Raw genomic sequence first — 108,358 nt, forward strand, 5'->3', positions numbered from 1 at the left:
TACTACCTGCGGCCCGGCGGCGCGTACTTCGGGGCCAAGAAGGGGCTGCGTCCGCTGTCGGTGGTCTTCGATTCCTATGCCACCGGCGACCACGACACCGCCAGCGTCAAAGTGGTCAATCAGTCACCGCAGGAGCGGACGGGCCTTCGGGTGCGGGTCCGCACCTACGATCTGACCGGCCGGCTGCGCGATGACCGAGGTTCCGAGTTGCCGGCCGTGCCGTCGAACGGTGTGGTGCCGGGGTTGACGCTGCCCCGGTTGGCCCTCGACTCACCGGTGGTGTTCGTCCGCTGCGAACTGCTCGACGAGTCCGGCGCTGTCGTCGCCGACAATACGTATTGGCAGTCGCAGAAACTCGATGATGTCGGGCCGCCGGTCAATGACCAGGCATTCGACCTGGTGCAGAGTAGCTGGGCCGACATGACCCCGCTCAACGCCATGGCGCAGGCGCCGTTGGAGGTGACCGCGCATCGGACGGACTCGGCCGACGGCGGCGCGAGCGTCCGGATCCGATTGCACAATCCGGGACGTCGGATCGCGTTCTTCGAGCGGGCCGAGATCACCACGACCCGCGATGGTGAGGAGATCCTGCCGATCGAGTATTCCGACAACTACGTCACGGTGTACCCCGGGGAGACGGCGGAGATCACCGGCGCGGTGACCGGATCGGAGCACGGACCCAACTGGGTCCGGGTCGGCGGTTACAACAGCCCACCGACGGTGGTACCGATCGACCAGCGGGCACGACGATAGGATCGACAGATGACCACAACCGATGAGCGCCATGAGGTCGGCCAGCTGGCCGAGAGCGTCGGATGGCTGCACCGTGACCTCGAGCGGGTGGACGTCTACCAACGTGGGGCGAACCGGATCAGGGTCGTGTGGCAGGGCCCGAGCGTGATCAGCGGGGCAACGCTGTACGTGGACGACATGATGACCACCTACACCCGGGAACTGGCGACACTGAACAACTGGCTCAAGCGCTGATTTGCCCGGCCGGCCCGCTCGGCCGGCCGGAATAATCTGTGGCCCCGTCGGTGGCGGTGTGGCACTGTCGGATTCTGTGACCGACACCGTCGCTTCTTCGGCAACAACCCCCATGCTGCACAGCGTCACCGACGCCGACTGGTCGGGAATGGCGCTGCTGGGCAATACCGCGTTCGGGGAGGTCAACCACCCCGATTCGATGTCGGCGTGGCGGCAGATGGTGTCCGCCGACGGCGGCGTGGTGATGCGTGACGGCGACAACGGAGACATCGTCGGCCAGTCGATCTATCTCGATCACACACTCACCGTTTCCGGTGGCGCGGTGCTGCCCGCTGCGGGTCTGAGCTACGTGGCCGTCGCACCCACTCATCGGCGCCGCGGGATCTTGCGATCGATGTACACCGAGTTGCACCGACGGATCGCCGAGGCGGGATATCCGATCGCCGCGCTCACCGCGAGCGAAGGCGGGATCTACGGCCGATTCGGCTACGGTCCGGCCACCACCGTGCAGCTGTTGACCATTGACCGCAGGTTCGCCGAGTTCCACGCCTCCGTGCCCGACCCCGGCGGTGTCCGCCTGGTCACACCTGCCGAGCACCGCGATACCTTCGCCGCGATCTACGACCGCTGGCGACAGCAGACGCCGGGCGGGCTGGTGTGCCCGACGCCCTTGTGGGACGACCTGCTCGCCGACCGGGAGAACACTCGCGAGGGCGGATCAGAACTGTTCGCGTTCCTGCATCCGGACGGCTATGCGATGTACCGCGTACACGGTGACGAATCCCGGTCGATTCGGGTCCGATCGGTCACCGCCGTGACCACCGACGCCTACATCGCCCTGTGGCGGGCCCTGTTGGGCATGGACCTGATGGACAAGGTGAGCATCTGGACGCCACCCGGCGACGTGGTGCCCTACCTGCTGACCAATCCACGGCTGGCCCGGGTGACCTCGAGCAGCGATGACCTGTGGATCAGGATCATGAACATTCCGGTCGCTCTCGAAGCCCGGCGGTATCAGGCCGACCTCGACGCGGTACTTGAGGTCTCCGACGGTTTCCGCGGTGATGGCGGACGATTTGCCCTGCAGATTCGCGACGGCCACGCGCGGTGTGCGCCCACCGACGCGCCGGCCGATATCGAGCTCAGCCTCGACGTGCTCGGGAGCCTGTACCTCGGCGGCCACCGCCCCGAGGCCTTCGCTACAGCAAACCGATTGCGCAGCAAGGATTCAGCCGTGGTGCACCGTCTCGGGGCGGCCTTCGCCAGTGCGGTTCCGGCGGCCCTCGGGTACAGCTTCTGAGCCGGGGCGAGGGGCCGCTGCGTAGTGTTCATCTGGTGAGCGCACGCGCAGGCATCGTCGTTACCGGAACCGAAGTACTCACCGGCAGGGTTCAGGACCGCAACGGTCCGTGGCTGGCCGACCAGCTGCTCGAGCTCGGTGTCGAACTCGCACACATCACCATCTGCGGCGACCGCCCCCGCGACATCGCGGCCCAACTACGGTTCCTGGCCGACGAGGGCGTGGACCTGATCGTGACGAGCGGCGGGCTCGGGCCGACGGCCGACGACCTCACCGTGGCGACGGTCGCCGAGTTCTGCGGGCGTGAACTAGTCCTCGACGAGGCGATGGAGGAGCGGATCGCCGCGATCCTGCGGAAGATGATCGGCGACCGGCCCGGCGTGGATTTCGACGCGGTACGTGCGGCCAACCGCAAGCAGGCGATGGTGCCGGTTGGTGCCGAGGTCCTCGCGCCCGTCGGTACCGCCCCCGGTGTCGTTGTCGGCAGCGGCGGCCCTACCGTTGTGGTGCTGCCCGGACCGCCACGCGAGTTGCAACCGATGTGGCAGACCGCGGTCGCGACCGCGGCTGTGCAACAGGCTATTTCAGGCCGAACGAAGTACCAGCAGGAAATGGTGCGGATGTTCGGCCTCGCCGAATCCGGTCTGGCCGAGACGTTGCGCGAGGCCGAGGGTGCCATCGCCGGTTTCGACGCACTGGAGATCACCACGTGCCTGCGCCGTGGCGAACTCGAGATCGTCACCCGATATGAGCCCGACGCCGCCCGTGCCTACCAGGATCTCCTGACGCTGCTGCGCGACCGGCATGGTGCCGCGCTGTACTCCGAGGACGGCACGACCGTGGACGAGCAGGTGGCCGGGTTGCTCGCCGGACACCGGATCGCCACGGCGGAGTCCTGCACCGCCGGGCTCCTGGCCGCCCGGTTGGCCGATATCCCCGGCTGCTCCGACTACTTTGCCGGAGGGGTTGTCAGCTACTCGAACGAGGCCAAGGCCGAACTGCTGAACGTGGATCCGGTTCTGATCGCCGAATGCGGTGCGGTGTCCGAACCGGTGGTCGAATCCATGGTCAATGGGGCGCTGTACCACTTCGGTGCCGATACCGCGGTCGCGATCAGCGGGATCGCCGGGCCGGACGGCGGCACCCCGGAAAAGCCGGTCGGCACCGTATGTTTCGCGGTCCGGGCCGGATCGGTGGCCATCACCCGGACGCTCCGGCTCCCGGGTGACCGATCCGATATCCGGGAGCGGGCCACCACCGTCGCGATGCACCTGCTGCGCCGGGCCCTCATCGGGATCGGCGACTGACCCGCTACTCGAACGTCAACGGGTCACCGGTATCGAGCGCCGCGCCTCGTCGATGCATGCGGACCAGTCGGTCCCGTGGAGGTCCGTGACCGAGCGTGCCCCGAAGGCGCTGGAGATCACGACATCGGGTTGCAGGCTCGCCAACAGGTTCAGGCTGTCGGCCATGGCTTCGGCATCACCGTAACCCGGGACCACAAACGTCGACCACCGTCCGTCGGCAGCGACGAACATGGTGTCCCCGGTGAACAGATAGCGGCCCTCGGCGCCTCGCACGAGGTAGCAGGTGCTGCCCGGTGTGTGCCCTGGGGTGGGGATCACCTCGACGCCACGATCATCGACGTGCCGGGAAGACAGCGGTACGTCGATAGGGTGGTGCTGCCCGATCGTCTCGCGCTCGGCTGCGGGCGCGTGTAACCGGGATTCGAACCGCTCGGCGATGCGGGCCAGCATCGGTCCGGCCTCGTCCTGATGTGACAAGTAGTGATCGTCGACTCCGCCGAGTGAATCCAACGTGGCGAAGTCGGCATCACCGGCGGGGCAGTAGAACAGTGCGTTGGGCCCGTCCGGCGTCCACAGGTAGGCGTGCGTGGTCAAGCCGGGAAACGGTGTGTCGGTGCGCGTTTCCCAGAGGTCGGACCGAATCCGGGTCATCGGGGGTGTCATGACGACAGCCTCGACCCTCAACAATGGTTGAGGTCAACCCTCGATGGACTCAATCAGTTTTCGCCTCGTCCCACACCGAGATCATCGTGCCCATGATCTCCTCGGCACAGCCCAGTCCACCGAGGTGGCTCTCGTAGGGCAGCTCGGTCATCACCGCATCGGGAAGCCGTGAGACCACATGCTGGCCGTGCGCAAACGGAACGATGTGGTCATGGTCGCCGTGCCACCAGCGCACCGGAACCTTGACCTCGTCGAGCCGGAAGCCCCAGTCACGCTCGAACACCACGATGTCGTAGAACGGGGCGGCCAGCTGCTTGCGGCTGCCGTTGAGCAGATCGTCGAGGAACATCGCCTTGAACTCGGGCCGGCCGAGCATGCGCCGATCGCCCTCGGGGGAGATCCGCGCATAGATCTCCAGGGCCGGGGAGGCGACCGGGCGGATCAACCGGATCAGTCCGGACGCGGCCAATCGGATCGGCGCACCGGCGACCTCCAGGATCGGTGCGACCGCCGCACCGAGCTGCATCAGCGGACTGCTGATCCCGTCGGGGCCGACCATCGGAGCCACGCCGCCGAGCACCCCGGCCGCCACCACCCGGTCGGGCATGGCGGCCGCGGTGGCCAGCGTGTAGGGACCGCCGCCGGACAACCCGATGACGGACATCTTGTCGATGCCCAGGGTGTCGGCGATGGTGCGCAGATCGTCACCGAAATCCAGCACCCGGTCGTACTGGTGCGGGGTGGACGAACCGATGCCCGGCCGGTCCACCCCGATCAACCGGATGTGATTCCGCTCGGCGTAGATCCGGGCCTCGGTCGGGATCTGCCTGCGGGCGCCCGGGGTGCCGTGCAGCCAGAAGACCGCACGGCCCTGCGGGTCACCGAATTCGGCGAAGCCGAGTTGACGGCCGTCGCCGACGGCGACGTTGCCCTCCAGCTTGGGGCGATCGATCGGGATGACCATCTTCGTGTGCCTCGCCTCGCCGGAGTTCGGTTACTCTGCGCCGGACGCGACAGAGGCTTCAAAGATGGACTGGATGGACTTGTCCAACGTGGCGTTGAACTCGTCGTCGCTCTGCTGGGCCGACAGACCCTCGGTGAGCGCCCGACTGAAGCTGGCGATCACGCCGGTGTTTTCGGCGAGCATCTTGTTGGCGTCATCGCGCGAGTAGCCGCCGGACAGCGCCACGACCCGCATCACCTTCGGATGATCGACCAGCGACTGGTAGTGGTTGGCGACCGTCGGCAGCGTCAGCTTGAGCATGACCTTCTGGTCGGCGGGCAACGCGTCGAGGTTCTTGGTGATCTCGTCGCGGAGCAGGTCCTCGGCCGCGGCCTTGTCGGAGATCGAGATGGTGACCTCGGGCTCGATGATCGGGATCAGGCCGTGCGAGAGTACCTGCTTGGCCACGTCGAACTGCTGGGCCACCACGGCGGCGATGCCGTCGGCGTTCGCCGCGCCGATCACCGAGCGCTCCTTGGTGCCGAAGATGCCGTTCTTCGCGGCACGGGCCAGCAGCTCGTCCAGGCCGGGCATCGGCTTCATCACCTGCACACCGTCGGCGACCTCGGCCAGACCCTTGTCGATCTTGAGCAGCGGCACCACGCCCTTGTCCTCCCAGAGGTAGGTCGCGGTGGGCTTGCCGTCGATGGAGCGGTCCATGGTCTGTTCGAACAGGATTGCGGCCAGCACCCGGTCACCGTTGAACACCGGGGAGGTGATGATGCGTGAGCGCATCTGGTGGATCAGGTCGAACATGTCCTCTTCGGAGGAGTAGGCGCTCTCTTCGACACCGTAGAGACGGAGGGCCTTGGGGGTCGACCCACCACTCTGGTCGAGCGCGGCGATGAAGCCCTTACCCGTGGTCATCTTGTCGGCCTGCTGCTGGTTCACCATGAGGTTGTCTACTCCTTTGAAGACGGCATCGGCGATGTTGTTGTTCGGTAGGGGCGCCGGTTCGGTCACCGCCGGTGGCGCACCGTTCGCCTCAGAGGATATGCGGCTACATCATGGCGGCAACTGCCACCCGTCGGGCCGGCCCGGATCGCCTTACCCCAGCAGATTGCCGAGAGTGTCCGACGGTTGGCTGCGGCGGGTCAACTCCAGTGCGATGAGCACATCGGCCGCGGTGACGATCAGACCCGCGAAGTACATCCATTTGAGAGTCGGATCGGGCTGCGAGGCAAAGTAAACAGCCAGGAAGATCGGTCCGACGATACCGACCACGAACACCATGGCCTGGATGTAGAGATAGCGCCAGAATGTGGACATCGATCTCCCGCCGCCTGGCCGATGAACGGCCAGCCTAGCGCGGTCATCTCGGTGCCAGCACGACCGGCGCGGAAAGAATCTCGCGGTACTCGACCATCGGTTCCCGTTTGAGGACCGCACTTCCCGCGGTGACGAGCAACTCGGTCGGTGAGACCGCGTAGTTCACCTGGTAGTTGCGGGCGACGAACCTGCGGCCGGGCGTGACGTCGGCTGATGCCGCGAGGGCGGCATGGTCGGAGAGCCGCACACCGTGATATTCCAGCCGGCCGGTGCGGTCCAGGCAGATCACGACCAGTGAGCCTTCGGTGCGGCCGATCGCCCTGGCGGTCTGGGTATCGCGGCAGCGTGCCTGGGTGTCGACGAAGCCGGATCCGTCGGATGCGAACGCGGCGACCATCGGAGCGGCACCGCGCTCGGTGAAGACCGGTAATTGCGGGTGGTTCGGTTTCACCTCATACGTTCTGGCACCGACGGCGTAGACCGAGTCCCTGGCGGAAAGCTTGGAAGCCAACGTAGTGATGATGACGAATGCGGTGAGCATGGAGCTGACCACCGCTGCAGCCGCCATCCCGATCCCGACGGGCAGCCACTGCCGTTGCGGCGCCTTCCGGTGCCGTCCATGACGAACCGGCTGATACGAGGGATGCGGTGTGGAAACTGGGCGGGTGACCAAGCTTGCTCCCGGAGGATGGCGGTGTGATGGGCGTGGCACAGGCGACGGGCGCTGACGCGAGCTCATATTGTGCACGACGAGACCCGCCGCTGTGGCGACACCCGGGAATTCGCCGAAATCCGGTCGCTTTGTGGGCCGTTCGCGCTGCGGTGGCACTGCCGCACCGAAAGTTGCTCGGCAACAGTGCGATTCGAACTCGTATTCTCGCGAAGCGTTAGCCCGCCGCAGGCAGAAGCGATTTGGATCGCCAACTTGGGCTGCAGCCGGCAAAACTATTTCAGTCACCTGCCCGGCGAAGGCACTTCAGCCGTCAGGCCGGCACCACGACGGTGAGTTCGTTGTCATCGCGCTCCAACTTCATTCCGGCTCGGCGGGCCACCGCCGCGACAGCGGCGGCGCTGTCGGGTTCGCTTCGGGAACTGACCAGGGCGCGGGCCAGGTGGCCCTTGTGTGCCTTGTTGAAGTGGCTCACCACGGTGCGTTGCCCGTCGGCGCGTTCGGCCAGCACCTGTACCCGCACCGCACCGGGGATCCGGCCGAGACCCGCGTAGGAGCCGGATCGCAGATCGACGATCAGCTCGTGAGCGGAAAGGTCGGCCAGCACCGGTTCCAACCGTGGGCGCCAGCGGGTGGCCAGCCCAGGTTGTCCGGGCAGTTTGGAAGAGGCCGACAACCGGTACGCGGGCACTGGATCATCGGCGCGGAGCAGACCGAACAGTGCGGATCCGACGGCCAGACGGCTGCGGGCCCGCACGGCCGCCGCGCCGCGCAGCGATCCGACGTCGAGGGCGTCATAGAGCACCCCGGTATATCGCTCGATGGCCGGCATCGTGGGTGCCTGTCGTAGTGCAGCGTTGCGTTCGATCTCGGCATCCTGGCCGGCGGAAATGGCCAGCGCCTTCCGGCAGGCCGGCGGGTCGGCGGCAAGTGTGACCAGCTCGTCGATCAGTGACTGGCGGAGCGGGGTGAGTTCGGGCGAGCTCAGAATGTCCAAACGCACCGGCGGGCCGTCCCCGCCGGTGCGTTTGGTCTCCGATGGTGGCAGGAGCACGATCACATCCAGACGCTATCCGAATGTTCGCGGCTCGCGGACCACCGACCGGTGTGATGTCAGACGGCGATCGGCGCCGGTACGTCGGGCGCAGGGGGCGCCGGCGGGGGCGGGACATCCAGCACGATGGGTGCCGGGGCGTCCATCGGGGCCACCGGGGGGATCGCCTCGGCCGGCGGCGGCGGTGCGAACGGGTCGATGGGCGCCGGGGCGGCCATGAGATCGATCGGCGGGGGCGGCGGGGGAGCGAAGGGGTCGATGGGTGCCGGGGCCGCCATCGGATCGATAGGCGGGGGCGGCGGAGGCGCGAACGGGTCGATGGGGGCGTCCTGCGGCGCTTCCACTGCCATGGGCAGGTACATGTGGCGGTTGAACTGGCGCTGGTATGCGCCGCCGCCGCCAACTTTGACGCCGTTGCCGCCCTCGCCCGAGGACACCGCCGTGCCGTCCGGCAGGGTCACGGCGGTGTGGCCGCTGTTCCAGCCGATCACCAGGGCGCCGGGCTGTGTCCCGTACTTGAAGCCGCGGGCCAGGAGCGCACGCTCCTGGTTTCCGGTGTTGAACCGGTCCCCGTAGACCGGGCGGCCGGTCGCCATATTGCTGACCCAGGAAGCCAGACCTGAGCAGTCGGTACCGGCCGGCGAGTCTCCACCCGAGATGTACGGCGTGCCCGAAACCTGCTGGACAAGCGCCATAAGCGTCGCGATAGCAAACATGCGGCGGGACGCTAGCAGAGCTGATTTTGAGCGGGCAAAATTTGTGACTCCGTTCACAACCGATGCCGCGTATGGACTGCTTCACGCATTTTGGGATTGGGTGTGGTTGTCTGCACGTGCAATTCGGTTGCCAACGGCGGGTGCATCACCGGCTATCGGTAGACGTATCGAACTATCGTCAATAGTGCTGCGGCACTGGGGTTTGTACTGCGTTTGGGTACGCTGCACATGGCTTCGACGGCCGATCTCAAACCTGAATTTCATTGATGTGAAGGAGTTTTCGGAGCACGACGTATCACGCGCCCGAACCTGAGACGTCGTCGGTGTCGATATCGGCACACCTGACGTGCACTCCATATATCTGGAGCGGGTGTTCTGAGGTGCTGGCAACGTCGACCCCTTCCGATGGTGGCTGGGAGCCGCCGGTCCCGCACGGTGATCGACGGTTCTGAGGCCTGCGCCAGGGCCCGGCGAAGCGTTGACATGCAGCCAATTGGCTGCATAATCGATGGGGTAGCCGGGCGGGTTGCGTATGACGGGATGGTGAGGGTGGACGAGGTCTTCAGAGCACTGGCGGATCCGAGTCGGCGACTGCTGCTCGACAGCCTCAACGACACGAACGGTCAGAGCCTGCGAGAGCTCTGTAGCGGCCTGTCGATGGCCCGGCAGTCGGTCAGCAAGCATCTGGCGGTGCTGGAGGCGGCCAACCTCGTCACGACCCTGCGTCAGGGCAGGGAGAAATTGCACTACCTCAATGCCGAACCGATCAACGCCATCGCCGACCGCTGGATCGACCGATACGACTCCACGCGGGTGGAGGCCTTCGCTGACCTGAAGACGGTATTGGAAAGCCCCGGCAAGCCCGGAGAGTTCGTGTACACCACCTACATCCTCACCACGCCGGAGAGGCTGTGGCAGGCGATCACCAACCCGGCGTACTCCCGCGGCTATCTGGGACATGCCATCGAATCCGAGTGGCAGAAGGGTTCGACCTACACCTGGGTCGAAGGCGGGTTACGGATCGATGACCCCGAGCAGGTGATCGTCGAGTCCGACGCGTATCAGCGGTTGGCCTTCATGTACCACGCGTTTACGCCCGAACTGCGACAGATTGCCCCGGACGTGAACGAGGAGGACATCGTCAAGGCGGCGGCCGAACCCCGGTCGCGCGTGTCGTTCGACATCGAACCGGTCGGGGATCAGGTGAAGCTCACGCTGAGCCACGACGGTTTCGACCCGGCCGGCGCCGTGCGAGAGATGATCTCGCACGGTTGGCCGATCAAACTGTCCAGCCTGAAGTCCGGACTGGAGCAGGCAGCCTAGGCCAGCGAGTCCTGCGGCTCGCGCTGGACGGGAGTGGGCCACGGCGCCGGCAGGGGACGCTGGCGCACCCGCTGCGGCCACCAGAACCACTTGCCCATCAGCGCGGCGATCGACGGGGTCATGAAGGACCGGATGACCAGGGTGTCGAAGAGCAGACCCAGGCCGATGGTGGTGCCGACCTGGCCGATCACGGCCAGTTCGCTGATCGCCATCGACATCATGGTGAAGGCGAACACCAGGCCCGCCGAGGTGACCACCGAGCCGGTACCGCCCATGGCGCGGATGATGCCGGTGTTCAGGCCGGCATGTATCTCTTCTTTGAACCTGGCGACCAGTAGCAGGTTGTAGTCCGCACCCACGGCCAACAACACAATGACCGCCATCGCGATCACCATCCAGTGCAGCTCGAGCCCGATCAGGTGCTGCCAGATGAGCACCGACAGGCCGAATGATGCGCCGAGCGACAGGACCACGGTGCCGACAATGACAGCGGCGGCGACCACGCTTCGGGTGAGGATCAACATGATGATGAAAATCAGGCACAGGGCCGCGATTCCGGCGATCATCAGGTCGTAGTTGGCGCCTTCCTGCATGTCCTTGAAGGTGGCCGCGGTGCCGCCGAGGTAGATCTTCGAGCCCTCCAGCGGGGTGCCCTTGATGGCCTCTTTGGCCGCCTGTTGGATCCCCTCGATGTGGGAGATCCCTTCGGGGCTCATCGGATCGCCCTCATGGCTGATGATGAAACGCACTGCGTGCCCGTCGGGGGACAGGAACATCTTCATGCCGCGCTTGAAGTCCGGATTATCGAAGGTTTCCGGCGGCAGATAGAACGAGTCGTCGTTCTTGGAAGCGTCGAACGCCTGGCCCATGGCCGTCTGGTTCTCCATCATCGCTTCCATCTGATCCTGCAGACCGCCCATCGTGGCCTGCATCGTCAGCATCATGTTCTTCATGTTCTTCATCGTCGTGATCATCGGGGGCATGATCGTGAGCATCTGTGGCATGAGCTCATCGAGACGGTCCATGTCCGGCATCAGTTTCTGGATGTCGTCGGTCATGGTGTCGATGCCGTCAAGGGTGTCGAAGACCGAACGCATCGACCAGCAGAGCGGGATGTTGAAGCACTTGGGTTCCCAGTACAGGTAGTTGCGGATCGGTCGCAAGAAGTCGTCGAAATCGGCGATGTGATCGCGCATTTCGGCCACATCGACGACCATGGTGTGCATCTTGCCGACCATGCTGTGGGTGGTGTCCGACATTTCCTTGGTCAGCCGGAGCATTTTCTCCATGGTGTCGACCGTTTTTTGCATCTCGTCGGCCTGAACCAACATGTCCTTCATGCGGTCCTGCATGTATTTCATGTTCATCATCTGGGTCGTGCCCTGCATGCTGATCTGGAACGGGATCGAGGTGTGCTCGATCGGCGTTCCCTGTGGGCGCGTGATGGCCTGGACCCGAGAAATGCCGGGTACCTGGAAGATTCGCTTGGCGATCCGGTCCACGACCAGGAAGTCCGCCGAGTTGCGCAGATCGTGATCGCTTTCGATCAGCAACAATTCGGGGTTCATCCGGGCCTGCGAGAAGTGGCGGTCAGACGCGGCGTAGCCGGTGTTGGCGGGCAGATCCGCCGGGAGGTACTGACGGTCGTTGTAGTTGGTCTTGTACCCGGGCAGGGTCAGCAGCCCGATCAGTGACAGTGCGATGGTGGCGATCAGGATCGGCCCGGGCCAGCGGACGACCGCGGCACCGATCTTGCGCCAGCCGCGGGTGCGCATGGCCCGCCTGGGTTCCAGCGTCCTACCGAACCTGCTGGCCACCGAGATGATCGCCGGTCCCAGCGTCAGGGCGGCGACAACGCCGGTGACCATGCCGATGGCCAACGGGATGCCCAGCGACCGGAAGTACGGAAGATTGGTGAAGTGCAGACACAGCGTGGCGCCGGCGATGGTCAGGCCTGAGCCCAGCACCACATGCGCGGTGCCGTGGAACATCGTGTAGTACGACTGCTCCCGGTCCTCGCCGACACTTCGGGCCTCTTGATATCGGCCTATCAGGAAGATCGCGTAGTCGGTGGACGCCGCGATGGCCAGCGTGACCAACAGGTTGGTGGCGAACGTCGAGAGACCGATGACGTTGTAGTAGCCCAGAGCGGCGACGACGCCGCGCGCCGCTGAGAGCGACAGCACCACCATGACCAGCGTGAGGAGCACCGTCACGATGGAGCGGTAGACCAGCAGCAGCATGATGATGATGACCGTGAAGGTCAGCGCCTCGATGATCCTCACACTGCGGTCACCGGCGATGTGCTGGTCGGCGGCCAACGCAGCCGGCCCGGTCACGTAGGCCTTGACGCCCGGCGGCGGCGTGACACTCTCGACGATCTTCTGGACGGCCTCGACAGATTCGTTGGCCAGCGCCTCGCCCTGGTTACCGGCGGTGTAGACCTGCACGTAAGAGGCCTTGCCGTCGGAGCTCTGGGCGCCCGAGGCGGTCAGCGGGTCGCCCCAGAAATCCTGGACGTGCTCAACGTGGGCTTTGTCGGCCTCGAGCTTGGCGACGACCTCGTCGTAGTAATCGTGCGCTTTGATGTCGAGCGGCTCGTCGCCCTCGAGCACGACCATGACCGAGCTGTTGGACTTGAACTCCTGGAACACCTCGCCGACACGCTTCATGGCGATCATCGACGGAGCCTGGTCGGGGCTCATCGATACCGACCGCATCTTGCCCACCTCTTCGAGCTGGGGCACAACGGTGTTCAGGATGCCGATGAGGGCGACCCAGCCGATGATGATCGGGATGGCCAGCCGCCGGATCCACTTGGCGATCCCACCCTGCTGGGCCTGCCGCGGCGACCCGGCGACCGGGAAGGCGTCAGTGGGGGCGTCGTGGGTGCTCATGCAGATTTCACCAAGCAGAAGGTCTGGGCGTTCACGCCGTTGGAGGTTCTCTCGTCCTTGAGCTCGTCATCGACGGTGATGCGGCAGCTGATGGTGTCGCCGTTGCCCTGCGCGACGATGTTGGGGAAGACCGACGGCGCGGTGGACTCCAGACGGAGCGTCCACGGCAGGGTGACCCCGTCGATGCGCTGGGGCTGGGCGTCGAGATCGAGGTAGTTCACGTCGGCCGTCGCCCCGGGCACGCCGTAGATCTCGTAGACCACGACCTTGGGGTCGAAGGGCTTGGTGTCATCGACCTTGGCGCTGGAGATCCCGGCGCCGCCGCCGGCGCCGAAGAACGTGCGAACCCGCATCACTGTGAATCCACCGACGAACACCACCGCGACGATGATCAACGGAATCCAGAACCTCTTGGCCAGGCCCGAAAGTGAAAACTGCTTCCGGCGAGAGTTTTTCGTCGCGTTGGTCATCGTGAAATGGCACCGGTCCGTCGGTTGTGGGCAGTGTGGGTATTGAGGCGGTGAGGTGAAGCGGCCACGCCGTCGGCATTGCAGTCGATGGGGGAGCGCCCGTGCACCATGTTCACCTTGATATGCCTCGCTGTCTAGCCGAATGGCTAACTAAAAACTTAGCGAGATATTAGCTTATTTAAATGAGTGACAAAACGGTGACACAGGTGTGATGCCGCGGCCGCGGTGACGCCGTGCTGTCGGTGCACTCCCGACTTCGGCAACAGCCTCGTAGTGCGAGGTCAAACGGCTTTTTCGGCCCTGTCAACTGCGCTCCGGGGTTGAATCTGTGCTACCGGATGTGATGGAGCTAACGGAATCGGGCTGGGCCTCGCCGCCGTGTCGGCAGCGATACCCAGCCCGTGTGGAGTTTCGGTCAGTGCCAGTTCCAGACCGACATGTCGTTGGGCGGGTAGTTCTGGCAGACGTCGGTGGTGTTGGCGGCGACGCCCTTGTTGTTGAAGAACAGTTTGGCCCAGTTCGGCCAGCGCCAGGCCATGTTCTCGAAGAAGGCGTTGGTGGCCGTGTTCTCGGAGTATTGGCGGCGGCCGGCGTAGTCCATGGAGAAGAACCAGTGGATGCGGTCCTGGGCGCCCAGCTGGTCGGCGACGGGCTTGTTGTTGTAGTCGATCATGTAGCGCTCGTAGTAGACGGGTTCGACGTCGCGGGCGGCGGCCATGATCTGTTCGGCGGTACACGGGGTGCGCAGGATGCGGTTGGGGATGGGGTAGTCGTCGGTGGCATCGGCGGAGGCGGTGCCGACCCCAGCTAGGCCAGTGGCGATTCCGGCCCCGACCAGGCTGCCGGCGACCGCGCAGGCGGCGACGCCGGTGCGGATCAGGTTCTTGACGCTCATGCGGTTGGACATGGTGCTCCCAAAGTCGGTTAGTGCGCGGCCTGCTCGTAGACGGAGCGCTGATCGGGGCAGTAGTAGTTGATGGCGGTGCCGGTGAACTGCCAGGCCTGGGCGTCGGTGCTGTCCTTGGCCAGTTGCTTCTTCACGAAGCCGACCGAGTCCTGGGCGGTGTGGTCGACGCCGTTGTGGAGCCGCTTGCACATGATCTTGGCGATCCAGGCGTTGTAGTCCCGCTGCCCGTAGATGCCAAAGGTGTGCAGCTCATTGGCGAAATCAGTATCCATCTCGGCTTGTGCGGGAGCGGCGAAGGCGATTGCCGCCGCGGCACCGATCACTGCCAGCCCTGCAAGCTTCATGCGGTGAATCTTAGCCCATCTAAGCCTGTTTCTGGTGTGCGGTTCGCTCAGCCGATCGCCGACAGCAGCGGGACATATTGCTCGGCATGCGTCAGCGAACCGTGATGGCCGATCAATGCGGACTCCAGGGGTTCGGCCTGGCGCCTCAGCAATGCAGCTGAGCCGCGCGCTGCGGCGACGACATCACCGATTCGGGGCCGGACGTCGTCACATACCCGAGGCCCGAACCAGCCCGCCGCGATGGCCTCGTTCCGAGACATCACCCATGCGGAGTCTGCCAGGGTGGCGCGCCATGCGCTGAGAACGTCGTCGGCCGCACCGGCGGCGGTGTAGATGTGCCGGGCGCGGGCTTCGCCACCGACGGCGGCTACCCCGTCGCGGAGTGGGCCGCATTCATCGATGTCTACTGCCGCCACGGGATCGACAGCGACCATGCCGTGGTCGGCCACCACGGTCAGCAGACACTCCGATGGCAGGGCCTCCAACACCGACTCCACCAGGCGGTCGACCTGCCGCAACTCCATCCGCCAGGCGGGCGACCCGGGCCCGTGCAGGTGGCCCATCAGGTCGAGGTCGGCGTGGTATCCGTAGCAGAAGCCGTGGCCTGCGACGGCCGCGATGATCTCGGCAGCGAGATCGCCGAGGGCATGCACGCCGACGTAACGTCCGCCGCGCAGCAGCGCCCGGGTCAGTCCGGAACCGGCGTACGCGGCGCCCGATACGACCGAGACCTCGAAACCGGCCTGTCCGGCCCGCTCGAAGGTGGTGGGCGCCGGTTGGATCTGTTCGGGCACCACGCGATCTCGAAGATCGGGTCCCCACGGATGGGGGCGCCACCGTAGCGCGTTGATCACATCGAATTCCGGGCCGGCTTCGGGGACCCGGAACGAGTAGCCGACAAATCCGTGTTCACCCGAGCGATGTCCGGTACCGATCGCCGCCAAACCCGCTGCCGTGGTGGACGGGAACCCGACGTGCAGTGTCGGATTGGCTGTCGTATCCGACAAGGCGGTGAGGACCGGGGCATCGGCGGCATGGGCGGCCAATAGGTCGGCGCCGAGTCCGTCGATCAGCAGAACGCATGCTCCGCGGATCGGGCCGGGCCAGGAAATCCGGGCATCGAACCCAGGTGCGCCCATCGCGGCGAGCACCGACGGGACCACATCGGCCAGGTGGGGTGCATCGGGATCGGGACGCGCTGGCTCCACACCGCGAGCGTGCCACAGATCACGTGGGCGGGTTTTGTCGCCGCAGACCTCCACCCAATGGCGCCCGAGCATTCCGCGCTACCCGGTACCCTGGATTTTCATGAAGCCGATGAAAGCCGTGATCCTCGCGGCCGCCCTGGTGGTGTCTGCAGGCGGGGCGTTCAGTGGCATCGCCAGCGCCGACCCGGACGCGCCGGCTCCTGGCCCTGCGCCCGGTCCGCCCCCGGGTCCAGTCGCGACGGCCCCAGCAGCCCCCGCGGCTCCGGACGCCCCCGCGGCTCCCGCTGCCGTGAAGACGATGGACCACGACGGCCTCTTCATGGTCGGTACCGACATCCAGCCGGGCAACTACGCCTCGGCTGGGCCGGTCGAGGGCGGCACCTGCTACTGGAAACGCATGGCCGATCTGCACGGCGGCGACATCATCGACAACGCGTTCACCAAGAAGCCACAGGTCATCACGATCGAGGCGACCGACAAGGCGTTCAAGACGAGTGGTTGCCAGCCATGGCAGCCGACCGACGCCGTCCCCGAAACTCCGGCCAGCGGCCCGATCCCGGCGCTGGTCGGCGGGGCCAAGCTGCGCTCGTGGATGGACACGCTGAACAACAACGCCCGCAACTACGACGGTTCCTCGGTGCCGATGCCGTAACGTCGGCAAATGCTTTGCTGCACAAGCTCACCCGCCCCGGTGTTCGCGTGCCCAAGCGTGTGACACGGGAAGCGCACACCGCGTGGGGAGCGCGACCGGCACCGGCCCGCTGCTAGTCTGCGAGGGCTGCCGGTTGCGCGAATCGCGGGCTGATCCGCCCGGCCAGTCGCGGCGGGAACGTGACGAATCAGCTCGGTGGATACGGAAAAGGGTGTTGTGCGCGGCGCAGAGATCAAGGCCCTGACGGGACTGCGCGTCGTTGCCGCGGTGTGGGTGGTTCTCTTCCACTTCCGGCCCTTGCTCTACCAGGTGGCACCTGATGTCACCGAAGCGCTCGCTCCCGTGCTCGATCGTGGCGCACAAGGCGTCGACCTGTTCTTCATCCTCAGCGGATTCGTTCTCACCTGGAACTACATCGACCGGATGGGGCCGACCTGGTCCACCCGGGCCACATTGCACTTCTTGTGGCTGCGGTTGTCGCGGGTGTGGCCGGTGTACCTCGTCACGCTGCACCTGGCGGCACTGTGGCTGATCTTCACCCTCAACGTCGGGCATATCCCACCTGAGGACACCAGTGGCTACAACGCCATCAGCTACGTGCGGCAACTGTTCCTGGTTCAGCTGTGGTTCCAGCCCTACTTCGACGGCACGAGCTGGGACGGGCCGGCATGGTCGATCAGCGCCGAGTGGTTGGCCTACCTGCTGTTCGGAGCGCTGATCCTGGTCATCTTCCGGATCGCCCGTGCCACCCGGGCGCGCGGACTGATCCTGCTGGCCATCGTCGCTGCAGTACCACCGGTCGTGCTGTTGATGGCCACGGGCCACTTCTACACCCCGTGGAGTTGGCTGCCCCGGATCGTCATGCAGTTCACCGCCGGTGCGCTCGCATGCGCCGCGGTGCTCAAGCTGCATCTGACGGATCGGACCCGGAAGCGTGCGGGCTATCTCTCGATCGTGTTGGGCGCGGCCATCGTCGGCGGACTGTACTTCTTCGACAAACACCCGTTGAACACCGTCGGCGATGCCGGCGGGATGGTCGACATCCTTTTCGTCCCGCAGGTCGTCGCCTTGGCGGTAGGCATCGGCAGCCTGCCGGCATTGCTGTCCACCCGACTTCTGGTCTACGGCGGACAGATCTCGTTCGGCCTGTACATGGTGCACGAGTTGGTCCATACCGCCTGGATCTGGACCACCAGGCAATTCGAGCTGACCCTGACACCCACGCTCTCGGGTAAGGCGACACTGCTCGGGCTGTTCGCGATCTCGGTGATCGGCGCGATCGCGCTGTACCACCTCGTGGAGGAGCCGGCCAGGCGATGGATGCGCCGGATGGTCGACATCCGCCCGGTCGAGGGGTCGAACCAGAAACTGCACCGGATAGACACTGAGTCGGCAGACCGGTCCGACGAGGTTACAGCCCGCGCAGGCTGACCGCTGTAACCATCCAAACCCCGTGCGCGACAGGTTGTTATGCCCTTGTTATCGCTGTGTCACCGACCGCCTATCTACGGTCGTGATTCACACCTTAGGCTGTCCCGGTATCGCGGTCCGGGACGAATTGAGTCTCGCCGGCAGTGGAGGTTGCAGTGAGTCGTCTGACCATTTTCATCGTCTCACTCGGCCTATTGGTCGGGCTGTTCGCGCAGGCTCCTCAGCAGCGCTTTGTCACTTCGGGCCTGGACCCCCAGATCAACCACATCGCGGTGATCGGGGACTCCTACACCACCGGCATGCTCGCTGAGGGAGGCATGGGCCCGAGAAACTGGGCGCCGCTGGCCTGGCAGAAGCTGGCACAACGCGGTGTGCAGGTGGACGCCGATGTGGTTGCCGAGGGTGGCGCCGGCTACGAGGCGCGCGGTAACCGCGGCAACGTCTTCGCCGACCTGACGCCCAGGGCAGTGCAGCCTGACGACGCATTGATCGTCTTCTTCGGGTCGCGTAACGACAAGGACGCCGACCTGGGTCTGGTCACCCGGTTGAGCCACGATGCCCTCATGATGGCACGGCAGGCTGCGCCCAACGCCCGGATGCTGGTGATCGGGCCGCCGTGGGTGAACGCCGATGTTCCGCCGAATCTGTTCGGTGTTCGTGACATCCTGCGGGATCAGGCCCGGCAGGTAGGGGCGACGTTCGTCGATCCGATCGCCGAGCGCTGGTTCTTCGACAACCCGGAGTTGATCGGGGCCGACGGCATCCACCCGACCGACGCCGGCCACGCCTACATGGCCGACAAGATCGCCCCGTTGATCGGCAACGAACTTCCGCGCTGGATCTGAGCGGGGGAACAGCCTGCCCCGCCGAGGTGGGCCCCCGTCAATCAGCCCGAGGCGGTGCGGCGTTCGGCGAGCTCCCGCAGGGGTTCGGGCAGGGCATCGGCCCGCAGGATCTCGGGAAGCAGATTCGGCTCCAGGGTGAGCGCCCGGAACACGAATCCGATGGTGATGCCGTGGTCGGGCCGATCGGTCACCACGATCTCATCTCCCGCCGACACCGCACCGGGTGCCACCAGACGTAGGTAGGCGCCCGGAATCGCTGCTCTGGTAAAGGTTTTGACCCATCCGTTGAGCTGCAACCAGTTGGCGAACGTCCGGCAGGGGATACGTGGCCGGGACACTTCGAGCTCGAGCCCGTCGGAACCGACCCGCCACCTCTCGCCGAGGGCGGCGTTGGTGACGTCGATGCCCGCCGTCGTCAAGTTCTCGCCGAACACGCCGTTGGCGATCTCACGGTCCAACTCGGTCTGCCAGTTGTCGAGGTCCTCACGGGCGTAGGCGTACACCGCTTGATCGTCGCCGCCGTGGAATTGCTGGTCGCCGATCGTGTCGCCGACGAGGCCGCTACCGAGCCCGCCATGCATCGGACCCGGTGCGCGTACCGCGACAGCCCCGTCGACGGGCCGTTTGTCGATGCCGGTGACGGCGCGGCCCTCGGCGGTGTTCGGTCGTGGATGCGCCACGTTGACCGTCAGAACGTGCGCCATGACGCACAGCGTAGTGGGCTTAGAAGAGCGGCGTCGCAACGCCATCCGCGGCCGGCGGCCGCACCGGCATGCACAGCCCGGTCGCGGTGTCGAGCTGCCGACCCGGTATGCAGAAAGGTGCACAACCGTAGATGACGCCGGTTTCCCCGGGAGCGCACGCCGAGCTCAGCGCCGGCGTCACGATCGTGGCCACCGCCATCGAGCCGGCCGACAGCACCGCGGCCGACACCACTGTGAATACCCCGCGCCATACCGCGCTCGTCATTGGTTGTCTCCTCATGAGCTACACCTCTCCGGACGTACGGGCGCAGTCTAAGCCGCGGGTTGTCTGCCCACGGCCGGTTCCGTCCGCTAGCGTCACGTGGTTGTGCAGACCCTGATCGACTTTGACCGTGCGCCGGTTTTCGCCATCCCGACCATCGAGCCGGTCGCCGGGCTCTCGATGCGCGAGGGCATGCTCATCGAGGGGCCGCAGGGCTGGGGGGAATTCAGCCCGCTGCCGCATGAGCCCGCGCTGGGCCGCTGGCTCACGGCGGCTATCGAGCCAGGGACCGTCGGCTGGCCCGATCCGGTGCGTGGACGAGTACCCATCGCGGCCACCATTCCCGCTGCCGTCGACGCCGCGCGGGCGCGCGATATCGCCGCCGCATCGGGTTGTCGGACCGCGGCGGTCGAGGTCGGTGTCGGGGGATTGGCCCAGGACATCGAGCGGGTCCGGGCCGTGCGCGACGGGCTCGGCGCGGATGGCGCCCTCAGATGTGACGCCAAGGGGCGGTGGGATCCGGACACCGCGGTCACCGCCATCGCTGCTCTCGATCGCGCGGCCGGCGGACTGGAGTTCATCGCGCAGCCGTGCCCCACGATCGGTGAGCTGGCGCAGGTGAGGCGCCGGGTCGAGGTGCCCATCGCGGCCGGCGAGTCGATCCGCGAATCCGACGATCCGATGGGTCTGCGGCTCGGCGAGGCAGCCGACATCGCCGTACTCGCGACGGGGCCGTTGGGCGGGGTCCGGCGCGCGTTGCGCGTCGCCGAGGCCTGCGGGTTGCCCTGCGTGGTCACCTCGACGCTGGAGACGACCATCGGACTTGCGGCGGGGCTCGCGCTGGCGGGCGCGCTACCCCAGTTGGCGTTCGCGTGCGAGCTGGGGACCAGGGGATTTCTCGCCGGCGACGTCGTCGCGGATTCGCGTTCCCTGGTCGCGGTGGATGGCTACCTCCCCGTCGCGCCGATGCCCCCGGAGCCGCAGCGCGACCGACTCGAGCAATACGCCGTGATCGACCCGGCCCGGCTGGCGTGGTGGCGCGAGCGCCTCCAGAGTGCCATTTCTGCCTCCTGAACTGCACTGATGTCGTTTCAGGGGAGATCATGCAGGACCGGGAGCAGCAACCTTCGCCGAACAGATTCAAGTAGCGCACTACGCATGTGTGCGACGTGGCGGCAACTCGAGAATCGACTGCGTCAGCTACCGCTGGCGGGAAGATCCAACGGAGGATGCCATGTCGTTGTTCGCGAAGCTGTCGGAACTCCGGGCCGTAAAGACCCAGGACTCCGGTGGGACCGACGCGCTCAGTATCAGCCGAGCTGACGGGTTTCAGTTCAAGGCTGTCTCGATGTGCCAGGGGGATGTGGTGGATCTGGACCGACTGCTGCCGTTCGACGGCCAGTTGGAGATCGTATTGAGGGAGGTGGACCTGCGTACCGACGATATGGAGGATGTCGGCTCGATCTTCATCCGCTCGGACGAGCTGGGGCGGGGAGAGCTCACCCGGCAGTTCTGTGGCGCAGGCGCACTGTACGACCTCACGTACAAGGTCATCTGAGCGTCAGTCCTGCACCGCCTTGGCAATCGCCACACATCTGGTGAGCCAGTCTGCGTCGGGTTCGGGCGTTTCGGTCAGCTCCCACATCGCGTTGTGCACCATCCGTACGATCACCCAGGCTCGGGCCCGTTCGCCATCCAGGCCGGCCGCGTCGACCAATGCTGAAAACCGGCGCCTGACACCCTCGCGAACATAGCCGGCCAGCTCATCCCATCGGTTCCACAACATCGGCGCGAGCTCGTAATGCGGGTCGCCGTTCATCGGCTTGGGATCGATCAGCAGCCATGGCTCGCGGTCAGCGGCGAGGACGTTCTCGTAGTGCAGGTCGCCGTGGATCAGGGTGCCGGTGGCGTCGGGATCGGTGGCGAGATCCCTGCCGAGGGTGATCGCCTGCTCCACCAGCCGCCGTGGAACCGGGGCGTTGCGGGGGAGTCGCGCCAGGTCGGCGTTCCACCGCGCGGTGTATTCGGCGAGTGACCGCAGCTGGGGCAGGGGCGGCACATGAATTCGGCCGTACAGATCGGCGACGATCTCGCATGCCTCGATGTCCCAGAGCTCGTTGAGGTTTCGGTGGTGCAGCCGTTCCAGCAGCATCGTCCGACGGTGCGGGTCGGCGCGCAGCAACCGCACCGCGCCGGCGCCCGCCCACCGGCGCAACGCCAGGTGTTCGTGTTCGGACTCGTCGTCGGGAAATGCGGCCTTGAGAACTGCGGGCACACCCTCATCGGTCCGTACCGGCAGCACGATCGAGCAATAGCCGTGAAGCGCGGTCCCGTCGGGGTGCAGATCCCACTCGTCGAATTGGTCCCGGATCGTGCGCGGCAAGCCATCGACCCACGATTGCCACTGCGGCCCGCGCCGGGCCATCGCGCGCACGGCCTCGGGCAGATCGGTCATCGTGCCCCATCGTCGCACCCCGGCGCGCCCGCGCGGCATCCGGTTTTGACAGACTGTGCCCTATGGCACAGATAACTCTCAAGGGAAACCCCATCAACACGGTCGGCGACCTGCCCGCTGTCGGTAGCCCGGCCCCGAGCTACTCGCTCGTCGGCACCGATCTCGGCGCCGTCAGCAGCGATCAGTTCCAGGGCAAGCCAGTGGTGCTGAACATCTTCCCGTCGGTCGACACCGGGATATGCGCCGCCAGCGTGCGTGCCTTCAACGAGCGCGCGGCGAACGGCGGCGCGACCGTCGTGTGCGTGTCGAAGGATCTGCCGTTCGCACTCAGCCGTTTCTGCGGCGCCGAGGGGATCGAGAACGTCGTCACCGCGTCGACGTTCCGTGACTCCTTCGGAGAGGATTTCGGAATCACCATGGCCGACGGTCCGATGGCCGGTCTGTTGGGACGCGCCGTCGTCGTCGTCGGTGCCGACGGCAACGTGGTCTACACCGAACTGGTGCCCGAGATCGTCCAGGAGCCCAACTACGACGCGGCGCTGGCCGCGCTGTAGTAGTCGTCCCCGTTCTTCGCCGGCGCCTGCGCGTCGGCGAAGAACGGTACGGGCAACCGGTGGGCCGCCCTCAGATGGGCCATTGTTCGCGGCGATGAGCCGCGTCGAAGAACATCCATTCGTATTTCGCCGTGACCTCGAAATGAGTTCGTGCGGCGGCCTCGTCCGCCCCGCCCAGTGTCGGTCCGACTCGATCGGTCAGGGCGAGCACTTCAGAAACCGTGGCGGCGAATTCGTCGCCGCCGTAGCTGTCGATCCACCGCTGATAACGCCGATCCGGTGATCCGCGTTCCAGTAGCGCCGCCCCGACCCGGGCGTAGATCCAGTAGCACGGCAGCACCGCCGCCAAGCCTTCGGCGAAAGTGCCGCCGTAGGCGGTGGCCAGCAGATAGCTCGTGTAAGCGCGGGTCGTCGGTGCGACCGGCGTCGCGTTCAACATCTCGATATCCAGCCCCAACTCCGGGAGCAGTTCGCTGTGCAAACCCAATTCGACATCGAAGACCTCGGCGGCATGCCGGGAGAACATCGCGGTGTCGGCCAGGGCGGGGGCCTTGGCGGCGACGATGGCCAAGGCGCGGGCATAGTCGCGTAGGTAGTGGACGTCCTGTGCCACGTAGTGGGCGAACGCCGCGTCGTCGAGGCTGCCGTCGGTCAGGCCGGTCAGGAACGGGTGCGCGAGGATCGCGGTGAACGTCGGTTCGATCGGCTCCCACAGTCGGGCCGACCAGGATTGCGGATGTTCGTCGGGGTGCATGCCACCATCGTGTCAGGTGATCGGCAAACGCGGTTACCCCTCTCTACATACCCTGTACCACAACCGTTTTCGGGGTGGTGCTGTCAAACCGGACCGGCTGCAAGCGCTTTGCCTCGGGTAACCGTTGGGTCACGGTACTGCATCTGATCGATCTTGTGCCCCATGCTAATTGGGCAAATCGGTTACTCGGCGGTACAAATGGTTGACCCGGCTGACAACGACCAGCGGTCGGTGTCTCCTTTTGCTGGTCGAGAGAGTTGATGTTCGATGAGACGTACCTTTGCCCTGCTGTTCGGTCTGGCATTCCTGGTAGCGGCTCCCGGACTGGCCGGCGCCGCACCGATCGAACGCCCGACCGGCAACCAGCAATTTATCGACCTTGTGATCGCGCGCGCGATGTCGCAGCGCGGTGTGCCCTTCAGCTACGGCGGCGGGGACATCAACGGGCCGACCCGTGGCGTCGCCCGCAGCCTCCCGGCCCCGGGTCTGCTTCCGACGACGACGCCGCCGCTCGCGGGCGGACTGACCCCGGGTTTGTCGACCCCCGCGCTCGCCGCCCCGGTCGCTCCGGTTGCCCCGGTCGCTCCGGGTTTCGGACTTGCGCCGGATCCCTCGGCGAATGTGGTCGGATTCGATGCCTCCGGACTCATCGTCTATGCCTTCGGCGGGGTCGGGGTGAAGATGCCGCGGTCGTCCGGTGAGCAATACAAGGTCGGGCAGAAGGTGCTGCCCGCCCAGGCGCTGCCCGGTGACCTGATCTTCTACGGACCTGAGGGCACCCAGAGCGTGGCGCTCTACCTCGGCGACAACCAGATGATCCAGGGCACCGATCCCGCCGTTGCGGTCACACCGGTGCGCGGCGAGGGCATGACCCCGTATTTGGTCCGCATCATCGCCTGAGTCCATACTCGTGCGCCGGGGCAGCCCAACCCTTCCGTAGGGTTTGACCCGTCGACGAGGAAGGGCGCACCGCACCGATGGAACAGATACCCGCGACTGCGCGGACCGTATTTCCCGGCATCAGCTCGCGGGCCTGGGAACATCCGGCGGACCGGACCGCGCTGACCGCGCTCCGTCGGCTCAAGGGCTTCGATCAGATCCTCAAGGTGCTGTCGGCGATGCTGCGTGAACGCAAGCACCGGCTGCTGTATCTCGCCAGCTCGGCGCGGGTGGGTCCACGCCAGTTCGCCGATCTTGATGCGCTGCTTGACGATTGCGTGCAGGTGCTTGACGCTCCGGTGCGTCCGGAGATGTTCGTGATTCAGTCGCCGGAAGTCAATGCGTACTGCATCGGCATGGATGATCCGTTCATCGTCATCACCTCGGCCATGTACGACCTGATGTCGCACGACGAGATGCGTTTCATCGTCGGCCACGAACTCGGGCACGCACTCAGCGGCCATGCCGTGTACCGCACGATGCTCAATCATCTGCTGCGGCTGGCCTCGTCATTCGGCTTCATCCCGCTCGGGGGCTGGGCGCTGCGGGCGATCGTCGCCGCGCTGCAGGAATGGCAACGCAAATCCGAACTTTCGGGGGACCGCGCGGGGCTGTTGTGCGGACAGGACTTCGACACGGCGATTCAGGTCGAACTGAAGCTGGCGGCGGGCAGCCATCTCGAGAAGCTTGACACACAGGCGTTCCTCGCCCAGGCGCGTGACTATGAGGCGACCGGAGACATGCGTGACGGGCTGCTCAAACTGCTCAACCTGGAGTTGCGCACACATCCCTTCTCGGTGCTGCGGGCGGCGGCGCTGACGAAGTGGGTTGATACCGGCGGATACGGCGCGATCATGGCCGGTGACTATCCGCTGCGGTCCGACGACGACACGGCGAGCTGGAACGACGACGTCAGTGCGGCGGCGCGCCACTACAAGGACGGCTTCGACCAGTCCAACGATCCGTTGATCCGCGGGATCCGGGATGGCGTGGGCGGCGTCGTCGACGGAGTGGGGCAGGCCGCGACGAGCGCCGCCGACGCGATGGGCCGCAAGATCTCCGAGTGGCGCCGCAACACCGGGGCGAACGACCAATAGCGGTCCGATGGGTGGTAGCCGTCGGATCAACGGTAAGCCCCTAGACTAGGCGGTCGTGGGCATCCTTTTTGGCTTCGCGCCGTGGATCATCTATTGGGTACTCGTCGGCAATGTGCCGTTCCTCGTCGCCGTACTGGTGGCGCTCGTGGCGGCGATCGCGACATTCGTGATCAGTCGGATCTCGGGGGAGCCGGGGCGCACCCTCGAGGTCGGTGCACTCGCGACGTTCATCGTGCTGACGATCTTGACCCTGGTGCTGAGCCAGGACGTCATGGAGCGCTGGATCCAACCGTTGAGTACCGCGGGAATCTTCCTGGTCGCGTTGGTCGGTCTACTGCTCGGCAAGCCGTTCGTGCTGGAGTTCGCCGCGGCGGGCCAACCGCCTGGAGTCGTGGAAAGCGACCTGTTCCAACGGATCGTCAAGATCCTGACCTGGATCTGGGTGGGCGCATTCGCCGGGATGACGATCTCCTCGGCAATTCCGCCGATCGTGCAGGGTGACGCCACGATTCTGGACACCAAGACTCCGCTGTCGTTCATCTGCTACTGGGTCATCCCGTTCATCCTGCTGGGCCTGGCCGCGCTGGCCTCACGCGTCCTGCCCGACCGAATGACGGCCGGCATCAACGACATTGTGCGGAAGACGACCTTCGTGGCGTTCTCCGAGGCCGAGATCGACCAGCTCTACTACCTGGCTCAAGAGCACGCCAATCGCGAGGTCGGCGCCGGGCAGGAGGCCTACGACGTTCGGGTCGGTGGTTCGGGAACGCCGTTGGTCGGCGATGAATCCCGAATGTCGTGGCCCTCGACGTACAAGGTGCGCGACCGCAGGAAGTAGCAGTTCAGCGCGCCGGCATCATTCCCAACAGGCCGAACATCATGACGACGCCAGGCAGCAGGTTGGTCACCTGGTGGGCGATGATGCTGCCCCACAGACTGTCGGAGTACAGCCGCGCCAATGCAATTGGGATGGCGACGACCAGCAGCAGCGGAGCCCGCTCGAGTTCCAGGTGGGCCAAGGCAAATACGAGGGTGGACACCATCATCGCCACGATGCGTCCCCAGCGTTGCTCGAGCGCACCCCACAGCAGTCCGCGGTACACCACTTCTTCGCAGATGGGTGCGATGAACGCGACGAGCAGTAGGACGGTCACCGCCAGGGGCCACCCGGTCCGAACGCCTTCGTAGACCCCGCCGACGGCGGAGGTCGCGTCGGGTCCGACGATCGACTGGTACAGCAACGCGGCCGGCAGTGTGACGAACAGCCCGCCGATGCCGAATGCCAACCCGAGACCGACTGCACGCCAGGACCATTGCCATCGAAAGTCGATGCGGGCGCCGTTGCCGCGCCATCTCGCGATGGCGACGGCCAGGGCCGCGGCGACGAGTGTGGGCACCCCGATCGCGAGGGTGATCAACCAGGCCGGCGGCGGGCCCGGCGGCGCGAAAAGACCGAACGCGACCGAGGTGAGCAGATAGGCGGCCTCGACGAAGACGAACGCGCCGAGTCCCCAGCGATGGGCGATCACGTGGCTTCGAAGCTGCGCATGGCTTGACGGCGAGCGTCACGCTCGAAGCCGGGAGCCGCCCTGAAGCTCAATCCAAACCCCATGAGCGCCTCCTCTTTTGGTATTGCTCGTCGCGGTCAGCGAAAGGTCTCGGCCAGCGCCGCGCTGATCTGGCCGATCCGATGATCAATCCCTAATCCGCAGGGTGCGAATTGCCACACATTGTGCGTCCACGGGTCGCACAGCGACGCGCCCTGGTCATCGACCGGCAGGTGCAGGCAATGTTCGGCGATATCGCGAAGCACCGGGGTCGGCGCGATGGTGTCCCATTGCGGGTCACCGGTGAACACCAGCGACACGTTGGCGCCGTCGGCCATGTTGATCAGACTGACCACATCGGAGTAGGCCTCGGCGGGCATGGCGTATCCGAAATCAGCGATGAGCACCACGCCGCCGGCCGGCACTGCTTCGCCTGCCTCGCGTCGCAGCGTCGCCAGATCGGCCTGCTCGATCAAGTGCTGCAACCGGCCCACAACCTCGCCGGGTTCGGTCACCACCGGGCGTGGCATGTGCGCGGCCAGCGGCTGCCACAGTGGCCGCAGGCCTCCTGATATGTCGATGATGTCGAGTGTGGGAGCGGCATGGGTCACCGCGGCCAGCAGCCGCAACACCAGCGACGCCGCCACCGGTGCCGCAGCCGAAGACTCGGTGCTGTCAAGCCAAATTGGGCGCCGCAGCGGTGCCGACACGCAAAACGGGACGGTGAGCGAACCGACGTCGGGCACGGTGACTGTGCCCACCCGGATCCCGTTGCTGGGTGCACGCACCGCCTGCGACCACGTCGGAGCCTCCCACGGGGCCAGCGCCGACGGTAGCTCACCGTCGAGGGCGACCAGCTCGGCGCTCAGGTGCGCTGCGTCGCGCTGGTAATCGCCCTGGGCGCGGGCCATGAGCTCGTCATGGCGGTGTTCGGCGGTTTTGAGCGCATCCTGGGCCGCGGCGGTGTTTCGGGTGGCCGGATCAGCGATGGCGGCCGACATCTCGGTGTCGCGACGCTCCTCGGCGAACCCGCGCGCGGCCAGCAGCGCCGAGGTGATGCGGGCAGCGTCTTCGTGGATCATCGCGAGTCGTTCGAGGGGATTGCTGTCACCGAGCGGTTCGATCGGTGCGTGCATGGCACCCGCGGGGGGCACATGTGCGACCGCGGGAATGACCGGCGGGGCGGTGGTTGCCGACGCCGATTCTGCGGTGGCAGGCAGGTTGAGATGGTGGGCGCCGAGCAGCTCGCCCAACCCACCCGAATAGCCTTGCCCGACGGCGCGGACTTTCCACCGGCCGTCTCGACGGTAGAGCTCGAAACAGACCATGGCCGGATGGATCTGGGCCCCGATGTTGAAGGCGATGTCGTCGGCCTCGCCGGTCAACCGGCAGGTCAGTTCGGAATGTGTCGACGGGTCGGTGGCGATGCACAACACGCGCGCGACGTCGGGGTCGAGCGCGTCGATGCGGATGTCGACCGCGCCGGTGTGAGCCAGGGTCACACCGGCGGGACGCACCACATGCACAGTGGACACGAAATGATCGGCCGTCGTCGCACGTCCGTGCTCGTCGAGCAGCAATGCAGCCACTCCACCGATTTGACCGGCGACCTCGAATCGCAGATTGCGTTGCGACAGTGCATGATTCTGGCCTGCCACGAGCGTGTCCACTGTCATGTCCTAGAGGAAGCGTGCCATCTGCGGGGCAGCTTCACCGGGGTGCTTGGCTTGCATACCGTCCCCGATTGCCTGCAGCTTCCACTCAGCGCCGACGCGGAAGAACTTGGCCATCACCATCGCGGTGAAACGCATATTGGTTCCCTGCAGGGTGTAGCGGGCCAGCTCGCTGTTGGTGGTGGCGTCGACGAGCCGGCAGAACGCGTTGCTCAGCTGGTCGAAGGTGTGTCCCTTGTAGGAGGTGACGATGAACATCACGGTGGTGACGTAGGCCGGGATGCGGCTGAGATCGACGTTGATGACTTCGTCGTCACCTTCGCCTTCGCCGGTCAGGTTGTCGCCGGTATGGCGGATGGACCCGTCCTTGGATGCGAGCTGGCCGTAGTAGCACACATCGACGAGCTGGCCGTCTGCAAACAGCACCGCCGAGGCGTCCAGATCGATGTCGGGGGTGCGGTTGCCGAACATTCCGCGTTGCTTGATGGGATCCCATCCCAAGCCCATGCGGACCTGAGTCAGTGCGACCCCACCGTCCTTCTTCAGCGAGACTCGTTGGCCCTTGGACAGATTGACGGTGCGGCCCTTGACCAGACTCACCTCGCCCGAAGAAGCGGGTGGGGGAGGCGGCGGCGCGGCGGGGGCCGGTGGTGGCGGGTAGGCGGGCGCGGCAGGCGGGGCAGCGCTGGACGGAGCAGGAGTAGACGCGGGGGCGTCGTCCACGGTCACACCGTGATCGGTCACCAGCGCTGCGAAACCGCCCGCATAGCCCTGGCCGACCGCCCGCACCTTCCACTCGCTGTTGCGGCGATACAGCTCGATGGCGATGACGATCGACTCGGTCGTCAGACCGTCGACGCGGTACTCGTAGAGCTTCTGGCCGGCAGTATCGCTGACCCACGCCATCGGGGCGGCAGACGCTCCGAAGGTGGTGCTGGGGTTGTCCAGCGTGATCACCGCGCGCACCCGGGCGATATCGGCGGGCACCGCGCTCAGCGTCACACCAAGGCTGGCGGGTTGGCCCGCGGCGCCGGGCTGCAATCGCACGCCCGGGCCGGTGGGCTGGTTGAAGAACACAAAGTCCGCATCGGAGCGGACCTTGCCGTTCTCGGTGACCAGCAGCGCCGACAAGTCAGCGGGCGCCGAGAGCTGCACCGATATCACCAGATCGGTTGCCGTCAACGGCCCGTTCTGACCTTTGCTCAGTTGGGTGGTCAAACCAGGTCCTTCCTCGTACGTGTCGAAGTCGTCACACTGTAGAACAGCCGCTCAGAGCGCTTGCGCGTTGTGTGCTGCTGAGCGGGCGTGAAACCACGCCAAGATCTCCTCGGCCGCCCCCGCGCCGTGCGCCGCGGTGACAGTGAGGCCTTCGGTCTGCCATCCCAAGGCGTGTAGTTCGCCGTGGGATGGGCGGATTGCGGCGTCGGCGGCGACGAGAAGTTCCGCATCGAGGGCGCCGTCGCCGGCAGCGAGCACCGGGGCATCGGCCGCCAGTTCACCGGTGGCGGTCAGGCGCCGGCGGACCTCTTGAACGGCATGGGATTTGCACAGCGATCGCGGCACGGTGTACACCTTGCGGCCCTGTTGGGACACCTTCCAACCGCGCGGGGCGCACCAGTGCTGCCAGGACTTCACGAAATCAGCCGGCATTGCGGCTTCGTCGACGACTAGATAGCAGAACAGGTCCTCGGCAGTCTTCACCGAGCGCACCCAGGTGTCGCTGATCCGTGCATGCAAAGCCACCATGACTTCCTCGAGTGTGATCCCGCCGGCGGCCACTGCCGCGGCCACCGTCGCACTCCACCCGGGATCGGGCTGTCCGTCGACCAGGATGGTGCCGCCGTTGCTCGTGACGGCGAACCGGTAGGGACCACCGGGCAGTGCGATGCGCTGATACTGAGCGACGGTGCGAGTGGTGGCCGGTACGACCACCTGCCGCGATGCCAGCTGTTCCAGCGCGCTGATCGCAGGCGGCGTCATGAAGGAGATCTGCTCGCCGTCAAGGGTTTCCACGCACGTTGCCCCATTAGAATCGGTGTGAAAGAACCGGTGCGAATAGATCAGGGTGCGGTCCAGGTCGCTGGCAATGAGGGCAGTCGCAGTCATGAGGTGACGTCCTTGATCAGGCCGACACAGGCGTATGCCAGCTCCGGATCGGTCTCGATGGGGACTTGGCGGGCCTGGGCGAGCAGACGAATGTGTCGATGTTCGTCAGCTTCAGGATCGCGCAGCACGATTTTCCATGGCAGTCGGCGCAGCAGCACGCGGGTGGTTTCACCGATACCGGGCTTGACGAAATTGGTGGTGCCGATTCCGTACTGCTGCTGGATCCGCGTCACGGTGGCCATGCCAGACCAGGTCGGCGTGCGATCGGTGCCCAGCAGGTCCTGCAACTGTGCGTCTGCCTGCGCCTCGACGTCGCCGAAGCGGGCGGTGACCGCGTCCAAGAAGGTCGCGGACTGATCGTCGGTGCTGAGTTCGCGGTAAAATTTGGCGCCGTGAAAATCGTCAGGCCCGGTCAGCCGCGGATTGAGCACCGTTCGCGAGACCAGTCCGGAGACAGTGGAATTCAGGCATGCCGAGGCGATCAGGAAATCGTCGCGGGTGCCGAAGGTTCGCACGCAGTGGCCCGGGTCGGCGAGCACCGCCAGGTCAGGATTGAACACCACGCCCGACGTGGTGGCGTATGCCGCCACCGCGTCGGTCAGCTCCCGGGTGATCGCACCCTTGCCGGTCCAGCCATCCACGAACACCACCGTGGACGGGTCATGGTGGGCGGCCAGGTAGTCCAATGCCGCCGCATCGATGCCGCGGCCCCGCACAATCGACACCGCGTAGTGCGGCAACGTCAACCCGTGACGTTGCCGGGCCCAGCGCCGCATGAGAATGCCGATCGGGGTGCCGGCGCGCGCCAACGACACCAACACGACATCGCGTCCGCGTTCGGCCAACACCATTTCGGTGACGACACCCACCGCGGCGGCCAGCCGCCCGGCAGTCTGCGCAAGCACTTCGGCGAACAGCGTCCGGTAGGCCTGATCGGGCTGATACTCGACAGGTAGCGATTCCGCGTAATGCGCCCGACCGCTTTGGATCTCACGCTCGCGCTGGGCGGTATCTGCTTCCAGCGCGATGTGAGACAGGTCGGTCAAAAGCCAGCTGACCTCGTCAGCGGCGTAGCTGCCGAACGTCGGGCCGAGCAGCGGCGTGGTCATCGGCATTGCTCACGGTGCCCGGCCAGGGCCCGCACATCGGGCCCTGTCACGGTCACGACGGTGACCTCGAAGCCCGCTGAGGCGAGCACCTCGACGATGTGGCGGTCACCGGCGGCGGCGATGGCATCCACCACCAGCACCAGCTGCACGGCCTGGTCGCCATCAGTGTCGAGCCAACCGTTGTACAGGAACCGGGGTGCTTCGTCGCCCGTCTCAGACGCCCGGAAAGTCCAACCCGCCCGCAGCGGGTAACGCGCGTCGTCGTACACGTAGGCCGGTGAGCGGGTGGTGGATTGGAACCGGGTATCAAACCCGCTCTGCGCCAAGGCGTCAGCCAGGCGCAGCGGTAGGTACATCAACTCCTCGTGTCCGACGACGAGGACGGGCCGGGTGGCGTCGAGGACGCCGGCCAGCCGATGCGCCGATTCGGACACCGCGGCGTCAAACGCTGGCCGGTCGGTGCGCAGAAAACCGTGGCGTGCACCTTCGGGGACCGTGCCGGGCCATTTCAAGGCGACTTCACGCACCGGGCACACTGCGTCGGGCCCGGCCGACGTGTTGAGCGCCGGGGCCTCCATCGCACACACGGAGTCGATCAGTCCCACCGGCAGGCTGACCCGGCCCTGGGCGAGACTGACGAACTCGATCTGCGTGCTCAGCGAGGCTGAAGCCTCTGCGACCAACGCCTGATCGTCGGCTGAACGCATATCGACCAGTGCGGCGACGATGTAGCGCGGGCGCGGCACAACGCGCTGCAGCGCCTCGATGGTGGCCAGCGCGGTCTTGCCGGTGGAGATCTCATCGTCGACAAGCACCAACGTGCGCTGCCCGTCGAACACTTCTGGGCTCGTGGGCTGCAACGCGTGGTCGGTAGCGTGCGAATGCCCCTCCTGAAACTGCGCATAGATCCAGCGAGCGTCGGCTGGGCGGCGGGTGGTGTGCAGATACACTGCGGCGTTGAGCTCATCGGCCACACAGTGGCCCAGGCTGGTTGCAGTCTCGGCCATCCCGAGCACATCGACCTCGCCCACACCGCATTGTGCGATCACCCTGCCAAGACGCCCGGCCGCCTCGATCACGGTCTGCGGTGCCACCGCGATGTGCTTGCCCAGCACGGTCGACACCAGCAGATGCGCGCGTCGCGGGTTGCGCCGAAGGCCCGGCAGCACCAGATCAGTCGCCAACTCGGCGCCATCGTGGTCATGTATCTGCAGGCCGAAACGTTCAGTGGCCCATGGTTGTTGCGTCAACGTCATCGGGCAGCCAGCACCGTCAGGAAATCCACGAACGTCACGCCCTCGTTGGCCACGCCGAACACCCGGGCGCGGCGCAGCACCTGCTCAGCCCAAATGCGGTGAGGACGGGGTTCGTTCATCTTGTTGCGGTACTCCGAGCGGCGGACTCCGCCTTCGGTTGCGGCCATCACATCAGTGGCGTCGCGGTACTCCTCGTGCGTCACCACCGACAGCGCGTGCACAGCGGGCACGTGGGTGGGGTGGATGACCGTCTTGCCGAGCAACCCGTTGGCGCGGTCGAGGCTGATCTCACGCAGCAGCCCATCGAGGTCACGGCTGACCAGTCCGGACCGAAACCGCACGGCATCGTGCTCGGCGAACGGTGTAGTGCGCAATAGCGGGCGAAACAGCCGTTCGTGATCGGCGAAGTACTCCCACACCGGGGCGGTAACCACAAAGCCGGTCCCGTCGTTTCGGGCCAACCGATTGACGATGTCGGCGATCGTGTCCGCGACCGTCTTCACGTCGTAGATGGTGTGGTCACGGTCGCGGCGGATGCCATACATCCCGCACATGTCGGTAGCGCCCACCCGAACGGCCAACACCATGTCGCGGTAGCGGCTGAGGATGTCAGCGATCGCGGTGAGCTCACCGTCGCGGCTTTCGCGATAGAGGATCTGCGGTGATTCCAGCACCGGCATGCAGTACAGATGCTTGCCCAATGTCTCTGCAGCCTGGGCGATCTGGCGCAGATACCGTTCGCCGGTGGCGGCCGAGAACTTCGGGACCACGAAACCGGCAAGGGCCTGTGCGCCCACCGACAGCTTCCCCACGATGCGCTCGATGCAGGCCTCGCTGCGCACGCGCACAAACACCATCGCCGTCGCGGCGAGACCGTCGGCGGCCAACTCGTCGAGTGCATTGACCGCGTTGAGTGCGGCGGTCTCCACGTTGGCCTCGTCAACCGCGTCTTCGAGGTCGAGCACCATCGAGCAGATACCTTCGCCGGCCCGTCGGGCCACTGTGGCGGCCAGATCGTCACGATCGGCCGGTATGTAGAGGGTGGCACCCAATGCGGTGGCAACGGTGTCACGTTCTGCGCCCAAGCTCAACGGCTGCGGGTTCGCGAAGAACAGGTGGGCGCGGTCAGCATCACCGAGGTGATGAAAATGCTCGACTGCCCGCACCGGGCGGGTGGTGTTCGGGGCGGTCACCGCGCAGACCGCTGGCGGATGCGCGTCACGATGCCCGCCACGAACTCTGAAACCTCTTCCAGTGCAAGGTGGTACCCCCAATAGTCCGGATGGCGCCCCTGAAGTGCGCCAACGATCCGATCAATACGTTCGACCTGCGCATCCAGCACAGACCCCCATTCGGCGACCGCGTCGCGGTCCACGGCCAGTCTCTGCGCATCCCGCAGGCGGAACCGCACCGCCTGTTCCGGCTTGCTCGGGTTGTCCCGGATGGTGCGTAGCACCGTCAGCCGGTCCAAGGGGGCATCGACAAGGTCTTCAGCTGCCCCGATGGCCGCGCGCGCTTGCTGGGCCAGTTCCAGCGCGGTTTCCGCGCGGCCCTGCCGGTCGGCCAGAACTGCCTGCTGCAGAAGCGCATCGGCGCTGTCGAGGTCCGCCCGGCTGCGGCGTTCGTTGTCCACCAGATCTGCCGAGCAGTTCGCATGAAATTCCCGCAGCAGCGTCGAGAGGCTCACCTCGACATCCGCCCCGCGGGTGCGCACCGCTGCCAGGCGGGTGCGTACTGACGACACGGTGCGGCGTGCTTTCTCGGCGGCCCCAGGGGCGCTGTCCAGAACCGCACCCAAGGCCTCGATCGCGGCATCGAGACGTTCGGTGGTATCGCGGGTGGCGACGAGGTCGCTGCGCTGTTGTGCCAACTGCAGCTCTCGTGTCGCGGTTTGCATCCCGTCGTGCGCAGACTGCACGGACGGGTACTGCAGCCACTGGCCGTCCGCTCCGGACAGTCGCCCCTGCATGGTCTGGGCTTGCATGAGTAAGGTGGCCGCCCGCGCTGTTGTTGCCGTGGTCTCAGCGACGGCACCGTCGAGTGCACGCTGGTGGCGGGCATAGAAAGAGTCCAGCGTTGAACGTGCCTCATTGAGTTGGCTGCGCACCTCGGTGGCCGAGGGTCGCGGGCCGGTCTCGGTGAAACCGGTGGGGCCGGTGGGACTGGTGGCAGAAATGTAGGCCGCTGAGGCGTTATAGCAACGCTGTTGAACGGATTCCCACTCGGTGACTATTGGCGAACTGGGCTTGAGTGAGACAAGAGTGTGAACTGCGGATTGCACTTCCGATTGCCGATGGTCCAAGTCAAGGAACACACCGGTCAGCTCCGCAGGGACTTCGGGTGAGCGGCCGTCGGAGTGACTGCGAGACCGCCGCAGCCATCGACTGGGCACGACTGAATCGTACCGGCCACCACCGACTCCAGAATGCACAGAGAGCGGTCCCTTGCAAACCGGTGAAGAATGCGTGTCGGGACGCCTCTCGGAGGCGGCATCATATGCATTACGGTACGAGGCGTCGCGCCGGATGGTGGGACAGCCACCGCGCGGATCTTCGCCGTTCGGTTCAACCCTTTGATGAAAGGTTTTGGTAAATGGGTGTCAGTCTGAGCAAGGGCGGCAACGTTTCGCTGACGAAGGAGGCCCCAAACCTCACCGCAGTCTCGGTCGGTCTGGGATGGGACATCCGCACCACCACTGGGACGGAGTTCGACCTCGACGCCAGCGCCATCGCGTGCGGCGAGAACAAGAAGGTTCTCTCGGACCAGCACTTCGTCTTCTTCAACAACCTGCGCTCTCCGGAGGGGTCGGTCGAGCACACCGGCGACAACACCACCGGTGAGGGCGAAGGCGACGACGAAATCATCAATGTCGATCTGGCCGCAACCCCGCCCAGCATCACCAACATCTTCTTCCCGGTATCCATCTACGACGCCGATGGACGCCAGCAGAGCTTCGGCCAGGTGCAGAACGCGTTCATTCGGGTCGTCGACCGCTCCAACGGCAAGGAACTCGCACGCTACGACCTCTCCGAAGACGCCTCGACCGAGACCGCGATGGTGTTCGGTGAGCTCTACCGCAACGGCGCCGAGTGGAAGTTCCGCGCGATCGGCCAGGGCTACGCCTCTGGCCTGGCCGGCATCGCTCGCGACTACGGCGTCAGCGTTTAAGACACCACCGACATCGGAAGTGGCCGTCGGCGCCATGCGCCGGCGGCCACCGCTTACTCAAACGAAAAATCTGGGGGCACAATGCTAGTACGCACATTCGGATTCTCGATGGTGGTGACTGTCGCAGCGCTGATCGCGGCGTTCCTCTACGGCGGTGTCGAGGCCCTGATTCTCACCGCCATCCTCGGCGTCTTCGAGGTGTCACTGTCGTTCGACAACGCCGTCATCAATGCCACTGTGCTGCAACGAATGAGCGAATTCTGGCAGAAGATGTTCCTCACCGTCGGGGTCCTGGTCGCTGTCTTCGGGATGCGTCTGGTGTTCCCACTGGCCGTCGTGTGGATTACCGCCGGCCTGGACCCCGCTCACGCGCTCGACATCGCGCTGAATCCGCCGGCCGACGGCGCAACACACTTTGCCGACGGCTCGCCGAGCTACGAGACAGCGCTAACCGCTGCCCACCCGCAGATCGCGGCCTTCGGTGGCATGTTCCTCATGATGCTGTTCCTCAACTTCATCTTCAGCGAACGTGAAATCACCTGGCTCAGTTGGCTTGAGCGTCCCCTCGGCCGCGCGGGCAAGCTCGATCAGCTCGCCGTCGTCGTCGCTCTGGGCATCCTGGTTGTTGCCTCCGATATCCTCGCACCTGACCAGGATCAACTCACCGTGCTGATTGCTGGTTCGCTAGGCCTGATCACCTACATCGTGGTCGACGGACTGGGCTCCATGTTCGAATCTGACGACGAGGAAGCCGAAGACGGCACCGCAGGATCTGAACCTTCACAGCTGGTGCGGCAGGCCGGCAAGGCCGGGTTCTTCCTGTTCCTCTACCTGGAGGTACTTGACGCATCGTTCTCCTTCGACGGTGTCATCGGCGCCTTCGCCATCACCACCGACCCGATCGTCATCGCGCTCGGCCTGGGATTCATCGGGGCGATGTTCGTCCGTTCCATCACGATCTTCCTGGTTCGCAAAGGCACGCTGTCGGACTACGTCTACCTCGAACACGGCGCGCACTGGGCGATCGGTGCGCTCGCGGTGGTGCTGCTGGTGTCCCTGGGTATGCATGTCGACGAGATCTTCACCGGCCTCATCGGTGTCGTGCTGATCGCCGCGGCCTTTATCTCCAGCATCATCCGCAACCGCCGCGCCGCACAGTCGGACACCGACGACCAAACCCCCGCCCTCGCAAGCTAATCGCACTACCGGAATCTGATTCGGAAAGGATCATCCGTGGGTATCGACTACACCAAGCGTCCTCAGCCCGCAGCACCGGCCGCCCCGCCGGCATCTGGTGGGGTCAACCTGTCCAAGATCAGCTTGACCAAGTCCTCACCGACGGTCAGCTTGACCAAACAGGGTGAACAGCAAGGCGTGATGCGGGTCAACCTCAACTGGAACGCCGGCAAGCGCAGCCTGTTCGGCGGCTCCAAAGCCATCGACCTGGACCTGGGCTGTCTGTACGAGCTTGCCGACGGCAGCAAAGGTGTCGTGCAGGCCCTCGGTAACAGCTTCGGCTCCGAGCAGTCCAAGCCCTATATCGCCCTCGACGGTGATGACCGCTCCGGCAACAGCGCTGCCGGTGAGACGATGCGCATCAACCTGGCACGGCCGGAACAGTTTCGCCGCATTCTGATCTTCGCCATGATCTACTCCGGCGCGGCCAACTGGGCTGCGGTGGACGGCGTCGTCACCATGTATCCCACCTCGGGCCCGCCGATCGAGGTCCGCCTCGACTCGCCGGTCGACGGCGCCAGGATCTGCGCGATCGCACAGGTCTACTACGCCCAAGGCGCGCTGCACGTCAACCGTGAAGTCAACTACATCCACGGAGATCAAGCGGATCTGGACCGTGCATACCAGTGGGGGATGAACTGGACGCCCGGACGTAAGTAGCAGCCCACTCCGGGTACAGATCAGCCCGCGGATGTCGGCTCAGCGCTGCTGGGCCGACATCTGCGTGGTGATCACCGAATTCAGGTGCTGCAGCCCGGAGAACGTCAGGCCGTGCAGCTGCGACTCGATGGTGCGAACGATTGCCGAATCACTGATCACCTTTTCGCTGGATTGCACCAAAATGGTTCCCGCACCAGTGAAGTCGAACTGACGCTCTTCCCCGGAGTTGAAGCCCATTCGTGCCGCACCCGCCGCCATGAAGCCGCTGATCCAACGCTGATCGAAATGATGACTGGGCGCCGGGCAGTCCGCCCAGCCGACCAACGCTTCTGGATCGACCCGCGCCGGCGGCTCCACAAACATGACCGGACCGTTCGACGACGCGAGGAACTTCCCGGTCCCGATCAGGGTGACAAACCCCGGTACGATCGACTGATTCATCGATAGGCCGGGCTCGAACGCCAACAGGTTGGCTGCCCGCACCGTCAGGTTCCCCGCGTCCAGGTCGTAGGCATTGATGTCGTAGCCGCGATCGCCGATCACCAGGCTCCCGTGGCCTTCGGCCACCACGTAGTCGCCCAAATACAGTGGCGCCGAGAAGTGCTGAGCCACCATGTGCAGCAGATTGCCCTGGAGGCTCTGCGTCAACGCCCGGAACTCGATCTGCCCGTAGTAGGCGATCATCGCTCCCTTGCGCATGAACCACGGCTTGGTCAGGTTGATGTTGAACGCATAGTTGTTACCGGGCACATTGTCATCAACCGGCAGCGTCGACGGATTGAGCGGCTGGGTCATAGTTTCTCCTCCGAAGCCTGCACGTACACCACACCCTGTCCCACACAATGCAATTGCATCGCCTCACCCGAACCACGACCCACCGCATCACGCCAACTGAGCGCCGACTTCAACTCAGTCGACACGTTGCCGTACGCCGCGACAAACGCCTGAGGATCGACCACCACCGGTGCCGGCCCACCCACCTGCAGCTCAATCACCCCGCCGTGAGCGAGCAACACCGCGCCGCCCTGGCCCGAGAGTTGGGTGGTGAACATGCCCTGCCCGGTCAACGCCCCCGCAGCCGCACCCCGCAGCATTCCCCTCATCCCGCCGCCACCGGAACTCGCGCCGGCGACCGAGACCACCGCACTCTGCAGCCCCGCGCTGTGGGCCAGCAGACGCGAGGCCTCCACTCGCAGCACCGCGCCCGGCGCAAGATCCACGGGGTGGACCTCCAAGCCGGCGAACCCGTAGTGGACATCGCCGTAGCCCTGGGCGAGCATGGTTCGTTCATGCTCGCCCTGCATCATCCGCCCGGCCATGCCCATCAACCCACCGGCACCGCCCATCTGGGCCGCCCCGGGCACCTGATGCGGAGAGAACGCGACATCGCCGGTGTAGAACAACATCGCACCGGTGCGCGCTACGACGCCACCGGCCTGGGCGACGTTGACATTGACGACCTTCGAGTTGACCTTGGTGAACACCATTGCTCGTCGCCTACCGTTCTGCCGGCTGAATAGACACCACACCAATGCCGTCCCAGCGCAACGAGAACGCCTCGCCGCCGCCCTGCCCGACGACGCTGCGCCACGACACACCCGTGACAAACGACTGCTGAAGGTTTCCCTTGGCGCACACAAACGCGTCCGGATCGACCACCAACGGGTACTGCGGGGACACCTCCAGGTGGATCAACGGCCCGCCCGCAGACAGCAGCGCCACCTGCCCGACACCGGAGACCACCGTGGTGAACAACCCCTGACCCGAACTGGCGCCCCGCAGACCGGCGAACGTCACATCAGTGTGCAGATTGCCCGCCAACGCCAGCAGCTGTTGCGATTCCACCCGCAACTGCTCGTTGTTCAGCTCCAGCACGCATACGTGCTGGGCGTTGACCGCCAGGAAAATACGGCCGTCGCCCTGGCACTCCATCAGCGACAACGCCTCACCGGTGGCGCGCTGTTTGAGGCCGGCAAGGACCCCCGACCCGCCGCCGAACCCGGCCGACTTGAACGACACATTGCCCTCGTAGGCCACCATCGAGCCGCTCAAGGCCCGAACGCTGGTGCCGTGTACCCGCGCCTCGACGACCTTCTTCGACATTTGCAACAACTGCGCCATAAACGCCCCCTCCCTCAGAATCTCAGCAGAACGATAATGCAGAGCCGCCTCGCCTCTCATCGCTGTCTGCCGAGAGGATTCCACGGCGCAGCAAAGTGGGCTCTCGGTGGCGGCTGAGCTGCCCTCGCGGGACATCAGAACTGCCGCCATTTGCCACCGCTGCCGGCTCGGCATCGCTATCGTCGATCCGACCACGTGACCCGACACCAGGATTCAGGGCCGCGAGGAGAGACGAGGTTCCGGTGAGTTCTTCTCACAGTCCGTACTACAGCCTTCGGCATTGGTGGTCGCGCACGTCGACAGCAGGGCGCGTGTTTGTCGTCGGTCTGCTGATTCCCGTGGCCCTGGCCGGGATCGTCGGTTGTTCCTCTCCCGCGGAGGAGGGCCGGAATCTGGAACCAGAGTCGGCATCGACAGCCGCATCGACGACACCGACAACCACCACGCAGGTGACCACCACGACCACCACGACCACCGTGCCGCCTACTACCGGCCAGACTTCCGTCGTTCCGCCTTCCCTGCCGAGCGAGACCGGTGTAGCAGAGCAGCCGGTGGTCGCCGGCGACCCGCCGTACCTGGGATCAGCCGATCAGGTCGAACCGCCGGTGGTGCCGTACATCCCGGCACCGGGGCCCTTCTCGAGTTGCGGTGCTGCCCGTGCTGCCGGAGCGGCCCCATTGCATCGCGGCTCTCCCGGCTACAGCCCTGCGCTGGATCGCGACGGTGACGGTGTCGCGTGCGAGACGCGCTGACCGGCCGACCGTGACTCCCTTGGGCCCCAGGCAGGTTCGCCATGCTCCGCGGGTCGCTGACCGACGTGGTCTTCAAGCCCGGTACCCGCAACTGCAAGGTGCTGTCAGGGACGCTGCAGTCTGATCCCTATACCGGCCAGACCATCCATTACACCTCTACGCAGGCCAATGCGCTTCAGGTCGCGGTCGCCACGGCGTGCCCGGATACACCCTGAGCGGGCAGCCCGTCACGAAGGCTGTGCCTGAGACAGTCGCGTATCCCTGAAAGCCGCCTCGGACGACCTCGACGCCCGAGGGCTGATCAAGGGATGCGCACAACTCCGACACCACCCTAAAAGATGCACGTCAGTGCCGATAGGGTAAGTGCGGCAAATCGGATCATGAGAAGGAGCGCCAATGGGATTCTGGGATCAGTTGCGGGCGAAAACGTCTGAGCTGAACGATCAGCTGCAACTCAAGACTGCGCAGTTCAAGAACAAGGAGTTTGCCAACGGCGCGATGGCCATGTGTGCGCTGGTTGCCGCTGCCGACGGGTCGATCGACCCATCCGAACGGCAGAAGACAGCGGCCTTGATCATGAACAACCAGGCGTTGTCGGTGTTCGAATCCGACGATTTGCGGCAGAAGTTCAACTGGTTCTGCGACAAGCTCGAAAGCGATTTCGACTTCGGCAAGGTGGAGGCAACGGCCACGGTCGGCAAGCTCAAATCCAAGCCGGAACAGGCACGAGCTGTCATTCAGATTGGCATCATCATCGGTGGCGCTGACGGCACATTCGATGAGCACGAGAAGGCGGCTGTGAAGGAAGCCTGCTTTGCAGTGGGCATCGACCCGTCTGAGTTCGACCTGTAGAACTCCGTGCGCAGGCGGTCATGGATCGCTGTGGACACTGGCGGGGAACCGTTCGCCGAAGCGCGCATCGACTCCACAGCGATCCGATGACAACGCCGGTGCGGTTGAGCGCGGCGTGATCAGCCGGCCGTTCGGTGTGGCCGCATCAGGACCGCCTCGATCTCTCCGTCGATGATCAACTGCCGCAGGGTTTTACGGTCGAACTTTCCGCTGGGGAGGGTGGGGATGCGTTCGCTGTCGGTGAGCGCCCAACGGGTGGGCACCTTGTAGGCGGACAATTGTTCGCGGGCGTAGGCGGCCAGTGCGGCCAGGTCGAGGTCCGCGGTGGGCACGACGACCGCACAGACCGCCTCGCCGCGCTGCGGGTCGTCGATGCCGATGACCACACACTGCGCCACGTCGGCAGCCGCGGCGATGACGGCCTCGACTTCCAGCGGGGAGACGTTGGCCCCGGCGGCCTTGATCAGATCGGTCGTGCGCCCGACGTAGAACAGTCGGGGATCACCGTCGCGGCGGTACACCTTGTCGCCGGTGTGGTACCAGCCGTCGGCGTCGAAGGTCTCCGATCGCTCCCGCTTGTTGTAACCGGCCATTACCCCGATGCCGCGGACCAGGAGTTCGCCGGTATCCCCGGATGCCACCGGGGAACCGTGCTCGTCGACAATGGCCATGTCGGTGAACACGAATCCCCCCGCCGTCTCAGACATGGTGCGGTGCACCGGAAATCCATCTGGCACATCGGTCATCGCAATGTCCAGCGGGCCGTCGCGCAGCATCGGTGCACTGCTCAGGTCGCGGTCGGCGAACGACGGATGATCGCGCAACTTCTGGGTGAAGGCGGGCCAGCCCACGATCCCGGTGATCCGTTCGCGCTCAGCCAGATCCAGTGCGGTTTCCGGATCGAGTTTCGGCATGACCACCAGGGTGACGGGTGCGTGCAGGGCCCCGGTGACCGCGAGTAGTCCGCCGATCCAGAAGAACGGCATGGCGCAGAGGATCCGGGACGATTCCTGTAACCCGGTGATCGCCCGGATGGCGGTGGGCCAGGTCGACGTTTGGCGCACCAGCGTGCCGTGGGTGTGCAGGACACCTTTGGGATCGGCGGTAGATCCGGAAGTGTGCACCATGACGGCGAGGTCGGCGGGCGACACCTCGGCTTCCGCGGCGGCCAGGACTTCGACGGGTACCTCGTCGGTGGTCTCATCGCACGCGGGGGACGCCCAGGGGCGGGAGATGTCACCGATCAGTGCGATGCGGCGCAGGTAGGGGGCGGCGCGCAGGGCCAGTCGCCGCGTGGAGTGGCCGGCCAGTTCGGGCAGTGCCGCCTCCAGTCGTTCGGCGACATCGATGTTCAGGACGGTACTGGGGGCGATCAGGAGCCCGATGTCGGCCAGGCGCAACACCTTTGCGATCTCGGCCGGCGTGTACAGCGTGCTCAGCGGCACCGCCACCGCCCCGATTCGCGATACCGCCAGCCACCAGGTCACCCACTCGGCGCCGTTGGGGAAGAACAGGCCCACCCGGCTGCCCTTGCCCACCCCCTGGTGCAGTAGCCACCGCGCCAGGTGCGCGGACCGTTGCTCGGCCTCGAGGTAGGTGAGCCGGTCGGTGGGGGTGACCAGGTAGGTGGACTCACCGAACTCGGCAACGCTGTGCTGCAGCAGAGCGGGGATGGTCAGCGGGGATGGAGTCACCGACCCATCTTCTCCAATGGGTGATACCGCTCCGTCAGTGGCTTCCGCAGTCGGCACCGTCCCCGCGAGCCTCGAGGTAGGTGTCGTGCCAGGACCACCACTCGTAGGGCTTGGCCTGCGGGTAGCCCGTGGGTGAATCCTCCCACGTCTCCTGTCGGCCGAGCGCGGTCATGTCCAGGAAGTTCCAGGTGTTGACGAAGGCCTCGTCGCCCCGGTCGTTGATGAAGTAGGTGCGGAAAACCTGATCGCCATCGCGGATGAACGCGTTGGTGCCGTGCCATTCATCGACACCGAAGTCCACGTCGAACTCCGCGCCGGCACGGGGAAGCATGGAGTACCAGGGGTGGCTCCATCCCATACGTGCCTTGATCCGGGCGATGTCGGCCTGCGATCCGCGGGAGGCGTAGACAAGGGTGGTGTCACGGGAGTTGAGATGGGCCAGGTTGCCGATGTGGTCGGCCATCAACGAGCAGCCGACGCACCCGTGCTCCGGCCAGCCGTGCACGCCTGGGTCGAGGAAGGCGCGGTACACGATCAGCTGACGACGTCCGGCGAACAAGTCGAGCAGGTTCGCGGCGCCTTCCGGGCCTTCGAACTCGTAGTCCTTGTCCACCGGCGTCCAGGGCATGCGCCGGCGCAGTGCCGCGAGTCGGTCCCGTGCGCGGGTGAATTCCTTTTCCTTGACCAGCATTTCGTCGAGTGCGGCCTGCCAGTCGGCGGCCGGCACGATCGGTGGGGTCTTCACGTCTGCTCCCGTCGTCGGTCCTTTACGGCGCCCATTCAATATTCAACAAAACAGTTGAATAACTATCTCGAGCGAACCATGGGTCGCCGCTATAGTCAACAAGGTGGTTGAAGATCAAGTTCTGGACCGCGCGTATTCGGCACTGGCCGATCCGACCCGCCGGCGGCTGCTGGAGGCCCTGCGTGAGGGCGACGCGCGGATCAGTGACCTGGCCGCCCCGTTGCCCATGACCTTCGCCGGCGTCTCGCGTCATGTCGGGGTGCTGGAGGCCGCGGGCCTGGTGCAGCGCGAGGTCCGGGGGCGCGAGCATTGGGTGTCGCTCAAGCCGGACGGCCTGACGATGGCCCAGCAGTGGATGAGTGAGCAGACCGACTTCTGGTCGAGCCGCGCCGATGCGCTGGCCGCGCGGTTGCGGCGGCGGGCGGATTCTCGATGACCGAGGCGTCGACGGTCCGCGTGCGACGGCTGATGCCCGCGGCTCCCGGTGTGGTGTTCGACCAATGGCTCGACCCCGAGGCGCTGCGCGAGTGGATGTGCCCCCGCCCGGTCCGGTGCGTCGAGGTCGTGGTCGAACCCCGGGTCGGTGGGCTCGTGCGCTTCGACGTCGACGATTCCGGTACCGGCGTACTGATCACCGGGCAGTTCCTGGTCATCGAGCGTCCGCGGGTGCTGCGCTTCACCTGGAGTAACTCGGACTGGATCGATCCGACCGTCGTCAGCGTCGTCAACGTCGAATTCGAGCCGGTCGGCGACGGGCAGACGATGATGTCGATCGAGCATTCCCTTTTGCCGCCAGAGGAATTCGACAGCTTTCACAGCGGGTGGACCCTCACGTTCGAGCAGTTGGCAGCAGTCCTCGAGAGTGCCGCGACCTAGACTGCGGGCATGGACAGCGGCACCCAGGTTCAATACGAGGCTCCGGAAGGCCTGCTCCGCATCGAGGACTGCCTCGATGCGGACGGCGGCATCGTGCTGCCGCCGGGCACCACCCTGATCTCGCTCATCGAGCGCAACATCGCCCACGTCGGCGACCACGTCGCCTACCGCTACCTGGATTACAGCCACGCCGAGGAAGAGATCTTCGAGCTGACCTGGTCCCAGCTGGGGGTTCGGCTGCGGGCCGTCGCGGCGCTGCTGCAGCAGGTCGCCACACGCGGTGATCGCGTCGCCGTCCTGGCCCCGCAGGGTCTCGACTATGTCGTCGGCTTCTTCGCCGCGATCAAGGCCGGCACCATCGCGGTACCGCTGTTCGCGCCGGAATTGCAGGGCCACGCCGAACGGCTCGAAACTGCGCTGCTCGATTCCCGTCCGACCACGGTGCTCACCACCACAGCCGCCGCCGACGCCGTACGGGCGTTCCTGGCGAAGCTGCCAGACACCGTGCGTCCTGGGCTGGTGGTCATCGACGAGGTACCCGATTCGGTGGGGGACGGCTTCACCCCCATCGTGGTCGACCCCGACGACGTCTCCCACCTGCAGTACACCTCGGGTTCGACACGTCCACCCGTCGGCGTGGAGATCACCCACCGTGCGGTCGGCACCAACCTGCTGCAGATGATCCTGTCCATCGACCTGCTGAACCGAAACACCCACGGACTCAGCTGGTTACCGCTCTACCACGACATGGGCCTGTCCATGATCGGATTCCCCGCGGCGTACGGCGGGCACTCGACGCTGATGTCGCCGACCGCGTTCATCCGTCGCCCGGAGCGCTGGATTCGGGCGATGTCGGAGGCATCGAAGCACGGCCGGGTCATCACCGCCGCGCCGAACTTCGCCTACGAGTGGACGGCCCAGCGCGGAGTGCCCGCCGTGGGGGAGGACATTGATCTGAGCGATGTGGTGCTCATCATCGGATCGGAACCTGTGATCCCCGAGGTGATAACGGCATTCAACGAGGTGTTCGCGCCGTACGGACTGCCGCCCACGGCGTTCAAGCCGTCGTACGGCATCGCCGAGGCGACACTGCTGATCACGACGATCGCCCCGGCGGAACAGCCATCGGTGGTCTACTTCGACCGCGAGAAGCTCGCCGTCGGCCGGGCGGTCCGGGTGAACGCCCACGCCGAAGGTGCCATCGCGCATGTGTCCTGTGGCCACCCGGCCCGCAGCCTGTGGGCGGTGATCGTCAACCCCGCGCCTGCCGACGGTCGCTCCGCGGAAGTGCCCGACGGTGAGGTCGGGGAAATCTGGTTGCACGGCAACAACATCGGCCGGGGTTACTGGGGCAGGCCGGAGGAGACACGCAAGGTGTTCGGCGTGTCGCTGCACTCGCGCCTTGCCTCGGGCAGCCACGCCGACGGGCTTGCCGAGGACGCCACCTGGCTGCGCACCGGCGATCTCGGGGTGTACTTCGAAGGGCAGTTTTACGTGACGGGGCGGATGGCCGACCTCGTTCAGATCGACGGTCGCAGCCACTATCCACAGGATATCGAGGCCACCGTGGCGGAGGCCTCCCCGCTGGTCCGGCGTGGCTATGTCACCGCGTTCACCGTGAACTCCGATCCCGGTGCGGACGGTGACGGCGCCAGCCTGGTGGTCATCGCAGAACGTGCGGGCGGTACCCGCCGCGCTGACCCCGATGAGGCGAGCGAGGCCATCCGAGCGGCAGTTGCCGCCCGGCACGGCGTGACGGTCGCGGATCTACGATTCCTTCCGGCCGGCGCGATCCCGCGGACCACCAGCGGCAAGCTGGCCCGGGTGGCGTGTCGCAGTGAGTATCTGGAGGGCACTTTGGGCGTGCGGTGACCACGTATCGCAGGCATGCTGCTGGTATGAGCAGAGACGAGATCACCGCCGCGATCGTGGAAGCCCGCCTGACCAAGGGCCTGACGTGGCAGCAGTTGGCAGACGCCATCGACAAACCTGTGGTGTGGACGGTGTCTGCACTGCTCGGACAACACCCGGTTCCGGCCGAGTCCGGCAAGATCATCGCGGACCTGCTGGGGTTGGACGCTTCGGTGATCCCGGTGCTGGCCGCGGTGCCGATGCGCGGCGGTTTACCGACGGCGGTACCTACCGATCCCACCATCTACCGTTTCTACGAGGCACTTCAGGTGTACGGAGGGGCGCTCAAGGAAGTCATCCACGAGCAGTTCGGTGACGGCATCATGAGCGCCATCAACTTCAGCGTCGACATCCAGCGCAAATCTCACCCCGCCGGGGACCGCGTGGTGGTGACGTTCGACGGCAAGTTCCTGCCCTATGACTGGACCGCGGCCGAGAGAGTGGTCCTGCGCTGACATCTGCCGCTGGCCAAGCACGCCGCTGAGAGTCCATGATTGCCAGGTATCCCTGCGGCGACGGTGAGGATTCTCATGGCTGTGCATCGAGCTGTTCACGTCCAGTCTTCCGGCGGTGCGCTGGAACTTGTTGACGCCCAAACTGTCTCGCCCGATCGGGGACAGGTCCGGGTCGCCGTGGCCGCGTGCGGGGTCTGCGGCACCGATCGGGCCATCGTCAACGGTGGGTTCCCGGGCATCGCCTGGCCGCTGACCCCGGGCCATGAGATCGCCGGCACCATCGCCGAAGTGGGCGCGGGTGTCGCCGATTTCGCGGTAGGTGACCGGGTGGCGATCGGATGGTTCGGCGGACACTGCGGGGTCTGCATTCCCTGCCGTAAGGGCTTGTTCATCCACTGCGAAAAGGGGCAGATACCGAGCCTGCATTATCCGGGCGGCTACGCGGAATCGGTGACGGTGCCGGCCAACGCGCTCGCCCGGATCCCCGAGGAACTGTCCTTCGCCGAGGCCGCTCCGATGGGGTGCGCCGGGGTGACGACCTACAACGCGCTCCGCCACACCCGTGCCCTCCCCGGGGACGTGGTCGCGGTCCTCGGCGTCGGCGGTCTGGGGCACCTCGGCCTGCAGTTCGCCCACGCGATGGGCTTCGAGACCGTCGCCATCGCCCGCGGACCCGGCAAGGAAGCCGATGCCCGTTCGCTGGGGGCTCGGCACTACATCGACTCGACCGCCGGGGACGTCAGTTCGGCGCTGCGGGACCTGGGCGGCGCGGCAGTGGTGCTCGCCACGGTCGGCAATTCGCAGGCGATGGCCGACACCGTGGGCGGGCTCGCGCCGCGTGGGGAGCTGGTCGCGATCGGGGTATCGGTCGATCCGTTGCCCATCAGCCCGGTGCAACTGATCCAGCCCGCGCTGAGTATCTCGGGGCACCCGTCGGGAACGGCACGTGACGTCGAGGAGACGATGCATTTTGCGGTGCTGTCGGGGGTCCGGGCCCGGATCGAGGAGCGTCCACTCGACGACGCGGCGAGCGCCTACGCCGCGATGGAGCAGGGGCAGGCGCGCTACCGCATGGTCCTGACCGTCTGATCGGTGGTCGAATCCGGTTATCTCGCCCCACTGGTCACAGCGAGCGGGTAGCGTCGGGACTTCGTTTGCTGGACGACGAATCGGTGGGGGCCGGGATGGCGTGGAAGCGGATAGCGACGGTTGCCGGCAGGTTTTTCTCCGGTAGGTCACCTGGCGTTGCCAAAGAGTTCGCTCGCGATATCTATTCTGCCCCGGTGCTTTTCACGCCGGGACGACGCCGCAACCTACTGTCCGCCGCGCTCATCGCGCTCGTGGGATGTGCGGCCGCGCCAGCACCCGCGTGGGCCGCACCCATACCGTCGGCGCAAATCGACTTCGGTGGCATGATGCGCACGTATCGGCTCCACCTGCCGGCCGGTGGCCCGCCCTCAGGGCTGGTGGTCAACCTGCATGCCGCGGGTGCGACCGGAGCCGATCAGGCGGCGCTCACCCATTACGACGCGGTGGCCGACGCTTACGGGTTCGCCGTGGTCTACCCCGATGGCATCGATTACAGCTGGGCCGACGGCCGCGGCGCCTCGGTGCCGGACCGTCAAGGGGTCGACGATGTCGGGTTCATCTCGACCCTCGTCGATCGCCTCGCCGCGGAGAACGGCATCCCGCGCGGCCGGGTATTTGCCACCGGGCTGTCGGCGGGTGGGTTCATGGCGAACCGCCTGGCGTGTGATCGTGCCGACCTGTTCGCGGCGATCGCCCCGGTCGCCGGGACGCTGGGGACGAATGTGGGCTGCAATCCGTCGAGGCCCGTTTCGGTTCTCGCGACTTACGGGACGGCAGACCCGGTCGTGCCGTTCGCCGGCGGACCCATGTCGGGGCGTGGTGGAGGTAGCACTGTGGTGTCGGGGCCGGCGATGGTGGACCGGTGGCGCCAGATCGACGGCTGCCCGGCTCCGTCCGACGAGGTGCTGCCCAGCACCGGCGACGGCACCGAAACCCACCGCATCGCCTCCGATGGGTGTGCCGGCGGAACTTCGGTGGTGTTCATGCGGGTCGACGGCGGCGGGCACACCTGGCCGGGGGTCCCCGAGATTCTTCCCGTGCAGTCCGTTGGAGCGGCCAGCCGGGCCTTCGACGCCTCGGACGCGTCCGGGCGCTTCTTCGCCTCTCATGGCAGATAGTCACGCGGCCGTTTATCAGTACGCTTTTCAACGATGGCTGAGGAAGGTCTGAACGGCAGGGATCGCCTGCGCGGAGGGCTGCGCATGGCCTTGCGAGGGCGCCGTGACCCGGCGCCGGTCGCCGGCCGACGCAGTCGCGCGTCGGCGGGGATGGGTGACGTGCACACCCGCAAGGTTCTCGACCTGACCATCCGGCTCGCGGAGGTCATGTTGTCGTCGGGCTCGGGTACTGCCGATGTGGTCGCCACAACCCAGGACGTCGCACAGGCCTACCGGCTCACCGACTGCGTCGTCGACATCACCGTCGCGACGATCATCGTGTCGGCACTGCCGACTGCGGACAGTCCGCCGGTGACGATCATGCGGGCGGTGCGGACCAGGTCCACTGATTACACCCGGCTGGCCGAGCTCGATCGACTGGTGCGGCGCATCACCTCCGGCGGTATCACCGTCGACGAGGCGCACGAGGCCATGGATGAGCTGACCGAGAGCCCGCATCCGTTCCCCCGGTGGCTGGCGACCGCCGGGTGGGCGGGGTTCGCGCTCGGTATCGCGATGCTGCTGGGCGGCAACTGGTTGACCTGCCTGCTGGCCACTGTGACGGCCGCGCTCATCGACCGGGTCGGCCGTCTGCTGAATCGAATCGGCACGCCGTTCTTCTTTCAGCACGCGGTCGGGGCGGCGATCGCGACGTTGATCGCGCTGGCTGCGTACCGGTACACGGGTCAGGGTCTCAGCGCGCTCGTCGCCACCGGGATCGTGTTGTTGTTGTCCGGCATGACTTTGGTCGGTGCCGTGCAGGACGCCTTGACCGGCTACATGGTCACTGCGGTCGCGCGGCTCGGTGACGCTGTGTTTCTCACCGCGGGAATCGTCGTGGGCATCACCGGTGCACTGCAGGCCGCCACGCTCCTGGGGATCGAGATCGAATTGCACGTCAACACGGCAGGCACCTTCCTCACGCCGAGAGGCCCGGTGCCGATCGTCCTGGCGGTCGTGGGTGCCGCGCTGGCCGGGATGTGCCTGACCCTGGCCAGCTATGCACCCCTGCGGTCATTGCCCACCGCCGGGTTGGCGGCCGGGCTGGCCGAGCTGACGTTGATCGGGCTCGGGACCGCCGGGTTCGGCCAGTGGGCGGCCACCGGGATCGCCGCGGTCGGTGTCGGGTTTCTGGCCACCCTGATCTCCATCCGCCGGCAGTCTCCCGCACTGGTGACCGCGACCGCCGGCATCATGCCGATGCTGCCCGGTCTCTCAGTGTTCTGGGCGGTGTTCGCCTTTGCCGTCGACGAGAAGTTCGGTGAGGGGCTCGCGCACCTGCTTAGCGCGGCGGCGACGGCGTTGGCACTCGGCAGCGGCGTGGTGATGGGTGAGCTGCTCGGCTCGCCGCTGCGGTACCGCGCCGGCCGCATCGGCGAGTTCTTCCGCAAAGAGGGACCGCCCGGGCTGCGCCGGGCAGTGGGTCAGGTGGTGGTCCGCCTCCAACCGGCCGACAACACCACGGCTGCCGGCGCTCCACGCGCGGAAAGCGTCCCGTTGGAAGCTGCACCGGCCGAGGAGTCGGACGGCGATGAGAGCGTGGAGCCCGGCAACTGAATCAGGTGAACGGGAGGAAGTCGCCGTTGATCCAGACGCCCCAGTGGCCGCCGGCCGGCAGGTTCCACCAGACCATCGGCTTGCCCTGCCACGTCTCAGCCGGCTTCTTCGGCGCGTTCGGCGGCGGCGGGAGGCTCGGATCCGGTTCCGCGCCCGCGATGGCGGTGCCGAGGCCGAGGGCGGCCCCGATCAGGCCGGTGGCCGCGATGGTGGCCAGGGTTGCCTTGCTTCCGAACATGAATGTCCACCTCGGTGTTTGACTCTGAACTTGGATACCCGAAGCTTAGCCACACGAAGTGATTGAGTCTGCACGTGTGGTCGGCGACGGGCTCATCCGTCATCCTGAACCCGCGCGACGTGGCCTGACACCGAGATGAGAAAGATTCTCCTTTCTCGATGTCGAGAACGCCGTGACGGCTCCGTCCTAGGGGTGAGCGACGAACTAGGGTCGCCAATCTGAAGGGAGAACCTCATGGCCAAGTACCTGTTTCTCAAGCACTATCGGGGCGCGCCGGCGTCCGTCAACAACATCCCCATGGATCAGTGGACACCCGCCGAGATCCAGGCCCACATCCAGTACATGAATGACTTCGCCGATCGGCTGAAGGACAGCGGTGAGTACGTCGACAGCCAGGCCCTTGCCCCAGACGGCGCGTGGGTCCGCTCCGACGGCGAGGGGAAGCCGCCCGTGACCGACGGCCCATTCGCCGAGACCAAGGACTTGATCGCGGGTTGGATGCTGGTCGACGTCGACTCCTACGAACGCGCCGTCGCGTTGGCCGGAGAACTGTCGGCGGCGCCCGGCGCGGGCGGGCAGCCCATCCACGAGTGGCTGGAGGTGCGTCCGTTCCTGACCGCCTCGCCGACCGTCACCGAGTAGATGGCCGCCGGTGCGGTGGACGAGGCCCAGTTCCGGGATCTGATTCCCGGTGTCCTGGCCGCCCTTGTCCACCGCGGGGCGGACTTCGCGACAGCCGAAGACGCCGTGCAGGAAGCTCTGGTTCGGGCCTGGGACACGTGGCCGGACCGGCGGCCCGACGATCCCAAGGGCTGGCTGATCACCGCGGCATGGCGGCGTTTCCTCGACGTCGCCCGTTCCGATGTGGCACGGCGCGACCGTGAGATGCGGGTCTTTGCCGAACCAGTCGCCGGAGCTGCCGCGGAGGTCGACGACACGTTGCAGCTTTACTTTCTGTGCGCGCATCCGAGTCTGACCCCGTCGGCGGCCGTCGCCCTGACCTTGCGCGCCGTCGGAGGCCTCACCACGCGTCAGATCGCGCAGGCCTACCTCGTTCCGGAATCGACCATGGCCCAACGGATCAGCCGCGCCAAGCGCACCGTGAGCGCGGTTCGGCTGGATCGTCGCGGTGATCTGCGCACCGTGTTGCGGGTGCTGTACCTGGTGTTCAACGAGGGGTACAGCGGCGATGTCGACCTGGCAGCCGAGGCGATCAGGCTGGCCCGCCAGCTGGCCCGGACCACCAACGATCCGGAAGTCAGCGGCCTGCTGGCGTTGTTCCTCCTGCACCATGCCAGGCGTCCGGCACGAACGCGGGCCGACGGCAGCCTGGTGACGCTGGCCGATCAGGACCGCACGTTGTGGCGCCGTGATCTCATCGCCGAAGGGGTATTCGTGCTGCAGGCGGCGCTGGCGCATGACCGGCTCGGGGAGTACCAGGCCCAGGCTGCGGTGGCGGCGCTGCACGCTGACGCCCCGTCCGCCGAGGAGACCGACTGGGTGCAGATCGTCGAGTGGTACGACGAACTCGTCGCGCTCACCGACAGCCCGGTGGCGCGTCTCAACCGCGCTGTCGCTGTCGGTGAAGCCGATGGGCCGCAGGCAGGTTTGGCGGTGCTCGCCGAACTCGACCCGGCGCTGCCGCGCCACACCGCCGCAGTGGCCTACCTCCATGAACGGGCGGGGGACATCTCGACGGCCGCACGGCTCTACGTGCAGGCCGCCGCCGAAGCGCAATCGCTGGCCGAGCGCAACCACCTCACCCTGCGCGCATCTGTCCTGCACCGTCGCATTTGACGGGAGGACGGTTAACCTCCTAGGTGTGGGCAACAGTCGGATGAGAGTGTTGATCATCGGTGGGGGGTTCGGCGGGTTGTTCTGTGCGCGCCGATTGGGCGGCGTCGACGTCGACGTGACCCTGCTCGACCGGGCGGCCGGTCACCTGTTTCAGCCGCTGCTCTACCAATGCGCCACCGGCACCTTGGGCTTCGGCCAGATCAGCCGGCCGCTGCGCGAGGAGTTCGAGCGACACCGCAACGTCACCACGTTGCTCGGTGAAGCGATCGACGTCGATCCGGAGTTGCGCCGGGTCACGGCCCGCCGGCCGGATGAGACGACCTACACCCTCGACTACGACGTACTTGTGGTGGCCGCGGGGATGCGGCAGTCCTACTTCGGCAAAGAGCATTTCGCCGAGTGGGCACCGGGGATGAAGACGCTCGACGACGCGCTCAGCATCCGGCAGCGGGTATTCACCGCCTTCGAGATCGCCGAGACGCTGCCGCCCGGTCCGGAGCGCGATGGTTGGCTCACGTTCGCTGTTGCCGGGGGCGGTCCCACCGGGGTCGAGTTGGCCGCGCAGATCCGCGAGATGGCCACGCGCACCTTGGCTCACGAGTTCCACAGCATCGAGCCCGAGGAAGCCAGGGTGCTGCTGTTCGACGGTGGGGACCGAGTGCTGAAGGCCTTCTGCCCCGAGCTGGGGGAGAAGGCGACGAGAGCGCTGCAGAAACTGGGTGTCGAGCTCCATATGGGCGTTCATGTCACCGACGTCAACCGGGACGGGGTGACCATCAGCCCGAAGGCCGGTGGCCCCGACGAGCAATACGCGGCACGAACTGTGTTGTGGACAGCCGGCGTTGAGGCCGTGCCGTTCGCCCGGCACCTGGCCCAGGTTCTGGGAGTGGAGGCGGATCGCAGCGGGAGAATCGCTGTGGAGCCTGATCTTTCGATCGACGGCCGTCCCGAGATCTTCGTGATCGGAGACCTGGCCGGCCGGGAGAATCTGCCGGGAGTCGCCGAGAACGCGATGCAGGGCGGGCTCCACGTCGCCTCGTGCGTCCGCCGGGAACTTGACGGTAAACCCCGGCGGCCGTTCCGCTACCGCGACCTCGGTTCGGCGGCGTACATTGCCCGCCGACAAGCACTCCTGCAGGTCGGACCGATCAAGGTCGCCGGCTTCTTCGGCTGGCTGGCTTGGGGTTTCATCCACATCGCATTCCTCACCGGCGTACGCAACCGCATCAGCACGGTAACCACCTGGCTCACCACCATCGCCCGCGAGAATCGGTCGCACCGCGCGTTCATGCTCGGTGCCAGCGGTCTGCCCGATCAGCACTACACGTGGACCACCTGGGACGCGTCGACACCGCCGCCTGAGCTGCCGCCGAACGGAAACGACCGCTAGCCCCTACCGGCCCAGGGTCGGCCGCCTCTGCAGGTCGGGTGCGGCGGCCGCGAGCAGGCGCTGCCGATCGCCGGTCAACGGCGGGTAGATCCGTTCGGTATTGATGGTTCTCTTGGTGGCCTTGGCCATCAAACCGGTTGCCACCACATCGCGATCCCAGCCCTCGGTGTAGACGGCACCGGCCGGGCCCAGATCGAGAACGGTGACGTACCAGGGGATCCGCAATGCGCGCATGGGTTGCCCGAGAAGGTCGCCGATGACGTTGTACCCGGCATAGCGGCCCATCGGTCTGCCGTGTTGACACGACATCACCGACAGGTGGCCGTCGTCGACTCGCGCGGCGGCCACATCTCCGGCCGCGAACACCGCCGGTACCGCCTCGACGCGGAGGTAGTCGTCGACCGGCAGCCGACCGAACCGGTCCAGCGTGACCGGCAGCTGCGCCGTCAGCGGGTTGGCCCGCATTCCCGCGCACCACACCACGGTGGCCGTCGGCACCGTGTCGCCAGATGACAAGGTCACCGCGCCGATATCGACAGATGTCACGCTGACACCCGTGACGACCTGAATTCCATTGTCGGATAATGCAGTTTCGATCACCGGGCGCGCCGAGGCGCCCATATCCGAGCCGACCTGCGGGTGGTGGTCCACGAGCACGACTACCGGTGCAACGGTGCCATCGAAGATCGCGGCGAGCCGTGCGGGCAATTCGCATGCGGTCTCGATACCGGTGAGCCCCGCGCCGACGACGACGACCGTGCCGGCACCCGGTGTCACGGGATTCGCGGCCAGCGTATCCAGGTGACCGGCGAGACGCCTGGCGCCGTCGAACGTATCGACGTCGAAACCGAATTCGGCCAGCCCGGGGATATTCGGTCGCGCGACCCGGCTGCCTGCGGCCAGGACCAGTCGGTCATAGCCCATGACGAGCGTTCGGCCATCGTGTTGCGCCGTGACGTTCCGCGCGCCGACGTCGATGGCGGTGACCTCGCCAACAACGTGGTCGACGCCGACGGGATCGAGCAGCTTCTCCAACGGGATCCGGCAGTCGCTCAGATCGGCTTCGTAATTGCGTACCCGGATGTCGTGGAAGGGGCGCTCACTGACCACCGTGACCTTCACGCCGTCGGCCGCCGGTCTGAGTTCGTCGATACGTCTGGCGGCGCCGAGCGCTGCCCACAGCCCGGCGAAACCCGATCCGACGATCAGCACGTGACTCACGGTTTCAGCGTGCCACGCTACAAAAATCACGGCCGGTAAAACGCTCGAGAACCCGCAATGGCGAACCTAGTTTTCAACGGTCGATGTCACCAAAGTCGCCGATCCCTACTATTTTCTGCTGCAATCCCTTGCAGTGGACGGCCTTTCGCGCGACGACCGACATCATGATGTCGGCGAACCAACACGATGGTTGCGACGGCGGCGACGAAGAAAAGAGTCGGGTTCGTGGAGACCACCAGCAGCTTGTCCGGCTTGGACATCGTCGCGATGGCGGCGTCGAGCGCCTCGACATAGCTGGTGTAGCCGGCGCTGAGCTGGAGCGAGGTCCGGTAGAGCCAGGCGGCGAACCACATGAACACCGCCAGATAGACGGCCAGCGTACCGGCCGCCCAGACGCCCCAGGTCAGGCCGGTGGAGCGCACCGCCCGATCGACCATGATGGCCAGCAGCGGAACGGTCCACACCCAGTGATGCCCCCAGGCAAGCGGTGGCACCGTGCACGACAGCAACCCGATGAGCGTGATCGCCAGCAGGGAGTGCCCGGACTGCTGTGCCCGTTGTGCCGCAACGAACCCCAGCACCGCCGCGGTGCCGATCGCGAATATCCACCACAGGGTCGGCATCGGTGCCGGCGCCGCCAGGGTGGCCAGCACTCCGCCGATCGAGAAGTTTCCGGGATGCGTGAGCGGCCCGATGCGGTCGGTTTGGAACACCGCGTGTAGCCAGTAGGCCGTGGAATCGGTCGGCAGGACACACCAGGTGATCGTGACCGTGGCCAGCGCCGCACACAGCGCGGTGAAGCCTGCACGCCATTGCCGGGTGAGGAACAGGTAGGGCACGAACACGACGGCGGTCAGCTTGACACCGGCGGCGATGCCGACCGACCATCCGCGCAGACGAGCGGATGGCGGCCGGGTGAGATCCCAGACGATCAACGCCATCAGGACGACATTGACCTGCCCTTGCCAAAGCGTGCCCCTCACCGCCTCGATGTCGACGGCGACGAGGCTGAGTGCGAGGGCGAGCAGCCAGAGCCGATGATCTGCCCGGTAGCTCAGGACAGTGGCGCATCGCCAGATCGTGAGGGTCAGCGCCGTGAATGAGACGGCCATCCAGATTACTTGGGCTGCAGTGAAACCCATGATGGACAGGGGGATGAAGGTGACAGCGGCGAACGGCGGGTAGGTGAACCAACCCCCTCCGGGCAGCTCCGTGGCGTAGAGCGGTTGACCGTCGAGCAGTTGTTGCCCGCCGGCGCGATAGATGTCGAGGTCGCCGCCGTTGGTGAGCAGCCCCATGTGTGAGCCTGCGGTGAACGGTTCCAGCAGTTGGTGAATGACCAGCAGCGCTGCGGCCGCCAGCCAGGCGATCGCCACCGCGTTCGTCGAAACTGCGTGGACTCGGTGTGGCGCAGTCATGAAGCAAGCCCCTGCCGTGCGCACCAGCCGACCCCTGGCTGTGAACGAAGCTCGTTCAGGCGCAACAACTAACGAATATATGAAGCATTTGTTACAGTCAAATGTGCCTCGCGAGATCGACCGGGTGAAGCGTGACCAGCTGCTGGCAGGCGCAGCGTCGGTGTTCGCCCGCGTGGGTGTGGTCGACACCTCGCTGCGTACGTTGGCCACCGAACTGGGAACCAGTGCGCGAATGCTGGTCTACTACTTCGGCACCAAAGATCAGTTGATACTGGAAGTGCTGAACCGGCAACAACGCCAGGCGATTCCGGAGGCCGACGACGTGGAGTTGCCGGTGTCGGTGGCCGCACATCGGCAATGGTGTTTCAACGACTGGTATGCCTGCACCCGTGGTGAGCGGAGCGAGAGCCTGCGGGTGGTCTTGCAGGTGTTCGGTGCCGCGTGCAGCCGCGATAGTCCGTACCGCGAGTACACCTGGGATACGTTGTCCCTGCTCACCTGCAACTCGAAGGCCCGATTGGCGGCGCTCGGAATGTCCGACCATGTCGCAGAGACGCGCTCACGCATCGCCCTCGCGGCATTTCAAGGCCTCATCATCGAGTTTTTCACGGCCGAGGACGGCGCCTACGTGGATGACACATTCAGCCGATTCATCGACGAGTTCCTGCTTGCGCCGTTCTGATCACGACCGGTGAATGCACACGCTGCGCGGAGTTGCTCCGGGCCGGTTCACCGCGCGAGCCCAGCGCGCCGGCGGTGGGATGTGCGACGATGCACGGACCGCCCGGTAATCGCCGTGTCTCCCGAGCAGGCGTTTCAGCGGGCGTACAGGTTTCAGCGGGCGTACAGAGAGGACCGCCGGACAGATGACCGATGCGCACCGCGCCACGCTTCCCGTCAAACGGGCGAAGCTCGCGATCGCAGGACTGACCGTCCTGGGCGCTGCGCTGGCCACCGCCGGCCAGGCAGCCGCAGACCCGGTAGTGCCCGATCCGGTGCCCGCGCCTGCGCCCGCGGAGGCAGCACCGCCGCCGCCGCCGCCCGCGCCGGCCGGCCCGCCACAGGTGCCCGAGATCGCCAACCCCGTGTACGGCTCGGGCCAGTACGGCTCCGGCCCGGTCGGTACCCTGCGCGATCTGTGGCACCAGGCCCGCGACCCGGGCGGGTTCCAGGGTGCCGGGGGAGCACCCGAAGGTACGGTCGCGCCGCCGCCGGGCGCCGGCGTCGCACCTCCCTTGCCTCCGGGGTACGTCTCGATCAACGCCCCCGGTTCGGAGACGCCGGCCACGGCGCCGGCCCCCGGTAGCGGCGGTCCCGCCGGCCCGGCGTTGCCGCCTGGCTACTACTCGCTCAACGGTCCGCCGCCGCCCGGGTACGAGTACAACTCGCCGGGTCAGCAAGCGCCTGCGCCGCCGGCAGCTCCTACGCCGTAACCGGGCGCCCCAACACGTGGCGCAGCGCCTGATCCAGGTATGGATGGCGGAAATGGTGCTCGGCGGAGGTGAGGACCGCGGGAACCGCCCGCTGGCTGGCGCACGCCAGTTCACGGGCACCCTGGTCGCCCAGCAGTAACCGTGGCCCCAGCGTCGGAACCGGCAGAACGGTCGGACGGTACAGAACGTGGCCTAGCACGTCGGTGTATTCCGTGTTGCGCACCGGCTCTGGTGCCACGGCATTGACCGGGCCGGATAACTGCGTGTCCCACAACGCGCGGTGGTAGATGTCAACCAGGTCGTCGATCCCGATCCAGGGCAACCACTGCTGCCCGTCGCCGATGCGGCCGCCGAGCCCGGCCGCGAACAAGGGCCGCAGCAGTCGCAGGGTGCCGCCGCTGGGGGACTGCACGATCCCGGTGCGGACACGCACTACCCGGACACCGGATCGTTCGGCCGCGGCCAGCGCCTGTTCCCAGTCGGCCACGACGTCGGCCAGGAAGCCGTCGCCGCGTTCGCTGGTCTCGGTGAGAACCTCGTCGGCGCGGTCGTAGCCGTAGAGGCCCACCGCTGACGCGCTGACGACGACCTGAGGGCCGCTATCGGTCGCGGCGATACGTTCGGCGAGCCGGCGGGTCGGTTCGACGCGGCTGTCGCGGATGGCGCGACGGTGTTCGTCGGTGAACCGGCCGGCGATCGATGCGCCGGCCAGATGGACGACGGCGTCGACCCCGGCCAAGAGTTCGGGGTCGGGAGCGTCCGGGTTCCATTGCCGCTCATCGGGTTTGGTTGTTGCGTGGCGGACCAGTCGGATCACCTGGTGGCCACCGGTGCTCAAGAACGCGGTCAACGCCGAACCGACCAGCCCGGATGCCCCGGTAATGGCCACGGTCAGCGGTTTCAACCCACGCGCCCGGGCGCGCTGATGGGAGGCGAGGTCGTCAGCCAGCTGGCGATGGCGGTAGGCGAACATCGGCCGCAGGAACTGACCGGGAATCGGGGTTTCCACCCGATCGATCATGCGGGTGTGGGTCGCGTCGATGGCTTCGAAATCATGAATGTGCTTCCAGCGCACCGCCAGTGCCGCCGGCAGCGAGGCCGGCCCACCCCTGGCGATCTTGTCGACGAAGCGTCGTGGTGGGTCGTAGGCGTCGGCCTGATGCTGGGCCACCCACCGCAACCCGCCGGGCAACGCGAGTTCGGCACGGCCGTCGCGCAGCGAGTCGGCCTCGGATTTGAGCTTCATCGACTGCCACGGCGGGGACAGTCTGGCGAACGCGCCGGGTCGGCTGTGCCAGCCGAAGACCTCGTCGCTCGGGGCGTCGATGACGCTGGAGTACACCAATCCCATCGATCGACGTTACCGCCCATGAATATCGTTGCATCAACGGTATCTGTATCTGTAATAGTGTCTGCAATTGCCTGAATGGCCGGACGAGAGGTGTACCTGTGGAGCTCACTGCGACAACGCCGTTCTTTGTGAGCAGTGACGACGGGTTCGTGCCGAACGAGATTGCGCACGGAGGCTGGGGCCCCACCCTGGGCGGTCAGGTGGTCGGCGGACTGTTGGCGCGTGCTGTGGAAGCACTCGTCACCGACAAGGACCTGCAACCGGCTCGGTTCACCGTGGAAATACTGCGTCGGGTCGCCGGCGCTCCGGTTCGGGTCACCGCGTCGGTGGTGAGGGCAGGCTCGCGGATGCAGGCGGTCGACGCGGCGATGACCCAGGACGGTGAGCTGGTGGCCCGGGCTTCGGCGCTGTATCTGCGGCGCGGCGCCCAACCCGAGGGCGAGTTCTGGAGCACGTCCGTCGACCTGCCACCGCTGCCCGAGGAACCGGCGGATTTCGACGACGACGTCCCCATGTTCATCCGGCCCTCTGGGCCGGATCCGGAATGGACCGGTGAAGGTTTTCCGTGGCAGCAGTGCGGGCCCCGGTACGCATGGCTGCGCGAGGTCCGAGAGTTGGTTGCCGGCGAAGAGCTCACACCGTTCGTGCGGACGGCGCTGGCGGTCGACGTCACGAGTTCGATGGGCAATTTCAGTTCGGCCGGGTTGGCCTTCATCAATGCCGACTACACGCTGGCGCTGAGCCGGTTGCCGGTCGGCCCCTATATCGGCATGGCGGCGCTGACCCACACCAGCGCTGAGGGAGTGGCCACCTGCAGTGCGTGCCTGTACGACACGTCGGGCCCGATCGGCACCGGGTTGTCCACCGCGATAGCCAATTTCAACTTCAGCCCGAACGGCTCAGGTTAGCCGCGGCGCAGGATCGCCACCAGGAAGTCCGAGTCTTCGGTGAACGGGCGGAGATCCCAGGTGGACAGCAGCAGGTCGGTGGTGAACCCGGCGGCCGCCGCGTCGTCGAAGAACTGACCGAACTCGTATTCGCGGCCGGCTCCGAATCCGATCACCGCGCGGCCATCGTCGGCGAGATGCGCGTGCAGGCGCGTCAGGACCTGAACCCGGGTGCTCGGAGCGAGGAAGGTCATCACGTTGCCGGCCGACACGATGACGTCGAACGGGTCGGTGATACCGCGTGCCGGCAGGTCGAGTTCGGCGAGATCGCCGACGAGCCAGCGCGGACCGGGACGGTCGTTCTCGGCCGCCTCGATCAGCACCGGGTCGACGTCGACGCCGACTACCCGGTGCCCGGCCTCGGCGAGGTATCCACCCACCCGGCCGGGACCGCAGCCGGCGTCGAGGATGCGGGCATTGCGTGATGCCAGCGCGTCGACCAGACGGGCCTCGCCGGCCAGGTCCTCACCAGCGCGCTCCATGGCGCGAAAGCGTTCGACGTACCAATCCGAATGTCCGGGATCCGCCGCCACTTTTTGCATCCAGATGCTCCGCTCGACCATAGGAGCATTGTGGCAAGTCGGTCCCGGGCCCCGGTGGGCGGTGTGACTCAGCCTTGCGCGTCGAGGATCTTGATCGCGAAGACCAACGAGTCACCGGGCTGGATGCCCGCGGCCGGCTGACCCTGGGGGTAGCCGTCGGCAGAGGTCATCGCGACGGCCACGGTGGAGCCGACCTTCTGTCCCGCGATGGCCTTCTGGAAACCGGGCACCACGCCGTTGAGGGGGAAGTCGACCGGTTCGCCGCGTTCGTAGCTGCTGTCGAACACCGACCCGTCGCGTCCGTTGACACCCATGTAGCACACCGAAACGTTCGCAGACGGCGCGACGACCGGGCCGTCACCGGCCTTCAGGGTGTGCACCTGGGTCTCACCCACGGTGAAGGGTCCGGTCACTTTCACCACGGGTGCGGCCGTGTCGGTGGACCCGGTGACCGCGACACTGCCGGTAGCCCCGGACAGCGTCCATTCGGGGGTGCCTTCACCCTGCGGCGCTGTCGTCGGGCAGGTGCTGGTCGCGGTTGCGGTCTCCGCGATGGAGGGCGTGAGCACCTCAGCGACCGATGGCGTGCTCGTCGACGACGACGCCGCGGAGGTGTCCGTGTCGGAGCCGCAGGCCGCGATCGTCATGGTCAACGTCGCGGCACAGGCTACGAGCACAACGGAGGAGGGCACGCGAGAGAAGTTCATGCTTGGCCACGCTACAGCGGGGTGGGTGGTGCCTGCCGATAGCCCGCCTGCGTCACGCTGCCGACAACCGCTTCGCGATCTCCCCGTACCGCTCGAAACGTTCGGGCCCGCCGAGCGCGTTGTAGAGCACGACGCGGGTGGCGATTCCGCCGTACTTGGCGGTCAACGCCTCCGTCAGTCCGTCCCAGGTGGATTCGGTGGCAAAGGCGGCGATGTGGTCGTCGGTGATCTGCGCCGCCATGCCGGCGAAGTCACCGGCTTTCTGCTTCTCCCGCAGACGCGCGGTGGTGCCGTCGAAGCCTGCCTCGTCCCAGATGAAGGCGTAGTTCGGCGTGCTCCCGTAGAAGCTCATGCTGGCCCGCACGAACTCGCGTTCGTTGGCGCGTTCTTCGTCGGTGTCGCCGACGATCGTCATGACGGGGACGATCTTGGCAACGTCGTCGGGGGAGCGGCCGGCCTTGGCCGCACCGGCGGCCAGGTTGGGCAGCACATGACGGGCGATGTAGCCCGGCTCGCCGATCGGATGGATGTGCACGCCGTCGGCGACTTCGCCGGCCATGCGCAGCATCCACGGGTTCACGGCGGCGATGTCGACTTTCGGATCGGGGGCATCGATCGGACCGGGGTTCCACTGCGGAGTGATGAAGTCGAGGTCATAGAAATCGCCGTGATGTTCGAGCTTGCCGGTCCGGAACGCGGCGAAGCACGCCTTGACCGCCAGCACATAGTCGCGCAGGCGCGGACCCGGCTGCTCGAAGGGCACTCCGTAGCGACGTACGACATGGGTGCGGACTTGGGTGCCGATACCGAGCCGGAATCTGCCGCCGGTGGCTTCCTGGAGCTCCCATGCCGACGCTGCGGTGACGAACGGGCTGCGCGGAAAGGCAACGGCGACACCGGTCGAGAGCTCCAGACCGGGTGCGGACTGTGAGGCGACGGCCGCGTTGAGATAGGCGGTCCGGCCCGTCTCGGTGAGCAGGAGCCCGGAGAATCCGGCGGACTGGGTACGGCGGGCGAGGTCACCGATCTCAGACAGCGGCTGCGGAACGGTCATCACATCGACATACACGTGGGGGAGCGTACGTCAGAGGGCGTCCCGGGAACTCGTAATGCCTTAGAAGTCAACCATTTCACGCTGTCGGTCGCAGGCCTAGACTTGTCGATATCAGGGACCAGGGGGCATTGCAACTGAAGGAGGGGACATGGTCAGGATTCACACGGTCGTGCCGGGGGAAACGCTGTCAGCGTTGGCATTGCGGTTCTACGGGGATGCCGAACGGTATCGACTGATCGCCGCGGCCAGCGGGATACCCGATCCCAACGTCATCCAGGTGGGGCAACGGCTGGTCTTTCCCGACTACACGCGATACACCGCGGTCGCGGGCGATACGTTGACGGGCCTGGCGTCGCGCTTTTATGGGCAGGCCGATCTGTCTCGGTTGATCGCCACCGCCAGCGGCCTGGCCCCGGATGCCGGCCTCGATCCCGGTCAGCAACTGATCATCCCGGAACTGAGGAAATACTCGGTTGTCCCGGGAGATGCGTTGTCGGCGTTGGCATCACGCTTCTACGGTGATGCATCGTTCTATCCGCCGATCGCCGGTGTGAACGGTATCTCCGACCCGGGCGCAATAAAGCCCGGGCAGACGTTGGTGATATTCACCGGGCGCGGTGACGGATTTGGTCTGCGGATCGTGGACCGCAACGAGAATGATCCTCGCCTGTGGTACTACCGCTTCCAGACCGCAGCCATCGGTTGGAACCCCGGCGTCAACGTCTTACTTCCCGACGATTACCACACCAGCGGGCGTACCTATCCGGTGCTCTACATGTTCCACGGCGGCAACGACGATTTCCGTTCCTTCGACTTCATGGGTATCCGCGCCTGGACCGCCGGGAAGCCGATCATCGTGGTGATGCCCGACGGTGGACACGCCGGTTGGTATTCCAACCCGGTCACCTCGTTCGTCGGACCGCGGAACTGGGAGACGTTCCACATCGCCCAGTTGCTGCCCTGGATCGAGGCGAACTTCCGGACGTACGCCGAGTACGACGGCCGGGCGGTCGGTGGATTCTCGATGGGCGGTTTCGGCGCGCTGAAGTACGCCGCGAAGTACTACGGCCACTTCGCTTCGGTCAGTGCCCATTCGGGGCCGGCAAGCCTGCGCCGCGATTTCGGTCTCGTCGTGCACTGGGCGAACATCACGTCGGCGGTTCTGGATCTGGCCGGCGGCACGGTCTATGGCGCCCCCCTCTGGGATCAGGCCAGGGTCAGTGCCGACAACCCGGTCGAGCGGATCGAGAGCTACCGCAACAAGCGGGTCTTCCTCGTCGCGGGGACCAGTCCGGATCCGATCAACTGGTTCGACAGCGCCAACGAGACCGAGGTACTCGCCGGCCAGCGTGAGTTCCGGGGCCTTCTCGACCACGCCGGAATCCCGAATGAAGCGCATGAGGTGCCCGGGGGCCACGTGTTTCGTCCCGAGATGTTCTTCGTCGACCTGGACGGGATCATCGCCCGGCTGAGGCCCGCAGCCGTAACGGGCATTTCGATGTAACACCAACCACATCTACCTCACCAGTCACATTAGCAACAGAATTCATTTCTTTCACTGTCATCACATTGGGAACTGGGTTCACATTAGGCTGCAATTGTCACAACGTTGGCGCCCCAACTCTGTGAGACGCGACGCGCGCACGGATGGGCCGCCCATCTCGCTTGGGCATGGGCTGAACTGCGGGTTTATCGTCGATGGGCGGGATTAGCCCATTCCCATTGGCCACAGGAAACCCATAACTATTAAATAAACTCAAAGAAGATAATTAGACTCTCTAGCACGGCTATTTTACTTTCGTCCCATCGGTAAACTCGTGCATCACGATGGGCCGAAATGGTCTGTCGCTCGCCATTACCGACGTGCACACCGTCGTGAAGGGATCGACATGCTCGTGCCCAAGATCGTCACCGTATTCGGGTTTTTCGGTGCGATCGCCCTGGCTCAGACCCTCCTGGCAGTCCCGAACGCTGGTGCCGAACCGAACTGGGACGCAATGGCTCAATGCGAATCAGGTGGAAACTGGGCGGCTAACACCGGCAACGGCTACTACGGAGGGTTGCAGTTCGCCCCGGCCACGTGGACCTCCAACGGTGGGTCGGGATCGCCGGCCATGGCGAGTCGCGAGGAACAGATCCGCGTGGCACGCAACGTGCTGCAGACCCAGGGTCTCGGTGCCTGGCCGGTCTGCGGCGGGCCGATGGGCCAGGCCTCAGGGACCTGCCGCCAGGTGATGGTCTGGATTCCCCTGGGGAACCTGCCGCGACTGTGCACCTTGGTGCTCAATCCGTTGTCCTGACACCGTATTCGCAACCGCTCCGATATCTCGCGATGAGTTTCTGGCACCGCCGAGGTCTACCTCGGCGGGAACTATTCGGTGGACAGATTCGACGGGAGAATTTATGGGCGCGACGACTGCGCGAGGTGGCTACCTGCCGATCAACGGGCTGAACCTCTATTACGAGGTGTACGGCACGCTCGGTGGCCCCACGCCGCCGTTGCTGTTGATTCCGGGTGCGTTCATGGCCACGGACTCGATGCAGACCTGGGCGGAGGCTTTTGCGCGCGAGCGTGCCGTGATCGTGTTCGACCAACAGGGTCACGGCCGGACGCCGGACGCACCACGGTCGATGTCCTACGAGCAGTTCGCTGACGATGCGGCGGCGTTGCTGCACACGTTGCAGGTGAATCGTGCTGATGTGATGGGTTACTCGCAGGGCGGTGGTGTCGCGCTGCAACTCGCGATCCGTCATCCGTCGCTGGTGGCCAAACTGGTTTCGATGTCGGCCACGTTCGACCGGGACGGCTGGTATTCGTCGACATTGGAGGCGATCGGCGGCCTCACCGCCGCCGTGTTCGCCGGGACGCCCGTCGAGAGTTCGTTCCGGGAGCACACGCCGGAGGCCGCGGGGTTCGACGCCTACGTCGAGAAGATGAAGGTCCTGAACATCGACGATCAGCACATCTCCGACGCGCAGATGCGCGCGATCTCCGCGCCGACGATGGTCATCATCGGCGACGCCGACGGAGTGAAGCCCGAACATGCGCTGGCGATGTTCCGGTTGCGCGGCGGCGGCGACGAGGGCGCCGCGGCGGCTGGATTGCTGCAAGGGGTTCCGGCCGCGCGCCTGGTGGTCCTGCCGGCGATGTCGCACATCGGCCTGGCCGGGGAGTCGGAACTGTTGGTGCCTATGGTGACGGCGTTTCTCGACGACGTGGCACCGGTCATGCCGGAGCTCTTCTAGCGCATGAACGATCAGTCGACGGTCACGACGGCCCGCATAGTGGCCGAGCGTGTCCATCTGCGTAAGGGCCGTGACGATGATGCCGAGGGGCTGATCGATACTCAGACCGCGCGGCAGGTACGCCGCTTCCTCGGTGGGCCGCGCGCCGAAGCGGAGGTCCGGGCATTGGTGGCCGCGGCAGGGGCGGCCACCCTGCTGGCCGCCGACGGCTGCTACGTCGTCGCGGACAGGGAATCCGACGCGATGCTCGGCATGGTGACACTTGGCCGGCGCGGTCCTGAACTGCCCGGTCACATGCTGGAGGGCGGCGGCGAGCTAGAGCTCAGCTACGTCTTCCGCGCACCTGCCTGGGGTAAGGGTTATGCCACCGAAGCTGCGCGTGCGTTGCTGCTCTGCGCCGCAAAGCAACTCGCTGATCAACCGATCATCGTGATTACCCAGGCGGCAAACCTCGCCGCGCTCCGCGTCGCCGACCGGCTCGGGTTCACCCGCGTGGACACCTTTCAGCAATTCGACGCCGAGCAGGTGCTTGCTACCGCCCAACTGAGGACATTCCAGCGGCAGTAGCGTTTTCGAGAGCTGAAAAAGTCTTGGCCAGCACCGAACTCACTCTCAGCAAACCCTCAGTGCGGCACTGCAACATCTAGGCAGGCGCCGACACGGCGCATGTCTGTCGGTGCCGCATGGGAAGAAGCAAACGCAATGAATTACTGGTCGGGTAGATCGCCGGAGAACGACAATCGTGATTGGGACGCGAAACGGGTGGTGGATCAACGGAACCCAAGCCCATGGAGCCGGACCGGCTATCAGCAGCCATCTCCTCCGTATGGCCTGCATCCCGAGATGACCCAGAAGTTCGATGCACCTCTGGTGCAGGAGGTTTCACAGCCGAAGAAGAAGTCCCGCGTCGGCGTGCTGGTAGCCGGCACCGCCGCGGTGGCCATGGCTACCGGCGCAGTCGCAGCGGTCGCGGTGATCGATCAGTCCGGAAAGCCCCCGACCGTCGCACAGGCGCCGGCCGCTGACCACGGCCGGTTATCGTCGCCGGCCGCCGGACCCGCCCCGATTCAGCCGAAGGGTTCCGCACCGGCCGGATCAGTAGAACAGGTATCGACCAAGGTGCTTCCCAGCGTGGTGAAGCTGCAGGTCGAGACCGGGCAGGGGAGTGAGGAGGGATCCGGAATCGTCCTCAGCGAGGACGGTCTGATCCTCACCAACAACCACGTCGTGGCGGCTGCCGCCCGCGGCGCGGGCACGCAGGGACCGCTGGCCGCCGAAGACTCACCCGGTGGACGGTTCCCCGGATTGCCAGGCGGCCTATTCCCCGGTGGCGACCAGTATTCGCCTGACGGCCCGTCGCCAAGGACGTCGGGCCGGACCGGCGGCGCAATGCAGGCGACCGTGACGATGTCCGATGGTCGCACGGTGCCGTTCACCGTCGTCGGTACCGACCCCGACGACGACATCGCGGTGGTGAAGGCGCAGAACGTGTCCGGGTTGACCCCGATCACGATCGGTTCCTCGAACGATCTGAAGGTCGGGCAGAATGTCGTCGCGGTGGGCTCGCCGTTAGGGCTACAGGGGACGGTCACCACGGGCATCATCAGCGCTCTGAATCGTCCGGTCTCAACGGGCGATGAGCGGAGCGGCCAGCATTCGGTGATGAGCGCCATTCAGACCGACGCCGCGATCAATCCGGGTAACTCGGGCGGGGCGTTGGTCGACATGAACGGCGACCTCATCGGAGTGAACTCGGCGATCGCTTCGTTGGGCGGTGGCCAGGGTCCGCAGGGCGGCAGCCCGTCGGGGTCGATCGGTCTGGGCTTCGCGATCCCGGTCGATCAGGCCAAACGGATTGCCGATGAACTGGTCTCGACCGGAACCGTCCGGCACGCCTCGCTGGGTGTCCAGCTCTCCGGTAACGATTCGCACGGCGCGGCGGTCGCCGGCGTGGTTGCCGGCGGCCCGGCAGCCGATGCGGGTCTGCCCGACGGCGCGGTGATCACCAAGGTCGACAATCAGGTGATCGACGGGCCGGATGCCCTGGTCGCCGCGGTGCGATCGAAGGCGCCGGGGGACACCGTGACGCTGGCCTATGAGGATCCGTCGGGTGCTTCGCGCACCGTGGAGGTCACTCTGGGGCAGGTCCAGACGTAACGGCAGAAGCCGTCGTCATCGGGCGTCACTGGACATGGCACCGAAAATCGAGTGGCCGCAGGGCACGACGTGTGTGACGATTCCCGGATGCCCAGCACGGTCATCGAGATAAGGCGGCCTTGCCGTCGGTCCGACGAGGTGGCGATCATTGACGCGGTGCACGAAGCACTCGTGGTCGCTTTCCAGATCCCGGCCGGCGACAAGCATGTCCGGCTGGTATCCCATGAGCCGCATCGTTTCTCGCACTCGCCGGGCCTGGCGCAACCTGAGCTGTACACCCTCGTGACGATCGACTGCTTTTCCGGGCGATCGGTGCAGGCCAAGCGCAGCCTCTATCAAGAGATTGTCGGTCGACTGGAAGCGCTGGGCATCCCACCCGACCACGTCACCATCGTGCTGCGCGACCACCCCATGCAGAACTGGGGAATTCGTGGTGGGCAGGCCGCCTGTGATGTCGACGATCTGGGCTTCAACGTCAACGTGTGATCGTGGCCCGCTCTTCCTCAGGCGGTCGCGGGCTTGTGGGCGACGACACGCTCGACGAGGCCCAGTTTGAAGCGCTCGACGTGATCGATGTCGAGGATGTTGCCGGCGCGGAGGTGGTCCAGAGGGCGGCGGAGGAAATGTTCTCCGCCGAGCCGGATGGTGAACAGCTCCAAGGCCCGCTGGAACACCCGCACCGGCGCCGCGCTGCTTCGGATGTGATCGACCAGGAGGAGCTTTCCGCCGGGACGCAGTACGCGGGTCATCTCCGTGAGGGCCTGGGTGTGGTCGGGAATGGCGCAGAGCCCGAAGGTACAGACGACGGTGTCGAAGCTGGCGTCATCGAACGGGAGATGGTGGGCATCCGCCTGCTGCAGGGTGGGGGTGCGGCCGAGCTCGGCGGCACGTTGCTCGGCCAGATCCAGCATCGGCCTGCTCCAGTCGATCCCTGTCAGCTGGACGTCGTCGGGATAGAAGCCCAGGTTGAGTCCCGTGCCGACCGCCACTTCGAGAACGGCGCCGGTGGCCTGACTGCACACCCACTGGCGCGAGTCCCCGAACAGGTGGCGGTCGAAGAACCCCATCTCTCGGTCGTAGCTGTCGGATTTCTTGTCCCAGTACCGGTTCCACTTGGCTCGCTGAGCATCGGTCGGCGCCATCGCATTCACCTCGTTATCGCTGGGAAAAGTCGCTGCGTCCCACACCGGGCAGGAATCGTCCGACAGCGACGCAATAGTCACGATAAGCCTGACCGTGGGTCCGCAGCAGGTAGGGCTCTTCGACGACACGGACCTGCAGTTCGATCGTGGTCGACAACACGACGAAGGCCAGGAGTGCGACCGGATTCGGTGTCATGAGCGTGACACCGCCGGCGAAGACGAGCATGGCGGTGAAGATGGGGTTGCGAACGAATCCGAATACTCCGCTGCGTACCAATGTTGTTGTCTCACTGGGATCGACCCCGATACGCCAGGATTCGCCCATGTCCAGTTGCGCGTAGACCGTGGCGGCGATTCCGGTAATGGCCAGCACTGTACCCAGCGACTGGATCCATGGCGCGTGCAGCAAGGCGATGGGTGCGGTGAACCCAAGATGTTGGAGCACGGGCGCGGCCACACCGACAATGATCGACACGACGAATCCGACACCGGCCAGCCATTCCAGCGAGCCGGGCCTGCCGTTGATGCCACGAAATCCAGTGGACCCCGTTCGCCTGTACTGAACCCAACTGCGCCAACCGAACCCCAGCGCCGCGAAGATCAGGTAGAGAAGCAGTGCGGTTACGGCCATATCGTCATCTCCTCGGACCAGCTTTGTTCACAACAGGTTTCGTCGCGCCACGCTTCGCGTCCTTCTCTGACGTCATCAACAGCACCCGTCGGATGCCGCCTTGGAGCAGAGTTCGGCGTCGGCAGTCAGCACCACATGCAGTAGATCGTTCAATGCGTGGGCGAGCTTGGGGTCGGCAAGTTCGTAGCGGGTACGCCGACCTTCCGGGACCGCTACAACCAGCCCGCAACCGCGCAGGCAGGCAAGGTGATTGGACATGCTCTGCCGTGACACCCCCGCCGCTTCGGCAAGGTCGGCCGGATACCCCGGGGCATCTTTGAGTGCCAGCAGGATCTTGGACCGGGTCTGGTCCGAGAGGGCGTGACCGAATCGGGCAAGCACTGCGACCTGGGGCAATATCTCCATTGGCCGAGAGTACATCAGAATATGTATTCAGAAAATACTGAACTATCGAGTGGGGTAGTCGCCTACTCATTTCGATGGCCGGCGCCCGGCGCAAGCTGATCCTGAACGGTTGTTGCCGTTCACCGAGGGGAGGTCGAGATGCCGGTCAACGCCTTGGACATGTTGCTCGTCCACCGCGTGTTTCGCCGCGAACTCGGTGAGCTGGCGTGGTTGATCGACAGCGTGCAGCCCGGCGACAACTCGCGTGCGCGCATTGTCGGTCGCCATCTGAAATTGATGACCGATGCGCTGCATCACCACCACATGGCCGAAGATGAGCTCGTTTGGCCGATCGTGTCGGCAAGGGCGCTGGATCGGAGATCCGACATCAAACGGATGGAAGGTCAACACGGGCAGATCGCAACGGTGCTCGATGAGGTGCAGGCTGACCGCGTGGCATGGACGAAGTTTGTACAACGATCGACCACTGAACGGCTACGGGGGTCGTTCGCCCAGCTGTCCGAACAGGTGTTGGCCCACCTCGATGACGAGGAACGCGACGCATTACCGGTTATCGTCCAGCACTTGACCCCCGAGGAGTGGGGAGCCGCGGTCAAGAGGGGAGCGTCGTTCCTGACCACACATCCACGATTGGGCACCGTACTCGGCGGTCTTGTGCTGGACTACGCATCCCCCGAAGAGCGCCGCTCGTTCCTGGCGGGAGTACCTCTGCCGCAACGGGTCTTGGTGAAATCTCTGGGCTCGCGCTCGTTGTCGGCGTACCGGAAGAAGTTGTACGCCGTGCAGAGCTAGCCAGCGTCGGGCCGGAGCGGAGCATCGTCGCTAGATGGCCCCGGGTGTGCCGGGTGGGCTCATCGACCCGTCGACATTCGGCACCATCGCCGGGGCGGGTATGCCCCCGTCCACCGCGTTGTCCCCGGGAATTCCGTCGTCTGGTGTCTGGTCGTACATGCCTCCCCAGCAGGCCGGATTCCACCCCTCCGTCGCGCATGCCGGATCATCCGGGCTGGTGGGGGAATCGAGAGCCGCGGGCATGCGGGGTATCGCTGAAACGACGGACACCGGCGTGACCGCGCCCAGCACCGCTATCCCCGAGAGTGCCGCCACCGCAGACCTTGTCAGGACGTGTCGCACCTCAGAAGTCATCATCGAACGCATCGTTCGCTCCTTCGTCCCGGCCAAACGAGTCAGCTAGATGTTTGCCGACATCGCACTGCCATCGCTCATGCTTGCAGCTCCACACCTACCGCGGGTGGAAACCGCAACTTCGCTGGAAGAAACTCCGGCGCCGCCGCGAACTTTGACGCGCATGTCAAAAATGTTGAGCGACAACATCGTCCAGAACGCGGGGTGGCCGGCGCTCCCGGCGGGGAACGCCGGCCGATCACGACAGGCGATCAGTAATCCCAGCCGGCAGGTACACACCGGAAGACGTCGCCGGCGGTCGCCACGTGGCAGACGGACGGGAACGGCAGGTGGGTGGCCACCAGCGATTCTCCCGTCGCTGCCAGCTCGCGTAGAAGCTCGACGCGGACGCGGGCCGCTTCCTCGGGGTCGTGTTCGAATCCGTTCTGCCACTCGGGGTTATCGAATCCGGGTGCGAACACGGCGTCGCCGGCGAAGGTCAGCTTCTCGCCGCCAGACGCCAGACGGACCACGCTGTGCCCGGGGGTGTGGCCGCCGGTACGGCTGATGAGTACGCCCGGCGCGACCTCATATTCCGTCTCAAACGTCCGTAGCTGGCCTCGGTAGTCGTCCAAGAACTGCGAGGCGACCCTCCGAAGGACATCCGGTATCGGCTGCGGCATGACGGTGCGGGAGAAATCGGGCGACTCCCAGAACTCAGCTTCGGCCGCCGCCGCGTGGACCCGCAGGTCCGGTCGCAGTCGTTCCTTCACCCCTTCGGTGATCAGGCCACCCACATGGTCCATGTGCATGTGAGTGAGCACCACATCGGTCACGGAACCGAGATCGACACCAGCGGCTTCGAGTCGCTGGACCGTTTGACCGGCCCGGGGAAAGTCCGGGAACTCCAGTCCCAGCCCGGCATCGACGAGGATGGTCTGAGCGCCGCTACGGACCACCACGATGTTCAGCGGCCAGTCGACTACCTCGGGCGGCAGGAAATTGTCGCCCAGCCAGCCTGCCAGTTCGGTCGGCTCGACGTTGGTGGCCAACGTCGAGGCGGTTATCGGCAGCACGCCGTCGCTGATCACCAGAACGTCGATGTCGCCGACCTGCACTGCATAGCGCGACGGAACCAACTCGTCGACCGGACTTCCGGCCTGTGCGATGTTGTCCACGCTCATGTTGTCTCCTCCTGAGGGCCGCACTGAAGACTTGTCGAATGACCTGTCTTTCTCGTGGGAACGTCCTCGGGCCGCAGGAACTATCCAGAGTGGGGCTCATCGATTTGTTCGCGAAGGATGTCGCCGTGCCCGGCATGCCTCGCGAACTCTTCGATCATGGCGAGCAGGGTCCACCGCATGCTCACGGTTCCCTCGGCAGGGATGTCTATCGTGGCGTCGAGGTCGAAGCGCGAGGCGATTCTGTTGTACGGCCGTCGACCAGACCCGGGGAGTGTGGCCCGACGGGAGTCGTCGGGAGTAGTCGCTACAACCGGCTGACGGCAAACTACGCGGCCTGGTCGACCATGCCGTTGGCGATGTAGGCGTTGTGCGCGCCGCTCGGCGGCCCGGGCGCGGCACCATTACACACGCTGTCACCGGTGGCGTACAGATCGATGGTCTTGGGCGGCACCAGGGCCAAGTGCGCGGAAAATCGTTGGACGGGGTCGCGGCCGGATTGATAGCGTGCCGGCGACCGTGACAGCACGCGAGGAAGTGAGACCCATGGACGCTGTAACCCTGTGGGTGCTCCCACTCGCGTTCACGGTCGGGCGATCGAGGTAGGTGTCGTCAGGAGCGCCCGAACACCGGCACTTCCGAAAGGCACCACCATGCATTTCAGCTCTGAGACATCGTCGAACGGTGTCATCGAACGCACCTTCACCCTGGACGACATCACCGGTGTGCTCTGGTCACCGGAGACCAGCTCCGGCGGCGCGCCCGTGATCCTGGCCGGTCACCCCGGCGGCCTGGACAAGAAGGCTCCAGGGCACGTAGCGCGGGCCCATTCCTCGGTGCTCACGGATGGTTTTCACGTCGTCTCGATTGATGCGCCCGGACATGGCGACCGGCCACGCAGCCCAGCCGATGTTCGCCTGGTCACCGCCTTCCAGCAGGCTCGGGCGGAAGGCAGCCCGTCGTTCGGTCGGCGCCTCGCTGAGTACTGCCACTCGGTGGCCGAACGCGCCGTTCCCGAATGGCAGGCGACGATCAATGCCGTACAAGCCCTGCCCGAGATCGACGCACGGGCGCCTATCGGCTACTCGGGCATGACGCTCGCGAGCGCGATCGGAATACCGCTGGCCGCGGCCGAGCCTCGGATCACTGCTGCGCTCTTCGGAGGGGTAGTCGCCCACGATGCGCTGCTCGAGGCAGCGAAGCAGGTAACCATCCCGGTCGAGTTCCTCCTCCCGTGGGACGACAGGGAGATCCCGCGCGGATTCGGTCTCGAGTTGTTCGGCGCCTTCGCCTCGGAAGACAAAGTGCTGCATGCCTTCCCGGGCCGGCATCACCCGGTGCCCACGGACCGGATCGACACTCGATTCTTCCCCCGGCATCTCGGACGCTCGTCGACCACAGTGGCGGGCTGACGGGGCCAGGGAGCGGAAAGGTTCACGTAGCATGAAACACAGTCGGTGAGTGGAAAGTTGGATATGTGGACTACCCGAGTTGAACAGCCGCAGGATGTCGGCCGCATCCACGCGGTGAACGCGGCCGCGTTCCCCACGGCGCTCGAAGCGAACCTCGTCGATGCGCTCCGAGAAGACCCGACCGCATGGATAGACGGACTGTCCATCGTCAGCTGCGACGTGAACGGTGAAATTGTGGGATATGCGTTGCTCACGCGATGCACCGTCGACGGTCATCCCGCCCTCGCACTCGGGCCCTGCGCGGTCCTGCCCGACCTCCAGCGAAGTGGGGCCGGGTCGGCAGCGATTCGCGCAGGGCTTGAGCGCGCGCGCCAACTGGGGGAGAACCTCGTTGTCGTGCTGGGGCACGCTGACTACTACCCGCGATTCGGGTTCGGCCCGGCATCGCGCCTCGGTATCACTGCGCCGTTTGACGCGCCGGACGGCAACTTCCTGAGCCTGACCCTGGATCCTGAAGCGGCGGCACCCCGCGGTGAGATTGCATATGCCAAAGCCTTCGGCGTCTGACGCCTGAACCGCACCGTCACTCGCGCGTGAGGCGGATCAGCTGCGATTCTGCCTGCACCGCAGCTTCTTCGGCGGTTCGTAACCTGTTCTGCAGCTCATCGGCGGACTGTTGTGCGAGGTCGAGTTGTGCATCCGCTGCCTCGAGGTCGTGCTGCGCGGCCGCGAGGGTCTCGAGGACTTTCTCGTAGCGCCGGCGTGCGGTTGCGACCTTGTGCCGATGTTCCTTCAACGTTGCGAGCGCGCCGTCGTGTGCGGCGCGGGCCCCGCCCAGTTCGGATGCGGTGGCGTCACGGCGGCGCCGGGCCTCCTCGACCGCGGCGGCGTCCTCGTGTGACTGCTCCTCTGGCGACGGAAGCGACGGAAGCGACGGCGGTGGTGGGGTGGCCCTCGGCGAGGACCCAGAGTCGGATCGGGCCCGCGTGATCACAACGGACGACGCTCCGAAGTCACCGAATCCTGACCACTCTTCCGCTCGGGACAGCCTTCCCAATCGCGCAGTGACCTCGGGATCGGCGATCGCCGCCTGGAGTGTGCCGGTGACGTCGTCGCGCAATGCCGCTGGCGGATCGGGCAATTCGGCGGCCGCGAATCCAGCACGGGCCAGCCCCTGCACAAGCAACCGCTGCGCCGTGGACAGCTCGCGGATGCGTTGTCCGTCCATGGCCGCATGTGCGGCACGCAGCGATTCGTGCAAGCTCGTCAATTTCGAGCGGGCTGTCGCGTCGGTCAGTACGAGCAAGTTCACCACCCACGCAGCCGTCGTCGGCCGTTTAGCCGCGGCGATCACCTTGGCCGCCAACACATCACCACGCTTCTTTGCTGCTGCCGCGAGCTCATTGCGCCGTGCGGTGAACTCCTCCGGCCGCAAGCCGTAGAGCGAATTGAGGTCGTCGTCGACGGTCATGGCAATCTCCCAGCGCGGCAACTCCGGTTTCCGCCAGTCACACTCGACCCCCGAATGCACGCAGTTCCTCCACCATTGGGCCGGGCCCGGCCATGGTGATCTCGCCTGCTGCTCGCCGCCCCGACAGCCATCGGACCAGATCCGGGGGAGAGCCACCGACAATCACTTCGGGCCCCGACTTCGGGCCGACCGACCACCGGTGGTCGCCGTCGCTGGTCCCGACCGTCACCCGAACGCCGACGGGCAGCTTCTTGAGCTGATAGCGCAGCACGAGGGGAATGGCCGCCACGAGCGTTGCCGGCACCGCGTGGGCTCGTGTGCCGAAACCGATGAGATCCTCGTGATGGGTCCAGTATTCGAACAGGGCCAGCGGAGCCACCACCGGATGTAGCAGCAGCCGTGGCATGGGCCGACGCAACCGATCGATCACTGCCGCAAAACCGTGGCGTCGCTCCCGACGAAGCGCTGTGTCCACCATCTTCGGTGTGCCTGCGACCGAAACCCCGCGGGTTACCAGGGATCGAGCGATGAAGGTCGTCACGCCGCCGTAGCGTTCTTCGCCGACCAGGTGGGCCGCAAGGTCGAGTGCGGTCCAATCGCCGCACGCGGTAGGGGCCGCCGGACCCAACTCGATCAACGACTGGGTGACTGCCGCTCGTTCGGCCTTGACGTCCGCTGCGATCGTCATGTCCAGAAGTGTTACCTGAGTCCGACGGCAGTCGTCACTTTTCCCACGATTTGACCCTCACCGGCACGCACCGGCCACTCTCGGCAAGCTGTTTGGTCAGCTCGTCCAGAGCACCTTGGATCACGCTTGGCGAATAGCGGCCCCAGTTGGATTGGCCCGACACCTACCAGGCCGAGTACATCGCACTGACCCAGCTGCAGGCGGACGCGCTGGCCACTGCGGACAGGAAACTCGCCGATTCGGCGAGCGCGTTCGTCGAAACCGTTTCTCCAGCAGAGATTTTGCGGCCATAGAGTGCGGTCCATGCCGCGTTTGTAACCGGGTGGCGGCGGATCTCGAATTTCTCCGCCACCCGGTTACGGACGTGAAGGTTCGGTGACCGCGGGGGTGTTGCGGCTACTTCAAGACGATCACCACGGCGTAGCCGTCATGGTCGCCGGTTGTCGTGGTGGCGGTGTTGTACGAGTTGTCCAAGGGGACCATGCCGCCATAGGTCGCCTGGCCGCTCGCGATGAGCCGCATCGCCAGCGCATTGCGGGCGAGGTTGGATGAGACGTACGCGTGTCTGGGCAGCAGCTCGTAGATGACGAACTGTTCGGTGCTGAACGAGCCGCTCCAGACGTACCCGGTGCTGGTCTCCACCGGGTCGGGTCCGAAGATTCGGCCATGGTTGTTGGGGAAAAGGAAGAAGTTGTCCGAGTAGCCCACCAGGAGGCCAGTGGGCTGCTGCCCGTAGGTCACGTCGTCGATCGTGCCGTGGAACCCGGTGCTGTGAATGGGTTGGGCGGGAAAGCCGGACCAGAACATCGCGGTGTTGAGCTTGCGCGCCGACTCAGCAGCTGATGTCGACGTCGGGTCGACGATGATGACGTTGACCGGCTCCAGGACCGTCCTGCCACCATGCGGCAGCCCACCGTAATTGGATATCTGCCCGTTGGACTGAAGCATCCATTTGCCGATGTCGCCGTACACCGTCGGGGCCTGATCGGTGGGGGCCGGTACCCCGGGTGCAATCGCCGGGACGGCGTTGACGCCGACCGGGGTGTGACCGGCTGCCGGCCCGAAGTGGTTGGCGCCGAGGGCAATGCGTTCGACTTCCCGGTGGACCAACTGCACCATGGTTTGCACCATCGGCATCGGGACTGCCGGTGCGCCAACGGTATTCACCGCTGAGGGCGTGACGGCGAGGGCCGACACGACTCCCGAGACCGCGGTCGCGACGGGATTCGCGATGGCCGGCTCGGCGTGCGCGGCCGTCGCCGCGGACATCGGGGCCCTGCCGGTCGTCGAAGGTGAAGGGGCAGAAGACTTGTTGATCGCGTCGGCGGGTGAGCGTGCCGCACGTACTGACTTGGCAGCGCTGTCGCCCGAGCGGCGGATGGACGGCTCCGTGGTGGCAGAGCGGGTGGCAGCCAGGGGTGAGCGCCGATCGCTGATCGGCGCTCTGCGGCCGTGGGCCAGCTTGATCCCTGGAACGGGTGACAAACCGCGTTTGCGCGTCTTGGCGCCGGGCGATCCGGCGGAGGGGGATCCCTTGACTGTGCCGGCACCGGTCGGTGAATCCGACGAATGTGCTGCGGTACCACCCGCGTTATCCGCGGGGCCTTCGGCATTGGCGATTCCGGCACATCCTGCCACCACCGCACCGATGCCCAAGGTCAGCGCCAATAGACCGACGCGACCCACGTACATCGCTGCGCCCGGTGCGGTCGGTCCGGCGGAAATTCGATGTTGCGCTGCGATATACGAGGCAGTGTGCCGACCCATGGCTGTCCCGATCGTTCCCGGCGGATGACCACAACTCTCCGCGTGTTCCCAGCCATCGTCGGCTGACGAAGTTTATACACACGGAGGACCGGGCCGATACAAGATTCAGGGGGATCGAGGAGACTGGAGATTGCGCGACGGTTTCAGTTGGGCAAAGGTACGGCACCTTACCCGCGATGCGAGTCGCCGACATCCCTGTTTGGCTTTACCTTGGTAAAGCTATGGCGGGATGGGACAAATATGTGAAGCGCTGGCGCACAGCGCTTCACGTCATCGTGTCGGCGTTGATAGTTGCCATCCCCGGGCTCGTCATCACTCCCGTAGCCCATGCGGCTGCGCCTGCGGCGAGGATATGGGTGTCATCGACATGGCAAACCGGTTTCATCGGCCACTTCACGATCGTCAACTCGAGTCCGGTGCCGCTATCGGATTGGAAGCTCGAATTCGACTTGCCGATGGGGGAATCCGTCTCGCACACGTGGAGTAGCAATCTCACGCGGTATGGCACGCACTATGTGCTCACGCCCGCGAATTGGAATCGCATCATCGCACCCGGCGGTACCGCCACCGGCGGCCTCAGAGGCGTGTTGTCTGGCTCGTACGTACCACCGTCGAATTGCGTGCTCAACGGACAGTATTTGTGCACCTAGCGGGCCTGTTGGCAAACGAATAGCCGAGCGTCATTCATGCGTGCCCTGGCCGTTGATGATCGAACCCATACTGGGATTTTGCCAGATCCCAGATGTTCCATTACAGTTCTCGGCTAATTACTACACCGCTGTAGTGCCAGGTAAAGTGGCGTCGATCACATTCTGGCAATAAGGGTGGTAGTTGCCACAAATGTGACGTGTCGGCGGCGGGCTGACCTTGGCGTCGCCTCGGCTGTAACGCACGCAGCAAATGTTTACTCGCGCGCATTTGGTCGGATCGGCGCTTGGTCGCCGCAGAGCGACCAGTGCACGGTCCATCCCTGTCTTCTTGGCGCCCAGAAGCGCGGTGAGAGGGGTGTTCGTGTCTGACACGGCTCCACACCCTCAAACCCCACAGAAGCGAGTAAGACCATGCCGAAGCTCGGCGGACCAATCCAGACGTTCGGAAAACAGAGACAAGTGAAGAAGATCATCACCGCTGTTCTCGTCGTCACCGGCGTCGGGGGTGCCACTCTGCTTTCCGCTCCGACGGACCGGCATGCGGCGGTCGCGGTTGACCAACCCCCGGCGGGGGAGACAGTCACCAAACAGGCCGCGGTCATCCCGCCGAGACCAGTGGTCGTGACCAAAGACTCCACCGCGCAGGACATCGTCAAGGCCATCGTGAGCCAGGGCCGAGCCGCCAAGCTGAGCGAAGATCAGATCAAGACCATCATCGCCACCGCAAAAATCGAGTCGACGTTCCGTCCGACCGCATCCGGCGGCGTGCAGGCCTATGGCGGCCCAGGGGGCGCGGCGGATGAGGTCATCGGCCTGTTCCAGGAGAAGGCCAGTTTCGGCACCGTCGCCGAGCGCCAAGACCCCAACAAGTCGATCGCCCGGTTCATCGCTCGGTTCACTGAGGCGTCCAAGAAGTACGGCATCAACGGCGACAGTGTGCTGGCGGCCACGCTGGCCCAGAACCCACAGCTGCTCAAGTACCGCGGCGGCGGCGTCGGAACTCACTACTACAACACCGTCAAGGCCGCGATGAGTGCTGCCGCAGACATGTACAGCCACGCTGTCAGCGCCCCGCTGCAACCGGTGACCTAACCCTTCACGTCCAACCCGTCAGACCGACTTGGTGATGCCGTAATAGGCGACCACATCGTCGGTGTCGGTGGTGGAGCTGGTAAGCGTCGTGTGGAGCCAGGAGGGGCTGCCGACGTCGCCGTCCGGCGGCGGTGGCAGATCACGATCTCCTGCGCTACTCAAGTGGTTCGGTTATAGTCCCGGCCGGGCGAGGGTTCAGCCGCAACTTGAACCCACACCACACGAAGACGCGGGAGGGAAAACCCATGAGGATGAACGCATACCGCCACACGGCCGTCGTCGGCCTGGCCACCGTCGCACTGATCACTGCGGGCTGCAGCAACGGCACAGGCGTCGACGCATCGGCGCCGCCTCAGGTCGAATTGATCGTCACCTCCGCGACCGAAGCCCCTGCGCAACCCGAAGAGGTGAAGCTGATGGGGGAAAGGGATGTCGAGGTTACGCTGACCGGCCCGATCGCTGCCAAGTACTCGTCGGCAACCGAGGATCAGAAGGATGCTCTCGGCAAGCCGCTGACGGGTGACCGCAACGCGGGGGCACGGGAGAGCGGAGTGGCTTTCCAGCAGTTCCAGGGTGGCGTGATCACCGCCAAGAACGACGAGGCGGGCACGCCTGCCTATATCACCTGGGGCAAGATCCGGGAGGCCTGGAATGTCCCACGCGACAAGGATGGCGTGCCTGCGGTCACCGGCGATAACGGCTCGGTGGGTCCGTTGGGCGCCCCCACCAGCGACGAGAGTGCCGTCGATGGTCTGCTCGTGGAGACGTTCGACCACGGCAAGGTCACGTACAACTCGAAGACCCGTCAGGTCGAGGTGACGGTCAACGGCAAGGTCGTACCGTCCGGGCTGTAGACACGACCCTCGAACTGCACGCGGATCGCTGAATGTGTTGCAGGCATGGGGGTTTCGTTTCGGCGTGCGGGGGACCGGCCATCTGCCCGCCCCGAGACGGAACTTGAGCTGTCATGTCGGACCGGCGCGGTAACATCTCGGCGTGTGGTGGACGGAGCTGGCAGAGGAGTCCTGGGACGCGCTGTTTGAGCCGCACCATCGGATGGCGATGGTGTTGCGTGCCAGGGAGGTCCTCGACGAGGTCGAGTTCCAGTCCCGCACCGCGTGGGCGGCCGCAGAACCGGTCGCGTTGGCTGGGGTCGTTCGGAAGATCCGTCGCACCCTGATCGAAGCCGGGACGCCGGGCCTGTGGATCTATTGGTCGCTCGATGCCGATAAGGGCGCGATCGTGCTTGATTTCGTCTTCGCCGACTGACGGCTCTGATCAGTCTGCGGAGCTTGCGGCATCAAGTGCGGCGAATTGCGTTGCGGTCCAATCCCACTTGCTGCGTGCCGTGGCGCCGGACTGGCTCAACCCGGCGGCGGTGACGGTCCTCAACTGCTCCAGATACTGCGTGCGAGCGGGCGGGGTAGGGCATTCGGCGCGCATGAAGTCGATCGCGCGAGCGACACCGACGGTTCTGCCGTTTTCCACGAGAGGCTCGGGCGGCAACAATGCCACCACGTCCTCGCCCGCGAGCGCGACAACGTCGTCGGAGATCGCAATGCGCGGGCTCACGGCGCTGCCTTCCAGGCGGTAGGCCTCGACGAGTGCGGGCCCGAAGATCATGTCCTGGCTGTGGAAGCAGTCACCGACGGCCGCCCCACCGCGGCACAGGATTCCGAAGTCGCGCAGATAGTAGAGCTGAATGCCGGCCAATAGCCGCAGTAGCTGGCAGACGGCCCGTTTGGCGCCGGCGGCGTCTAGGCCTGTCAACGGGATCGATGCGCCGATGTTGTCGGAGAAATAGACGGTCCGCACGGCGTTTCCCGGTTGGGCCTGTGCCACCTTGTGCTGCAGGTCAACCATGTAGGCCAGTGCGTTGAGGAACGTGTCGCTGGCGGCGAAATTCTTGGCGCCGAGAGTGTCGACGAACCCGACCGCGCAATGCGTATAGCTACGTCCGCCACGGGCCAACGGGTTTGTCGGTCCTGGGAACGGTCGTTCTGAGGGCAGTGACCCGCTGCCTTCAGGCACGCCGGCGGGCGGCCGTGGTGCGGGATCGGCGGGCAGGTGCCTGGGTCGTGGCCGACGGGGCATCCTCCGGTTGGGGACGCGAACGTTCCGGGCGTGGGCGCAGATCACCGGCGTCGGCAAGGGCAACCGCCTTGCGTAGACGGTCGGCAATCATCGTGACGGGCACGCTGACCACGGGCGTCAGCGTGAGCACGCCCATGTCGTCTTCCTCTACTCGGTAGCGGCGGTGGCCGGGCTTGCCGGCTTTACCCAAGGTGACTCGGCGCCGCGGGTCGACCTCGACCTCGGTGACGAAATGCCTGGCGGGTTGCGGGCTGCTCATCATCCACCTCCTCACGCCATCCTACCCAATATGTAACAGATGGGTAGTACCCAAATGGGGCAGAACCCACGTTCAGCCCGATTCTACGACCTGGTCGGCTGTGGAACGTTGCGTGAGAGCAGATTCGCTGTCTGGCACACCAGCTCGGCCAGGCGGGGGTGGCTGTCGGATGACATCCGTTCGGCCGGTCCACTGATCGCCACCACGCCGATCGGGCGACCGTCGACCTTGAACACCGGTGCGGCGATGGTCATGGAGGGGGCGTCCACCTCACTGCTGGCGGCGTAGCCACGCGCGCGGCATGCGTCGAGGAGGTGCAGGAACTCCGCATCAGGCGGTGCGCCGAGGAGTTCGGTCTGCCGTTCAATGCTCAAGAAAGGCAACAGGATGCGGCCGGTGGCGCTATCGCGCGCGGGGACGATGGCGCCGATGCGCGGCACCATACGCAGTTCCTGCCGACTCTCCGCTACCTGTGACACCACCAACTGCGGGCCGTCCGGTTCATTGAAGATCGCGGTTTCGCCGGTCTGCATCGCGAGCTGCTCGAGCGCCAACTGGATGTTGTGGCGCAGGTCGGACTTGGCGTGCGAGCTGTGGGCGATGTTCAGGATGCGCGGGGTCGTCTCCCACCGCGTCATCTGCTCCTCGCACGCCTGAATCCAACCCTGATCCGACAGCGTCACGAGTGCGCGCTGCACCGCGCTTTTGTCGATTTCCAGCATCCGCGCCAGCGCTGCGACGCCGACAGGCTCGTTGGCGGCCACCGCCTCGAACACGGTCAGTACCCGTGCAGCGGTGGAACTGCCCTTGACGGCCATCGGCTCACCTCGCTAATGTTAGATAGTGATTCACCGTATCATATATTGATACGTACTGGGCCCCGAACGGAGAAGGAAACGAGAGATGTCACCCATCCACGTCAGACCCCTTCGGGACGACCTGTCGTTCGGCGCGCGGGTCACCGGCGTCACGCTCGCACTGCTGGAGGACCAACAGGTCCGCGACCGCCTCAGGCGCGTCTTTCACGAGCGCGGGATGATCCTGTTCGAGGAGGTCGAGCCCGACGGCGGGCTGCAGGTGGAGATCAGCAAGGTTTTTGGCCCGCTGAAAGACCATCCGGTTCCCTCCGTGCCGCGAGCCGGGGGAGCGTTACACCCAGGCGTCATCGAAATCGGCCAGGCTCCGCGTGAGGGCAACATCGTCGAGGTCGACGGGAAAGAGGTGACTTCATGGCTGCCATGGCATTTCGACCATTGCTACAACAACGAACTGAACCTGGCGGGCGTCCTGCGGTGCGTGACCGGTGTCAGTGAAGGGGGAGAAACCGGCTTCGCCGACGGCATCCACCTCTACAAGACTCTGTCGCCGAAATTGCGCAGGCAGATCGAGGACCGCAACATCCTCTACTCCCTGAACCTGCGCTTCGCCGAGATGCGCTTCGGCCTGGCCGATGGGTTCCGGGAGATCCAGCCGCACGTGCGCCTGCAGGCGACGATCGATTACGGCAAGAACCTTCCCCGTGCTATCCATCCCGCGGTGTGGATGCGCGACACCGGAGAGAAGGTGCTGCACATCTCGCCGTGGATGGCAGAAGGCATCGAAGGTGACGAGACGTCCGACGGGGACGAACTCCTCGAAGCGGTGTGCAGGGAGATGCTGGCCGGCCTCACGCCGTACTTCCACAAGTGGCGCCCCACTGACATGGTGATCTGGGACAACTTGCGGATGCTGCACGCCGTCAGTGGCCACGATCCAGACGAGCCGCGCACCATGCACCGCACCACGATCCAGGGGGACTACGGTCTGGGCTACTTCGAGGGCAACGTACAGGGCGACAAGATCCTCGAGATGACGGTCTGAACGCGGCCGATCAGTCGTGTTTCGTCTCGTAGCGCAGCAGTACCGTGCCACACGGGAAGGTGCGGTTCTCCAACAGTCGCAGCGAGATCCATGACGGCAGTGTCGGGAAGAACGGGGTGCCGCCACCCACGGCGGTGGGCGCGATCACGATCCGGTACTCATCGACCAAGCCGGCCTGCACAATCGGTGCGGCCAGCATCGCGCCGGCCACCTCCAGATTGCCCTCGGTTTCGGCTTTCAGCCTCGTCACCACCTCGACCGGGTCGCCGCGTTCCAAGCGGGAGTTCCAGTCGACCGACTCCAGGGTGCGCGAGAACACGACCTTGGGCATGTCGCGCCAGATCTGCGCGAAGTCGACGATCAGCGGGGTGGCGTCCGGAGCCTTGTCGGCGGTCGGCCAGTACGCGGACATCAGTTCGTAGAGTCGCCGCCCGTAGAACGCCAGGGCGGTCTCCCGCTCGAAGTCGTTCCAGTACTGGTGCACCTCTTCGCTCGGATCCGACCAGTCGATTTTGCCTTGTGCATCGGCGATGTAGCCGTCCACCGACACGTTGAAGCCATAGATGAGTTTGCCCATGGACGGCAGACTGCACCGGAGGGCAAAACTCATCGCGATCGCGCACACATTGGTGCGACTTGTGTGATCCACGCCGTTACGAGCAACCCGATACCATGGAACACACCGTGCGAAAAGCCGGTCTGAGCAAAGCCGGCCGCGGACATACCGGGCCTGACGATATTTGAGGAACCGATCCATGCAGGGCAAGACGCTGGTGCTGGGTGCCCTGAAGGGTCCCAGTGCGAGATGGCGTTCGCGTCGACGCCTGTTCCTGATCGTCGGCGTCCCGCTCGTTCTACTGGCATCGTTCTATGCCGCCGATCTGATGATCACCTCTGGAAAGGTTCCCCGCGGGGTGACCGCCGCCGGTGTTTCGCTCGGCGGACTGACACCTGAGGCCGCCGAGCAGCGCCTTCGCGAGGTGGTCGGCCCCCGTGCCGACCACCCGATCCCGGTGACGGTGGCAACCACCGAAGCCGAGGTAGATCCGAACTCGATCGGCTTGACCATAGACTCGCGCGCCACGGTCGATCAGGCCGGCGCTCAACCACTGAACCCGATCACCCGGCTCATGTCGTTCGTCGTGGAGACCCCGATCGGCTTGGTCTCCTCAGTGGACGAACAGGCCCTGACCGCAACGCTCGAGGAACTCGGGTCGACCGTCGCCGAGGACCCGGTCGAGGGCTCCGTCGCTTTCGTCGACGGTCGCCCCGTGTCGACTGATCCACAGACCGGCCGACGCCTCGATGTCGCTGCCGCCACCGGTGTGTTCACCCGTGACTGGGCAAGCGGTCAGGCCGTGGCCCTGCCGATCGTGGAACTTGCGCCGAGCATCACCAGCGCCGACGTCGACACCGTCGTACGTGACATTGCTCAACCTGCAGTGTCCGGGCCGATCACCGTCGTCGGCGGCAAAGTCAACGGCAACGGCAACGGCAACGGCGAGGGGGGTGTCATCTCCGAGGACACGATCGCGGCGGCGCTGACCTTCCGTGCCGAGGACGGGCGCCTGGTGCCGGAAATCAACGAGAACCTGATCGTCGACGAGCTCCGCCCCCAACTGGCGGCGTCGGAGACCCCGCTCCGCAACGCCGACATCGACTTCGCCGCCACACCGCCGGCCAAGGTTCCCGAGCAGGCTGGCCGCCGAGTCGACTACGACGCGACCCTTGACGATCTGCTGGCGGTTCTCACGAGCACCGACGACCGCGAGATCACTGCAAAGTATGTCGACGAGCGGCCGACGTTCACCTTCGACCAGATCAATCAACTCGGCCCCATCGAAGTCATCGGCGAGTTTCAGACGAGCGGATTCTCCGGTGACTCCGGCAAGAACATCAGGCGCGCTGCCCAGCAGCTCGACGGCATCGTCATCAGGCCAGGAGAAACGTTCAGCCTCAACGCCGCAACCAATCCTCGCAACGCCGCGTCGGGCTATGTCGAGGCCGGAATCATCGAACACGGCAGGCCTGCACGCGGTGTCGGCGGCGGGGTGTCCCAGATAGCCACCACTCTCTTCAACGCCGGGTACTTCGCCGGCATGGAGGACATCGAGCACCACGAGCACAGCTACTACATCAGTCGGTACCCGGCCGGACGGGAAGCCACGGTGTTCGATGACGTGCTGGACGTCAAGTTCCGCAACGACGGTCCGACGTCGGTGCAGATACAAACCGAGTGGACGTCGAGTTCCATCACCGTCCGGCTGGTCGGTATCAAACGCTACGAGGTGACGTCCTCGCAGAGCGGGCGCAGCCGCCCGACGAGCCCGCAGACCGTCCGGATCCCTGCCGGTGAAGCCTGCAGCTCCAGCGGCGGCGGGCCGGGGTTCACCATCACCGACACCCGCACCCTGCGCGACATCGCCACCGGACAAACTCGCACCAATTCCCACACTGTCGTCTACGACCCCATACCCAAGGTCGTGTGCGGCGGCTGACGACCGCCGGTGCGTCCGTAGTTATCCCAGGATCGCCCGTGCGGCGCGCTCTGCGATCAGCATGACCGGCGCGTTGGTGTTACCGGAAGTGATGGTGGGCATCGCCGACGCATCGGCCACACGAAGGCCGGCGACGCGGTACACGCGACAGTCGGTGTCGAGCACCGTGGCGGCCGACCGCGGAAGACCTTGGGCGTCAAAGGTTCCCATCGCGCAGGTGCCCACCGGGTGGAAGATGGTGGTCCCGAGTTCACGGGCCGCCTGCTGCAGGTCCTCGTCACTGACCAGCTGGGGGCCGGGAAGCAACTCTTCCGGGCAGTAGGGGGCCAGGGACGGCGCTGCCATGATCTGCCGCGTCATCCGGAGGCCGCGCACAGCGATTTGACGATCGGTGTCCGTGGACAGGTAGTTGCAGGAAATCTTGGGGTAAGTCAGCGGATCTGAATCGGCCATGCGCACATGGCCACGCGAGCTGGGACGCAGATTGCACACCGAGGGAGTGATCGCGCCGAAAGGGTGCAGAGATTCGCCGAACTTCGGCAAGGACAAGGGCTGCACATGCCACTCCATATCGGGACTGGCCACCGCGGGGTCACTCTTGGCGAAGGCCCCCAGTGTGGAGGGCGGCATGGTCATCGGCCCTGAACGGAGCAACAGGTACTGAAGTCCCATGCCGGCCCGGGTAATCCAATTGCGGTACAGCGTGTTGACAGTCGGGGCGCCCTGGATGCGGTAGACGGTTCGCAGCTGCAGGTGGTCCTGGAGGTTTTCACCCACTCCCGGCAGGTCGACGGCCACCGGCACGTGATGCTGGGTAAGCAACTCGGCTGGGCCCAGACCCGAGACCTGCATGAGATGGGGTGAACCGATCGCTCCGGCGGTCAGGATCACCTCCCGGTGGGCGCGGACGTCGACGACTTGGCCATCTTTGAGGAGTCGCACGCCGGTGGCTCGGCGCTGAGCCGTCGTCCAGGCTCCGCGACGCTGATCCTCGCGCACCTGGTCGTCCATCAGCAGTCGCACGGCCTGCGTCTGGGTGTAGACGGTGAGATTGGACCGGTGGGCGACGGGATGCAGAAACGCATCGGCCATCGACCAGCGACGGCCACGCCGTTGGTTGACGTGAAAGTACGCACTGCCGGCGTTGTCGCCCCGGTTGAACTCGTCGATCGGGGCGATGCCCACCTGGGCAGCGGCGGCCTGCCATGCATCCAAGATCTTCCAGCGCACCCGCGGCCGCTCCACGCGGATCTCACCACCGGCGCCGTGCCAGTCGTCGGCTCCGCCGAAGTAGTCTTCCAACTTCTTGTAGATCGCCAGTGTGTCGCCGGCGCTGTCCGGGCCACCCCAAAGCCATCGGTCGTCACCGGTGGCCTGCGCCCACAGGTCGTAATCGCTTGCCTGACCGCGCATGTGGATCATGGCGTTGATCGACGAGCAGCCGCCGATCACGCGGCCCCGCGCGTAGTGGATGCTGCGGCCGGCCAGACCTGGGTCGGCCTCGGTCGTGAAGCACCAGTCGGTGCGGGGGTTGGCAATGGTGTACAGATAGCCCACCGGCACCTTGATCCAGAACCAGTTGTCATTTCCGCCGGCCTCAATCAAGAGCACACGGTGGCCAGGGTTGGCGCTGAGCCTGTTGGCGAGCAGGCAGCCCGCACTGCCTGCCCCCACGATGATGAAGTCAAATTCGGCGACGGGGCTCATTGCGGCAACGTTCCTCCATGGCGTCGGATGCGAGTCCTAGTGTGCGCGATGACCGCTCGGTATGTTCTGTCGACACGTGTTCGCACGTCTGCTGCGCCGCGGCGGCGTGTAGCGCAAGGCGATGTCGGCGGGTCGGCAGGATCACCCAGGATGGAACACCGTCCCAACCGTCGGCGTCCTAGGGCCGCCGATTCTGGCACCATGGCGGAGATGGATACCGTCTCGAGTCCGGGTCCGAGGGATCCGTTCGACGAGGGGATTGCCGACGCGCTCAGCTCGCTGCCGGCCAACCTTCGTGCGGCGATGAGCAACGTCGAGATCGTCGTAGAGGACGAGCCTCCGGACGGGCAACCACTGCTCGGCTTGTACCGCGGCGTGCCGCTGCCCCAAAGGACCAGCAACTACAGCGGAGCGCTGCCCGACAAGATCAGCATCTTCGCCGGGCCGCTCACCCGACTCGCGGCCGGCGACACCGATCGTCTACGTCGCCGGGTCACGCACGTCACGCTCCACGAGATCGCGCATCACTTCGGCATCAGCGACGAGCGGCTGATCGAGCTCGACCGCTACTGACGCGGCACCCAGACGAGGGTCTGTCCCGGCACCGCGCGTGTCAGTTGCGTCGCGGTGTCACAGCGCGTCGTACACCGCAGCGACGAGCCGATAGGCACGGCGATCGCCGGCCAGCCAGTCGCGGCGCAGATTGGGCACGAAGGCAAAAGCGACCTTGTGTTCGAGATCCGCCAGTCCCACCGAGCCGCCGGCGCCCGGATGGCCGAAGGCCGTCCTCTGCGCATGTTCGGGCACCACGAAGTTCTGTGACGGCAGCATGTAGCCGAGGCCGAATGCGCTTTCCAAACGCAGCACCCGGTCGCGGCCGCGCACGCGTTCTGTGATCGCTTCCCGCAGGGGACCGGGGGCGACCAGGGTTCCGCCGATCAGGTCGCCATAGAATTTGGCCAGATCGCGAGCGGTGGTGACCAGGCCAGACGCGGGCCATCCGGCCGCCAATACTTCTGGATCATTATATGCTGCAACGGGATTCGATGATGCCCGAATGAACAGCGATTCTGGATCGGCGAACGCGGCGACCATGTCGGCGACTGTGTCCTCCGGTATCGGCGGCGCGTTCTCAGCGCTCCAGACACGCTGCTCGGGCGGTGGCGAACTGATCCGGGCAGCCTCGCGCACCGCCGCACCGGAAGCTCCGATGTGCAGCCGATCGCCCAAGTGGCGCCGGGCGAACTCGCCGACTGTCATGCCGGTGTGGCGGCGCACGAATTCGCCGACCAACCATCCGAAAGTCAAAGCGTGATAACCATGTTCGGTCCCTGGCTGCCAGAGCGGGCGTTGGCGCGCCAACAGGTCGGCCATCGCCGTGGGATCCGCGGCCTGGGCCACCGAAACCGGGCGCTCCAATACGGGCAACCCGGCCCGGTGCGCCATCAGGTCGCTCAGGGTGATCTCGTGCTTGCCGTGTTGTGCGAATTCCGGCCACCAGGCGCTCACCGGTTCCTCGACGTCGTGGCCGCATTGCTGGGCGACCATGAGGGCCGCGGTCGCCGTGACGCCCTTGGTGCAGGAAAAGGTCGGACAAGCGGTGTCGCGAGTCCATGGACGTCCGGTCCGTCTGTCGGCGATGCCTCCCCACAGGTCCACCACCGCACGCCCGTCGACGAATACCGCCACCGCGGCGCCGAGGTCGTCGCCGTCGGCTAAACCTGCTTCAAAGACGGCTTTCACTTCCGCAAACGCGGGGTCAGCGTGCCCCGCCGCCGAACTGGACATAAACCGAATTAGAACACGTTCTAGTACTGGTCGAGTGCGGATCCCGGACACTGCGGAAAAGTGATCTGGCCGCTTCTCATCCCGTAGATCGGCGTTGTGCGAAGCGGATCGTCACCAGTGGCACCGGCCTGTCGATCGTCGCCTGGAACTCGGCCAGCAGTCGGTTGTTTCGCCGCACCCAATCGGCGAACTCGTCGTACTCGGCACCGGCCAGCGTCGTGGCCGTTCCCTGACGCGTCTCGTTCCCGATCTCGACAGTGACGGCCGGGTTCGCTCGGATGTTGTGGAACCAGTCCGGATCCCGATCTTCCCGGAACGAGCTGAGGTAGAGCGTATCGCCGCGATAGTTGGGCGCCAGAGGCACTACTCGGAGTTCACCGCTGCGGGCACCGGTCGTAGTCAACAGGATCAGCGGGTACCCGGCGTAGTCACCGCCGACCTGGCCCGCGTTCGCTCGGAACTCGGCAACCACGTCGTCGTTCCAGTTCGATGGATCTTGACCGGTTTCCTGATTCCACGGGGCGTCGGCGTCGTCGTAGCTGATGTCTTGGTTCGCCATGCTTGGAAACCTCCGCTCGTCGATCACTTATGGGGGTCGCGGACTTTGCGGAGCGCCTGAAGCAGTGTGTCGTGGATGTAGGTGAGTTCGGGAGTCGGCTCCCACGCGGCCGAATCGTCAGTGTTGTCTGACCAGTCAGTGCCGGTGGAGCTCTCGCCCCAGTTGCTGTCCAGGGCGGTCCCGCTCTGGTAGACCCACCACAGGTTGTGCCAGGGGTCGAGGAAACGGGCGAAGACATCACCGAAGAACTCAGTCGGGCGGGTGATGATCTCGGCACCGCCGGCGGCCGCACGCGCCAGCACGACCTCGACATTGTCGACATAGACCTGCAGCAGTGCCGGGGTGAATGGCCAGCCGGGCTTCCGTTCGGCGAACATCACAGTGCTGCCACCGATCTGAAGCTCGGCATGTAGGAGGAGCCCGTCGTCGTCGACAGTGCGGGCGTCGGGATGCACGATGCCGTCGAAGACATCGGTCAGAAAACGGATCAGCCCCTCGGCGTCACGCGTGACAATGAACGGGTTGATCGTTGAGAAGCCGGCCGGTGCGGCGGGGACAGCAGTCATGAGTTTCCTCTCGTCACCACCATTTGATCGCGAGGCCGCAGGCCAGTTCTTGAACCAGAACGACAACTCTTCGGTGACGACACCGTCAGGGGTCGTCGTCGGTCGCGTCAGTACTGCCGGCGCCTTTGGGCGGCAATGATCGCGGCCGGGGTCTGACCGCGGATCAACCGTAGCGAGCGCGTCAGATGTGGCTGATCGGCGAATCCGGCCCCGGCCGCCGCTTCCGCAGGCGAGTGCCCGGTCTGCAACAGGAAGTAGCCGTGCTGCGCGCGATGAAGTTGATCGATCTGCTGAGCGGTCAGCCCGACCGTGCGACGGTAGCGGCGTTGCCAAGTCCGTTCCGAGGCGCCGATCCGATCCCCGTTCAGTGCCTTGCGGACCTCCTCGTCGACCAGTAGCCCGCAGTTCTCAGCCAGGTGATCGACCCAGTCTTCAAGATCGGGCCAGGCTGGCACCGGCCATCGGCGATCCCCGAGGAGGACGTGGCCGCCCGATACCGGCAAGGTCACCGTCTCACCGAGGATCGCGCACTTCGGCACTCCTGGGATTGCGACGTAGGCGGCGAGTTCGACGCCCCAGTACTGCTCACCCAAATGCCCGTCGACAACCCGATTGCGCAAGCTGGGACCATCCAGCTCCGCGGCCAACTCTCCGTCTCGGCGACGGATAAACGACAAACCCCAATACTCGGATCCGATGACCGAATAGCGTTGGGGGCTCTCCACAGTCGCGCGCCAGACTGTGCGGACCCACGGTGATCTGCCCGCCCGTTCCTCCCACATCCGAGGAAACATACTGCCCGGCGTCCCTCCGCGTAGGCCCCCACGGGGCTGTCAGGTGAGCGACACCTGCAGCACCTCAACCCCAGCGGATCCAAGTCCGGGGGAGCTTCGATGATCCAGATATTCCAGAACTGGGCGCTAACACCATCGACCAGCGCCTCGGGCTCAGAGGTTCACTGCAATGGCTCGGGTGTGAAGGTGACGTCGACTCCGCCTACGGTCATCGTCACCTGACCTTCGATCACCATCACCTGCGCCGAGACCCGTCGATCGACAGTCTGGGCCAGTTGCTGCACCGGTGCGTGCGGTATCTGCATCACCGACAGGTTCGGCAGCCCCGCCACTTTGGGGCCGACGGTGCGCCACCAGGTGGCAACGCCGGCGGCAAACGGGAACAGCAGCACCTGGTCGGCCTGGCTGGCCGCCTTGCCCAAGACTCGCTCGTCGGGCTGGCCGACGTTGATCCACTCCAGGATCCGGCCGGTGTAGTCGGCGAGCCGCAAGTCCGGTACGCCAGGGGTGGACAGGCCCGCCCCGAACGCCAACTCACCGTCGACGTCGCTGAGTCGGTGTGCGCGCAGCCCAAACGCCAATAACCGCACCACCATCCGCTCATCGGTCTCACTGGGATGACGGGCCACGGTCAGTGTGTGATCGGCGTAGTAACCGTGATCGACATCGGAGACGCCAAGTTCGACTTTGAACACTGTTGCAGAAAGGGCCACGTCATAGTGTCCACCCAGGTGGTGCCCGCCGAGTAGTCGGGCCGCTTTGAGTGGTCAGGGCGCCGCGCTAGCCGTCGGATCGAGTCGCCACCGATAGGCCCCCTAACTGGGGTAGGCGTGAACATCCTGAGGTTTGGCAAGGGGAGAGAGCCTGACAGCGGGGCAATGCGGCAGCTATGGCGATGACCATCAGCGTGGCGCCGCGAACGGTCCAGTCGGTTACGGGCGATGTCGCGTCAGCGAGGGTCGAATACCGCGGCGAGGTCTTGTTGATCACCGGTGAGGTTTCCCGCAGCGATTGCCTGCTGGACTGTGAGCATGCCCGCCGCCAGGCCGAGTATCACCAAGGGTTCGGCGCGGAGGACGGTAGTGGGCTGTTCATCGACCGCTAGTCCAACGTGCGTGCCGACGTTGTCTATGCGCGCAATCAGGATTGTGCCGTCGACCTCGATAGCGGCCGTTGCAGGAACCTTGGCCCGATTGCCGCCCAGCAGCGACTCCAGCGCCACCACCAGCCAATGGGGTTGGAAGCTGTCGTTCTGCGGGCCGGAAACCATGAGGGGTTTACTCCAACTCACCAGCGCGGCAACGGTATTTCGGAGTTCGTGCCCCCAGGGCGTGAGTGCGTAGGCGACGCTGTTGCTGTCACTGTCTAGCTGGCGATGAACAACGCCAGCGTCTTCCAGTTCACGCAGGCGATCAGTCAGCAGGTTAGTCGAAATCCCGGGAAGCCCGGCCTGGAGTTGCCCGTAGCGCGCTGGGCCGGAGAGCAATTCGCGCACGACGAGCAGGCTCCACCGATTGCCCACGACGTCGAGTGCACGTGCTAAGCCGCAGTACTGCCCGTATGACCGCATGGGTAGCGCCTCCTTCTTTGCTTTGCGCCAAGCTCAATGCTCGATCTTGATCTCGTCGAAGTCGAGCGCCAGCAATGTGGGCTGAGGCAGGACACTGCCTCGGAGACCTCGCGGAAATACGCGCCGCCGGGTGGGAAAAACAATCCCATCGATGCAGCGATACTGGCTGCAGTAGAGCGCGGCATTGGCCCAGGCGCCGACAGGTTCGGCGAGGAAGTCGTGGCGACCGATCAGGCCGTCGGAGTCCACGTAAAACGTCTGCTGCCGGCAGTGGGTGTTGATGTCAGTAGGGAACGTGGCCAGGAGCCGCCGCCATTGACGACCTGACTTCTGGCAGGGTCCGCCGTCTGTCACGGTGACGCCGTCGAGGGTAAGCAGGTGCGGCAAGGTGAGGTAGTTCCAGAAGGCGTATCCAGCAAAGTAGGTCGTGTCGAGGGGATCCCAACGGAAGTTACGGCGGATTCCACTCAGCCCAAAGAAAGCTGCACGAGGGTCGGTTCGGACATCAATCACCTCACCGCCACGGCTTTCTAGCCGCGTCTCGCCGTGGTCGAACACGCCGCGCTGGCCGGCCTGCGGGAAGTCTTGAAGGACGGTGCGCCGCTCGGCGAGTCTGACCTCGACAGTGAAGTTCGATAGCTTGCTGCCGGGAAAACGCTTGGGCAGCAAGCCACCCAAGCGGCCCCGAGCGGTAATCATCGCAATAGAACTCCAACGTTCAGCGCCGCCATAGGCGTCAAGAACCTCGTTGAGTAGCTCAACCATCCCACCGCCTCCAATCACACTTCATTTTTGATTGCGAGCTTGTATATTACATGTGCAATGCGTGACCATGGACGGAAGAGGTAACCGGCATATGCAGATCGCACGAAACGGCGGCAGCGCGCATCACGTAGACCAGGGCTCGGCGCCACGCCTGCTCGCAATCAGTCCAGGAGCCTTGCTGTGCATATGAATTGGCTCGGTATTGCAGTCGCGACCGCCGCGGGAATGGCGGTAGCCGGCGTATGGTACGGAAAGATTTTCGTCACCCCGTGGTGGAACCTGACTGGCATCACACCAGAGCAATCGAAAGCGGCAAGCCGACGAAACATGGCTCAGTTGCTGCTCGCCAACGCGGTGACTGCGATTGGGCTGGGGGCTGCGGTCGAGGTCACTTTCACGGCCACCGGCGGCCACTCTGTGTGGGTCGCCATGGTCGTCGGCTTCGCGGCGTGGCTGGCCTTCTCGGTCACAACGCTGGTTCAACACAACGCATTCGAACTGAAGCCGCCCCGACTGACCATCATCAACAGTGCGTACCAACTCGCACTGTTCCTCACGATGGCTCTCGTGATCGGGCTGTTCTAGCAAATCGAAGGCCGGTTGGCGATAAACGCTGGCCCTGGCGATCTAGCCCACACCTTCAGTGGGTCAACGATTCTGGCCAGGAAGTCCCGGAGTGGCGACGCCAGTGCCGATCCGGCCGATCGGATTGAAAATGATTCACCTGATGAAAGCGGGGCTTTTACTGGTAGCACTCCGTATTCGATCCCGCCGCATTCCCGGCGTTGCTAAGCGGCGACTCAGGTGGAGTGTGGCAGGGGAGAGGTGCTGACTGCTGGCCAGCTCGCTAGCGGCAGCCGGACGGGATCAGGTATCCGGTGTTCACGCTCACCGCGTCGTGAGGGTTCATGCGACGCTGCTGACAATCGCCACAACCAGCCCGCCCAGGGTCAGCACCCCAACCATCACTGCGGCGGCGATCGCCCGGCGTCGTAGGTGTCGGCGGGCGGCATCGATCGCCACCGCGATGCAGGCGAGGATCAACGCTGAATAGGCCGCCAGCGCCACCGTCAGCGTCAGCGTCGCTGTTGCCGCGGTGCTGGCCAGAATCACGTTGTGCATGCCGTGAGCCTACGGCGCGAACGGAAGCACTCATACTCGACGTGATTGTCGACGACCTGTTCCTGCAGTTGCCCAGAGTCGCTGCGACAGCATCTCCTTAACGGGTGGAAAAGGTTGGGCGGCAGCCTAAATGGGGAGAGCGACCGGGTGAACTTAAGTTGACATAATGTAGCTTATCGGTACACAACCATTGCGAGTTGCATCTGATGAGAATGCTCGCACCACATGGTGTCATTTCTCAACTAATCGAGCACTTTTTCACTTTACTGGTGCCTGCTGATCGAGTTTTCTCAATTTAGAGGTGCCCGGAAAGCTGGCTGACGTGCGGGATTGAACGAGTGTCCTATTCCGGAAACCGGTCAGGAACGCCCCTATAATGGGTCATGGACGTTGACGTGTTGAGTATGCGGGTACTGCCGTTCGCTGAAGTGCGCGAGAATCTTGAAGAGCTTGTCGATGCTGTGTTCCAGACGATGGACCGCATTCTGATCGTCAAAGACGATGCCCCAGTGGCGGTGTTGATTGGCATAGACGAATGGGACACTATGCAGGATACGCTGCAGTGGTTGTCGACTCCGGGGTCTGCGGAGTCGGTCGCTGAGTCGGAAGCTGATGTCGCCGCTGGCCGAAGTTACGGTGAGGATGAGATCCGCGATGTATACGGCGCTGGACCGGCCACGCCGCAGTAGTGCCACCACTGCCTATCTGAGAGCGCCGGAAATGGCCTCTGCAGTTAGCCGACGATTTCCTATAATCGTCACAGTGACGCAACTGCCTGGTGTGGGCCTGGTGAGTTGAATTGTCTTCTTGGTCATGGGATTCCGGGACGAATGGGTTGGATGGGGATCATCGGAGTCCGTAGTGTTTGCGTAGATCCTCACTGGCGATGGTGTTGCCGGCTGCATAGTCGGCGTCGGCCTGCGTGAGCTCGTGGTTGAGGGTTGAGGTGCGCGCCCGGAGTACTTGTTTTTTGCATTGGTCGAAGGTGATGCGCCCGGCGGCGAACTCGATGAGTCGGAGCATCGATGTGCGATCAGGTGTTGCACCTTCGAGCACGCTGCTGACGACAGCGTCGTGCACTGCGCTGCTGAGTGGCTGACAGGTCACTGCCGTGCAGGAGTTCGGCAAGGACGGTCAAGCTATCGGGTTCATCGTCGGCGATCTCGCGACTCACTCCGACAGTCTATGTCGCGGATCAGCGGAGCGGACGGTCGGGTCTGCTGCACGATCAGGTGACAGTTTCGGTCACGCGGCCTGACTGGCCGGTGCGGTCATAATCGCTTCGAATTCGATCGGGGTCAACCGCCCGAGTCCGGCTTGGCGCCGGCGCCGATGGTAGGTCCGTTCGATCCAAGTGACGATCGCGATCCTCAACTCTTCTCGTGTGCTCCACCGGCGGCGATCGAGCACGTTCTTCTGGAGCAGGGCGAAGAAGCTCTCCATGGCCGCATTGTCGCCGGCCGCCCCGACGCGGCCCATCGATCCGACCATCTCGTAGCGGCCGAGGGCGTGCACGAATTTCCTTGACCTGAACTGAGATCCGCGATCGGAATGCAGAATGCAACCGGCCACATCACCGCGGCGTGCCACCGCACTACTGAGCGCTGCGGTGGCCAGCCGGGACTTCATCCGAGAGTCGATCGAGTACCCGACGATGCGGTTGGAGTACACGTCCTTGATCGCACAGAGATAGAGCTTGCCCTCATCGGTGCGATGCTCAGTGATATCTGTGAGCCACAGCTGATTTGAACCACCAGCGGTGAAGTCGCGCTCGACAAGATCATCGTGCACCGGCGGACCCACTTTTCCGTTCTTACCGCGCTTTTTGCCGAAGACGCTCCACCACTTATTGTCCGCGCAGATCCGCCAGGCGGTGCGCTCGGCCATCGGCTCACCGGCATCACGGGCCTCCTCGACCAGGTAGCGGTACCCGAACTCTGGATCCTCGCCGTGGGCGTCGAACAGCGCGTTGGCGCGGTAGGCCTCGACGACCTCCGCGTCGGTGATGGGATTGGCCCGCCAGCGGTAATAGGGCTGGCGGGCGAGCTTGAGTACCCGGCACGTCACCGCCACGGGAATCCCGTCAGCGGCGAGCTCACCTACGAGCGGGTAGAGCCTTTTCCCGGCAGATTGGCCTGCGACAGGTACGCCGCGGCCCGGCGCAAGACCTCATTTTCCTGCTCCAACAACTTAATCCGACGCCGCGCATCCCGTAGCTCACCGGACTCGCCGGTGCTCTTACCAGGCTTGGTGCCCTCGTCGATGTCGGCTTGGCGCATCCACTTGTGCAGGGTCATCGGGTGGACTCCGAAATCGGTGGCGATCTGCTCGATCGTCACACCGTCGTCGCGGTTGCGGGCAACGCGGACGACGTCGTCGCGGAACTCACGGGGATAGGGCCTGGGCACAAGGACATCCTTCCAGCTCGCCCAGCACGGGCAAGCCAACTCAGATGTCACCTATTCGTGCAGCAGACCCGTTTTGTCACTGTGACACTTCTCCCCCGGGGTTTCTTTAACGGGAAAGTCACTGATGCACTTCGGTTTTAGGTCGGTTTGATGGATAAGATTGATTATCCATTTTTTCTTGCCGCAGTATTGAAGCATGCCCGCCACACCCGAATGCTCGCCCACCTCGCTCGGTCGTGTGGCGGCTAGTCAGACGGCTGATCCGCTTCCGGGCTGGTTCGTAGACTTCCTCAATGATCGGCAGACCCGTAAACCGTCTGCACACACAATGAAGGCGTATCGCCAGGACTTCGTCGCGATAGCAGCTGCAATCACGGACGGTAATCCCGCCCAACTTGCGGTATCTGACATAACGAAGGACTCGATGCGGGCCGCGTTCGCCCACTTCGCGCGCGATCACGAAGCTGCATCTATCCGCCGATGTTGGTCTACCTGGAATGTGCTGTGCACCTTTCTGTTCACTTCCGAGCTGTTGGCCGCCAATCCAATGGCGTTGGTAGGCCGTCCGAAACTCGCGCGGTCGCTACCCAAAGCGCTCCCCCGCACCGCGGTTGGTGCCTTGGTAGAGACTGTGGCCAAGGATGTGGACTCCACTCGTCGGACCGATTGGGGTGAACGAGATCTCGCGATGATTTTCACGGCCCTCTTGGCGGGGTTGCGGGCGGAGGAACTGCGCCAGGCCGACGTCGGCGACGTGCGAACCGTCGACGATGGTGCTGGCGTCATCCACGTGAAGGGCAAAGGCGGCAAGGACCGAACGGTGCCAGTAGAGGCCGACCTGCTACGAGTGATCGAGGTGTATCTCGACAGTAGGGCAATCAGATTCCCCGACGCCGTGAAGCGTCAGGCTGGGCCGCTATGCGGCGGTCTGTCCCGATGGCCGGCTCGCTCGCCCCTGTTCGTTGGCCGTGACGGCGAGCGGATCACGCGCGGCACGGTGCAGTCGCGAATCAAGCGTGCGTTCAAACTCGCCGGCCCTGACGCTCAGCCGGTGCCCGGGGCGATGGTGCATGGTTTACGGCATACCTTCGCTACCGAACTGGCAAGCGCCGAAGTCAGCGTCTACACGCTGATGAAGCTGCTCGGCCACGAGTCGATGACCACCTCGCAGCGCTACGTCACCGCGGCGGGAAACGAAACCCGAACTGCCGCAGCACAAAATTACCTATATACATTGGTCGCCCCCGTTGCGGCGACCGAGGAACATCACTTCCAGGCGCCGGGAGTCGGCTAGACCGGCATCCTCGGTCTTGAGGTCGGATCATTGAGTCGATGGCGCTGCAGGTTGTGGCAATGCTGCGCCTGCAGGGTCGTGGGAGGGTTGGACGAGTAAGGGCCGCGACGAGGAGATATAGGCTGCCCGGGCGATGGCTTGCAGCCGCAGACTCTCAGCCTCGCAATGGAACTCTCTCGATTTGCGGAGAAGATCAACGATCAATCATCCTCTGCAGATCTCCTCGATGTTTCCGGTGAGCTCAGATTCCACGGCATCTCAGCATGGAGCAAACAGCGCCCGCTCAGCTGGCTGGGCCTGCGTGTGAGAGAGACTCGATCGCATTGCGCAGGAGTGCCGCGGCCTCATCGGCTACTGCATGCAAGTCAGGCTGATCACTGACCTGCACCATCACTTGCGGATCCATCGCATCGATGATGACTGCGCCATCGATCGTGGGATCGGTTCGCACGATTACGTTGCATGGAAGCAACAGTCCGATCTGGCGATCGACATCAATGGCCCGATGAGCTAAGGACGGATTGCATGCACCCAAGATGAGGTAATCCTCGACATCCGCACCCAGTTTGGCCTTCAGTGTGGCCTTCATGTCAATCTCGGTCAGCACGCCGAAGCCCTGATCGGCCAGTGCTTTTCGGGTACGTTCTACGGCGTGGTCAAATGTGCTTTGCAGAGTGGTTGAAATAGCAAGCGCCATAGTCAGTTCCTCCATACCTGTATGTTGTCGGCCAAACGTCGATAAGCGCCGCCAATGTCTCGTCGGGCGTCTTCGTGGTGCAACGCGGCAGGCCCTCGGCGCCACGGTGCAACTTATACGTGCTTGTACCCCCTTGGTCGCCGGTTAGGTGAAATGGCGGCGGTTTTGTGGGCAACGACGCGTTCGACGAGGCCGAGCGTGAACCGCTCACGATGATCGATCGCGAGGTCGGTCGCGGCCCGCAGGTGCTCTAGGGGGCGGCGTAGGAAGTGTTCGCCGCCAAGGGGAACGGTGAACAGCTCCAAGAAGCGCTGCACGGCTCGCACTGGGGCGGTGCTGCTGCGGATGTGGTCGACGAGGATGAGTTTTCCGCCGGGCCGCAGGACTCGGGTCATTTCGGTGAGAGCTTGGGTGTGGTCGGGGATGGCGCAGAGCCCGAAGGTGCACACCACGGTGTCGAAGCTGGAATCATTGAACGGCAGGTGATGCGCGTCGGCTTGTTGCAGGGTGGCGGGGTGGCCGAGGTCGGCGGCGCGTGCGCGGGCGAGGTCGAGCATCTGCTGGCTCCAGTCGATGCCGGTCAGGGTGACGTCGCCGGGGTAGAAGGCAAGGTTGAGTCCGGTGCCGATCGCTACCTCCAGCACTTCGCCGGTGGCTTGGCTGCAGACCCACTGGCGGGAGTCGCCGAACAGGTGGCGGTCGAAGAACCCGATCTCACGGTCATAGGTGGCCGATTTCTTGTCCCAGTATCGGTTCCAGCGGGCGGTGCGATCATCTGTGGCCATCGTTCACCTCGCGTCGGCGGTCAGACGGTCAGGCTGCGTCCGATGTGGGGAACAAACCGGCCGACAGCCCCACAGTAGTCCCGGTAGGCCCGGCCGTGAACGGCATTGAGGTAGGGCTCTTCGACCACCCGGACCTGCAGTTCGATCGTGACCAGCAGCACAAGGAACGCGGCCAGCGCGAGCGGGTTGGGGGTCATCAGGGTGATGCCGGCCGCGAAGATCAGCATGGCGGTGAAGATGGGGTTGCGCACCAGCGCGAACGCGCCGTGGCGTACCAGTGTGGTTGTCTCGCTGGGGTCCACCCCGATGCGCCACGATTGGCCCATGTCGCGTTGGGCGTAGACGGTGGCGGCGATCCCGGCAACAGCCGCCATGGTGCCGGTGGTGTGGATCCACGTCGCATCCAGCACGGAAATCGGGGCGAGGATGTCGAGTAGTTGCAGCAGCGGCGCGGCCGCCCCAGCGAGGATGGCAGCGATGAATCCGACCCCGGCCAACCATTGCAGCGACCCGGGCCGGCCGTGAATGCCGCGGAATCCGGTGGAGCCGGTGTGGCGGTATTGGGTCCAGCTGCGCCAGCCGAACCCCAACACAGCGAAAATCAGATACAGACCCAGCGCGGTGACGGCCATCAGGTGATTCCTCCTGGCTTGATGGGGATGCGGGCAGCTGCGGCCCGCGGCAGGCAATCAGTTAGTCGGCGGCGAGCGCTTCGTCGAACGCTGTGGCCAGGTCTTCATAGCTGTGTGGCTGGATGCGGGTGCCGTTGAGGAAAAACGTCGGCGTGCCCTGCACCCCCAAGGCCCGGCCGTCGGCGACGTCGAGGCGGATGCGTTCCAGCGTCGCGGGATCGGCGTAGGCGGCGTCGAAGGCGGCCATGTCCAGACCGAGTTGTGCTGCGAATACGCGGAATACGTCATCAGCCGGGGTTTGCTTCTCACCCCACTGGGCTTGGGTGTCATACATCGTGCGGTACATCGCCTCCAGCTGTCCCTGTTGGGCGGCGGCTTCCACCGTCCGGGCGGCCCGCTCGGCATTGACGTGGGCTTGCATCGGGAAGTAGCGGATCACGAAGTTCACCCGGTCCCCGTATTCGGCTCGCGCCTTTTCGATCTCCGGGTAGACCGCGCGGCATCCCTCACATTCGAAGTCCAGAAACTCCACAAATGTCACGCGGCTGTCGGGCACCGCGTTGAGGCGGTGACTGTTCTCGCGCACCACCTGCCCCACCACCGGGCTGTCGGGTCGTGCCGGGCTGGTCGAGGCGCGGTCGCGCACCGACAGATAGACCAGCGCACCGACCGCCATCGCGGTGATGACGAACGCGGTGAGCAACATGCGGCTGGTGCGCGCCATTCAGATACCTCTTCCGTGGACCCAATCTCTGGCATCGCATGCCGGCGATGTTGACGGGGTTGACCGATCAATAGTGTTGGACGCTATCATCGTCATGTGGCGATGAAAAGTGATTCGGTCGATCCCGCGGTGTGCGGCAATCTGGATGCGGCGACGGCGTTGTTTCACAGCCTCTCCGATGGCACCCGGCTGGCGATCCTGCGCCGCCTGGCTGGTGGTGAGGCCCGCGTGGTGGATCTGACCGGCGAACTGGGGTTGGCCCAGTCGACGGTGTCGGCGCATCTGGCCTGCCTGCGGGACTGCGGACTGGTGGATTTCCGGCCGCAGGGCCGCGCCTCGATCTACCGGCTGGCCCGCCCGGAGCTGCTGGACATGTTGCGGGCCGCCGAAGCGGTGCTGGAGGCCACAGGCAACGCGGTGGCGTTGTGCCCCAACTACGGCCACCCGACCCAGCGGAAGGTTGCGCGATGAGTGAGGCGTGCGGCTGCGGCAACGACGAACGCGACGACGAGCACGAACCCGAACGACTCTGGGAGATCACCGAACTGCGCGCGGCCGCGGTGGCCGGAGTGGTGCTGCTGACCGGGTATGTGGTCGGCTGGACCGGCGGTCCGCGCCCGGTCGAGATCGGCCTGTATGGGCTCGCCCTGGCGATCGGGGCGTGGACCTTCGTGCCCTCGACCCTGCGCCGACTGGCGAAAGGCCAGATCGGGGTCGGGACGCTGATGACGATCGCCGCGGTCGGCGCGGTGATCCTCGGCGAGGTCGGCGAAGCCGCCATGCTGGCCTTCCTGTTCTCCATCAGCGAGGGCCTCGAAGAATACTCACTGGCCCGCACCCGCCGCGGCCTGCGCGCCCTGTTGTCGCTGGTGCCCGATGAGGCCACCGTCCTCCGCGACGGCGCCGAAACCACCATCCCGGCAAGCGAATTGCGGGTCGGTGACCGGATGCTCGTCCGTCCCGGGGAACGGGTCGCCACCGACGGCACCATCACCTCGGGCCGCACTGCCTTGGATGTTTCGGCGATCACCGGCGAATCGGTGCCGGTCGAGGCCGGGCCCGGTAGTGAGGTGTTCGCCGGGTCGATCAACGGCACCGGCGCCCTGGAGGTCGAGGTCACCAGCAGCGCCGCGGATAACTCGCTGGCCCGCATTGTGGCCATCGTGGAGGCCGAGCAGTCCCGAAAAGGTGAAGCCCAGCGCCTGGCTGACCGCATCGCCAAACCCCTGGTCCCGGCGATCATGATCGCCGCGGCACTCATCGCCGCGATCGGCTCGGTCCTCGGGGATCCGTTGGTGTGGATCGAACGGGCCCTGGTGGTGCTGGTAGCGGCCTCGCCGTGCGCGCTGGCGATTTCGGTGCCGGTCACCGTGGTCGCCGCGATCGGCGCGGCCAGCAAGCTCGGCGTCCTGGTCAAGGGCGGCGCCGCACTCGAAGCCCTGGGCGCGGTACGCACCATCGCGCTGGACAAAACCGGCACCCTGACCGCCAACCGGCCCACCGTCATCGACGTCGCCACCACCGGCGGCGCCACCCGCGAGCAGGTCTTGGATGTGGCGGCGGCGTTGGAGGCGCGCAGCGAACACCCCCTGGCCGCAGCGATTCTCGCTGCCACCGATGGTCCGGTCCAGCCCGCCGAGGAGGTGGACGCAGTCACCGGTGCCGGCCTGGCTGGGTATCGCCAGGGCCGGCGGCTGCGGCTGGGCCGGCCCGGCTGGCTCGATCCCGGCCCGCTGGCCCAACAGGTCGCCGCGATGCAGGCCGCCGGCGCGACCGCGGTGCTGGTCGAAGACAACGATCAGCTGATCGGCGCGGTTGCGGTGCGCGACGAACTGCGCCCCGAAGCCGCCCAGGTCGTGGAGGCGCTGCGCCGCGGCGGCTATCAGGTGGCGATGCTGACCGGTGACAACCAAGCCACCGCGCACGCCCTGGCCCGCCAGGTGGGCATCGACACGGTGCATGCCGATCTGCGGCCCGAAGACAAAGCCGCGCTGATCGCGCAACTGCGCCAACACTCTTCGACAGCCATGGTCGGTGACGGGCTCAACGACGCCCCCGCCCTGGCCACCGCCGACCTGGGCATCGCGATGGGGGCGATGGGCACCGACGTGGCCATCGAAACCGCCGACGTCGCCCTGATGGGCGAAGACCTGCGCCACCTCACCCAAGCGCTGGCCCACGCGCGGCGCGCCCGGACCATCATGCTGCAAAACGTCGGCCTCTCATTGGGTTTGATCACCGTGCTCATCCCGCTCGCCCTCACCGGGATATTGGGGTTGGCCGCGGTCGTCGCCGTGCACGAACTCGCCGAAATCATCGTCATCGCCAACGGTGTGCGCGCCGGGCGCACCACAGCACTGGCGGCGGGTGCAGCGACCTCATCGCCGACAGCGCTCGCCACGCACGCATAAGCCGCCCGTGGTGTTGCCGGTGTCAACGGTTCGTGAATTCCACACCCTGTGGGTTTCCCGGAAGGCTGACCCGCCGGGTGCTATTGCAGGGCCTCAATGACGTAGAGAGCGGCGGTGGCGATGGCCGTTACCCCCAGGCCCGTTCGGAGTGCCCGTTCGGGCAGGTGTGGTTGGGCTCGTGCCCCGAGGTAGCCGCCAACGAGGCCGCCGGCGCCGGCGATAAGGCCGATCGTCCAGTTCGGCACAATGTGGTGACCTGCGGCGGTGGTGATTGCCAGGATGAGGTAAGTGAACGCACCGGCGGCCGAGGTGATGAACGTGCAGATGAGCGTGGCGGGTGCCACGGTGGCGACCGGCAGCCCGCGGCCCACCAGAATCGGGCTGAGCAGGGATCCGCCGCCAATACCGTAGATTCCGCCGATGACGCCCACTGCGAGCGCTACCGCCGTGGTAGCGGTGTGGGACAACGGCAGCCGATGCGACGGTGTCGGTGCGTTGGGGTTTCGTTGAACAAGAAGCCAGATGCCAAGGGGCAGGAGGAATCCGGCCACCGACAGTCGAAACACTTGGGGACCGGGAATCAGGAACACCCGGATCACAGCACCGAGGACGACGCCAGGAACGGTGCCGATCAGCAGGACCGTGGTCAACGCGTTGCGCAAGGGTGCCTGGGTGCGGAGACGAAGCAGTGCCCCAGGAATCGCCACGATGTTGAACAGCAGGTTGGTCGGCGTGACTGCCGGACTGGGTACCTGCAGGACGCTGAGTTGGACCGGCAGCAGGAACACAGCTCCGGACACGCCCACAGGAGCCGTCAGGACCGCAACCCCCAAACCTGCAACGAAGCTCAACAGGACAAGCTCAAGTGCACCCGCGAGAGCACTATCGTCGCGACGGCAACTGGCCGCCCAGAGTTTTGATCACCGGACTCGCATGAGGCCTGGCGTGTGGCTCGTCCAGTCGCTGCTGCGGCCCGCGGCGAGCCCTCCGCGCGGACGCTTGACTGATACGAGCCGCCCGTGAGGGTGGGGATTTCGTCGTGATTGCATCTGCGGACCTTCGACAGTTCGCTCGCCAGCAGGCACGGGTGATGAAGCTTCGTACAGGGGAGCATTCGCCGTGGGAAGCGGTATCAAGTGCACGCTGTTGCGGCTGAGTCAAAATGTTGTGAAAGTGAAATTTGAGCTGGACGTTACATTTGTGACCGGAGTGAATTACGCTAGCCGTTAGTACGGTGTGACTACGTAAGTGATTGGCCTCGCCACAAAGTGCGTGGGCTGGCATGAGGTCCTGACGGGTGGTGATTGGCATGGTGCGCACCTGGCTCGCCGCCGTCCTAGTTTTGTTGCTCGGTACGATGACCCCGGCGGTCGCGACTGCCGATAAGGGTGAATGGGATCCGACGTTGCCCAAGCTGATCAGTGCTGGAGCGCCAGGCGATCCGCTGGCGGTCGCCAACGCGTCGCTGCAGGCGAGCGCGATCGCTGCTCAGACGACGATGGATCTCGGGCGTTCATTCCTGAGCAGCCTGGGTTTCTCCGGTCCCACCAGTCCCGCGCCGCTGAGGGGGAATCGCGTCTATGGAGCGCAGGCGATCGAGTACGTAATTCGACGAGCGGGCTCCCAAATCGGAGTTCCCTACTCCTGGGGTGGCGGCAGCCTCACCGGCCCGAGTCGCGGTATCGATTCGGGCGCTGGCACCGTCGGTTTCGACTGCTCGGGGCTGACACGTTACGCCTTTGCCGGAGTGGGTGTTCTGCTGCCGCGATACTCCGGAGACCAGTACACCGCCGGCCGTCACATACCGCCCTCGCAAGCCAAACGCGGGGACCTGCTGTTCTGGGGTCCCGGTGGCGGACAGCACGAGGCCCTCTATCTGGGTGGCGGGCAGATGTTGGAGGCCCAGCAGACCGGTGTGCCGGTCAAAATTTCGCCTGTCCGTACCGCCGGGATGACCCCCTATGTGACCCGAGTGATCGAAAGCTAGCGTATTCAGGTGACCCTAGCGGTTGCAGTTGCCGTTCACAGCCTGGTCGGCAGGCCCGCCACAACATCTGCACCGCCTCGGCAAGCGAACTACTATCGTGGCCAGTAGATGAATGAGGTTCTGTGAAGCCATTGTTGAGGCCGTGTCTGATCAAGGGTGCGTGGCCATGGACCCTACGCGACACCCGAGCGCCCTGCGCGCCCAAGGCGCAATGGCATCGGGTTGTCGTTTGGGCCGCGACCGGGCAGGGCTCGGGGCATGCATAGTCAACCTAGGCCGTCGAAGCGTGGAATGCCCGTATGGCTTATCGCGGCCACGGCGGTCGTGCTGTTGGCCGTGATCGTAGTAATCGCAGTGATGACACATGGTTTCGGGCTGGCCAACTCGAACGAACGTATGGCACAAGCGCGGTGCGAAACTGATGTGCGCGCTCGGTTGGCATCACCGTCGAGCTCCAAACTCTCGGAGGTCAAAGCGACAGTAAGTGAGTTGGACCCCGACAGCCGAGACATGTTTCCACTCATCGGCAACGATTCGCTTAAAGGTGTTGATCATGGGCGGATCACGGTATGGAACGTCGCTGGCACGGTCGATGAACAAACAGAGGTCGGCACCCTGATTCATGACCCGTTTACGTGCCGCGCGTATTTCGTCGACGGTGTCTTGGCCGATACCCTCGTGCTGTTCGACCACGCGCACTAGCCAACAGTTGTTGCCGCGCGGCGCTGCCGTTCTTGACCGAATCTTTATCGGAGGGCTAGCTGAGACTTACGGCGCGTGGTGATCCTGGAACCATGGCTGAGAGCACTGTGGTGCTTCATGTGGGTGGGTTGCACTGGGCTACCTCTGGTGGGATTGTCGAGTCGGCATTGCGGCGACGCCCCGGTGTGGTGTCGGTCGCGGCGAACGCGGCGAACCAAACCGCAACGGTGACCTATGACCCTGTACATACTTCGGTAGAAGCACTGTCGGGGTGGGTTCGCGAATGCGAAATGCAC

The 108,358-nt window shown here is 65.4% G+C and carries 125 protein-coding genes (2 of these 125 running past the window's edge); 59 read left to right on the top strand and 66 right to left on the bottom strand.

The genetic code is table 11. From position 1 onward, the window contains the following. The 4 genes from JOF57_RS10515 to JOF57_RS10530 form a co-directional block, all read left to right on the top strand. A protein-coding gene (locus JOF57_RS10515; protein WP_209923228.1) for a glycoside hydrolase family 2 protein crosses the window boundary here: on the top strand, window positions 1–753 show its end. It extends 1,974 nt beyond the left edge of the window; the window shows 753 of its 2,727 coding nt (coding positions 1,975–2,727); its start codon lies off the left edge, out of view; the stop codon is at window positions 751–753. Between the two features lie 9 nt (window positions 754–762). After that, window positions 763–987, top strand: coding sequence for a hypothetical protein (locus JOF57_RS10520; protein WP_209916263.1), 225 nt, complete (start codon window positions 763–765; stop codon window positions 985–987). Window positions 988–1,099: 112 nt separating this feature from the next. Next, on the top strand, window positions 1,100–2,287 hold the full coding sequence (locus JOF57_RS10525) for an enhanced intracellular survival protein Eis (protein ID WP_209923230.1): 1,188 nt from the start codon (window positions 1,100–1,102) through the stop codon (window positions 2,285–2,287). Window positions 2,288–2,322: 35 nt separating this feature from the next. Then, a complete protein-coding gene (locus tag JOF57_RS10530) occupies window positions 2,323–3,594 on the top strand; it encodes a competence/damage-inducible protein A (protein ID WP_209916265.1) in 1,272 nt (423 codons plus the stop codon). Between the two features lie 15 nt (window positions 3,595–3,609). Here the strand turns inward: JOF57_RS10530 and JOF57_RS10535 are convergent, their stop codons facing one another. The 7 genes from JOF57_RS10535 to JOF57_RS10565 form a co-directional block, all read right to left on the bottom strand. Beyond that, window positions 3,610–4,257: an MBL fold metallo-hydrolase gene (locus JOF57_RS10535; protein WP_209916267.1), complete on the bottom strand. Its 648-nt coding sequence runs from the start codon at window positions 4,255–4,257 to the stop codon at window positions 3,610–3,612. A 49-nt stretch (window positions 4,258–4,306) separates the two neighbouring features. Then, window positions 4,307–5,221, bottom strand: coding sequence for an alpha/beta fold hydrolase (locus JOF57_RS10540; protein WP_209916269.1), 915 nt, complete (start codon window positions 5,219–5,221; stop codon window positions 4,307–4,309). A 30-nt stretch (window positions 5,222–5,251) separates the two neighbouring features. Beyond that, window positions 5,252–6,154 carry a fructose bisphosphate aldolase gene (locus tag JOF57_RS10545; RefSeq protein ID WP_209923232.1) on the bottom strand — a complete coding sequence of 301 codons (903 nt, stop codon included), beginning with the start codon at window positions 6,152–6,154 and terminating at the stop codon, window positions 5,252–5,254. 153 nt (window positions 6,155–6,307) lie between these two features. Next, window positions 6,308–6,529 (bottom strand): hypothetical protein, encoded by a 222-nt coding sequence (locus JOF57_RS10550; RefSeq protein WP_209916270.1) that lies wholly within the window; start codon window positions 6,527–6,529, stop codon window positions 6,308–6,310. 43 nt (window positions 6,530–6,572) lie between these two features. Beyond that, a complete protein-coding gene (locus tag JOF57_RS10555; RefSeq protein ID WP_209916272.1) occupies window positions 6,573–7,097 on the bottom strand; it encodes a hypothetical protein in 525 nt (174 codons plus the stop codon). Between the two features lie 415 nt (window positions 7,098–7,512). After that, window positions 7,513–8,259, bottom strand: coding sequence for a peroxide stress protein YaaA (gene yaaA / locus JOF57_RS10560; protein ID WP_209916274.1), 747 nt, complete (start codon window positions 8,257–8,259; stop codon window positions 7,513–7,515). Between the two features lie 53 nt (window positions 8,260–8,312). Then, the gene (locus JOF57_RS10565) at window positions 8,313–8,969 is read right to left on the bottom strand and encodes a C40 family peptidase (protein ID WP_209916276.1); all 657 of its coding nucleotides are present in this window, start codon (window positions 8,967–8,969) and stop codon (window positions 8,313–8,315) included. Between the two features lie 549 nt (window positions 8,970–9,518). Here JOF57_RS10565 and JOF57_RS10570 point away from each other — a divergent pair. Then, window positions 9,519–10,292 (top strand): ArsR/SmtB family transcription factor, encoded by a 774-nt coding sequence (locus JOF57_RS10570; protein ID WP_209923234.1) that lies wholly within the window; start codon window positions 9,519–9,521, stop codon window positions 10,290–10,292. Here JOF57_RS10570 and JOF57_RS10575 read toward each other — a convergent pair. The 5 genes from JOF57_RS10575 to JOF57_RS10595 all read right to left on the bottom strand — a co-directional run bounded on the left by JOF57_RS10575 (window position 10,289) and on the right by JOF57_RS10595 (window position 16,118). After that, a complete protein-coding gene (locus JOF57_RS10575; RefSeq protein ID WP_209916278.1) occupies window positions 10,289–13,189 on the bottom strand; it encodes an MMPL/RND family transporter in 2,901 nt (966 codons plus the stop codon). The genes JOF57_RS10570 and JOF57_RS10575 overlap by 4 nt on opposite strands. Next, a complete protein-coding gene (locus JOF57_RS10580) occupies window positions 13,186–13,659 on the bottom strand; it encodes an MmpS family transport accessory protein (protein ID WP_209916280.1) in 474 nt (157 codons plus the stop codon). The genes JOF57_RS10575 and JOF57_RS10580 overlap by 4 nt, the downstream gene beginning before the upstream one ends. Before the next feature lie 415 nt (window positions 13,660–14,074). Then, the gene (locus JOF57_RS10585; protein ID WP_209916281.1) at window positions 14,075–14,554 is read right to left on the bottom strand and encodes a DUF5078 domain-containing protein; all 480 of its coding nucleotides are present in this window, start codon (window positions 14,552–14,554) and stop codon (window positions 14,075–14,077) included. A 29-nt stretch (window positions 14,555–14,583) separates the two neighbouring features. Further along, window positions 14,584–14,910, bottom strand: a complete 327-nt coding sequence (locus JOF57_RS10590) for a DUF732 domain-containing protein (protein ID WP_209916283.1) — start codon at window positions 14,908–14,910, stop codon at window positions 14,584–14,586. Between the two features lie 47 nt (window positions 14,911–14,957). Beyond that, window positions 14,958–16,118, bottom strand: coding sequence for an alkaline phosphatase family protein (locus tag JOF57_RS10595; RefSeq protein WP_209916284.1), 1,161 nt, complete (start codon window positions 16,116–16,118; stop codon window positions 14,958–14,960). Window positions 16,119–16,218: 100 nt separating this feature from the next. Between JOF57_RS10595 and JOF57_RS10600 the strand changes: the two genes are divergently transcribed. From JOF57_RS10600 to JOF57_RS10610, 3 genes are all read left to right on the top strand, one after another. Then, complete coding sequence (locus JOF57_RS10600; protein ID WP_209916285.1) at window positions 16,219–16,770, top strand: Rv1352/Rv1906c domain-containing protein; 552 nt, start codon at window positions 16,219–16,221, stop codon at window positions 16,768–16,770. Window positions 16,771–16,986: 216 nt separating this feature from the next. Then, window positions 16,987–18,201: an acyltransferase family protein gene (locus JOF57_RS10605; protein ID WP_209923235.1), complete on the top strand. Its 1,215-nt coding sequence runs from the start codon at window positions 16,987–16,989 to the stop codon at window positions 18,199–18,201. A gap of 155 nt (window positions 18,202–18,356) precedes the next feature. Next, window positions 18,357–19,046: an Rv0518 family GDSL lipase gene (locus JOF57_RS10610; protein ID WP_209916286.1), complete on the top strand. Its 690-nt coding sequence runs from the start codon at window positions 18,357–18,359 to the stop codon at window positions 19,044–19,046. A gap of 41 nt (window positions 19,047–19,087) precedes the next feature. Here JOF57_RS10610 and JOF57_RS10615 read toward each other — a convergent pair whose 3' ends face one another. Both JOF57_RS10615 and JOF57_RS10620 read right to left on the bottom strand, forming a co-directional pair. Further along, the gene (locus JOF57_RS10615; RefSeq protein WP_209916287.1) at window positions 19,088–19,750 is read right to left on the bottom strand and encodes an MOSC domain-containing protein; all 663 of its coding nucleotides are present in this window, start codon (window positions 19,748–19,750) and stop codon (window positions 19,088–19,090) included. A gap of 19 nt (window positions 19,751–19,769) precedes the next feature. Next, window positions 19,770–20,015, bottom strand: a complete 246-nt coding sequence (locus tag JOF57_RS10620) for a hypothetical protein (protein WP_209916288.1) — start codon at window positions 20,013–20,015, stop codon at window positions 19,770–19,772. Between the two features lie 102 nt (window positions 20,016–20,117). Here JOF57_RS10620 and JOF57_RS10625 point away from each other — a divergent pair, with 102 nt between their 5' ends. Both JOF57_RS10625 and JOF57_RS10630 read left to right on the top strand, forming a co-directional pair. Continuing rightward, the gene (locus JOF57_RS10625) at window positions 20,118–21,086 is read left to right on the top strand and encodes an o-succinylbenzoate synthase (protein ID WP_209916289.1); all 969 of its coding nucleotides are present in this window, start codon (window positions 20,118–20,120) and stop codon (window positions 21,084–21,086) included. Between the two features lie 160 nt (window positions 21,087–21,246). Further along, window positions 21,247–21,570 (top strand): hypothetical protein, encoded by a 324-nt coding sequence (locus tag JOF57_RS10630; protein WP_209916291.1) that lies wholly within the window; start codon window positions 21,247–21,249, stop codon window positions 21,568–21,570. Window positions 21,571–21,573: 3 nt separating this feature from the next. On the opposite strand, the gene JOF57_RS10635 is transcribed toward JOF57_RS10630, so the two are convergent. Beyond that, window positions 21,574–22,467 carry an aminoglycoside phosphotransferase family protein gene (locus JOF57_RS10635; protein ID WP_209916292.1) on the bottom strand — a complete coding sequence of 298 codons (894 nt, stop codon included), beginning with the start codon at window positions 22,465–22,467 and terminating at the stop codon, window positions 21,574–21,576. A 62-nt stretch (window positions 22,468–22,529) separates the two neighbouring features. On the opposite strand from JOF57_RS10635, the gene tpx reads away from it, so the two are divergent. Continuing rightward, the gene (tpx, locus tag JOF57_RS10640; RefSeq protein ID WP_209916294.1) at window positions 22,530–23,021 is read left to right on the top strand and encodes a thiol peroxidase; all 492 of its coding nucleotides are present in this window, start codon (window positions 22,530–22,532) and stop codon (window positions 23,019–23,021) included. 70 nt (window positions 23,022–23,091) lie between these two features. Here the strand turns inward: tpx and tenA are convergent, their stop codons facing one another. Continuing rightward, complete coding sequence (tenA, locus tag JOF57_RS10645) at window positions 23,092–23,775, bottom strand: thiaminase II (protein ID WP_209916297.1); 684 nt, start codon at window positions 23,773–23,775, stop codon at window positions 23,092–23,094. A 267-nt stretch (window positions 23,776–24,042) separates the two neighbouring features. Here tenA and ripD point away from each other — a divergent pair, with 267 nt between their 5' ends. The 3 genes from ripD to JOF57_RS10660 all read left to right on the top strand — a co-directional run bounded on the left by ripD (window position 24,043) and on the right by JOF57_RS10660 (window position 26,649). Then, window positions 24,043–24,675, top strand: coding sequence for an NlpC/P60 family peptidoglycan-binding protein RipD (gene ripD, locus JOF57_RS10650; protein WP_209916299.1), 633 nt, complete (start codon window positions 24,043–24,045; stop codon window positions 24,673–24,675). A gap of 77 nt (window positions 24,676–24,752) precedes the next feature. After that, the gene (locus tag JOF57_RS10655) at window positions 24,753–25,811 is read left to right on the top strand and encodes a M48 family metallopeptidase (protein ID WP_209916301.1); all 1,059 of its coding nucleotides are present in this window, start codon (window positions 24,753–24,755) and stop codon (window positions 25,809–25,811) included. A 55-nt stretch (window positions 25,812–25,866) separates the two neighbouring features. Then, window positions 25,867–26,649 (top strand): hypothetical protein, encoded by a 783-nt coding sequence (locus JOF57_RS10660; protein WP_209916303.1) that lies wholly within the window; start codon window positions 25,867–25,869, stop codon window positions 26,647–26,649. 4 nt (window positions 26,650–26,653) lie between these two features. Here JOF57_RS10660 and JOF57_RS10665 read toward each other — a convergent pair whose 3' ends face one another. From JOF57_RS10665 to JOF57_RS10700, 8 genes are all read right to left on the bottom strand, one after another. Continuing rightward, window positions 26,654–27,340 (bottom strand): CPBP family intramembrane glutamic endopeptidase, encoded by a 687-nt coding sequence (locus JOF57_RS10665; protein ID WP_209916305.1) that lies wholly within the window; start codon window positions 27,338–27,340, stop codon window positions 26,654–26,656. Between the two features lie 116 nt (window positions 27,341–27,456). Further along, the gene (locus JOF57_RS10670) at window positions 27,457–29,034 is read right to left on the bottom strand and encodes a TerD family protein (RefSeq protein ID WP_209916307.1); all 1,578 of its coding nucleotides are present in this window, start codon (window positions 29,032–29,034) and stop codon (window positions 27,457–27,459) included. A 3-nt stretch (window positions 29,035–29,037) separates the two neighbouring features. After that, a complete protein-coding gene (locus tag JOF57_RS10675; RefSeq protein WP_209916308.1) occupies window positions 29,038–30,249 on the bottom strand; it encodes a TerD family protein in 1,212 nt (403 codons plus the stop codon). A gap of 51 nt (window positions 30,250–30,300) precedes the next feature. Next, window positions 30,301–31,137: an HAD family hydrolase gene (locus JOF57_RS10680; protein ID WP_209916310.1), complete on the bottom strand. Its 837-nt coding sequence runs from the start codon at window positions 31,135–31,137 to the stop codon at window positions 30,301–30,303. Further along, window positions 31,134–32,246 (bottom strand): cysteine protease StiP family protein, encoded by a 1,113-nt coding sequence (locus JOF57_RS10685; RefSeq protein ID WP_209916312.1) that lies wholly within the window; start codon window positions 32,244–32,246, stop codon window positions 31,134–31,136. Before JOF57_RS10685 ends, JOF57_RS10680 begins: the two co-directional genes overlap by 4 nt. Further along, complete coding sequence (locus JOF57_RS10690) at window positions 32,243–33,502, bottom strand: phosphoribosyltransferase family protein (RefSeq protein ID WP_209916314.1); 1,260 nt, start codon at window positions 33,500–33,502, stop codon at window positions 32,243–32,245. The genes JOF57_RS10685 and JOF57_RS10690 overlap by 4 nt, the downstream gene beginning before the upstream one ends. Continuing rightward, window positions 33,499–34,695 (bottom strand): HpcH/HpaI aldolase/citrate lyase family protein, encoded by a 1,197-nt coding sequence (locus tag JOF57_RS10695; RefSeq protein WP_407666561.1) that lies wholly within the window; start codon window positions 34,693–34,695, stop codon window positions 33,499–33,501. Before JOF57_RS10695 ends, JOF57_RS10690 begins: the two co-directional genes overlap by 4 nt. After that, complete coding sequence (locus JOF57_RS10700) at window positions 34,692–35,609, bottom strand: hypothetical protein (RefSeq protein WP_209916316.1); 918 nt, start codon at window positions 35,607–35,609, stop codon at window positions 34,692–34,694. The genes JOF57_RS10695 and JOF57_RS10700 overlap by 4 nt, the downstream gene beginning before the upstream one ends. Before the next feature lie 485 nt (window positions 35,610–36,094). Here JOF57_RS10700 and JOF57_RS10705 point away from each other — a divergent pair, with 485 nt between their 5' ends. The 3 genes from JOF57_RS10705 (at window position 36,095) to JOF57_RS10715 (ending at window position 38,566) form a co-directional block, all read left to right on the top strand. Next, window positions 36,095–36,670 (top strand): TerD family protein, encoded by a 576-nt coding sequence (locus tag JOF57_RS10705; RefSeq protein WP_209916318.1) that lies wholly within the window; start codon window positions 36,095–36,097, stop codon window positions 36,668–36,670. Window positions 36,671–36,751: 81 nt separating this feature from the next. Continuing rightward, window positions 36,752–37,867 (top strand): DUF475 domain-containing protein, encoded by a 1,116-nt coding sequence (locus JOF57_RS10710; protein ID WP_209916320.1) that lies wholly within the window; start codon window positions 36,752–36,754, stop codon window positions 37,865–37,867. A 36-nt stretch (window positions 37,868–37,903) separates the two neighbouring features. Next, window positions 37,904–38,566 (top strand): TerD family protein, encoded by a 663-nt coding sequence (locus tag JOF57_RS10715; protein WP_209916322.1) that lies wholly within the window; start codon window positions 37,904–37,906, stop codon window positions 38,564–38,566. Between the two features lie 39 nt (window positions 38,567–38,605). Here the strand turns inward: JOF57_RS10715 and JOF57_RS10720 are convergent, their stop codons facing one another. Genes JOF57_RS10720 through JOF57_RS10730 form a run of 3 tightly spaced genes read right to left on the bottom strand, consistent with a single transcriptional unit; the run spans window position 38,606 to window position 40,687 of the window. Further along, complete coding sequence (locus tag JOF57_RS10720; protein ID WP_209916323.1) at window positions 38,606–39,361, bottom strand: AIM24 family protein; 756 nt, start codon at window positions 39,359–39,361, stop codon at window positions 38,606–38,608. Continuing rightward, a complete protein-coding gene (locus JOF57_RS10725) occupies window positions 39,358–40,053 on the bottom strand; it encodes an AIM24 family protein (protein WP_209916326.1) in 696 nt (231 codons plus the stop codon). Before JOF57_RS10725 ends, JOF57_RS10720 begins: the two co-directional genes overlap by 4 nt. 10 nt (window positions 40,054–40,063) lie before the next feature. After that, entirely contained in the window at window positions 40,064–40,687 is a 624-nt protein-coding gene (locus tag JOF57_RS10730; RefSeq protein ID WP_209916328.1) for an AIM24 family protein, read from the bottom strand. Between the two features lie 311 nt (window positions 40,688–40,998). Between JOF57_RS10730 and JOF57_RS10735 the strand changes: the two genes are divergently transcribed. From JOF57_RS10735 to JOF57_RS10745, 3 genes are all read left to right on the top strand, one after another. Continuing rightward, window positions 40,999–41,439: an excalibur calcium-binding domain-containing protein gene (locus JOF57_RS10735; RefSeq protein WP_307869994.1), complete on the top strand. Its 441-nt coding sequence runs from the start codon at window positions 40,999–41,001 to the stop codon at window positions 41,437–41,439. Between the two features lie 41 nt (window positions 41,440–41,480). Then, entirely contained in the window at window positions 41,481–41,654 is a 174-nt protein-coding gene (locus JOF57_RS10740; RefSeq protein WP_209916330.1) for a hypothetical protein, read from the top strand. 181 nt (window positions 41,655–41,835) lie between these two features. Beyond that, window positions 41,836–42,291: a tellurite resistance TerB family protein gene (locus JOF57_RS10745; protein ID WP_209916332.1), complete on the top strand. Its 456-nt coding sequence runs from the start codon at window positions 41,836–41,838 to the stop codon at window positions 42,289–42,291. Between the two features lie 119 nt (window positions 42,292–42,410). Here the strand turns inward: JOF57_RS10745 and JOF57_RS10750 are convergent, their stop codons facing one another. Further along, window positions 42,411–43,985 (bottom strand): class I adenylate-forming enzyme family protein, encoded by a 1,575-nt coding sequence (locus JOF57_RS10750; protein WP_209916333.1) that lies wholly within the window; start codon window positions 43,983–43,985, stop codon window positions 42,411–42,413. Between the two features lie 34 nt (window positions 43,986–44,019). Continuing rightward, complete coding sequence (locus JOF57_RS10755) at window positions 44,020–44,730, bottom strand: DUF899 domain-containing protein (protein WP_209916336.1); 711 nt, start codon at window positions 44,728–44,730, stop codon at window positions 44,020–44,022. Window positions 44,731–44,833: 103 nt separating this feature from the next. Between JOF57_RS10755 and JOF57_RS10760 the strand changes: the two genes are divergently transcribed. The 7 genes from JOF57_RS10760 (at window position 44,834) to JOF57_RS10790 (ending at window position 51,775) form a co-directional block, all read left to right on the top strand. Next, on the top strand, window positions 44,834–45,166 hold the full coding sequence (locus JOF57_RS10760) for an ArsR/SmtB family transcription factor (RefSeq protein ID WP_209916338.1): 333 nt from the start codon (window positions 44,834–44,836) through the stop codon (window positions 45,164–45,166). Then, window positions 45,163–45,606 carry an SRPBCC family protein gene (locus JOF57_RS10765; RefSeq protein WP_209916340.1) on the top strand — a complete coding sequence of 148 codons (444 nt, stop codon included), beginning with the start codon at window positions 45,163–45,165 and terminating at the stop codon, window positions 45,604–45,606. Before JOF57_RS10760 ends, JOF57_RS10765 begins: the two co-directional genes overlap by 4 nt. A 9-nt stretch (window positions 45,607–45,615) precedes the next feature. Continuing rightward, window positions 45,616–47,478, top strand: coding sequence for a fatty acyl-AMP ligase (locus JOF57_RS10770; protein WP_209916343.1), 1,863 nt, complete (start codon window positions 45,616–45,618; stop codon window positions 47,476–47,478). Window positions 47,479–47,504: 26 nt separating this feature from the next. After that, window positions 47,505–47,972: a cyanase gene (gene cynS / locus JOF57_RS10775; protein ID WP_209916345.1), complete on the top strand. Its 468-nt coding sequence runs from the start codon at window positions 47,505–47,507 to the stop codon at window positions 47,970–47,972. A 75-nt stretch (window positions 47,973–48,047) separates the two neighbouring features. Then, window positions 48,048–49,061, top strand: coding sequence for an alcohol dehydrogenase catalytic domain-containing protein (locus tag JOF57_RS10780; protein WP_209916347.1), 1,014 nt, complete (start codon window positions 48,048–48,050; stop codon window positions 49,059–49,061). Window positions 49,062–49,255: 194 nt separating this feature from the next. After that, window positions 49,256–50,179: an extracellular catalytic domain type 1 short-chain-length polyhydroxyalkanoate depolymerase gene (locus JOF57_RS10785; protein WP_307869995.1), complete on the top strand. Its 924-nt coding sequence runs from the start codon at window positions 49,256–49,258 to the stop codon at window positions 50,177–50,179. 33 nt (window positions 50,180–50,212) lie between these two features. After that, entirely contained in the window at window positions 50,213–51,775 is a 1,563-nt protein-coding gene (locus JOF57_RS10790; protein WP_209916349.1) for a threonine/serine exporter family protein, read from the top strand. A 1-nt stretch (window position 51,776) separates the two neighbouring features. Here the strand turns inward: JOF57_RS10790 and JOF57_RS10795 are convergent, their stop codons facing one another. Then, window positions 51,777–52,013, bottom strand: coding sequence for a hypothetical protein (locus tag JOF57_RS10795; RefSeq protein WP_209916351.1), 237 nt, complete (start codon window positions 52,011–52,013; stop codon window positions 51,777–51,779). A gap of 234 nt (window positions 52,014–52,247) precedes the next feature. Here JOF57_RS10795 and JOF57_RS10800 point away from each other — a divergent pair, with 234 nt between their 5' ends. Genes JOF57_RS10800 through JOF57_RS10810 form a run of 3 tightly spaced genes read left to right on the top strand, consistent with a single transcriptional unit; the run spans window position 52,248 to window position 55,200 of the window. After that, the gene (locus JOF57_RS10800; RefSeq protein ID WP_209916353.1) at window positions 52,248–52,655 is read left to right on the top strand and encodes a YciI family protein; all 408 of its coding nucleotides are present in this window, start codon (window positions 52,248–52,250) and stop codon (window positions 52,653–52,655) included. Further along, window positions 52,656–53,810 carry an RNA polymerase sigma factor gene (locus JOF57_RS10805; RefSeq protein WP_209916355.1) on the top strand — a complete coding sequence of 385 codons (1,155 nt, stop codon included), beginning with the start codon at window positions 52,656–52,658 and terminating at the stop codon, window positions 53,808–53,810. A 40-nt stretch (window positions 53,811–53,850) separates the two neighbouring features. Beyond that, window positions 53,851–55,200 carry an NAD(P)/FAD-dependent oxidoreductase gene (locus tag JOF57_RS10810; RefSeq protein WP_209923243.1) on the top strand — a complete coding sequence of 450 codons (1,350 nt, stop codon included), beginning with the start codon at window positions 53,851–53,853 and terminating at the stop codon, window positions 55,198–55,200. A 3-nt stretch (window positions 55,201–55,203) separates the two neighbouring features. Here the strand turns inward: JOF57_RS10810 and JOF57_RS10815 are convergent, their stop codons facing one another. Both JOF57_RS10815 and JOF57_RS10820 read right to left on the bottom strand, forming a co-directional pair. Next, window positions 55,204–56,421: an NAD(P)/FAD-dependent oxidoreductase gene (locus JOF57_RS10815; protein WP_209916356.1), complete on the bottom strand. Its 1,218-nt coding sequence runs from the start codon at window positions 56,419–56,421 to the stop codon at window positions 55,204–55,206. Window positions 56,422–56,507: 86 nt separating this feature from the next. Next, window positions 56,508–57,839, bottom strand: a complete 1,332-nt coding sequence (locus tag JOF57_RS10820; protein WP_209916359.1) for a glycosyltransferase 87 family protein — start codon at window positions 57,837–57,839, stop codon at window positions 56,508–56,510. Window positions 57,840–57,942: 103 nt separating this feature from the next. Here JOF57_RS10820 and JOF57_RS10825 point away from each other — a divergent pair, with 103 nt between their 5' ends. Both JOF57_RS10825 and JOF57_RS10830 read left to right on the top strand, forming a co-directional pair. After that, window positions 57,943–58,521: a TetR/AcrR family transcriptional regulator gene (locus JOF57_RS10825; RefSeq protein WP_307869996.1), complete on the top strand. Its 579-nt coding sequence runs from the start codon at window positions 57,943–57,945 to the stop codon at window positions 58,519–58,521. A gap of 184 nt (window positions 58,522–58,705) precedes the next feature. Continuing rightward, the gene (locus JOF57_RS10830; RefSeq protein ID WP_209916363.1) at window positions 58,706–59,272 is read left to right on the top strand and encodes a hypothetical protein; all 567 of its coding nucleotides are present in this window, start codon (window positions 58,706–58,708) and stop codon (window positions 59,270–59,272) included. Here the strand turns inward: JOF57_RS10830 and JOF57_RS10835 are convergent. Next, the gene (locus JOF57_RS10835) at window positions 59,262–60,623 is read right to left on the bottom strand and encodes a TIGR01777 family oxidoreductase (RefSeq protein ID WP_209916365.1); all 1,362 of its coding nucleotides are present in this window, start codon (window positions 60,621–60,623) and stop codon (window positions 59,262–59,264) included. The two genes, JOF57_RS10830 and JOF57_RS10835, sit on opposite strands and share 11 nt — an antisense overlap. 98 nt (window positions 60,624–60,721) lie before the next feature. Between JOF57_RS10835 and JOF57_RS10840 the strand changes: the two genes are divergently transcribed. Continuing rightward, window positions 60,722–61,531 (top strand): thioesterase family protein, encoded by an 810-nt coding sequence (locus tag JOF57_RS10840; protein ID WP_209916367.1) that lies wholly within the window; start codon window positions 60,722–60,724, stop codon window positions 61,529–61,531. Here the strand turns inward: JOF57_RS10840 and JOF57_RS10845 are convergent. Genes JOF57_RS10845 through JOF57_RS10855 form a run of 3 tightly spaced genes read right to left on the bottom strand, consistent with a single transcriptional unit; the run spans window position 61,528 to window position 63,888 of the window. Beyond that, window positions 61,528–62,133, bottom strand: coding sequence for a class I SAM-dependent methyltransferase (locus tag JOF57_RS10845; RefSeq protein ID WP_209916368.1), 606 nt, complete (start codon window positions 62,131–62,133; stop codon window positions 61,528–61,530). The genes JOF57_RS10840 and JOF57_RS10845 overlap by 4 nt on opposite strands. A 47-nt stretch (window positions 62,134–62,180) precedes the next feature. Then, a complete protein-coding gene (locus tag JOF57_RS10850; RefSeq protein ID WP_209916371.1) occupies window positions 62,181–62,819 on the bottom strand; it encodes an FKBP-type peptidyl-prolyl cis-trans isomerase in 639 nt (212 codons plus the stop codon). Window positions 62,820–62,871: 52 nt separating this feature from the next. After that, the gene (locus tag JOF57_RS10855) at window positions 62,872–63,888 is read right to left on the bottom strand and encodes a TIGR03617 family F420-dependent LLM class oxidoreductase (protein ID WP_209916373.1); all 1,017 of its coding nucleotides are present in this window, start codon (window positions 63,886–63,888) and stop codon (window positions 62,872–62,874) included. A gap of 133 nt (window positions 63,889–64,021) precedes the next feature. On the opposite strand from JOF57_RS10855, the gene JOF57_RS10860 reads away from it, so the two are divergent. The 6 genes from JOF57_RS10860 to JOF57_RS10885 all read left to right on the top strand — a co-directional run bounded on the left by JOF57_RS10860 (window position 64,022) and on the right by JOF57_RS10885 (window position 69,762). Continuing rightward, a complete protein-coding gene (locus JOF57_RS10860; RefSeq protein ID WP_209916375.1) occupies window positions 64,022–65,377 on the top strand; it encodes an alpha/beta hydrolase-fold protein in 1,356 nt (451 codons plus the stop codon). A 385-nt stretch (window positions 65,378–65,762) separates the two neighbouring features. Beyond that, entirely contained in the window at window positions 65,763–66,173 is a 411-nt protein-coding gene (locus JOF57_RS10865) for a transglycosylase family protein (protein WP_209916377.1), read from the top strand. A 103-nt stretch (window positions 66,174–66,276) separates the two neighbouring features. Continuing rightward, window positions 66,277–67,119 carry an alpha/beta fold hydrolase gene (locus tag JOF57_RS10870; protein WP_209916380.1) on the top strand — a complete coding sequence of 281 codons (843 nt, stop codon included), beginning with the start codon at window positions 66,277–66,279 and terminating at the stop codon, window positions 67,117–67,119. Window positions 67,120–67,122: 3 nt separating this feature from the next. After that, entirely contained in the window at window positions 67,123–67,686 is a 564-nt protein-coding gene (locus JOF57_RS10875) for a GNAT family N-acetyltransferase (protein WP_209916382.1), read from the top strand. Between the two features lie 348 nt (window positions 67,687–68,034). Continuing rightward, window positions 68,035–69,276 (top strand): S1C family serine protease, encoded by a 1,242-nt coding sequence (locus tag JOF57_RS10880; protein WP_407666627.1) that lies wholly within the window; start codon window positions 68,035–68,037, stop codon window positions 69,274–69,276. Between the two features lie 87 nt (window positions 69,277–69,363). Further along, window positions 69,364–69,762, top strand: a complete 399-nt coding sequence (locus JOF57_RS10885; RefSeq protein WP_209916387.1) for a tautomerase family protein — start codon at window positions 69,364–69,366, stop codon at window positions 69,760–69,762. A 17-nt stretch (window positions 69,763–69,779) separates the two neighbouring features. Here JOF57_RS10885 and JOF57_RS10890 read toward each other — a convergent pair whose 3' ends face one another. The 3 genes from JOF57_RS10890 to JOF57_RS10900 all read right to left on the bottom strand — a co-directional run bounded on the left by JOF57_RS10890 (window position 69,780) and on the right by JOF57_RS10900 (window position 71,454). Beyond that, complete coding sequence (locus tag JOF57_RS10890; RefSeq protein ID WP_209916389.1) at window positions 69,780–70,418, bottom strand: class I SAM-dependent methyltransferase; 639 nt, start codon at window positions 70,416–70,418, stop codon at window positions 69,780–69,782. A 13-nt stretch (window positions 70,419–70,431) separates the two neighbouring features. Further along, complete coding sequence (locus JOF57_RS10895; protein ID WP_209916391.1) at window positions 70,432–71,049, bottom strand: methyltransferase family protein; 618 nt, start codon at window positions 71,047–71,049, stop codon at window positions 70,432–70,434. Window positions 71,050–71,124: 75 nt separating this feature from the next. Continuing rightward, on the bottom strand, window positions 71,125–71,454 hold the full coding sequence (locus JOF57_RS10900) for an ArsR/SmtB family transcription factor (RefSeq protein WP_209916393.1): 330 nt from the start codon (window positions 71,452–71,454) through the stop codon (window positions 71,125–71,127). Window positions 71,455–71,592: 138 nt separating this feature from the next. On the opposite strand from JOF57_RS10900, the gene JOF57_RS10905 reads away from it, so the two are divergent. Further along, window positions 71,593–72,246 carry a hemerythrin domain-containing protein gene (locus JOF57_RS10905; protein ID WP_209916395.1) on the top strand — a complete coding sequence of 218 codons (654 nt, stop codon included), beginning with the start codon at window positions 71,593–71,595 and terminating at the stop codon, window positions 72,244–72,246. 34 nt (window positions 72,247–72,280) lie between these two features. Then, window positions 72,281–72,649, top strand: a complete 369-nt coding sequence (locus tag JOF57_RS10910) for a hypothetical protein (protein ID WP_209916397.1) — start codon at window positions 72,281–72,283, stop codon at window positions 72,647–72,649. Between the two features lie 202 nt (window positions 72,650–72,851). Here the strand turns inward: JOF57_RS10910 and JOF57_RS10915 are convergent, their stop codons facing one another. The 3 genes from JOF57_RS10915 to JOF57_RS31415 all read right to left on the bottom strand — a co-directional run bounded on the left by JOF57_RS10915 (window position 72,852) and on the right by JOF57_RS31415 (window position 74,289). Then, a complete protein-coding gene (locus tag JOF57_RS10915) occupies window positions 72,852–73,763 on the bottom strand; it encodes an MBL fold metallo-hydrolase (protein WP_163661238.1) in 912 nt (303 codons plus the stop codon). 80 nt (window positions 73,764–73,843) lie between these two features. Beyond that, window positions 73,844–74,002, bottom strand: a complete 159-nt coding sequence (locus JOF57_RS10920) for a mycothiol transferase (protein WP_407666628.1) — start codon at window positions 74,000–74,002, stop codon at window positions 73,844–73,846. An 86-nt stretch (window positions 74,003–74,088) separates the two neighbouring features. After that, the gene (locus JOF57_RS31415) at window positions 74,089–74,289 is read right to left on the bottom strand and encodes a hypothetical protein (protein ID WP_407666562.1); all 201 of its coding nucleotides are present in this window, start codon (window positions 74,287–74,289) and stop codon (window positions 74,089–74,091) included. Window positions 74,290–74,413: 124 nt separating this feature from the next. Here JOF57_RS31415 and JOF57_RS10930 point away from each other — a divergent pair, with 124 nt between their 5' ends. Continuing rightward, the gene (locus tag JOF57_RS10930) at window positions 74,414–75,172 is read left to right on the top strand and encodes an alpha/beta hydrolase family protein (RefSeq protein WP_209916399.1); all 759 of its coding nucleotides are present in this window, start codon (window positions 74,414–74,416) and stop codon (window positions 75,170–75,172) included. A 63-nt stretch (window positions 75,173–75,235) separates the two neighbouring features. Next, window positions 75,236–75,739 carry a GNAT family N-acetyltransferase gene (locus JOF57_RS10935; RefSeq protein WP_209923244.1) on the top strand — a complete coding sequence of 168 codons (504 nt, stop codon included), beginning with the start codon at window positions 75,236–75,238 and terminating at the stop codon, window positions 75,737–75,739. Between the two features lie 16 nt (window positions 75,740–75,755). Here the strand turns inward: JOF57_RS10935 and JOF57_RS10940 are convergent, their stop codons facing one another. Both JOF57_RS10940 and JOF57_RS10945 read right to left on the bottom strand, forming a co-directional pair. Beyond that, window positions 75,756–76,643: a coiled-coil domain-containing protein gene (locus JOF57_RS10940; protein ID WP_209916402.1), complete on the bottom strand. Its 888-nt coding sequence runs from the start codon at window positions 76,641–76,643 to the stop codon at window positions 75,756–75,758. A gap of 37 nt (window positions 76,644–76,680) precedes the next feature. Next, window positions 76,681–77,331, bottom strand: coding sequence for a maleylpyruvate isomerase family mycothiol-dependent enzyme (locus JOF57_RS10945; RefSeq protein WP_209916405.1), 651 nt, complete (start codon window positions 77,329–77,331; stop codon window positions 76,681–76,683). A gap of 146 nt (window positions 77,332–77,477) precedes the next feature. Here JOF57_RS10945 and JOF57_RS10950 point away from each other — a divergent pair, with 146 nt between their 5' ends. Further along, entirely contained in the window at window positions 77,478–77,624 is a 147-nt protein-coding gene (locus JOF57_RS10950; RefSeq protein WP_209916411.1) for a pyruvate ferredoxin oxidoreductase, read from the top strand. A gap of 103 nt (window positions 77,625–77,727) precedes the next feature. On the opposite strand, the gene JOF57_RS10955 is transcribed toward JOF57_RS10950, so the two are convergent. Beyond that, window positions 77,728–79,017 carry a hypothetical protein gene (locus JOF57_RS10955; RefSeq protein ID WP_209916413.1) on the bottom strand — a complete coding sequence of 430 codons (1,290 nt, stop codon included), beginning with the start codon at window positions 79,015–79,017 and terminating at the stop codon, window positions 77,728–77,730. 302 nt (window positions 79,018–79,319) lie between these two features. Here JOF57_RS10955 and JOF57_RS10960 point away from each other — a divergent pair, with 302 nt between their 5' ends. Both JOF57_RS10960 and JOF57_RS10965 read left to right on the top strand, forming a co-directional pair. After that, complete coding sequence (locus tag JOF57_RS10960; RefSeq protein WP_209923246.1) at window positions 79,320–79,748, top strand: cellulose-binding domain-containing protein; 429 nt, start codon at window positions 79,320–79,322, stop codon at window positions 79,746–79,748. Window positions 79,749–80,207: 459 nt separating this feature from the next. Next, window positions 80,208–80,840, top strand: a complete 633-nt coding sequence (locus JOF57_RS10965) for a hypothetical protein (protein ID WP_307869997.1) — start codon at window positions 80,208–80,210, stop codon at window positions 80,838–80,840. A gap of 18 nt (window positions 80,841–80,858) precedes the next feature. On the opposite strand, the gene JOF57_RS10970 is transcribed toward JOF57_RS10965, so the two are convergent. After that, the gene (locus JOF57_RS10970; RefSeq protein WP_234938096.1) at window positions 80,859–81,002 is read right to left on the bottom strand and encodes a hypothetical protein; all 144 of its coding nucleotides are present in this window, start codon (window positions 81,000–81,002) and stop codon (window positions 80,859–80,861) included. Between the two features lie 83 nt (window positions 81,003–81,085). Between JOF57_RS10970 and JOF57_RS10975 the strand changes: the two genes are divergently transcribed. Further along, window positions 81,086–81,694, top strand: a complete 609-nt coding sequence (locus JOF57_RS10975) for an LGFP repeat-containing protein (RefSeq protein ID WP_209916417.1) — start codon at window positions 81,086–81,088, stop codon at window positions 81,692–81,694. 142 nt (window positions 81,695–81,836) lie between these two features. Then, the gene (locus tag JOF57_RS10980; protein WP_209916419.1) at window positions 81,837–82,109 is read left to right on the top strand and encodes a hypothetical protein; all 273 of its coding nucleotides are present in this window, start codon (window positions 81,837–81,839) and stop codon (window positions 82,107–82,109) included. A gap of 9 nt (window positions 82,110–82,118) precedes the next feature. Here JOF57_RS10980 and JOF57_RS10985 read toward each other — a convergent pair whose 3' ends face one another. From JOF57_RS10985 to JOF57_RS10995, 3 genes are all read right to left on the bottom strand, one after another. Next, a complete protein-coding gene (locus tag JOF57_RS10985) occupies window positions 82,119–82,811 on the bottom strand; it encodes a hypothetical protein (RefSeq protein WP_209916421.1) in 693 nt (230 codons plus the stop codon). A gap of 52 nt (window positions 82,812–82,863) precedes the next feature. After that, the gene (locus JOF57_RS10990) at window positions 82,864–83,193 is read right to left on the bottom strand and encodes a hypothetical protein (RefSeq protein ID WP_209916423.1); all 330 of its coding nucleotides are present in this window, start codon (window positions 83,191–83,193) and stop codon (window positions 82,864–82,866) included. Between the two features lie 83 nt (window positions 83,194–83,276). Next, on the bottom strand, window positions 83,277–84,011 hold the full coding sequence (locus JOF57_RS10995; RefSeq protein WP_209916425.1) for an IclR family transcriptional regulator: 735 nt from the start codon (window positions 84,009–84,011) through the stop codon (window positions 83,277–83,279). Between the two features lie 85 nt (window positions 84,012–84,096). On the opposite strand from JOF57_RS10995, the gene JOF57_RS11000 reads away from it, so the two are divergent. Beyond that, complete coding sequence (locus tag JOF57_RS11000) at window positions 84,097–85,053, top strand: TauD/TfdA dioxygenase family protein (RefSeq protein WP_209916427.1); 957 nt, start codon at window positions 84,097–84,099, stop codon at window positions 85,051–85,053. 10 nt (window positions 85,054–85,063) lie between these two features. On the opposite strand, the gene JOF57_RS11005 is transcribed toward JOF57_RS11000, so the two are convergent. Then, window positions 85,064–85,630, bottom strand: coding sequence for a dihydrofolate reductase family protein (locus JOF57_RS11005; protein WP_209916429.1), 567 nt, complete (start codon window positions 85,628–85,630; stop codon window positions 85,064–85,066). A gap of 178 nt (window positions 85,631–85,808) precedes the next feature. Between JOF57_RS11005 and JOF57_RS11010 the strand changes: the two genes are divergently transcribed. Next, complete coding sequence (locus JOF57_RS11010) at window positions 85,809–87,551, top strand: VanW family protein (protein WP_209916431.1); 1,743 nt, start codon at window positions 85,809–85,811, stop codon at window positions 87,549–87,551. A gap of 21 nt (window positions 87,552–87,572) precedes the next feature. Here JOF57_RS11010 and JOF57_RS11015 read toward each other — a convergent pair whose 3' ends face one another. Next, window positions 87,573–89,258, bottom strand: a complete 1,686-nt coding sequence (locus JOF57_RS11015; protein WP_209916432.1) for a GMC family oxidoreductase — start codon at window positions 89,256–89,258, stop codon at window positions 87,573–87,575. A 210-nt stretch (window positions 89,259–89,468) separates the two neighbouring features. Between JOF57_RS11015 and JOF57_RS11020 the strand changes: the two genes are divergently transcribed. Further along, window positions 89,469–89,831 (top strand): metallopeptidase family protein, encoded by a 363-nt coding sequence (locus tag JOF57_RS11020; RefSeq protein ID WP_209916440.1) that lies wholly within the window; start codon window positions 89,469–89,471, stop codon window positions 89,829–89,831. Between the two features lie 57 nt (window positions 89,832–89,888). On the opposite strand, the gene JOF57_RS11025 is transcribed toward JOF57_RS11020, so the two are convergent. The 7 genes from JOF57_RS11025 to JOF57_RS11055 all read right to left on the bottom strand — a co-directional run bounded on the left by JOF57_RS11025 (window position 89,889) and on the right by JOF57_RS11055 (window position 95,300). Then, the gene (locus tag JOF57_RS11025) at window positions 89,889–91,097 is read right to left on the bottom strand and encodes a serine hydrolase domain-containing protein (protein WP_307869998.1); all 1,209 of its coding nucleotides are present in this window, start codon (window positions 91,095–91,097) and stop codon (window positions 89,889–89,891) included. A gap of 25 nt (window positions 91,098–91,122) precedes the next feature. After that, a complete protein-coding gene (locus tag JOF57_RS11030) occupies window positions 91,123–91,605 on the bottom strand; it encodes a nitroreductase/quinone reductase family protein (protein ID WP_209916441.1) in 483 nt (160 codons plus the stop codon). 23 nt (window positions 91,606–91,628) lie between these two features. Beyond that, complete coding sequence (locus JOF57_RS11035) at window positions 91,629–92,171, bottom strand: VOC family protein (protein WP_209916442.1); 543 nt, start codon at window positions 92,169–92,171, stop codon at window positions 91,629–91,631. Between the two features lie 107 nt (window positions 92,172–92,278). Next, window positions 92,279–92,896, bottom strand: a complete 618-nt coding sequence (locus tag JOF57_RS11040; protein ID WP_209916443.1) for a helix-turn-helix domain-containing protein — start codon at window positions 92,894–92,896, stop codon at window positions 92,279–92,281. A 230-nt stretch (window positions 92,897–93,126) separates the two neighbouring features. Then, the gene (locus JOF57_RS11045) at window positions 93,127–93,678 is read right to left on the bottom strand and encodes a YaeQ family protein (protein WP_209916444.1); all 552 of its coding nucleotides are present in this window, start codon (window positions 93,676–93,678) and stop codon (window positions 93,127–93,129) included. 236 nt (window positions 93,679–93,914) lie between these two features. Beyond that, the gene (locus tag JOF57_RS11050; RefSeq protein ID WP_209916446.1) at window positions 93,915–94,535 is read right to left on the bottom strand and encodes a winged helix-turn-helix transcriptional regulator; all 621 of its coding nucleotides are present in this window, start codon (window positions 94,533–94,535) and stop codon (window positions 93,915–93,917) included. A 33-nt stretch (window positions 94,536–94,568) separates the two neighbouring features. After that, a complete protein-coding gene (locus JOF57_RS11055) occupies window positions 94,569–95,300 on the bottom strand; it encodes a hypothetical protein (RefSeq protein ID WP_209916447.1) in 732 nt (243 codons plus the stop codon). 186 nt (window positions 95,301–95,486) lie between these two features. On the opposite strand from JOF57_RS11055, the gene JOF57_RS11060 reads away from it, so the two are divergent. Then, a complete protein-coding gene (locus JOF57_RS11060) occupies window positions 95,487–95,885 on the top strand; it encodes a DUF1761 domain-containing protein (RefSeq protein ID WP_234938098.1) in 399 nt (132 codons plus the stop codon). Window positions 95,886–96,206: 321 nt separating this feature from the next. On the opposite strand, the gene JOF57_RS11065 is transcribed toward JOF57_RS11060, so the two are convergent. Then, window positions 96,207–96,422 (bottom strand): hypothetical protein, encoded by a 216-nt coding sequence (locus tag JOF57_RS11065; RefSeq protein ID WP_209916451.1) that lies wholly within the window; start codon window positions 96,420–96,422, stop codon window positions 96,207–96,209. A 383-nt stretch (window positions 96,423–96,805) separates the two neighbouring features. Between JOF57_RS11065 and JOF57_RS11070 the strand changes: the two genes are divergently transcribed. Beyond that, a complete protein-coding gene (locus JOF57_RS11070) occupies window positions 96,806–97,111 on the top strand; it encodes a type II toxin-antitoxin system Phd/YefM family antitoxin (protein WP_234938099.1) in 306 nt (101 codons plus the stop codon). 157 nt (window positions 97,112–97,268) lie between these two features. Here JOF57_RS11070 and JOF57_RS31215 read toward each other — a convergent pair whose 3' ends face one another. Further along, window positions 97,269–97,502 carry a hypothetical protein gene (locus JOF57_RS31215; RefSeq protein WP_209916453.1) on the bottom strand — a complete coding sequence of 78 codons (234 nt, stop codon included), beginning with the start codon at window positions 97,500–97,502 and terminating at the stop codon, window positions 97,269–97,271. A 165-nt stretch (window positions 97,503–97,667) separates the two neighbouring features. Beyond that, window positions 97,668–98,830 (bottom strand): IS3 family transposase gene (locus tag JOF57_RS11080; protein WP_110777903.1). Its coding sequence is split into 2 segments (ribosomal slippage): window positions 97,668–98,543 and window positions 98,546–98,830, totalling 1,161 coding nucleotides; the frame shifts between segments, so codons are not numbered across the junction. Between the two features lie 196 nt (window positions 98,831–99,026). Between JOF57_RS11080 and JOF57_RS11085 the strand changes: the two genes are divergently transcribed. Continuing rightward, window positions 99,027–100,124: a tyrosine-type recombinase/integrase gene (locus tag JOF57_RS11085; protein WP_079632879.1), complete on the top strand. Its 1,098-nt coding sequence runs from the start codon at window positions 99,027–99,029 to the stop codon at window positions 100,122–100,124. Window positions 100,125–100,407: 283 nt separating this feature from the next. Here JOF57_RS11085 and JOF57_RS11090 read toward each other — a convergent pair whose 3' ends face one another. The 4 genes from JOF57_RS11090 to JOF57_RS11105 all read right to left on the bottom strand — a co-directional run bounded on the left by JOF57_RS11090 (window position 100,408) and on the right by JOF57_RS11105 (window position 102,962). After that, complete coding sequence (locus JOF57_RS11090; RefSeq protein WP_079633042.1) at window positions 100,408–100,821, bottom strand: DUF302 domain-containing protein; 414 nt, start codon at window positions 100,819–100,821, stop codon at window positions 100,408–100,410. Between the two features lie 113 nt (window positions 100,822–100,934). Beyond that, a complete protein-coding gene (locus tag JOF57_RS11095; protein WP_079632878.1) occupies window positions 100,935–101,606 on the bottom strand; it encodes a class I SAM-dependent methyltransferase in 672 nt (223 codons plus the stop codon). Window positions 101,607–101,626: 20 nt separating this feature from the next. After that, window positions 101,627–102,238, bottom strand: a complete 612-nt coding sequence (locus JOF57_RS11100) for a methyltransferase family protein (RefSeq protein ID WP_079632877.1) — start codon at window positions 102,236–102,238, stop codon at window positions 101,627–101,629. Between the two features lie 61 nt (window positions 102,239–102,299). Next, window positions 102,300–102,962: a DsbA family protein gene (locus JOF57_RS11105; protein ID WP_079632876.1), complete on the bottom strand. Its 663-nt coding sequence runs from the start codon at window positions 102,960–102,962 to the stop codon at window positions 102,300–102,302. A 102-nt stretch (window positions 102,963–103,064) separates the two neighbouring features. Between JOF57_RS11105 and JOF57_RS11110 the strand changes: the two genes are divergently transcribed. Together JOF57_RS11110 and JOF57_RS11115 are read left to right on the top strand one after the other, a co-directional pair. Then, on the top strand, window positions 103,065–103,433 hold the full coding sequence (locus JOF57_RS11110) for an ArsR/SmtB family transcription factor (protein ID WP_079632875.1): 369 nt from the start codon (window positions 103,065–103,067) through the stop codon (window positions 103,431–103,433). Beyond that, window positions 103,430–105,373, top strand: a complete 1,944-nt coding sequence (locus JOF57_RS11115; RefSeq protein WP_079632874.1) for a heavy metal translocating P-type ATPase — start codon at window positions 103,430–103,432, stop codon at window positions 105,371–105,373. The genes JOF57_RS11110 and JOF57_RS11115 overlap by 4 nt, the downstream gene beginning before the upstream one ends. Before the next feature lie 80 nt (window positions 105,374–105,453). On the opposite strand, the gene JOF57_RS11120 is transcribed toward JOF57_RS11115, so the two are convergent. Then, the gene (locus JOF57_RS11120) at window positions 105,454–106,224 is read right to left on the bottom strand and encodes a sulfite exporter TauE/SafE family protein (RefSeq protein ID WP_207554119.1); all 771 of its coding nucleotides are present in this window, start codon (window positions 106,222–106,224) and stop codon (window positions 105,454–105,456) included. 506 nt (window positions 106,225–106,730) lie between these two features. Here JOF57_RS11120 and ripB point away from each other — a divergent pair. The 3 genes from ripB to JOF57_RS11135 all read left to right on the top strand — a co-directional run. Further along, window positions 106,731–107,360 (top strand): NlpC/P60 family peptidoglycan endopeptidase RipB, encoded by a 630-nt coding sequence (gene ripB / locus JOF57_RS11125; protein ID WP_234938356.1) that lies wholly within the window; start codon window positions 106,731–106,733, stop codon window positions 107,358–107,360. A 291-nt stretch (window positions 107,361–107,651) separates the two neighbouring features. Beyond that, complete coding sequence (locus JOF57_RS11130) at window positions 107,652–108,062, top strand: hypothetical protein (protein ID WP_109557117.1); 411 nt, start codon at window positions 107,652–107,654, stop codon at window positions 108,060–108,062. Between the two features lie 92 nt (window positions 108,063–108,154). Continuing rightward, window positions 108,155–108,358: the start of a heavy metal translocating P-type ATPase gene (locus tag JOF57_RS11135; protein WP_209916455.1), read on the top strand. 2,100 nt of this gene lie beyond the right edge of the window; only the first 204 of its 2,304 coding nucleotides appear in the window; it begins with the start codon at window positions 108,155–108,157; the stop codon falls past the right edge of the window.

The sequence above is a fragment of the Mycolicibacterium lutetiense genome (assembly GCF_017876775.1).
Taxonomy (GTDB): Bacteria; Actinomycetota; Actinomycetes; order Mycobacteriales; family Mycobacteriaceae; genus Mycobacterium; species Mycobacterium lutetiense.

Excerpts from the sequence above, each read along its gene's own strand:
- JOF57_RS10915 (WP_163661238.1), bottom strand. The coding sequence starts at position 73,763 with ATGAGCGTGGACAACATCGCACAGGCCGGAAGTCCGGTCGACGAGTTG.
- JOF57_RS11050 (WP_209916446.1), bottom strand. The coding sequence starts at position 94,535 with ATGCGGTCATACGGGCAGTACTGCGGCTTAGCACGTGCACTCGACGTC.
- JOF57_RS11095 (WP_079632878.1), bottom strand. The coding sequence starts at position 101,606 with ATGGCCACAGATGATCGCACCGCCCGCTGGAACCGATACTGGGACAAG.
- JOF57_RS10670 (WP_209916307.1), bottom strand. The coding sequence starts at position 29,034 with ATGACAGTGGACACGCTCGTGGCAGGCCAGAATCATGCACTGTCGCAA.
- JOF57_RS10905 (WP_209916395.1), top strand. The coding sequence starts at position 71,593 with ATGCCGGTCAACGCCTTGGACATGTTGCTCGTCCACCGCGTGTTTCGC.
- JOF57_RS10630 (WP_209916291.1), top strand. The coding sequence starts at position 21,247 with ATGTCGTTGTTCGCGAAGCTGTCGGAACTCCGGGCCGTAAAGACCCAG.
- JOF57_RS10900 (WP_209916393.1), bottom strand. The coding sequence starts at position 71,454 with ATGGAGATATTGCCCCAGGTCGCAGTGCTTGCCCGATTCGGTCACGCC.
- JOF57_RS10995 (WP_209916425.1), bottom strand. The coding sequence starts at position 84,011 with ATGGCCGTCAAGGGCAGTTCCACCGCTGCACGGGTACTGACCGTGTTC.
- JOF57_RS11035 (WP_209916442.1), bottom strand. The coding sequence starts at position 92,171 with ATGACTGCTGTCCCCGCCGCACCGGCCGGCTTCTCAACGATCAACCCG.
- JOF57_RS10845 (WP_209916368.1), bottom strand. The coding sequence starts at position 62,133 with ATGGTCGAGCGGAGCATCTGGATGCAAAAAGTGGCGGCGGATCCCGGA.
- JOF57_RS11110 (WP_079632875.1), top strand. The coding sequence starts at position 103,065 with ATGAAAAGTGATTCGGTCGATCCCGCGGTGTGCGGCAATCTGGATGCG.
- JOF57_RS11065 (WP_209916451.1), bottom strand. The coding sequence starts at position 96,422 with ATGCACAACGTGATTCTGGCCAGCACCGCGGCAACAGCGACGCTGACG.
- JOF57_RS10890 (WP_209916389.1), bottom strand. The coding sequence starts at position 70,418 with ATGGCGCCGACCGATGCTCAGCGAGCCAAGTGGAACCGGTACTGGGAC.
- JOF57_RS10910 (WP_209916397.1), top strand. The coding sequence starts at position 72,281 with ATGGCCCCGGGTGTGCCGGGTGGGCTCATCGACCCGTCGACATTCGGC.
- JOF57_RS10940 (WP_209916402.1), bottom strand. The coding sequence starts at position 76,643 with ATGACCGTCGACGACGACCTCAATTCGCTCTACGGCTTGCGGCCGGAG.
- JOF57_RS10935 (WP_209923244.1), top strand. The coding sequence starts at position 75,236 with ATGTGGACTACCCGAGTTGAACAGCCGCAGGATGTCGGCCGCATCCAC.
- JOF57_RS11055 (WP_209916447.1), bottom strand. The coding sequence starts at position 95,300 with ATGGTTGAGCTACTCAACGAGGTTCTTGACGCCTATGGCGGCGCTGAA.
- JOF57_RS10730 (WP_209916328.1), bottom strand. The coding sequence starts at position 40,687 with ATGGCGCAGTTGTTGCAAATGTCGAAGAAGGTCGTCGAGGCGCGGGTA.
- JOF57_RS10745 (WP_209916332.1), top strand. The coding sequence starts at position 41,836 with ATGGGATTCTGGGATCAGTTGCGGGCGAAAACGTCTGAGCTGAACGAT.
- JOF57_RS10565 (WP_209916276.1), bottom strand. The coding sequence starts at position 8,969 with ATGTTTGCTATCGCGACGCTTATGGCGCTTGTCCAGCAGGTTTCGGGC.
- JOF57_RS11070 (WP_234938099.1), top strand. The coding sequence starts at position 96,806 with ATGGACGTTGACGTGTTGAGTATGCGGGTACTGCCGTTCGCTGAAGTG.
- JOF57_RS11060 (WP_234938098.1), top strand. The coding sequence starts at position 95,487 with ATGAATTGGCTCGGTATTGCAGTCGCGACCGCCGCGGGAATGGCGGTA.
- JOF57_RS11015 (WP_209916432.1), bottom strand. The coding sequence starts at position 89,258 with ATGAGCCCCGTCGCCGAATTTGACTTCATCATCGTGGGGGCAGGCAGT.
- JOF57_RS10540 (WP_209916269.1), bottom strand. The coding sequence starts at position 5,221 with ATGGTCATCCCGATCGATCGCCCCAAGCTGGAGGGCAACGTCGCCGTC.
- JOF57_RS10690 (WP_209916314.1), bottom strand. The coding sequence starts at position 33,502 with ATGACGTTGACGCAACAACCATGGGCCACTGAACGTTTCGGCCTGCAG.
- JOF57_RS10740 (WP_209916330.1), top strand. The coding sequence starts at position 41,481 with ATGCTCCGCGGGTCGCTGACCGACGTGGTCTTCAAGCCCGGTACCCGC.
- JOF57_RS10835 (WP_209916365.1), bottom strand. The coding sequence starts at position 60,623 with ATGGGATTGGTGTACTCCAGCGTCATCGACGCCCCGAGCGACGAGGTC.
- ripD (WP_209916299.1), top strand. The coding sequence starts at position 24,043 with ATGAGACGTACCTTTGCCCTGCTGTTCGGTCTGGCATTCCTGGTAGCG.
- JOF57_RS10885 (WP_209916387.1), top strand. The coding sequence starts at position 69,364 with ATGCCCAGCACGGTCATCGAGATAAGGCGGCCTTGCCGTCGGTCCGAC.
- JOF57_RS10655 (WP_209916301.1), top strand. The coding sequence starts at position 24,753 with ATGGAACAGATACCCGCGACTGCGCGGACCGTATTTCCCGGCATCAGC.
- JOF57_RS10975 (WP_209916417.1), top strand. The coding sequence starts at position 81,086 with ATGAGGATGAACGCATACCGCCACACGGCCGTCGTCGGCCTGGCCACC.
- JOF57_RS10765 (WP_209916340.1), top strand. The coding sequence starts at position 45,163 with ATGACCGAGGCGTCGACGGTCCGCGTGCGACGGCTGATGCCCGCGGCT.
- JOF57_RS10635 (WP_209916292.1), bottom strand. The coding sequence starts at position 22,467 with ATGACCGATCTGCCCGAGGCCGTGCGCGCGATGGCCCGGCGCGGGCCG.
- JOF57_RS10960 (WP_209923246.1), top strand. The coding sequence starts at position 79,320 with ATGGCGGGATGGGACAAATATGTGAAGCGCTGGCGCACAGCGCTTCAC.
- JOF57_RS11000 (WP_209916427.1), top strand. The coding sequence starts at position 84,097 with ATGTCACCCATCCACGTCAGACCCCTTCGGGACGACCTGTCGTTCGGC.
- JOF57_RS10545 (WP_209923232.1), bottom strand. The coding sequence starts at position 6,154 with ATGGTGAACCAGCAGCAGGCCGACAAGATGACCACGGGTAAGGGCTTC.
- JOF57_RS10575 (WP_209916278.1), bottom strand. The coding sequence starts at position 13,189 with ATGAGCACCCACGACGCCCCCACTGACGCCTTCCCGGTCGCCGGGTCG.
- JOF57_RS11020 (WP_209916440.1), top strand. The coding sequence starts at position 89,469 with ATGGATACCGTCTCGAGTCCGGGTCCGAGGGATCCGTTCGACGAGGGG.
- JOF57_RS10550 (WP_209916270.1), bottom strand. The coding sequence starts at position 6,529 with ATGTCCACATTCTGGCGCTATCTCTACATCCAGGCCATGGTGTTCGTG.
- JOF57_RS10820 (WP_209916359.1), bottom strand. The coding sequence starts at position 57,839 with ATGACTGCGCCACACCGAGTCCACGCAGTTTCGACGAACGCGGTGGCG.
- JOF57_RS10875 (WP_209916382.1), top strand. The coding sequence starts at position 67,123 with ATGAACGATCAGTCGACGGTCACGACGGCCCGCATAGTGGCCGAGCGT.
- JOF57_RS10620 (WP_209916288.1), bottom strand. The coding sequence starts at position 20,015 with ATGACGAGCGCGGTATGGCGCGGGGTATTCACAGTGGTGTCGGCCGCG.
- JOF57_RS10795 (WP_209916351.1), bottom strand. The coding sequence starts at position 52,013 with ATGTTCGGAAGCAAGGCAACCCTGGCCACCATCGCGGCCACCGGCCTG.
- JOF57_RS10590 (WP_209916283.1), bottom strand. The coding sequence starts at position 14,910 with ATGAAGCTTGCAGGGCTGGCAGTGATCGGTGCCGCGGCGGCAATCGCC.
- JOF57_RS10780 (WP_209916347.1), top strand. The coding sequence starts at position 48,048 with ATGGCTGTGCATCGAGCTGTTCACGTCCAGTCTTCCGGCGGTGCGCTG.
- JOF57_RS10525 (WP_209923230.1), top strand. The coding sequence starts at position 1,100 with ATGCTGCACAGCGTCACCGACGCCGACTGGTCGGGAATGGCGCTGCTG.
- tenA (WP_209916297.1), bottom strand. The coding sequence starts at position 23,775 with ATGCACCCCGACGAACATCCGCAATCCTGGTCGGCCCGACTGTGGGAG.
- JOF57_RS10810 (WP_209923243.1), top strand. The coding sequence starts at position 53,851 with ATGAGAGTGTTGATCATCGGTGGGGGGTTCGGCGGGTTGTTCTGTGCG.
- JOF57_RS11090 (WP_079633042.1), bottom strand. The coding sequence starts at position 100,821 with ATGGCGCTTGCTATTTCAACCACTCTGCAAAGCACATTTGACCACGCC.
- JOF57_RS10930 (WP_209916399.1), top strand. The coding sequence starts at position 74,414 with ATGCATTTCAGCTCTGAGACATCGTCGAACGGTGTCATCGAACGCACC.
- JOF57_RS10865 (WP_209916377.1), top strand. The coding sequence starts at position 65,763 with ATGCTCGTGCCCAAGATCGTCACCGTATTCGGGTTTTTCGGTGCGATC.
- JOF57_RS11100 (WP_079632877.1), bottom strand. The coding sequence starts at position 102,238 with ATGGCCGTCACCGCGCTGGGTCTGTATCTGATTTTCGCTGTGTTGGGG.
- JOF57_RS10870 (WP_209916380.1), top strand. The coding sequence starts at position 66,277 with ATGGGCGCGACGACTGCGCGAGGTGGCTACCTGCCGATCAACGGGCTG.
- JOF57_RS10520 (WP_209916263.1), top strand. The coding sequence starts at position 763 with ATGACCACAACCGATGAGCGCCATGAGGTCGGCCAGCTGGCCGAGAGC.
- JOF57_RS10580 (WP_209916280.1), bottom strand. The coding sequence starts at position 13,659 with ATGACCAACGCGACGAAAAACTCTCGCCGGAAGCAGTTTTCACTTTCG.
- ripB (WP_234938356.1), top strand. The coding sequence starts at position 106,731 with ATGACCCCGGCGGTCGCGACTGCCGATAAGGGTGAATGGGATCCGACG.
- JOF57_RS10615 (WP_209916287.1), bottom strand. The coding sequence starts at position 19,750 with ATGGCGCACGTTCTGACGGTCAACGTGGCGCATCCACGACCGAACACC.
- JOF57_RS11005 (WP_209916429.1), bottom strand. The coding sequence starts at position 85,630 with ATGGGCAAACTCATCTATGGCTTCAACGTGTCGGTGGACGGCTACATC.
- JOF57_RS10770 (WP_209916343.1), top strand. The coding sequence starts at position 45,616 with ATGGACAGCGGCACCCAGGTTCAATACGAGGCTCCGGAAGGCCTGCTC.
- JOF57_RS11130 (WP_109557117.1), top strand. The coding sequence starts at position 107,652 with ATGCCCGTATGGCTTATCGCGGCCACGGCGGTCGTGCTGTTGGCCGTG.
- JOF57_RS11010 (WP_209916431.1), top strand. The coding sequence starts at position 85,809 with ATGCAGGGCAAGACGCTGGTGCTGGGTGCCCTGAAGGGTCCCAGTGCG.
- JOF57_RS10990 (WP_209916423.1), bottom strand. The coding sequence starts at position 83,193 with ATGAGCAGCCCGCAACCCGCCAGGCATTTCGTCACCGAGGTCGAGGTC.
- JOF57_RS10685 (WP_209916312.1), bottom strand. The coding sequence starts at position 32,246 with ATGACCACGCCGCTGCTCGGCCCGACGTTCGGCAGCTACGCCGCTGAC.
- JOF57_RS10725 (WP_209916326.1), bottom strand. The coding sequence starts at position 40,053 with ATGGTGTTCACCAAGGTCAACTCGAAGGTCGTCAATGTCAACGTCGCC.
- JOF57_RS10860 (WP_209916375.1), top strand. The coding sequence starts at position 64,022 with ATGGTCAGGATTCACACGGTCGTGCCGGGGGAAACGCTGTCAGCGTTG.
- JOF57_RS10895 (WP_209916391.1), bottom strand. The coding sequence starts at position 71,049 with ATGGCCGTAACCGCACTGCTTCTCTACCTGATCTTCGCGGCGCTGGGG.
- JOF57_RS10800 (WP_209916353.1), top strand. The coding sequence starts at position 52,248 with ATGGCCAAGTACCTGTTTCTCAAGCACTATCGGGGCGCGCCGGCGTCC.
- tpx (WP_209916294.1), top strand. The coding sequence starts at position 22,530 with ATGGCACAGATAACTCTCAAGGGAAACCCCATCAACACGGTCGGCGAC.
- JOF57_RS10705 (WP_209916318.1), top strand. The coding sequence starts at position 36,095 with ATGGGTGTCAGTCTGAGCAAGGGCGGCAACGTTTCGCTGACGAAGGAG.
- JOF57_RS10710 (WP_209916320.1), top strand. The coding sequence starts at position 36,752 with ATGCTAGTACGCACATTCGGATTCTCGATGGTGGTGACTGTCGCAGCG.
- JOF57_RS10830 (WP_209916363.1), top strand. The coding sequence starts at position 58,706 with ATGACCGATGCGCACCGCGCCACGCTTCCCGTCAAACGGGCGAAGCTC.
- JOF57_RS10805 (WP_209916355.1), top strand. The coding sequence starts at position 52,656 with ATGGCCGCCGGTGCGGTGGACGAGGCCCAGTTCCGGGATCTGATTCCC.
- JOF57_RS10850 (WP_209916371.1), bottom strand. The coding sequence starts at position 62,819 with ATGAACTTCTCTCGCGTGCCCTCCTCCGTTGTGCTCGTAGCCTGTGCC.
- JOF57_RS10790 (WP_209916349.1), top strand. The coding sequence starts at position 50,213 with ATGGCTGAGGAAGGTCTGAACGGCAGGGATCGCCTGCGCGGAGGGCTG.
- JOF57_RS10585 (WP_209916281.1), bottom strand. The coding sequence starts at position 14,554 with ATGAGCGTCAAGAACCTGATCCGCACCGGCGTCGCCGCCTGCGCGGTC.
- JOF57_RS11105 (WP_079632876.1), bottom strand. The coding sequence starts at position 102,962 with ATGGCGCGCACCAGCCGCATGTTGCTCACCGCGTTCGTCATCACCGCG.
- JOF57_RS10720 (WP_209916323.1), bottom strand. The coding sequence starts at position 39,361 with ATGACCCAGCCGCTCAATCCGTCGACGCTGCCGGTTGATGACAATGTG.
- JOF57_RS10555 (WP_209916272.1), bottom strand. The coding sequence starts at position 7,097 with ATGGCGGCTGCAGCGGTGGTCAGCTCCATGCTCACCGCATTCGTCATC.
- JOF57_RS10945 (WP_209916405.1), bottom strand. The coding sequence starts at position 77,331 with ATGACGATCGCAGCGGACGTCAAGGCCGAACGAGCGGCAGTCACCCAG.
- JOF57_RS11085 (WP_079632879.1), top strand. The coding sequence starts at position 99,027 with ATGCCCGCCACACCCGAATGCTCGCCCACCTCGCTCGGTCGTGTGGCG.
- cynS (WP_209916345.1), top strand. The coding sequence starts at position 47,505 with ATGAGCAGAGACGAGATCACCGCCGCGATCGTGGAAGCCCGCCTGACC.
- JOF57_RS10535 (WP_209916267.1), bottom strand. The coding sequence starts at position 4,257 with ATGACACCCCCGATGACCCGGATTCGGTCCGACCTCTGGGAAACGCGC.
- JOF57_RS10680 (WP_209916310.1), bottom strand. The coding sequence starts at position 31,137 with ATGACTGCGACTGCCCTCATTGCCAGCGACCTGGACCGCACCCTGATC.
- JOF57_RS11030 (WP_209916441.1), bottom strand. The coding sequence starts at position 91,605 with ATGGCGAACCAAGACATCAGCTACGACGACGCCGACGCCCCGTGGAAT.
- JOF57_RS10600 (WP_209916285.1), top strand. The coding sequence starts at position 16,219 with ATGAAGCCGATGAAAGCCGTGATCCTCGCGGCCGCCCTGGTGGTGTCT.
- JOF57_RS11115 (WP_079632874.1), top strand. The coding sequence starts at position 103,430 with ATGAGTGAGGCGTGCGGCTGCGGCAACGACGAACGCGACGACGAGCAC.